Below are 113,633 nucleotides of genomic sequence, written 5' to 3'. Positions count from 1 at the left end.
ACGCAGTCGGCCGGCGTACCGCTGCATGAATAGCGGCGGGCCGAGACCTCTTCCACGGTAAAACTCTGCCGCAGCGTTATCGAATGACCGAAGCCGCTGCGGTTTCCACTCGGCGCGACGGTCCAGACATCGTTGCTCAGGAGCGCCGCCGCCCGTTCCAGGATCGCCAGGCCTGGCGCGTCAATTCCATCATCGTTTGAGAGCAGTATTCGCATAGTGGGTCCTTCTATCCTGGCAAGCGCTTTCATAATTAGTACATTTATGCCATATAGGAAATTATTGTACAATTATGCACCAGAGATTCTGGGCAGCTTTTTCAAAAGCCCAGAGGTTTCCGAGCCGGCCAGATCACCATTGGATGGTGAGATTTCCCTGCGCCTGTAAATCGTTTATGGGGATACGTCTCGAGGGGAGCGGCATGACAGGTGTGGAAAAAAAGCCGAGGCGGACGAAATTCCAGTCCGACCAGGACGAGCTGAAGCTCAGGGCCGCCTATCTCTACTATGTTGAAGGCCTGACGCAGGAACAGGTCGCCCAGCACCTCGCGATCAGCCGCATCAAGGCCCTGCGCCTTCTGGCGGCAACGCGCGAGGACGGCACGGTGCAGATCACCATCAATTCGCAGGCTGAATCGCTGATCCGGCTGCAACGCGAACTGGAAAAGCACCTCGGACTCACGGAGGCGATCGTCGTGCCCGCCTCGAGCCAGGATGAGGAAAGTGTTGCCGCTGTCGTGGGACATGCCACCGGCCGCTACATCTCCGAACAGGTCACCAATGGACTGTCTATCGGGGTTGGCTGGGGCGCGACGCTGCAGGTCTGCATGCGGTCGCTGATCTGGCGCGAGGTCGACGACATGACGGTGATCTCGCTCCTCGGCGGCCTCACCCACGCGACCGCGCACAATCCGTCGGCCGTCGCCTGGCGCTTCGCTGAATTCTATCGCACGGAACTCTATCAGATTACCGCGCCGGTTTTCGTGCCCGACCGGGATCTGGCCGATGCGCTGTGGAAGCAGGACGATCTCAAGCAGCTCTACGAGCGGGCGCGGGCCGTTGACATCGCGCTGCTGAGCGTCGGCGACGTCAGCACGCAGGCATCGATATTCCGCCGCGGCATCCTCAACTGGTCGGACGCCAAGAGCCTGAAGGACAAAGGCGCGGTCGGCGATGTGCTCTGCCACTTCGTCGATGCCGACGGCAATGTCATCGATCATCCCGTCAACCATCGCGCCATGGCCATCAACCCCGCCGATATCCGCAAGGTCCCCAAGGTCATCATCTCGTCTGGCGGCGTGCGCAAGATCCATGCGATCCGCGCCGGCATCGCCGCGACCAACGCCAGGTTTCTGATCACCGACGTCGCGGCCGCGCAGGCCTTGCTCGAGCTCGCACCCCTCAGCCAGAACGCTTGAGCGAGGTTCAAGCGTCCCTGTCATGATTGTTATGAGTGATGGCTCGTTCGCAGGAATGTCAGTGCGTACAAGGCGCAGATGCGGCGAAGATGTAGGTCAGGCCGCTCTTGCCCGATGCACCGAGCAGAATATCTCTGCGTAGAAATTTCTCTATCGCCCTAAAGGGCCGCGTTATCGACATTGATCTGCTTGTAGCGAATTTGACTTCATCCTATGGGATGGACTGTCTATCTCGAGACTAGGCGAAGTGTTGATGGGCTTAAAATTGTTTAAAGGCGTGGTCGACCTGCTCAATCAGAATCGGCCAGTCAGAAAGCTCAAGGCGTTTCGCAATGCTTTGATTGAGGGCAATTTCCGTGCGCGCGGAACAGCCGAAGGCTTGAAATTCGCCGAGCAGCTGCGGCAAACCGGCTCGAGACGATCCTGCTTCGTCATTGCCTTCAACACGCCCTGGGTCATCGATGCATTGACCCAGGCCTGGCAACTGCACTCGTCCGGTATGACACTTGTCGTTGTCGACAACTCATCGAACAAATCCGCGCGGACAATCATCGCCAGCATCTGCCAGGCGCGAGGCGTGGCCTATTTCCCTTTGCCCCGAAACTGGGAAATCAATCCCAACCGGTCACATGGAACAGCCATGAACTGGATATTCCACAATATCGTCCGGCCACTGCGGCCTGAGTTTTTCGGCTTTCTCGACCATGATTGCTTTCCAATCACCGCGGTCGATATACCGAGCCGGCTCGAAGGAAAGACCGTCTATGGCACGAAATACCAGGCGAAACCGGGCCATGAAGGCTGGTTCTTGTGGGCGGGGTTCTGTTTCTATCGATTCTCCTCCGTGGAGGACCTCGACATGGATTTCACGCCTCGCTTCATCGACGGAATGGACACCGGCGGTGGAAACTGGACCGTGCTCTATCGGCGGCTCCACGACGATGCGGTCGCGGATGAAGCAAGAACGACAATCCGTCTCAATCTCGACGGAACCCAAGCGGATCATGTTGCGATGGGTGGCGCCTTCTTTCATGTCGGAGGCGCCTCATATCGAGGATTGATCAACACGAAGCATTATCGGAGACTGATGTCCGATCATTTGTGGGACACTTATCTCGGCGGGCGTGACAATCGCATCGTCAAGGATCTCTGACGCGACCTCTGCTCCGGCGGATGGCAGCGCTAGCTAGGCGCCGATGGCGCCCAGAAAATCGTGGAAATGCACCACCACGCCATCCCTGTCGATGAAGATGACGGCATAGGCCGGCGGCTCGTGACCGAGGCTCCAGCTGCCGGAAAAATCGAGCGCGGTCTGGTGGTTGGTGCTGCGCAGCGTGCTGACCGGAATGCCACGCCAGCTGCCGGCGATTGGCCGGTGGACATGTCCGGCGAAGATGTGACGGACATTGCCGTGCCGCTGCAGCACCTCATGAAAGGCATCGGCGTCGGCAAGCCGGACATCGTCGAGTTCCGGCATGTGAATCCTGAACGGCGGATGATGCATGAAAACGAATGCCGGCCGGTCACCCGCCTCTCGAAGCTTTTCATCCAGCCATGCGAGACGTGCCTCGCATAGTCTGCCTTCGACATGTCCGCTCTCCAACGTGTCGAGCAGGATCAGCCGGCCTTCCCCGCTGTCGACGATGCTCTGGACAAAACCGCGTTCAGCAACCGCATCCGGGAACATCTCGAGAAACAGCGTCCGGTCATCATGGTTGCCCAGCAGCAGCCGGCAAGGCGGCGCAAATTCCGCCAGTTTTTCCTTCAAGGCGGCATAGGCAGCGCGCTCGCCATCATTGGTCAGGTCGCCCGAAATCACCACCAGTTCGGCATCGGCATGGTTCTTGCCGATATCGGCAAGGCAGGCTTCCAATCGGGAGAGCGGATTGGAGCCGTACAGAAGTCCGCCCGGCGGCAGCAGGTGAGGATCGGAGATCTGGATGATTTTCATGGATATGACTGTTGAGTTACTCGCAGGCTGTGCCGAAATTGGCCTGAAAAAGCTCTACTGTGCTGTCCAGCCGCCGTCCATCGGCAAGGTCGTTCCGGTGATCTGCTTGGCGGCATCCGAGCACAGGAACAGCGCCAGCGCCGCCAATTCCTCGACGGTGACGAACTCCTTCGTCGGCTGCGCGGCGAGCAGCACATCATGCTTGACCTGTTCCTCGGTCATGCCGCGTGCCTTCATCGTGTCGGGAATCTGCTTTTCGACCAGCGGTGTCCAGACATAGCCGGGCGCGATCGCATTGACGGTGACGCCGTCCAGCGCGGCTTCCAGCGCCACGGTCTTGGTCAAGCCTGAAATGCCGTGCTTGGCCGAGACATATGCGGACTTGAACGGCGAGGCGACCAGCGCGTGCGCCGAGGCGGTGTTGATGATGCGGCCCCATTTCCGCGTCTTCATGCCGGGCAGTGCGGCCTTGATGGCGTAGAAGGCGGCCAGCAAGTTGATGCGGATGATGGCTTCCCATTTGTCGTCGGGAAAGTCCTCGATCGGCGCGACATGCTGGATGCCGGCATTGTTGACGAGAATGTCCAGGCTGCCAAAGGCTGCCTCGGCGTCATGCACCATGGCGCTCACCGCCGCGCCGTCCATCATGTTGGCATCGGAGTAGCGGCATTTGACGCCGAAATCCGCTTCGATGCCGGCCCGCTCCTGTTCGATGGCAGCCGAGTCGCCCAGGCCGTTGATGGTGACATTGGCGCCTTCAGCGGCAAACGCGCGGGCAATGGCAAGGCCAATGCCGCTGGTCGATCCGGTGACGAGGGCATTCTTCGAAGGCAGGAAACCCATGGTGATCTCGCGAGTGTTGGGAGGGAACACGAAGAGGCGCGTTCTTGTGCGCCGCAACATGACAATGCCACAGCCATATGTCGGCGCGATTACAGGGATACGACCGCGTTGGAACTTCGGCCGCCGGGCCTGTCAGGGAGCTGACACGGCACTGTCATGGTGCCATGCAACATAAGCCGCAGCGCACTCGCGCAGTCATTCCTGAACCGAATGGGGCAACCGCCTTGCAGATCGCCGATATCGTGAAGCGCGCCTATGCGATGCCGCTCACCAACCCTTCCTTCCCGCCCGGGCCCTATCGTTTCTTCAACCGCGAATACGTCATCATCACCTACCGGACGACACGCGAAGCGCTTGAGGCCGTCGTGCCGGAGCCGCTGGAAATCGACGAGCCGCTGGTCAAGTACGAATTCATCCGCATGCCGGATTCAACTGGCTTCGGCGACTATACGGAGACCGGCCAAGTCATCCCGGTCCGCTACAAGGGCCAGCATGGCGCCTATGTTCATTCGATGTATCTCGATGACGACGCGCCGATCGCCGGCGGCCGTGAGCTGTGGGGCTTTCCCAAGAAACTGGCCAGCCCGAAGATCGTGCATGAAGGCGAAGTGATCGTCGGCACGCTGCACTATGGCAGCGTCCTCTGCGCCACCGGCACCATGGGCTACAAGCACAGGGAAGCCGACCATGATCAGGTGATGGCCGCGCTCACCGCGCCCAATTTCCTGATCAAGATCATCCCGCATGTCGACGGCACGCCGCGCATCTGCGAGCTGGTGCGCTATCACCTTACCGACGTGACTTTGAAGGAGGCCTGGACCGCGCCGGCGGCACTCGACCTGCGTCCGCACGTCATGGCCGACGTCGCACGGCTGCCGGTGCTCGACATCGTCTCAGCCGTTCATTTCACCGCTGATCTGACCCTCGGCCTCGGTGAAGTCGTTCACGACTATCTCGCCGACCGCGCCCGAATTTCAGCCACGCCCAGATAGATGTTGGAGACCAAAGCCGTGCTCGAACGCAATCGCAAGAAGGCGGCCGCCGCCACCATCGAGGAAATCTCGGCGCAGTATGACCGCATCGCGCTGGTGTTCCAGGGCGGTGGCGCGCTCGGCGCCTATCAGGCAGGCGTCTATCAGGCGCTGGCCGACGCTGGCTGCGAACCGACCTGGCTCTCCGGTGTCTCGATCGGCGCCATCAACGCAGCCATCATCGCCGGCAACGAGTCCAGCCGGCGGCTGCAGCGGCTGGAACAGTTCTGGCAGACCATCTCGGGCCGCAAGATCTGGGCCTATACGCCCGAGGGCGACATCTACCGCGACATCCGCAACCGCACATCCTCGTGGATGACCATGGTCATGGGACAGCCTGGCTTCTTCAAGCCGCGCAACCCGAACCCATGGATGGAGCAGCAGGGCGCCGAGGGCGCCACCAGCTTCTACGACACCGCCGAGTTGAAGCAGACGCTGGAAAGCCTGATCGATTTCGACATCCTGAACGACGGCAAGAAGCGTCTCAGTGTCGGCGCGGTCAATGTCCGCACCGGCAATTTCGTCTATTTCGACACCGACAAGGTGCGCATCGAGCCGGAACACATCATGGCCAGCGGCGCGCTGCCGCCCGCCTTCCCGTCGATCCGCATCGAGGGCGAGTATTATTGGGACGGCGGCATCGTTTCCAACACGCCGCTGCAATACCTGCTCGACCAGGAAGAGGATCGCTCGTCGCTGGTGTTCCAAGTCGACCTGTTCAGCGCCCGCGGCGTCCTGCCGCGCAGCATGCCGGACGTGCTGTCGCGCCACAAGGACATCATGTATTCGAGCCGTACCCGTCAGAACACCGACAATTTCAAACGCATCCATGGCTTGAAGATGCGCTTGCTCGATGCGCTCAAGCGGGTGCCGAAGGAACAGCTGACCCCGGCCGAGGAAGCCCTGATCGAGGACTATTCCGACGCCGGCATCGTCAACATTGTCCACCTGATCTACCAGCACAAAGGCTACGAAGGCCACGCCAAGGATTATGAATTCTCCGGCACCTCGATGCGCGAGCATTGGGAGACGGGACTGGAAGACACGCAGCGCACCTTGCGCCATCGCGAGTGGCTGACAATGCCGACCAATGTCGAAGGCGTTGCCATCCACGACCTGCATCGGGAAGACCCCACCTGAATTTTGGCGCCGTCGAGCAACCCCACACAAGGCGGACCCATACAAGAACGCCGCTGCACGATCCCTGCAGCGGCGTTCCTTCATTATGGCGACGAGGTCGATTGTCTCGATCTTGGCCATCAAACGGACCGCGATCCCCATCAGGATTGATTGTTTCCCGACAAAACAAAGACGGCGCCGCTATGGCGCCGTCTTGCGTTTGCGGCGCGATGGCCTCGCCTAGAACACCTGGCGGAAGACGATGAACAGCACGAAGGCCAGCGTGATCGAGCAAGGCAGGGTCAATACCCAGGCCAGCAGCAGATTGCGCACCGTCGACCATTGCAGGCCTGAGCCGTTGGCGGCCATCGTTCCGGCGACGCCCGACGACAGCACATGGGTTGTCGACACCGGCAACCCCAGCCGGTCGGCCATGCCAATGGTCACCATGGCGACCAGTTCGGCGGCGGCTCCCTGGCCATAGGTCAGGTGGCTTTTGCCGATCTTCTCGCCGACCGTGACGACGATGCGTTTCCAGCCGACCATGGTGCCAAGTCCCAGCGCCAGGGCCACGGCAACCTTCACCCAGAGCGGGATGAACTTCGTCGCGTTGTCGACAGCCTTGTGATAGTCGGTGACCGCCTTCAGGTCGGTCGCCTCCATCGGCAGCAACTTCTTCTTGTCGATCAGCTTCAGCGCTTCACCGATCAGGTAGATATCGTTACGGGCGTTGCTGACCAGATCGGTAGGCACCGTCTCGACCGAGGCATAGGGCTGCAATCCAGCGGTGGTGTTGTGGATATACGTCTGCAGCGCGACCGTCGTCTGGTCGTTCCAGGTCCTGGTGCGCACGGCCTCCTGGACGGCTGCCTTGGCGTCGGCAACGGTAACGCCCGGCTTGACATATTTGCCAAGTGCCTGCTCGACGCTGACCGAAGCCGACTTGTAGGCTTCGAGATAATTGATGTCAGGCGTGCGGTTGAGCGCATAGGCCGTCGGCACGACGCCGATCAGGATCAGCATGATCAGGCCCATGCCTTTCTGGCCGTCGTTGGAACCATGCGCGAAGCTGACGCCAGTGCAGGTGAAGATCAGCAGGGCGCGGATCCACAGGGGTGGCGGTGCATTGCCCTTCGGCGCTTCGTAGAGCGCAGGATTGCGAACCAGCAGCTTCATCACATAGAGCAGGATCGCTGCGGCGAAGAAGCCGATGATCGGCGAGACAAGCAAGGTTATGCCAACATTGGTCGCCTGCGACCAGTCGACACCGCTGGTGGCGCTACCCGCCGGCGCCATGAACTGGTTGGCAAGGCCGACACCGATGATCGAACCGACCATCGTGTGCGAGCTCGATGCCGGCAGGCCGAGGAACCAGGTCCCGAGATTCCACAGGATCGCGGCGACGAGCAGCGCGAACACCATGGCAAAGCCCGACGAGGAGCCGACCTGCAGGATGAGTTCGACCGGCAGCAGCGACAGGATGCCGAACGCCACCGCGCCGCTTGAAGTCAGAACCCCGACGAAATTGAAGAAGCCCGACCACATGACCGCGAATTCGGCAGGCAGGGAGCGTGTGTAGATGACCGTCGCAACCGCATTGGCGGTGTCATGGAAGCCGTTGACGAATTCGAAGCCCAGCGCGATCAGCAAGGCAATGCCAAGCAGGATCCAGGGCACGGTCTTGGCCACGGCCAGATCCTGGCTCAGCGCGTAGCCAACATAGACGACCCCGGCGAGCAGGAGCACGCCGAAAGCCGGCAGGAACCATTTCGCGCCGCCTGAATGATCCAGCGGATGCTCCGGTCTCGGAATGCCCGCCTCACTAGAAACTATGTCCACCATGTCCCACTCCTGTTGCACTGCAGCAAAGAACCAGGAATGACGCTATGTCCGCACAATGAACCCTGTGTGACGATGCGGAACGCCGCGTCAGGTCGGGCAGGACGAAAGGATCGGCGATCGGCGCTCTTCAGGCGCCGCCGGATCGCGTCTTCCGGATCGCCGAGAACAACGGATCGAAGGCACGGCTGATGGGCGCTGCCGCGGCGCCGATGGCGATCGACCACGGATCGGTCGTGCCAAGCTGCAGGCGCGGCAAGCTGCGGCCTGGCCGGTCGGCCGTCGATGGCAGCAGCGGATGCATGGCCTCGACCAGACGTCGGGCCAACGCCTCGGGTGCACCGCTGGTCAGGATAACCGTCTGCGGATCGAAGACCGTTTCGATGAGATGCACGCTCCAGCGCAGATCATGCGCCGCGCCGTCGATCCAGGCCATGACTTTAGCGTCTTCAGCCGCGGCCAGCACGCCGATCCGCTCATAGAGGTCTTCATCGGCGGGATCGAGGCCGAGATGCTGGTAGAGCGAGGCAAGCGAAGCGCGATGTTCCAGCGGCGTGGCACCGGGGCCGGCTGGTGATAGCAATGCCATGCCGATCTCGCCGGCATTGCCATTGCCGCCGCTGTAGAGTTCGCCATTGAGGATCAGTCCTGCACCGATGCCGTAGCCGACATAGAGGCAAACCGCATGATCGAGACCGTGCGCCGCGCCCACCATGCGCTCCGCCGTCGCGCAGGCGGCGGCATCGTTCTGGAGCCCGACATTCAATCCTGTGCCTGCCGCCAATGTCTCCAGCAGCGGAAATTTCTGCCAGGCCGGCATCATCCACTTGTCGTCCGAATCCTGCAGCCCGAAGGGACCTGGCATGGCAACGCCAAGGCCGACCAGCCGCTCTTCGGATTGGGCGGAGATACCGGCCAGTTCGCGCCTGACGCCGGCGATCAGGCCAAGGATGATATCGACACCTTTCGATGGATCATCGGATGGCATGTTGGCGTCCGCGCGGGCCAGCACGCTGCCGACCAGATCGACAGCGACAGCCCGCGTCAGGTGGCGATCGATCTGCAGCCCGATGGCGAAGGCGCCCTCTGGAACCAGCCTGTACGGGGTCGAGGGTTGCCCCCTGCCCTTCTTCACCGCCTCAAGCCCGACGACGAGGCCATCACGTTCGAGATCCTCGATGATGTTGGAGACCGCCTGCTTGGTCAGCTGGGTCGCCCGCGCCAGATCGGCCCGCGAAAGGGCGCCATTGAGACGCAACGCCTCGATCATGACGCGGCGGTTGTGGGCGCTCGTGCCTTCCTGATTGGTACCGCTTTTGGCGCGGATCGGGCTGATGTCGTCCACCGGCGTTTCCCCTCTTGACTCCATTAGAATATTGATCGACTAATTAAGTCAAGCGAGTTGACTTAATAGCGAAACCGACCGCTGGAGAAAGACGGCTAAGGCTTTATACCTGTCGCCGCCGATCGGTCGGAGGGAACATAGGTCACGCGACAGCAATCCGGGAAGGCAGCATGAACCGCCGACCCGTCAACATCGGAAATGGGAGAAGAAGATGCTGAAATCGATCGGTAAGACCCTCTTGGGTGCAGTCTTTGTCGGGGGAGTTCTGGTCCCCCACGCTTTCGCTGAAACCTCGCTCAACGCGCTTTTCATGGCGCAGGCCGCCTACAGCGAGGCCGATGTGCGGGCCATGACGGATGCCTTCACCAAGGCCAATCCGGACATCAAGGTCAATCTCGAATTCGTCCCCTATGAAGGCCTGCACGACAAGACCGTGCTCGCGCAAGGCTCGGGAGGCGGCTATGACGTCGTGCTGTTCGATGTCATCTGGCCGGCCGAATACGCCACCAACAAGGTGCTGGTCGATGTCTCGCCGAAGATCACCGACGACATGAAGAAGGGTGTGCTGCCGGGCGCCTGGACCACGGTCCAGTACGAAGGCAAGTATTACGGCATGCCATGGATCCTCGACACCAAATACCTGTTCTACAACAAGGACATCTTGGAAAAGGCCGGCATCAAGGCACCGCCGAAGACCTGGGAAGAACTCGGCGAACAGGCCAAGATCATCAAGGACAAGGGTCTGTTGAAGACTCCGATCGCCTGGAGCTGGTCGCAGGCTGAGGCCGCGATCTGCGACTACACCACGCTGGTCAGCGCCTATGGCGGCGACTTCCTCAAGGACGGCAAGCCGGACTTCCAGAACGGCGCTGGCGTCTCGGCGCTGAAATACATGGTCGACAGCTACAAGTCGGGCCTCACCAACCCCAATTCCAAGGAATTCCTGGAAGAGGACGTGCGCAAGGTCTTCGAAAACGGTGACGCCGCCTTCGCGCTGAACTGGACCTACATGTACAACATGGCCAACGATCCGAAGGACTCGAAGGTGGCGGGCAAGGTCGGCGTCGTGCCGGCGCCGGGCGTGACCGGCACCAGCGAAGTGTCGGCGGTCAATGGCTCGATGGGCCTCGGCGTCACGGCGGTCTCCAAGCATCAGGACGAAGCCTGGAAATACATCACCTTCATGACCTCTCAAGCGACGCAGAACCAGTATGCCAAGCTCTCGCTGCCGATCTGGGCCTCGTCCTATGATGACCCGGCGGTCACCAAGGGCCAGGAAGAGCTGATCGCCGCGGCGAAGCTCGGCCTGGCCGCCATGTATCCACGTCCGACCACGCCGAAATACCAGGAGTTGTCGACCGCGTTGCAGCAGGCCATCCAGGAATCGCTGCTCGGCACAGCCTCGCCGGAAGATGCATTGAAGACCGCCGCGCAGAACAGCGGCCTCTGAGCTGTTTCTATCCCCGATACGGGCGGCCGAGTGCCGCCCGTCCCTCGGACGAGCCAGGGACGCTGTAGCGCTTTCTGATCTTGCGCATGATCCCTACCGGAAATCGGTTTCCGATTTCCAGGGTCATTCGCGAGTGCCGCCCGTGCTATGTCTGAAACCACGATGAAAGAAGAGAGGTTGCTCCGATGTCGGGCACCTGGATGACAACCCGTGCATGGCTGCTGATGCTGCCCTTGCTCGTGGTCATGGTCGCCGTCATCGGCTGGCCGCTTGTCGATACGATCGGCCTTTCCTTCACCGACGCCAAGCTTGTTGGCACGGCAGGCAATTTCGTCGGCCTCGACAACTATACAAACATGCTGTCGAGCTCGAATTTCTCGCGCACGCTCATCACCACGACGCTGTTCGCGGTCATTTCTGTCGCCGCTGAAATGATCATCGGCGTGCTCGCCGCGCTGCTGCTCAATCAGCAGTTTCGCGGCCGTGCGCTGCTGCGGGCGCTGATGATCCTGCCCTGGGCGCTGCCGACAGTGGTCAACGCCACCCTGTGGCGGCTGATCTACAATCCGGAATATGGCGCCTTGAACGCAGCGCTGACGCAACTGCATCTGCTGGACGCCTATCGCTCCTGGCTCGGCGAGCCGGGAACCGCGTTGGCGGCCCTGATCGTCGCCGACTGCTGGAAGAATTTTCCGCTGGTGGCGTTGATCGCGCTCGCTGCCCTGCAGGCCGTGCCGCGCGACATCACCGCCGCCTCGCTGGTCGATGGCGCAGGGCCATTCAACCGCTTCCGCTTTGTCATCCTGCCCTATCTCGCCGGCCCGCTGATGGTCGCGCTGGTGCTGCGCACCATCGAGGCCTTCAAGGTCTTCGACATCATCTGGGTGATGACCCGCGGCGGACCGGCGAACACCACACGCACGCTGTCCATCCTCGTCTACCAGGAGGCCTTCTCCTTCCAGCGCGCCGGCTCCGGCGCGTCGCTGGCCCTGATCGTCACCTTGCTCGTCACGGTGCTGGCCGTTGGCTATGCGGCGCTTGTGCGCAAGACCGCTGGGAGTGCTGCCTGATGGAACGCAGGAGCCCCGCTTTCACGATCTTCATCTATGCCTGCGCCATTTTGCTGGCCGCCGTCATCCTGGCGCCCGTCGCCTGGCTGTTCATCATGAGCATTTCACCGGCCGCCGATCTCGCTGCCAAGCCGCTGCGCTGGTGGCCGCAAAGCGTCGACTTCTCCCGCTACAGGGAATTGCTGTCGACGGCTGAAAACAGCGCGGGTGCCGCTTTCACCTCATCGCTTCGTAACAGTCTTGAGATTGCCGGCATGGCGACCGTGGCGGCCTTGGCTCTGGCCATTCCCGCCGGCTGGGCCGTATCGCGCACGCCTTCGATCGGCTGGTCGCTGTCTATGGTCATTGCCACCTACATGCTGCCGCCGGTGGCGCTGGCCGTGCCGCTCTATATGGGCCTGTCGCATCTCGGCCTGCTCAACAATGTCTTCGGCCTGGCCCTGGTCTACCTGACCATCCTGGCGCCCTTCACCACCTGGCTGATGAAATCGGGCTTCGATTCGATCCCGCGCGAAATCGAGGCGGCGGCGATGATCGACGGCGCCGGCCTGTTCCAGACCTTGCGCATCATCACGCTGCCGCTGGCCGCCCCGGTCATGGCGACGTCGGCGCTGTTCGCGGTGCTGCTGGCCTGGGACGAGTTCTTCTACGCCCTGCTCTTCACCTCGGACCAACGCGCCAAGACCTTGACCGTCGCCATCGCCGATTTGGCCGGCGGGCGTGTCTCCGACTACGGATTGATTGCAACGGCAGGCGTGCTGGCCGCCTTGCCGCCGGTGCTGATCGGCCTCGTCATGCAACGGGCGCTGATCTCCGGACTGACCAGCGGTGGTGTGAAAGGATGACGATGACTGCGCAAAAAACCCGGCCGGCCGGACTGGTCGCGATCGACCGCGAGATGGCGCGCCAGCACGCGGATGCTCTCGCCTCGTTCCGGCAAAACACCGATATGGCGGCAAAGGCCGCCGCCTCGATCCGCGAGACCGGACGGCTGCTGTTGCTTGGCATGGGTGGCTCGCACGCCGTCGGCCGCGCTGTCGAGCCGCTCTATCGGTCGCTCGGCATCGACGCGTTGGCGATGCCGCTTTCTGAGCAGCTTGGCCAACCGCTGCCGCTGGTGGACAGGACGGTCCTGATCACCTCGCAATCCGGCGAAAGCGCCGAAGTCGTGCGCTGGTTCGCGGAAACGGACGAAGCTGATGATACATTCGGGCTGACGCTGGAGGGCGGCTCGTTCCTCGCCCGCACGGCGCCTTGCCTGATCGGCGCCGGCGGCACCGAGCTTGCCTTTGCCGCCACCCGCAGCCTGACCGTGAGTTTCGCCTTGCACCTGGCCATTCTGGCCGCACTGGGCGAGGATCCGGGCCCGGCATTGGCGGTGCTTGATGCCGCCGAGACCGGTGACATCAGCGAGGCGCTCGCCGCCCTGGAAAAGGTGACGGCGATCGTCACGTCGGGACGCCGGCTGCAAGGTGTCGCCGAAGCCCTGGCGCTCGGGCTCACCGAGCTTTCGCGTCTCCCGTGCTTTTCGCTCGAAGGCGGCCAGCTGCGGCATGGGCCCATGGAAATGCTCGGACCATCGATCGGCGTCATCCTGTTTCGCGGCAACGACCACACGACGGATCTCGTCACCGCCATGGCCGTCTCCGTGGTTCAGGCCGGCGCGTCTCTGATCCTCTTCGATGCCTCCGGGCAGGCGCCGGTTGCGGGCGCGGTCACGCTTTCCTTCAAGCCGGCCTCCGGCCTGGCGGCTGTCTTCGCCATGCTGCCGGTGGCGCAAAGCCTGATGGTCGCCTTCGCCGAATCTCGCGTCGACAATGCCGGCACGCCTGTTCACTCCACCAAGATCACCAGGAGCGAGTGAATGCGGCCGCTTGCAGTCATCGGCAACGTCAATGTCGATCTCATCGTCGGCCCGGTGACGCCTTGGCCGAAAGCCGGGACCGAGACAGTCGTTGACCATGACGAACTGCGCGTCGGCGGCCAGGCGGGAAATAGCGGGCTCGCCTGGCTGGCGCTTGGCGTCGATTTCGCCATTGCCGCCAATGTCGGAGACGACCAGTTCGGCCGCTGGTTGCGTGATGCCTTCGGCAGCCGTGCCGAGAAATGGCCGGTGCGTCCCGAAAGCACGACGCTCTCGGTCGGCATGACCCATCCCGACGGCGAGCGAACCTTCTTCACAACGACCGGGCACTTGCCACGCTTCAGCCTGGCCGATGTCTTCACGGTCCTCGACGGCAACCGGCTCTCGGGTGGCTATGCCCTGCTGTCGGGATCGTTCCTGACCGATGATCTCACAGGCGACTACGAAGCTTTCTTCGACTGGGCCGACCGGCACGGCATTGCCGTCGCGCTCGACACCGGCTGGCCGATTACAGGCTGGACCCCGGCCAACTGCGCGGCGACGCTAGCCTGGCTTTCGCGCTGCGATCTCGCCCTTTTCAACGAGGTCGAGACCGTGACCCTGGCCGGGTTGGAAAACCCTGTCGAAGCCGCCCGAAAAGTCCGCTCAAGCATGAAGAAAGGCGCGACGTTTGTTGTCAAACGCGGGCCGCAAGGCGCCATCGCCATCGGCCCCGACGGGGCGCTGGTCGAAGCCGTGGCGCCTGACGTGAAAGTCGTCGACACGATCGGCGCCGGCGACGTTTTCAACGCCGCCTTCCTGGCGGCGCTGGCTCAGGACCAGCCGCTGTCCGTCTGTCTCTCCGCCGCGACCCATGTGGCCTCGCGCGCCATCTCCACCTTGCCCCGCAACTACGGTGGGCCCATGCAATTCGAGGACGTCGCCCATGAGCGCACTTGAAATCCGCGACATCCGCAAGAGCTATGGCAATGTCGAGACGTTGAAAGGCATCGACATCGCGCTGGAAAGCGGCGAATTCCTGGTTCTGCTCGGCTCGTCAGGTTGCGGAAAATCGACGCTTCTCAACATCATTGCCGGGTTGGCTGAAGCAACCAGCGGCGACATCCAGATCGGCGGCCGCTCGATCCTTGGCGTCCACCCCAAGAACCGCGACATCGCCATGGTCTTCCAGTCCTATGCCCTCTATCCGAACCTGACCGTCCAGCGAAACATCGGCTTCGGCCTGGAGATGCGCAAGGTGCCCGCCGCCGAGCGCGACAAGACGGTGCGTGACGCGGCAAAGCTGCTTCAGATCGAGAACCTGCTCGACCGCAAGCCGAGCCAGCTTTCGGGCGGCCAGCGTCAGCGCGTCGCCATCGGCAGGGCGCTGGTGCGCAAGCCGCAGGTTTTCCTGTTCGACGAGCCGCTATCCAATCTCGACGCGAAACTCCGGCTGGAAATGCGCACCGAGCTGAAGCGCCTGCACCAGATCCTGCAGACCACGGTCGTCTATGTCACCCACGACCAGATCGAGGCGATGACGCTGGCGAGCCGGATCGCTGTCATGCGTGACGGCAGGATCGAGCAGCTTGGCACGCCGGAGGAAATCTACAACCAACCGGCGACGCTCTATGTCGCCGGCTTCGTCGGCGCCCCTTCCATGAACATGCTGCAGGCCATCGTGGAAAACGGTGGCCTCGCGATTGCCGGTTCGGACGTGCGGATACCCTTGCCTGCCCGTTTCAAGAACACGGTCCAGAGCGGCGCTCAAGTCATTGTCGGCATCAGGCCCGAAGCGTTTCGCCTGGCAACTGGCACCGAAGCAGAGCTGTCGCTGCCGGTCGAAGCGGAAGTGGTCGAACTGACCGGCCCTGAGCTCGTCACCACCGCCCGCATCGGCACGCAGCGCCTGACCGCTTGCCTGCCGCCTCGGGCCGGTATCGCGAAAGGTGAGATCCGAAGCCTTGCCTTTGATGGAGATGCCTTGCGCCTCTTCGATCCCGCAACCGGCAAGGCCATCGAAGCCACGATTTGAAAAAACAGGGCTTGCGCAGCCCTGTCAAAGACGTTCAGTTTGATGCTGATCCCGTCCTTCTGGCGATCGGATTATCCGTCGCCCTTCTCCTGCTCCAAAGCGATCCATCTTGAAGCTTCTGCATATCATCCCGGTGCTTGGTGCGGGCGGCCCGACGCGGTCGCTGTTGACCTTCGTCAAGCGGACCAGGAGCAGCCATCCTGGTATCAGCCACACGATCATCTCCCTCCAGGCCGGTGACCACATGCCGCTGCTGTTCGAGCTGCGGCGGCTTGGGGCGGAAATCCTGCGGGCTCCCGGGATGGAAAAGACGGCCGCCGAGATTAGCGGTGCGGATGTCGTGCTGGTTCACTTCTGGAACACACCCAGCCTCTGGCGGCTGCTGACCGCTGACCTGCCTCCTGCGCGCTACGTCGTCTGGGCTCTGATCCTCGGCGCCAATGCCCCGCAAAAGCTCAACACGCGGCTGGCCACGGAAGCGGCCGGCCTGGTGCTGACCGCGCCTTCGTCATCTGACCAGGCAAACGGCCTGGAGGCCGCGCCTGTCGTTCCCGGCCTCGCCGACGAACATCGCCTCGCCGGGCTGCATGCAAAGGCGCATGACGGTTTTAACGCCGACTACATCGGCACCACGAACCGGGGCAAGATGCATCCCCGTTTCATCGAGATGATGGCGGCGCTCGACATCCCCGGCCTCAAGGTCCGGATCTGCGGTGGCGCGCTTGAACAGGGCATGGCGTCGGCACTGGCTGCATCGCCTGACCCCGGCCGGTTCGAATGCCGTGGCTTTGTCGAGAACATCGGCGCGGTGCTCGAGACATCGGATGTCTTCGCCTATCCGCTGGCGGAACGGACATATGCCTCCAGCGACATCAGCCTGCAGGAAGCCATGTACGCCGGTGTGCCGCCAGTCATTCTTCCCCATGGCGGGCCAAGCCGATTCGTCGTTGACGGCAAGAACGGCATCGTCGCGCAAAGCGAGGGCGAATTCGTCGCCGCGATCGAGCATCTTCATCATCATCCGGAAAAACGCGCCACGCTCGGACACAATGCCCGGCAATCAGCGCTGGCATTGTTTTCGGCGGACAGACATGTCGCGGCCCTGGTGGAGACAATTGAGGCCGCATCGCGGCAACCGAAGTCGGGCCTGCTGCACGACGGGCATTCCGCGCCGATGCCGGCCAGCGTTCTCTTCCTGATGTCGCAAGACTGGGATGAAGCAACGGCACGCAATGCCGTGGATACCTGGAGTACGGGGCGGACGGCCGATCTGATGGCCTATGCCGAAGGCCTCGACGATGATGCGTTTCAGGTCGAGGGCGGCGTCCTGCATTGGCGAAAGGCGGCGATGAACGATCCGTTGCTGCGGTACTGGACCGCCATCTGGCTTGCGCGTCATGACCGCATCGCCGAAGCCCGGCATGAACTCTCCGAAGCGCTGCGGCTCGGCGCTCCGGCCTCTGTTGCCGGGCATGTCATCGGCCCTCAGGCCTGAGCGAGGCCCATGACGCTGGACGCTGCCATCAGCCCGACGCTTCGGGCTTGGCCGGCGTCTCGCCGCGTAGTTCGGCGCGGTGCTTTTGCAGCATGCGAAACATCGCTGTGCGGTTGCGGGCCGTCTCACGGCTAAGGTTGCCGGCATGAATGCGCTTGTCGAGCAGCACCTGGGAAGCGACACCGCATGGCAGTCCGCAAAGCCGGAACCGGCGAAACCAGTCGGTATCGCAGCCCATGCCCAGCGTCGGATCGAACCCGCCGACGGCACTGAATACATCGCGATGGGTTAGCAGCGCGCTCGGCGTCCAGCCCAGCCTTGGCACCTGCCCCGCATCCGCGCTGACAGCGGCGGCATCGTCTGGATCGGCGTCGCGAACGAGCCGGAAGTTGGTGATGCTGATGGCAGGCCTGACGAAAAGCGCGATCGCTTTGGCCTGCATCTCCAGCTTGCGTGGGTGCCAGATATCATCGTGGTCGAGAAACGCGATCAGCGGCCCGCGAACCTCAGTGATGGCCTGGTTCCGCGCTTGTGCCAGCCCATCGCTGCTCTGCTTGACAACGCGCACGTCGGATTGCGCCTGCAGATAGTCGAGCGTTCCATCCTCCGACGCCCCGACCACGGCAAGAATCTCCGCCGGGGGCAGCGTCTGCGCGCGAATGGACGCCAGTGCCGACGGCAGATATTTGCGGCCATCCTTGACGGTCAGCACGACGGAAATCGGCTGGACCAGAGGCATCGGCTCCGGCGGCTTCAGGACCGGCTCCTGCGAGGACCGCCGCCGCGCGATTGTGTTGTGCAGCAGCCTGATCCAGCTTTCGGTGGCGCCTTGCCCGACAACCCTTGGCGGCGCTATCGCGGTCACCGAGTTTTCATGGCGCCGGTATTCGAGCACGATGTCCGGGATGACGATCCGGCCTGCACCGTGCTCATGCAGCCGCATGAGGAGGTCGACATCCTCGCTTTGCCGCAATCCCTCGTTGAATAGCCCGACCGCCTGCAACATGGCCCTGCGGACCAGGAGGGCACCGACATTGAAGCCGAGATAGGGGGCGCCGAGAGCGCCATCCCGGTCAGCGGCAGCCGGGTCGCCAAACCGCCTGACATGGCCCTGCACCACATCGGCGGCCGGAGCGTCGCGAAACCCTTTCAGGAGAAGGGAAAGGGCATTCCCCGTCCACAGATCGTCGGCGTCGAGAAACGCGATGAATTCACCGGTGGCCCGCTCCAGCCCGTGGTTGCGGGCCGCGGACGGACCGGCATTGTCCTGCCGCAGCACGACCGCTCCGGGCAAGACCTCTCTCACCAGGTCAGCCACGGGCGGCTCCGAACCGTCGTCGACGACAATAACCTCGCAGCCGCCGGTGTTCTGCGCGCTTATGCTTTCCAGTGCCGCCCGGAGATATTGATGGTTGTTGTGGACTGGCACGATGACGCTGACCGAGGCTGCGGTGCTCATACGACACGCCCCGCATCGGAGGCCTTTGCCAGCAGATCCCTGATCGCCGAAACCGATTCCTGCGGATCGCGCGTCATGTGCAAGCGATAGGCGGGTACGGAACGCACCAGATGGCCCACCGCCCGCACCAAAGGCGCGGCTCCGGCCTCCGATTGAGCAAGTGTGCTTGTGATGACATGAGGCAAGGCCGCCTGCTGCGGCATCGCCTCGAGACGTGCCTGCGTCGTGCCGCCGATCGACGGAATGACGATGGCTTTGACCCGCAGGCTGTCGACGAGGCTCTGTGGCTTCGCTGCATCGACAAAGACGATGTTCTTCTGCTGCGTCGTGTCGACGGCATCGGGCGAAATGCTGTTCAGCCAGGCTGGCGTCACGGTCGCGTCCTTCTTCCACTTGGCTGTCGAATACAGGGCATGGGCTTGCGGCGTACTGGCTTGCGAGAACAGGCAGTAGTCGTCGCCGACATAGTCGAACCCGTTGCCGAGACAGGCAAGCGCCAGTGTCGATTTGCCGACGCCGCCCCGCCCGACCAGAAGAACGCCTTCGCCATCGATCCCGACCGCCGCCGCGTGCAATGTCGCCATGCCCAGCCTGGCTGCGAGACCGTCGAACAGCCAGCGAAACGGCGCCGCCCGTTCATACCACGGCACGGCGTCAGATGACGGCATCCAGATGAATGCTTCTTTTGCCTGCCAATCCGCCACCGCCAGGCCATTTTCACCACGCAGCAGATAGACGGTTCGGTTATCGCTGGACCAACCCGGCACGACCCGCTTGGGACCAAAATCCGGCAAGGTCCACGCCAGCCGCGGCCGCGCAAGGCCACAGGCCTCTCCGTCGAAGACATGGATTGTCAGTGCCGGCGCCGCCGCATGCCTGACAGGCCGAAGCGCTTGGCCATAGGATGTTTGCGGGGTGAACCCGTGAAAGTTCGCCGTAACGGAGAAATCGCCAAACCGCGCCTCGCAGCGGCAGGCTGGGCCATGCCCGGCGACAAAAGTCCGGAACTGTTCGGCAAGCGCCGCCGGGTCGGTGATCAGATCTGGCGCCCGCACGAAAGGGCCTCCGGTCAGTAACTCGGCCAGCCCTTCTGCGGGTCGACATCGTGGATCGGGTCGAGTGTCAAAAGGTCCTGCATGTCGACATGCTTCTCGAAGGAGAGCGGTCGAAAATCACCGGTCGCGCCAGCCAGCACCATGCCTTCATCGGTTGGTTCGGCGTCACGCAGGATCGCCTCGTCCTTCAGCTTTGCCACCAGCCCAGAAAGCTCATCCGCGATCGTACCTCCCGAAACGCCGTAACGTTGCGAAATCGCGTCAGCGATCAATTCAACCGGCTGGCGCGCCGCCAGTGCGGGCCAGATTTCGACGACCCAACCGCCAAGGGCAAAATACGTTCCCTCGGTTATATCAAGCACCACGATCTCGTCGGCAAAAACCTCGAAAGCAAATTTGTCCGCGTTGAATAGATAGGCAGTCATGGCCTCGAAAAACTCCCCCTTGCGCAGGCAAACCTTGCCTGGCTAACCTTGCCCTCCAGGCTGCCTATACAGCAGACGGTCAGCGTGGGATAGACAGCGAGACCGGGCATCGAAATCGAGGCCCGGACACGCCGTCAGACTACCATCCGATATGTTTGCCATCGAAGGTGCGGAAGGAGCCGGTGTCTTCAATCGTCGCGCTGTTGATGATCGTGCGCAGACCCCGCGCACTGTCCTCGGCCGCCAGGTCGGCTTCAACGCCTCCCATATCCGTCTTCACCCAGCCCGGATGCAGCGACAGCACCGTTATTCCGTCGACGCGCAAGTCCTGCGCCAGCTGGGCCCCGGCCATGTTGAGCGCGGCCTTTGAGCAGCGATAGGCATAGTCGTCGTCATAATCATCGAGCAATCCCTCGGCCATCGACCCGGCGCGGCTGCCGATATTGGCGATGATCCGCATGCCCCCCGCGACAAGGTTCTGCCGCAGCGCCCGCGCCAGCAACAGCGGGCCGAGCGTGTTGGTCCGCACGACCCTGAGGAATTCATCCGGATCGAAGCCGAGCAGGCCGCTGGCTTCGCTGCGAATGGCGGCGTTGTTGACAAGCACGTCCAGCGGCCTGCCGGCGAGACGCACGGCAAGGTCATGGATGGAAGCCGGGTCGGCGGTATCCAAAAGTTGGAACTCGACCCGGCCTTCGAAATCGTGGGCCGGACATGCGCGCCCGCAAGCGACGACGCGCCAGCCATCCTCAGCATATTGCCGTGCCAGTTCACGGCCGAGCCCGCGCCCGGCACCCGTTATCAGCACCGTGCGGTCTTCTTGCCTTCTGCCTGCCAAGTCAGGCACTCCTTGCGACGGCCGCCGTCTTTTGCCGGGCGATCATGGCGTAGACCTCGCCCGAATATTTGATGTGCCGCTGCTGCGTGGCGAAATCGACATGGGTGATGCCGAATGGCGTCGTGTAGCCATAAGCCCATTCGAAATTGTCGGTCAGCGTCCAGGCGAAGTAACCGCGCATGGGCACGCCTTCGGCCGCCGCCTTGGCGACCTGCTCGAGGTGGTCGACGTAATAGGCCGCGCGCAGGTCATCCCATACATGCCCGTCTTCGCCGACGGTCTCCGGCTTCGTGGCGACGCCGTTCTCGGAGATGTAGATTGCCGGCGGCGCGTATCGGTCGTTCACATAGCGCAGGATGTCGTACATGCAGCGCGGCCAGATTTCGTAATCGACGGCGGAGTAGACGCCTTCGGGCTGCACCCTGCGATAGCTGAGCGGCGTCAGTTCGTCACCCGCCGCGATCACCGAGCGCCGGTAGATGTTGATGCCGAGATAGTCGAGCGGCGCGGCGATGATCTCATTGTCACGCGCGTGGATCGGCGGCAGCAGGTCGCCGTAGAGTTCCAGCATGTCTTTGGGGTAGGCCCCTTTGAAGACGGCATCAAGAAACCAGCGGTTCTGGGCGCCGTCAAAGCGTTGCGTCGCCGCGACATCGCGTGGATCGTCCGTGGCCGCCTCCGCCACATTGAGATCGAAGACAATGCCGACCTGGGCATCCGGCACTTCGGCCCGGATCACCGGAACGGCCAGGCCATGTCCCAGCAAAGCATGGTGGCTGGCGGCCACACCGCCCTTCACGCCGTCCCGCAGCCCTGGTGCATCCTCGCCCGAAGCGTAACCGGACCAGCAGAACGTCCAGGGTTCGTTGAGCGTCGTCCATTTCTTGACGCGATCGCCGAAGCTGCGCGCGGCAAGCCCGGCATAGTCGGCGAAAGCGGCCGCTGTTTCCCGGCTGTACCAGCCGCCACGGTCCTGCAGCGCCTGCGGCAGATCCCAGTGATAGAGCGTTGCATAGGGCTCGATGCCGGCTTCGAGAAGATCGTCGATCAACCGGTCGTAGAAGGCAATGCCCTTGGCGTTGGCCTCACCACGGTCATCGGGAAGAAGCCGGGTCCAGGCGAAGGAGAAGCGGTAGGCGCCAAGGCCGAGCGCCTTCAGCACGGCGATATCCTCCCTCCAGCGGTGGTAATGGTCGCAGGCGACATCACCGCTCGAGCCGTCCACGATCACGCCGGGAACGCGGCAGAACCGGTCCCATATGCTCTCGCCCTTGCCGTCGGCGTCGGGCGAGCCCTCGATCTGGTAGGCCGCGGTCGCCGCGCCGAAGACGAAGCCTTGCGGAAAGACCAGTCCGGAAGCGCGCGCTTCGAGGGTCCGGCGTGCGTTATCGATGCTTGATGTCATATTTTCTCTCGATGGTGCTGACGAGGCTTGCCGCGGCCAGGGTCAGGAAAATGTAGAAGATGGCGGCTGAATTGTAGGGCGCGAACGGCAGGAAGCTTGCCGACTGGAACTCCCGCATCCGCTGCGTGATGTCGCGGATCGACAGGATCGAGAGCAGCGACGTGTCCTTGAGGATGGCGATCAGCTCGTTGCCAAGCGGCGGGATGATGATGCGGAAGGCCTGCGGCAGCACGATCAGCCGGGCGGTGCGCCAGCCATTGAGCCCAAGGCTGTGCGCGGCCTCGATCTGGCCCGCCGGTATGGCGTTGATGCCGGATCGGAATATCTCGGCGAGATAGGCGGAATAGGCCAGAGCCATCGCGGCAATGCCACGCACCAGATTGGGCGGATCGACGACACCCTGCGTTGCGTCCTTGAGCGCGCCGGCGAGTGGCAGGCCGACATAGAGCACGATGACCAGCATCGGAATGCCACGGATCGTATCGACGATGAATTCCGATCCGATGGAGAGCGGATGGCGGCGATGGATATGGCCGCCGAAAGTGAGCAGGCCAAGCACGATCGCCAGCACGGCAAGCGTGATACCGAACGCCTTGTCGCGATCGTTCAGCGCCTCGGTCTGCCACAGCACCGGCAGTCCGACCGGGGCCATCGCCGCCGGAACCAGCGCCGCGCTGACATCAGGGATCTTGCCGATGGCGTCGATCGCCTCGCGGGCGCCGCGAAAGGTGCGCAGCGGTATTTCGCTGTCAGGGCCGCCCGGAAATTGTCCATAGCGGACCGCACCCAGGATTCCCGACGGCGTGCCTGATGTCACGCCAACTTTGCCGGTGAGAGAGCCGGCGAGCACATAGCCGTCGCGTGGCTGGAACAGAAACCATGCCGACGCACAGACCATGAGGACAGTTGCCGCGATGCAGATGAGGTCTGCCCGCTTGCTGTATTTGAGCTTGAGGAGCCCGACCCAGAGCAGCCCCATCATCGCCGCCAGCACATAGGCTGCGATGGCAGCGCGGATCGTCGTGGCAACGCCGGCGGCGAATGCGATATGCGCGAAGAGCAGGATGAAGACCAGCCCCGCGCCATTCATCGCCGCGAGCCCGAAGCGGGCGAAGCGCTGCACCGGGTTACCGGTTCGGAGGCGGGCTCCGATAAAGAACGCACCGAGGGCCACGATCGTCAGGCCGAGATAGACCCACAACAGGATGGCCGTCTGGCCGCGGACCATCAGGTCCGCGGCCTCCGTCAGGCGACGGGGCGTAACGCCTTGAACCACCAGATCCGAAGTGAACGGATCGACCGCGTTCGCAACCACCGATGCGGCGAAGGGATAGACCAGGCCGGTCGCCGCAAGCACGGCGGCGGCGACAAGATTGACGGCAGCGGCGACCGTCGCCAGACGAGTCGACCCGGACGTGGCGCGCGACATCAAGAACACGGCGAAGCCGGCGCCAAAGGCGACGGCCAGTGCCAGGAAGCCGGGCACGAAGGCTGACGAACCATTCTCCACGCCGAGGATGGCGCGAAGCGAACGCTGGTAGTTCACCGACGAAGCAAAGAGATAGACGATGAACGGCAACGCCGCGATGATGATCAGATTGCTGGGCCGCAGGCGCATCAGAAACTGCATCCGGTCCCGTCCTCCCTTGACGAGGGCTCCGGCGCGAGCGCCGGAGCCGAAATTTCTTCAAGCCGCTATTTGGCGCCCCAGTACTTGGCGATCAGCGCGTCGAGGCTGCCGTCGGCCTTGATTGCCTTCAGCCCTTCGTTGAAGGCGGCGACGTTCTCGTCGCCCTTGCGGAAGACCAGCCCCAGCGGATCGGACTGGAGATCCCTGATCGGCACAACCAGTTCGCCGGCGAATTCCTTTTCATAGGCGGCCGCGTTCGCCCCGTTGATCACCACGCCGTCGACGTCCTTGTTCTTCAAGGCGATGACGGAAGCCGCGAAACTGTCATAGGCGACAACATTGTCCTTGCCGACGATGCCTTCGGCGACCTGCGCATCGGTTGTATTGGCCTGCGCCGAGAGCTTCTTGCCCTTGGCCTTGAAGTCATCGAGAGACAGGCCCTCGTCCTCCACCCGCATCAGCACTGCCTGGCTGTTGACGATGTAGGGTTCGGAGAAATCCATGGCCTTCTTGCGTTCGTCGGTGATCGAGACGCCGGAGGCGACGAGGTCGAAACTGCCCTGGTCGAGGGCAGCGAAGATGCCGTCCCAGCCGGTGGTGACAAACTCTGCCTTGCAGTTGATCTTGCCGCACACTGCCTTGAGCACGTCGACATCGAAGCCGACGATCTGGCCGCTTCCCGTGTCGACGCTTTCCATCGGCGGCGAGGTGGTATCCGAACCCACTTTCAGAACCTTGCCGCCGAGGTCCGCCGCGCTGGCGGTCCCTGCTGTCAACAACGCCAGCGCAAGTCCGATCAAGATCTTCTTCATGCTCTTCCTCCCATTTTGATGATTAGCGGCGGTTTTGTCCGCCAAGATTGTCCGGCTGCCTGCCGATGAGCTCGGGCCTGGAGACCAGGGTGAGCTCTGCCGGATCCTCGCCCGCCATGCGCCGCAGCAGGAACTCGCCGAGCTTGCGTCCGAGAAGCTCGATAGGCTGGTAGAAAGTCGTGATCGGCGGCGTGAAGTAGGCACTGACGTTGATGTCGTCATAAGCGATGACGTCGACATCGATCCCAACGCGCCGTTCCAGGCTGCCCAAAGCCGACAGCACGCCCAGCGTCGTGGATTCGTTGATGCACACCAGGGCAGTCGGCGGGTTGGGCAGGCCAAGAAGCTGTAGCGCGCTCTCACGGCCGAAGCGGGTGGAAAGGTCACCATCCGCGATCAGGTCGATCGATGCGGCAAGCCCGGCCTCGTTGAAGGCGCGCGAGAACCCGTCGATCCTGTCCAGCGCGTAGGAAAGACGGCGATCCGCGTTGATCAACGCGATCCGCTGATGTCCGCCAGCAATCAGCCGGGCCGTGGCGGTAAACGCCGCCCACTCATTGTCGACATCGACATGGGCATAGGTGAGCGGCTTGCGGCAGCGGCCGAGCGAAACGAACGGAAAGCCGCTTTCGACCAGCATGTCGATACGCTGGTCATCAGCCCGGACACCGGAGAAGATCAGGCCGTCGGCGGCGCTCTGGTCGACAATGCGGCGGGCAATGTCAAAGGCGTCGTCAAAACTCCGAAACCCATGCACGGACAGTTGATAGTCGCTGTCCTCCAGCGCCTGGCTTATCCCGCTCAGGATCTGCGTGTACTCGACACCGTCCCATTCGTAGCCAACCGCCGACGTGATCGGCATCAGCACCGCGGCGCGATAGGTCTTGCCTGTCCTCAATGCCATGCCGCGCGCATTGGCCTGATAGCCGAGTTCCTGCGCGGCGGCGACGATGGCGTCCCTGGTTGGCTGCGCGACCACGGGTGAACCCCGCAGCGCCTTGGAGATGGTGGCGATCGAATAGCCGGTGTGGGCCGCCAACGTCTTGATCGTCGGCGAAAGCTCTCGGCCTTCGGATTTTCTGCTCTCTGCCATGATCCGTGACATCCCCTCAGGGCAGGAGTCGTACCACCGGATAAAAACGTTTTCAAGAAAGATAAAAACGTTTTTATTGCGTAATTTTCACGCTCCAGCCGCAAGAGCGACGGGGGCGATGATGCACGTAGATCGTGCACCATCGCCCCCACGGCAGAGTGAGCGCTCGCTGGACAAGAGCCCCCTCTGAAGCCGTTTGCCTGGGCCGATGCCTCAGCGCGCCGGCGGTGCGTACATCAACCCGCCGGCATTCCACAGCGCATTGATTCCACGCGCGATTTTCAACTGGCTGGATTGGCCAAGGTTGCGGTCGAAGATCTCGCCATAGTTACCGACCTTGGCGACGATGTTGTAGGCGAAGGCCGCATCGAGCCCAAGCAGCTTGCCATTGTCGCCGTCGGCGCCGAGGAACCGCCGGACTGTCGGGTTCTGCGATTGCAGCGATGCCTGAGCATTCGCTTGCGTGATGCCTTCCTCTTCCGCCTCGATCAGCGAGAACAAGGTCCAGCGCACGATATCGAACCACTTGTCATCGCCCTTTCGCACAGCTGGGCCCAGGGGCTCCTTCGAGATGATCTCCGGCAAGACGGTGAAGGCCGCCGGGTCGGTCAGCTTAAGGCGTTGCGCATAAAGCGCGGAGGCGTCCGTGGTGTAGACATCGCAGCGGCCGCTATCGAATGCCTTGATGATGCTGTCCGCGGAGTCGATGACGACCGCCTCGTACTTCATCTTGTTGGCGGTGAAATAGTCGGCGACGTTCTGCTCCGTGGTCGTGCCTTGTTCGGCACAGACCGTGGCACCCGAGAGCTTGAGTGCGCTGTCAACATTAAGACTCTTGCGGATCATGAAGCCCTGGCCATCATAGTAGGCCGCGCCGACAAAATGGATGCCCATGCCGGTGTCGCGCGACAGCGTCCAGGTCGACTGGCGCGACAGGATATCGACGGTGCCGGACTGCAGTGCGGTGAAGCGGTCCTTGGTCGACAGCGGGACATAGCTGACCTTGTCGGGGTCGCCGAAGACGGCGGCTGACACCGCGCGGCATACGTCGATGTCGAAGCCGCTCCATTTCCCTTGGTCATCGGGCGACGAGAAGCCCGCGACGCCTTGGCTGACACCGCAAAGTATCGAGCCTCTCTGCTTGACGACATCGAATGTGTCCGCTCTCGCGGCCCCGGCCATGGTGACCGAGGCGAGCAAGAGCGCGGTGGCGAATGCATGTTTCATGATGTTCCTCCCTTGATGAGGCAAAGCCTCTCCCTGCCGCCGGCGCCATGGGCGCCGGAAGTTCGCAAAAACTGTCAGTGTCAAAATTCGCCCGCGCGGCGCCTCGGCGACGCGCGCTTCTCTTAAGGCCCTTCCGCCAGCACCGCCGCGAAGGTCTCATCGAGCACGCCGACGAGATGGTCGGCATTGGCCCGGCTGAAGATCATCGGCGGGCGCATCTTCAGCACATTGTCATGCGGTCCCTCGGTGCCGATCAGCACACCGCGCGCCCTGACACCGTCATTGATGCGGCGGGCAAGCGCTGTCGCCGGCGCCTTGCTCTTGCGGTCCTCGACCAGCTCGATGCCAAGGAAGAGACCCTGGCCGCGCACATCGCCGATGATCTCGTAGCGTGCCTGCAAATCCTTGACGCGGGCGATGAGATAGTCGCCGATCTCCGTCGCGTTCCGCCGCAAGCCGTCCCGCTCGATGACATCGAGCACCGCGAGCCCTGCAGCGCAGGACACCGGATTGCCGCCGAACGTGTTGAAATACTCCATGCCATTGTTGAACGACGCGGCAATCTCCCTGGTCGTCACCAGCGCCGCCATCGGATGGCCATTGCCGATCGGCTTGCCCATGGTGACGATGTCTGGTGTCACGCCTTGCGCCTCGAAGGCCCACCAGTGGCTGCCGACGCGGCCAAAGCCGACCTGCACCTCGTCGGCGACGCAGATGCCGCCGGCGGCGCGCACCATCTCGTAGACCTCCCGGAGGTAGCCGTCCGGCAGGAACACCTGGCCCGCGACGCTCGGGATCGATTCAGCGAGGAAGAAACCCGGCGCGCGGCCTTGCTTGGCCATCGTGGCGATCTGCTCGGCGACACTTTCGGCGAAGCGCCTGGCATATTGGTCAGCCGGCCAGTCGGCGGGCGCACGATAGCTGTCGGGGATGACCGCCTCGAACACATGCGGCGGACGGCCCTTGCCACCCTTGCGCTTGTATTTGTAGGGGCTGAGTTCGATCAGTTCCGGCGTCGTCCCGTGATAGCCCCAGTCCAGCACGATCGCCTCGGCGCGGCCGGTATGGGTCCGTGCCATGCGCAGCATCAGGCTGTTGGCCTCGCTGCCCGAACAGGCGAAGGAGGCAACCGACAAGCCATCCGGCAGCGTCGCGGTCAGCCGTTCGGCGTAGGTGACGATGGCGTCGTGCAGGTAGCGCGTGTTGGTGTTGAGCAGGGCGGCCTGGCGGGCGATCGCTTCGACGACGTCGGGATGGGCATGGCCGATGTGGCAGACATTGTTGAAGCAATCGAGATAGGCGCGGCCGGTGTCATCGATCAGCCAGGCGCCCTCGCCGCGCACGAACTTGATCGGCTCGGAATAGGAAATCGAAAGGTTGGGAAGCAGCGAAGCCTTGCGCGCCGCGACGATCTCCTGCCGGGTTCGCCCCACATGAAGAAAGGTTTCGGGCGGAATGCCGGCGAGCTCGGCGGCGTCCGGAAACAGCTCTTTCCAGACGTCGAGATAGCGTTCCTCGCCGACACCCAGGATATCGCGCGCGGCAAGCTTCGCATCGGTCGAAATCTGGAAATGCAGGTGCGGCGCCCAGCCGCCATTCTCCGTCGCCGTTCCCATCTCGCCAACAAGCGCACCCGCCTCGAGCCGGTCGCCCGGCTTCAATCGCCGGCTCGCCTCATGCGCCAGATGCCCCCACAAGGTGACGAATGGCGGACAGCCTGGCGGCGCGTGCTCCAGCGCCACGAGACCGCCATAACCGAGCGGGTCCTCCTCGATCTCGACGCTTCTGACCGTGGCCGCCAGCGGCGTGTAAAGCCGCGTGCCCGCCGGCATGAACAGGTCGAGGCCGAGATGATGGCCGCGCCGCGCGCCCTCGACGAAACGCGACCAGAAGATGTCGCTCGTATAGACCGTGCGCTCCTCGCCCCATGGTCCTATGCCAAGCGCGATGCCGTTCTCGGCGCAATGCGCATCCCACCACGCGGTCGCCTTGTCCGGTTCGCGCCCGGCGGAAGTCACCGTCATCGGATGCAGCGGGTCGCCATAGGGAACCATCGCCTTGGCAAGCGTCGCCGGATGACGATCGAGGATCGGCGCCAGCTGTTTGCGGTTTGCACCGATCCAGCGGATGACGTCGCCGGCCCCGGGCGCGGCATCGAAGCCGCAGGCATGACGCAGGATAGCGGTTGCGAAGCGCCGGTTCATGGCATCCATGCGCCGCAGCAGCCGCCAGGCCGGCGCCTCGGAGATGGAAAGATAAGGATTGCCGGCGGTCCGCGCCTTGCGGGCAGCCGACAGCGTCACCGAGATCACCAGCCGCATGGCGATAAGATCGAAGAGAAGTTCGATTTCCTCCTCGCGCAGCGGATATTCCGCATGGAAGCCGGCAACGAGGCGAGCAGCCGCGCCGATCGGATCTTCCGCGTCGAGGATCGCATAGGCGCAGGCGACAGCGACTTCCGCGATCAGCACGCTGTGCAAGGCATCTCCGAAATCGATCAGGCCAGCGACGCGGTCGGGCTGATCGGGATCGACAAGCACATTCCAGTCATTCGCATCATTGTGGATCACCTGTGCCCGCAAGGCGGGCAGCCGGGGGGCGATGTCGGCGTCGAAATGGTCCAGGAACCGCACCAGCAGCAGGCGGTCCTGCTCATCCGTGACATGGTGGAGGCGTTCGCGCGATGCGCCTGCCTGGCGGATGTCCCAGTCGAAGGAGCGCAGCGCGCCGGGATGGATGAAGCCTTGCAGCGCGCAGTCCAGCCGGCCGAGTGCACCGCCGAGGCTTTCGAGCAGCTCCGGCGTCGACGAACTCTCGGCCAGCGGTCTGCCGGGAAGCCAGGAGACAAGGCGAACCGCATGGCGTTCGCCACTTACACCCGCGACGTGCGCGAGAGCGGTTCCTTCCGTCGTCATCCTCAGGCGCGGCATCGCCAGATCAGGCCGGCTCCGCTGCAGATGCGCCAGAAGCGCCGTCTGGAATTCGCTTTCGACAAGCGGTTCGCTGGCATTGACGATCTTGAGAATCCAGAGCGAGCGATCGGCGGCTGTCAGCTTGAAGTTCAGGTCACGCTCGCTGTCGAGCGGCGTGACGCTGCCGCCGATACCGAAGTACCGGTCGGCGAGATTGATGGCCTCGCTAAGCGAGAAGCGTGGCGCGGGATGGGAAACGTCAGTCATGGTCAATCCGGATTTGCGTTGCCAAAGCTTGGCATGGGCTTAGAAATCGGGCATCCGGCAAAGCGTCGGTTGTGCCGACACTATGACTGCATTGACCGGCACTTTAACGGAACAGCGGGAGCGTGGCGCGATGAGGGATCTTGACGCGAAAGACCGGGACATTCTGGGCATTCTGTCAAAAGAGGCCCGCATCCCGCTGAAGACGCTTGCGGGGCGCATCGGCCTGTCACGCAGCGCAACCAGCGAGCGGGTCTCGGCGCTGGAAAAGAGCGGCGTCATCAGAGGCTATCGCGCCGATATCGGCCAGATGGACAAGGGGCTGGTCTTTGCCTTCCTGCTGGTCACGCTGATCCGCACGCCCTCGATCGGCATCCTCGACCAGCTGGCGCGTTTCCCCGAGGTCCGGCGGGTGTCGTCGGTGAGCGGCCAGCTGGATCTGGTCGTCGAAGTCGAGGTGCCTTCGATCGACAGGCTGAACACATTGCGCGATCTCATTGCCAGCCACGCCGGTGTCGAGGACCTGACAACCGCAATCGTGCTGCGCCACGATATCGAGCGCGATTAGACTGCTCCCGCTGCCCTAGCTGCTATTTGGCGATCTCCAGCAGGGACGACACCAGCATCTGGCGCTCGTCCTGCGAGAGAACGTCCGAGTCAAAAAGATTCATGCTTCGCAGCCCCTCTATGGCGAGATAGCAGACCAGCAGCGACTTCAAATCCGGCGTCTCTCCCTTCAGCCGCTCGAAAAGCTGCTGCTTGAAGGTCTTTATCGGTGTCATGAAGTCAGGATCCTCGGCGATCGCCGAAAATATCCATGACGCCGACGGCTGTGTCTCTTCGCAATCCTTGGCCGAAAGTCTGATATAGGAGGAAAGCGGGCTTTCACCGCCGCTATCTTTCTGCCGGGCCGCCTCCAGCGCCCCTTCGAATTCACGCAGGTAGTCCTCGACCAGCCCCTGCATCAATTTGGCCTTGGTCGGAAAATTGTAGAGAAGCCCTCCTTTCGAAACGCCGGCGCGGCTGGCGACGGCGTCAAGCGACAGGCTTCCAGGCCCGGATTCCCGGGCGACATCAGCGGCCGCGGCGAGAATTTTCTCGCGCGAGTTCGATCTTTGAGCTTTCATGGCGCCTCCCCTCGCAAGCTTAGGCACAATTGACAAGACCGTCCAGACGGTACAGTAAGTCCGCCGTTATTTGAAATCGGGACAGGTAGCCATTAGTGTCCCGATAGCCGAGCTTCGCGCCGGGCACCGACCTGAGGGGACATTCTTTTTCATGCGCATACTCCGCGTAATCATCATCGCCCTGGTTTTTGTCGTGCTCGTGGTTGTGGTCGGCGGCATCGTCGGCTTCAACTTTCTCCGTGACAACGGCATCAAGCAGTATTTTGCCTCGATGAAGCCGCCGGCGGCGACCGTGTCGACAACCGTCGTCAAGCCGTCGACCTGGACACCTGGTGTCGAAGCCATCGGCACGGTCAGTGCGGTGCGCGGCGTCGACCTGACAGTCGAGACCACCGGCATCGTCAAGGAAATCCTGTTCCACGCCAACCAGAAGGTGGCTCTCAACGCGGTTCTGCTGCAGCTTGACGACGCCGTCGAACGCGCCGATCTCGATGCGCAGAAGGCGCAGGCGGCGCTCGACCAGACTTCGCTGACCCGAGCCATAGAATTGCAGAAGCGCGGCGTCGGCTCCGACGTGACGCTGGATACCGCCCGTGCCAGCGCATCGGCTTCGGCTTCGCAGGTGACCAAGCTGCAGGCGGTGCTCGACCAGAAGCAGCTGACCGCGCCGTTCAACGGCACGGTGGGCATTCCCAAGATCGATATCGGCCAGTATCTGGCGCCAGGCACCGCCGTTGTGACGTTGCAGGATCTCGACACGATGCGGGTCGACTTCTCGGTCCCCGAACAACAGCTTCCGCTGCTGAAGATCGGCCAGACGGTTCGGTTGGGCACTGGCGGCTCGGACATGCCGTTCGAAGGCGCCATTCGCGGCATCGACCCGAAGATTGATCCGAGCAGCCGGCTGGTGACAGTCCGTGCGGAAGTCGCCAATCCCGACGGCAAGCTGACCCCCGGCCAGTTCGTGCAGGCACGGGTCGAATTGCCCGAGGAGCAGAACGTGCTGGCGCTGCCGCAGACGGCGCTGACATCAAGCCTCTACGGCGACTTCATCTTCGTCGTGCACCAGGCCAAGCCGGCGGAAGCCGCTCCGGCGGCAAAACCCGATGAAAAGCCAGCCGCACCAGCAGCTGACAAGTCGGCGACGGATGCCGCCAAGCCAGCGGCGGACGCCATGAAGCCTGCCGCGGACGCAATGAAACCGGCTGCCGACCCGGCAAAACCCGCCGACAAGGCAGCCGCCGACCCGGCAAAGCCGGCTGCGGAACAGCCCGCACTGGTGCTGTCGCAGGTATTCGTCAAGCCGGGCCGCCGCAATGCCGGCGTGGTCGAGATCCTTGAAGGTCTCAATGCCGGCGACGAGGTCGTCACCGCCGGCCAGAACCGGCTGTTCAACGGCATGTCCGTTGCCGTCGACAACACGATCGATCCGACCAAGTCGGCGAACAAGCAGGCCGCCCAGCAATGAGCTTTTCCGATCTCTTCATCCGCCGCCCGGTCCTGTCGACGGTCCTGGCCTGCATGATCCTGCTCCTGGGTTTCCAGGGCATTTTCAACCTGTCGATCCGGCAGTATCCGAAGGTCGATGAAACGGCCATCACCATCACGACGGCCTATCCGGGCGCCAGCGCCGACCTGATCCAGGGCTTCATTTCCGCTCCGATCTCGCGTGCCGTCGCCTCGACCGAGAATATCGACTACGTGACATCGTCGAGCCGGCCATCCTCCAGCACCGTGACGGTGCAGATGAAACTCGGCTCCAATCCCGACGTGGCGCTGACCGAGGTGCTGTCCAAGGTCCAGGGCGTGCGCGGCACCTTGCCGGATGCGGCGAAGGACCCGGTGATCGTCAAGGGCACGGGCCAGCAGTTCGCGATGATGTACATCTCGATGCAGAACCCGAACATGACGAAGGAGCAGCTGACCGAATATATCGAGCGCGTCATCAGGCCCCGCATGTCGACGGTCGAGGGCGTCTCCGACGTGCAGATCTTCGGTGCGCAGGAATATTCGATGCGTGTCTGGATCGATCCGGTCAAGCTCGCCGCGCGCGGTGTCACCGCCTCGGAAGTGCTGACGGCGATCAACAATTCCAACTTCCTGTCGGCACCCGGCAACACCCAGAACGAATACGTCGTCTCCTCGATCACGGTGCGCTCGACGCTGCAAACCCCCGAGGCTTTCGCCACACTGCCGCTGCGTTCGGTGGCTGGCAATGTGGTGCGGCTACGCGACGTCGCGCGCGTGGAACTGGCCGCGGCAAGCACCGACACCAGGGTCAGCTTCAACGGCAAGCCCGGCACCTTCCTTGCCATCTTCCCGACACCGGCGGCCAATCCTTTGACCACGGCGGCGGCGCTCACCAAGATCGTGCCGGTGATCCAGCAGACCTTGCCGAAAGGCATGACGATCGAGGTCGTCTATGACGCCACCGGCCAGATCAGCGCCTCGATCGACGAAGTGTTCAAGACCATCGCCGAGGCGGTGGCCATCGTCATCGTCGTCATCCTGTTGTTCCTCGGCTCGTTCCGTTCGGTGTTGATGCCGATCGTGACCATCCCGCTGTCGCTGATTGGTGTCTGCTTCCTGCTGTTCGCGGTAGGCTATTCGATCAACCTGTTGTCGCTGCTGGCCATGGTGCTGGCGATCGGCCTTGTCGTCGACGACGCCATCGTGGTGGTGGAGAACATCCACCGCCATATGGAAGAAGACCACATGTCGCCGATGCAGGCGGCGTTCAGCGGCATGCGTGAAATCGCGTCCGCCATCGTCGCCATGACAATGACGCTCGCCGCCGTGTTCGCGCCACTGGCCTTCACCGGCGGTCTCACCGGCGCCTTGTTCCGCGAGTTCGCGGTGACGCTCGCCGGGTCCGTGGTGCTGTCCGGCCTCGTTGCCGTCACCATCACGCCGATGATGTCCGCACGTCTCTTGAAGTCTGGCACGCCGGGCCGTTTCCAGCGCATTGTCGATGGGACCTTCGCGCGTGTCGAGCGCGTCTACGAGAGGGCGGTAACCGGTTCGCTGAATTATCGCCCGGTGACGCTGATCATCGTGCTCTCGCTCGTCGCCTTGACCGGCTTCATGTTCACCAAGACGTCGAGCGAACTGGCGCCTGAAGAGGATCAGGGCTTCCTGCTCTCGATTGTGACGGCGCCTCGCTATGCGACGTCTGATTACACCGAGACCTATGTGAACCAGATCCTCGGTCTGGTGAAGGATATTCCCGAAACCCGGGCGCAGTTCTCGGCTGTCGCCTTCGGCGGTGCCACCAACAGCGCCTTTGTCGGCTTTGCCTTCAAGGACTGGGCAGAGCGCAAGCGCAGCTCCAAGGAGTTGCAGGCCGACATCCAGGGACGCCTGGCCAAGGTGGCCGGCGTTCAGGCCTTCGTCTTTGCGCCACCGACGCTGCCGGGCTCGGGCGGCGGTCTGCCGATCTCCCTGGTGGTGCGCTCGACCGGCAATTCCTCCGAGGTGTTCGAGGCCGCCGAGCAGATCAAGAACAAGGCCCAGGCTTCTGGCCGTTTCATTGTCGTGCAGAACTCGATGGCCTATGACGCGCCGCAGGTGACGGTGACCATCGACCGCGACCGTGCGGCGGCACTGAACCTGCCGATCGCCGATATCGGCCGCACGCTGACCTTGCTGGTCGGCGGCGCCGAAGTGGCGCAGTTCGATCGCGATTCCAACAGCTACGACATCATCCCGCAGGTGCCGCAGGAATTCCGCGACAATCCCGAAAAGCTCGGCAACTACTTCGTGCGCAGCGTGACGGGCGAGATGGTGCCGCTGTCGGCGGTGGTGAAGATTTCGACCAATGCCTCGCCGGCCGCCATCGAGCAGTTCAACCAGCTGAATTCCGCGACGATCTCCGCGCTGCCATTGCCTGGCGTCACCACCGGTGATGGCCTGAAGGCCATCGAGGATATCGCCAAGGAGAGCCTGCCCGATACGTTCTTCATCGACTACTCCGGTCAATCGCGACAGGAGAAGGAACAGGGCAACACGATCCTGATCGCTTTTGCCGCGGCTATTCTGGTCATCTACCTGGTGCTGGCGGCGCAGTTCGAAAGCTTCCGCGATCCGCTGATCATCATGATGTCCGTGCCGCTGTCGATCTTTGGCGCCATCGTGCCGCTCAATCTCGGGCTGGGTACGCTCAACATCTACACGCAGGTCGGCCTGATCACGCTGATCGGCCTGATCACCAAGCACGGCATTCTGCTGGTGGAGTTCGCCAACCAGCAGCGCGAGGCGCACGGCATGCGCCGGCGCGATGCGATCATCGCCTCGGCGAAGGTTCGCTTGCGGCCGATCCTGATGACGACGGCGGCGATGGCACTTGGTGTCGTGCCGCTGATCGTTTCCAGCGGTGCGGGCGCGGCGGCGCGCTACTCGATGGGCCTTGTGATCTTCACCGGCATCCTGATCGGAACCATGTTCACGCTGTTCGTGGTGCCGATGTTCTATAGCTTCATCGCCAGCAAGGACCTGCCGCACCACGCGGAAAAGCCTAACCCAAAGCTGATGCCGGCCCCGGTCGACTGAACCGGGACCAAGGAAGGGACTGGGAATTTCCCCAGCCCTTGACCGACATGTGGAATACGAGCGGCGAGCGTGGCAACATCGCTCGCCGTTTTGCTGTTTGCGGCAGGTCCGCCGGCACTAATCTTTGCAGGCATTCGGTGCGCTCGGCCACTGCGGAATGGGACCTATGCCGACGTTGCAAAATCCAATCGCGAAATTGCCGCTTAACATCGGGAGAATTGCGAAATGGCATCGCTGCTTACGCGCGCAAACGAGACTTCGGCAGCGGTCCGGGGCGCAATCGTTGGCGGGCTGATCCCTGTCAAACCGCAAGATCGGTCGAGCGCATCATGTCCGCGAGCGCCTAGCTGGTGCCGCCACGGAGGACAGGACGATGACGGCGGCTCTTGAAAACTACCATGTCCGGATGCAGCGGGTGCTGGACTACATAGACCAGCATCTGGGCGACGATCTGGATTTGGAAGCGATGAGTAGCGTCGCGGCGTTCTCGAAATACCATTTCCACCGGCAGTTCACGTCAACCTTCGGGTTGTCAGTGCATCGCTATGTCCAGCTCACCCGCATGAAGCGCGCTTCATACAGGCTGGCCGACAGGGACGCTGAAAGCGTCACCGACATTGCGATGGATGCCGGCTACGACGCACCGGATGCCTTCGCCCGCGCCTTTCGGCAACGGTTCGGACAATCGCCGTCGTCGTTCCGGAAATCTCCCGATTGGGGACCGTGGCTTGCGGCCCTAGGGCCTCTGCACAACGCGAGGAGCAAGCTCATGCAGATTATCTTTACCCCTGACGACGTGACGATCCAGGTCGTGCCCCCGACGCCGGTGGCGATCATGGAGCATCGGGGCGACCCGGCAACACTCGGCGATACCATTCAGAGGTTCATTGCCTGGCGCAAGGCTGCCGGTCTCTCGCCCCAGACGAGCCCCACGTTCAACGTCTTCCGCTCGGAGAGGCGTCCCGCGGTTCCGGCGGATTACAGCATGGACCTGTGCGCTGGGACTGACCAGCCGATCGGGCCGAACGACGAGCAGATGAAGGCTGGCCTGATCCCCGGCGGACGCCGCGCGGTGCTGCGTTATCCCGGCAACACCAACAATCTCGAGCCGGCCGCGCTCTATCTCTACCGAGACTGGCTTCCGGCCAGTGGCGAGGAAGCAGGCGACTTCCCGATCTATTGCCGGCGCCGGCTCTCCTTCCTCGAGCAGGTGCCGGTACACGAAGTGGTCGTGGAAGTGTTTCTGCCGCTCAAATAGCACAGCCGGATGGCGGCTTGCCGCTTCCGCCCGCGAGAAGCGGACAGGCTGCCATCCACCATGTCGCGACTATCGCCTGTCGCGAAACCTATTTGACGATGACGATGCTTGTGTTGGCCGGACCAAAAGCTTCGACCAGCTGATAGAAATTCGCCGCATTGTCTGGATGCAGCCGCACGCAGCCATGCGAGGCCGGCTGGCCAAGGCGCTTGATCGCATAGGTCGCATGCACGGCATAGCCGCCGCTGAAGAAGACCGAATGCGGCATCGGCGCATTGTCGTATTTCTTCGAATACCACATCTCATGCATGCGGGTCGGCTTGAACGAACCGGTTGGCGTCACGTGCGCCTTGTCGCCGGTCGAAACCTTCCAAGCGAAGGTCGGGCGGCCATCGACCGTGACTTCCATGACCTGCTGGGAAAGCGAGACACGCGCCACGATCTTGTTGGCCGCGTGGGCCGCACCCGAGCCGGCGCTGATGAGAAGCGCCGCACCGGTCAGGGCGGCGGCGGTGATGTTGATGAGCTTGGCGGAAATAACGGTGTGCATGATGTCCCCTCTGTCTGCCGAACCTCGCCGGCACCAATTCGATGGGCCGCTTATCCCTACGTCATGTTTCGAACTGATTTCGCGAAATGCTCGTTTGTGTTTCGAATCTGTTTCCTCAGATTAACATCCAGACCAGAAGGAGAGCAGGAAGGGAAGAAGGATGGCTTCAGCCAATCCGGCACAAAAAGTCAGGAACATAGGTATCGACCGGCAAACGAAAGTTCGAATTTGCCGTATACGAAAGATGAAACGGCGATTTCGAAACCAATCTGCAACAGAACGCGCCTCCAAGCGGCATGATCCGGATACAAGCTGCGACCAGAGTTGACGCAACGAAAACAAGCGGCAACGAATATGGAAACGAAATCAACCGCCCTGTCCTGGCTTTTCAGGATCAGCATCGCGGCAGCACTCATCGGTGGCGTCGGCACGGTTGCCGGCGGCTCGCTGACAAGGCTCGGCGCGATGGATTCAGGCGAGATATCGACACTCCATGCCGCGCTGTTCTTCGCCATGGTCTGGATTGTTTCCAGCCTGCGCATTGCTCGGCTCAAGGCCCTCTGGCGGGTCGGTCTTCGGCTGACGGGAATGCGCGGCCCCTCCGGCAACTTGCAGCCGAGAGGACCGAAGACCCGCGCCGCAACGGGGGGCTCCGTCGGCGGCGCGGGTGCTTCGGGGGTATCCTGAAACACTTGCAATCTCAATTTTTGGGGAATGGTACGATGAAAACGAAATTCGCCGCTTCAGTGCTTTCGGCACTGCTTTACGCACAGGGTCTGCTCGGCTTTGCCGGCCTTGCAACGGTACTGCTCAAAGAACGCGCCCATGCCGGCGAGTTTGCCACAAGCAACAACATGCCTTCAGGCCCGTCGGTTCTGGTGGCGCGCTGAGACGCAAGAGCATCGGACCCGGAAGGAGAACCGATGCTCAGACAACGAAATGTCGCCAACGCGGAGCCGTCAGTCGGCGAATTGCGTCGGTGGGTCGAAGCGATAGCCGGAACCGCGTATCGTGGTGATGGTTTCGGTGTCGAGTTTGCGGCGCAGCCGCACGATGCGCGAATCGATCGAGCGGTCGAAGGCATCGGCGTTTTCCGCCGGTGCCGCCGCAATGATGTCGTCGCGTGTCAGCACCTTGCGCGGACTGGCCAGGAACAGCCTGAGCAGGGCCACCTGACCGGGCGACAACTGTTCTTCCGCGCCGGAGCGATGCATGACCATGGCTGACCGCAGATCGACCGTGGCGTTTTCCAGCACGATCAATTCCCCGGCGTTCCTGCCGCGACGCATCAGCAGGCCGCCAATGCGCGCGGCGAGCTCGCGGACATTGAGCGGGCTTTCGACGACGTCGGCTGCCCCCAGTTCAAGGGCCAGCACCTTGTCGACAAGATCAGTCGGACGGCAGATCAGGATGAAATCCGGCCCATCCTCGCCGCCATGCCGCCTCAACAGATCGCGCCCTTCCGCCTGGCTCAGACTGTCACCGACGACGACGACCTCGATGCCCTTTGCCGAAAGCAGGGATTCAGCTTCCCACGGTTGCCGCGCCTCGCGCACATCGTGGCCTCGCCGCTCGAGATGGTCGGCCAGTTCGGTCGCGACCACCTCGGCAACGGAAACGAGCGCGATGACGGATCGTGCGGCCATGTTTTTCTATTGTTCCCCTGGCAACCGGAAGTGAGCGCTGGACATCATGTTTATACCCAATCTACTTTCCGCTGATAGCGGGGGCGAGAGCATAGTGCGGGCAAGAATTATCATCGTCGAGGATGAGCCCGACCTGAGGGATGCGGTTGCCGAATATCTTGGCGCCGCCGGCTATGATGTTGTCACCGCCGAAAGCGCGGCCGCGGCGCGCGGCCTGCTCGACACGCAATCCTTCCATATCGCCATTCTCGACATCGCCATGCCCGGCGAGGACGGCCTGTCGCTCGGCCGCTGGCTGCGCTCGAAACTGCCGATCGGCATCATCTATGCGACAGCCGCCGGCACCGCGCTCGACCGCATTGTCGGGCTGGAGCTTGGCGCCGACGACTACATCGTCAAGCCCTATGAGCTGCGCGAAGTGCTGGCGCGGGTGCGCAGCGTGCTGCGCCGGGTTCCACAGCCGCAGGAACTGCAGGACAAGAAGGCCACGACAGACCGCCGCGCGGTGACATTCGGCCCCTTCCAGGCCGATCTGGACGGCAGGATGGTCACCGGCGCCAATGGCGCGGTCATCGACATGGCCAAGAGCGAATTCGACGTGCTGGAGGTTTTCCTGACCCGCGCCAACCGGCTCTTGACCCGCGCCGCCATCTCCGAGGCGATCGGCTTCACCGAGGATCCGGAATCATCGCGCGCGGTCGACATCCGGATCATGCGCCTGCGAAAGAAGATCGAGACCGACCCGGCCAACCCGAAATTCCTGCGCACGGTGCGCGGCGAAGGCTATATCTTCACGCTGCCGACCGGCGACGGCAACTGAGCACCGAGGCTGGGCTTTAAATCCAGGGCGATGCGGGACTATGGTCGGCTGCTGGCATGGGGTCGCCTGCTGGCGCGCTTCGAGTGAACCTGGCGACGTCTTTGGAACGACTGCTGACGATGACGGCTGAAACCGCAAGCAATGATCTGCGAGGCACCAGACAGGGCGCGGCGATGGCCGCTGTTCGTGTTGTTCGCCGGCTGCGAGAGGCCGGCGACTGGCAGCGCGAGATGGAAACAATCCTTGCAACGCTTTGCACGGCGATGGACTGCCAGCGCGGCATTCTGTTTCGCCTGCGCGATGTGCCCGGTCAGGGATTTGCCCAGTCTGTCGAAGCCTACTGGATCGACCCGCGCTTTGGTGGCGAACTGGCCTCGCCGACAGTTATCATGCAGTCGATCATCAATTCGGATCGGCTGCTGGAGCGCGTGTCCGAGGACGAGCGCCAAGGCAAGATCTTCGCAGGACACACACGCAATCTCGAAGGGTTCCTGAGAACCGACTTCGAAAAGCAGAACATCAAGTCCTTCCTCTCGGTGTCGGTGTTCGCGCATGGCCATCTCTGGGGCACTTTGGCGGTCAACGATTGCGTCAACGAGCGCGAATGGACCGACGAGGAAGAGGCGACGCTGCACATCATCGCGCTCGCCATCGGCGATGCCATCGAACGATCGCCCTCGGAAGCTCATGTCAGCGAAGTCATCCGCCGCACCATGCTGCAGGCCTCGCTCGACGCCATCATCGTCATTGACGAGACCGGCTCGATCATCGAGTTCAATCCGGCGGCCGAAAAAATGTTCGGCTTCCTGCGCGGCGACATCCTCGGCAAGGACCTGCTCGACACCGTGGTGCCGGAATATTACCGCAAGGGCTATGTGTCAGGTGCCGAATACATGTCCGGCCGAGGCGCCCCCATGGTTGGCCACCGGCTGGAGACGGTGACCCAGAATGCCGCCGGCGACGTGTTTCCGATAGAGCTGACGGCGACCGAGATGCGGGTCGCCGACCGCCGTCTCATCTTCGGCTCGATCCGCGACCTGCGCGACAAGCTGCGCGCCGAGGAAGAGATCAACCGCCAGCGCGAGAAGCTGCACCAAAACGAGAAGATGGCCGCGATGGGCTCGTTGCTGGCCGGCGTCTCGCACGAGCTCAACAACCCGCTGGCCGTGGTGGTTGCGCAATCGACGCTGCTGCATGAATTCGCTTCCGATCCGCAGACAAAGGTTCGAGCCGAAAAGGTGCGTGCCGCCGCAGAACGTTGCGGCCGCATCGTCAAGAGCTTCCTGTCGATGGTCCGCCTGCACCCGGCCGCCCAGGCCGAGACCGACCTCAACCAGGTGATCCGCGCCGCCCTTGAGGTGACCGCCTATGGCGCTCGCTCAACGGGCATCATCATCGACACGGATTTTGCCGCCGGCCCGTTGCTGGCCATGGCCGATGCCGACCACGTCACGCAGGTCGCGGCCAATTTCCTGATCAACAGCCAGCATGCGCTGGCCGGCGCCGCCGGCGAAAGGCTGATCAAGGTGCGGACATTCCGCGGCGACCGGGGCAATCCGGGTTTCTCGGTCGAGGACAACGGGCCTGGCGTGCCGGAAGCAATCCGCGGCCGGATTTTCGAATCCTATTTCACCACCAAGCCGGTCGGCGTCGGTACCGGCATCGGGCTGTCGATCTCGAAGTCGATCATTGAGCGGCACAATGGCAATGTCTGGTTCGAGGAGGTGGCGCCGCAGGGCGCGCGTTTCGTCGTCCAGCTGCCGGCGATTTCAGCCGGCGCCGCCATTGCCGGCGAAAGCCAGACACGATCGAGCGGCCTGCGTCATGCGCTGATCATCGACGATGAGCCCGATGTCGCGGCGTCGCTTTCCGATATTCTCGAACTGATGGGCATCAAGTCGCGGATCGTGCCGGCCTGGGCATCGACGGCCATCACGCTCACCGGCCATATGGCTCCCGATATTGTCTTTTCGGACCTGCGCATGCCCGGCATCAGCGGCATTGCCATCTATCGTGAATTGCTTGCCGAAAGCCATGAATTAGCGCGGCGTTTCGTGCTGGTCACCGGCGACCTGATCGGTGCGAAAGCCGAAATCGAAGCTTTGCCGGCACACCAGCGGCCGCAGATGCTGGAAAAGCCGTTCAGCACGCTCGATGTACGCAGTGTGCTTTCAGCCATCGCCGAACAGGCCGCGCTGAGCACGTGACGTGCCAGGCAAACACGAAAGCTGACAAAAAAATGGCTCCCGGCCGACGGGGCGGCGGGAGCCGAAAGGAGCGCTGGAGGGAGCGCTCGGGGAGGTCAGAGGCCTGATCCTGAAAGTGGGAACCGGTTTTCGGAACCAGGCCTCGACGGAAATCAAAAGACGTTGGGCGTCGTGGTCAGCGGCGCGGCACTGGCGATCATGCGGATAGCACGGTTCTTGTGCGTGCCGGACTGTTCGGCGATGGCGCGCAGGCAGGTCACACTCTCCGAACCCCAGGACTGGCCCTTGCAGGCGAAGTCGATCTCCCGCATCGGCAGGCGCGCGGTCCTGGTGGTGGTCGGCGCGCCGTCGACGATGTTGGCCGGCGGGCTCAACGAGGCGAAGGCCGGGCCAACCGTCGGTGTGAAGGCCATGCCGATGAATGCAGTGGCGGCCAGCACCATGTACATGGCCATCGGGTGATCGGATGCGCGCTGACGCAGCGCCAGTTTCGGCCGGCGGTCATTGCGCTGCGGAGCCTGGAAGCGGCGATCGCCATGGACGGCCTGGATCTTCGTATGCATCGTGGTTCCCTTCGTTGATTTTCTTTTTGTATGAAAACGAACTTAGTCGCGCTTTGTAACAAGGCAAAGGTGGCGCATGACCACCTGTGTAACAGTCTTGAAACACGATTTCGGGCAAAACCGGGCAGAAACGGTCATCCAGCACGGATGTCACTCAGGTGCCGGTAGCCATCCAGACGCCATCGGACATCACCGGCGTCGCGGCCAGTCGACACTTCTTCCTCGGCACACGCCGTTTCCGCTCGGCTTTCTTCACCCGAAAAGCCGAGATGAAACTGCGATGCGGAAACCAGGACTAACACCCGGAATTCTAGTGATTTTCCAGGGTCAAGGTCGGATCGATTCCAGCGCGAAATGCGGCCTTGAATTCCCTTTAAAATACATCGGATTTCCACAAGCCATTGCATTTGAATGAGAAATATGATCTTATTGAATGAGTATTCAGCAAAAGAAGAGCCTTTTATGAACCCGCACCTCCGTGACGTGGCGATCCCCAACGATTGGGACCGGCGGGGCCTGCCGGGCTGGAGTTATCACTCCAACGCCCTTCTCGAGCTCGAGAAAGAGCACGTCTTCCGCAACCACTGGCAGATCGTCGGCCACGTCTCCGACATCCCGAATGCCGGCGACTACCTGACCATGGACGTGGTTGGCGAGCGCGCGCTGATCGTGCGCGGCAAGGACGGTGTCGTACGCGGCTTCAACAACATGTGCCGCCATCGCGGCAGCCGTGTCGTCGCCGACAGCCAGGGCAATTGCAAGAACGCGCTGGTCTGCCCGTTCCATGGCTGGGTCTACAATCTCGATGGCACGCTGCGTGGCGCCGCCCGCCCACGCTCGTTCCCCGATCTCGACAAGACCGAGTTCGGCCTGATGCCGCTCGATCTCGAAGTCTGGATGGGCTTCATCTTCATCCGTTTCCGCAATGGCGGGCCGCAGCCATCGGTCGCCGAACTGCTGAAGCCGATCGAGCCAGAACTGGCGCACTACAACGCCGCCGACATGGTGCCGTCATGGGGCATCTGGACCCAGAAGACGCCGGTCAACTGGAAGTCGGTGCGCGATGTCGACAACGAAGGCTATCACGTCGCCATGGCGCATCCGGCCCTGCAGGATCTCTATGGCGCCACTTATTTCGACGAGCCCTTCATCAATGGCGTGTCGCGTTCCTTCGCCACCTACAATCCGCATGCCGGCCGGCGCTGGAGCGTCAAGAACTACGTCAAGATCGCGCCCGAGCCCGATCATCTGCCTGACCATCTGAAGAAGGCCTGGGTCTATTACGGCATCTTCCCGAATGCCGTCATTTCGGTGATGCCGGAATCGGTGCAGTTCTACCAGGAGTTCCCGCTCTCGACCGGTGAAACACTGCTGCGCGGCGCCATCTACCGCTATCGCGACGAGAGCCGCGAGCAAGCGGCTGCCCGTTATCTCTCCTTCCGTATCGACCGCGACACCATGTCGGAGGATGTCCAGCTTTCGGTATGGTCGAATGAGTCCATGCTGTCCGAGGCCTTCGAGGGCTTTTACCTGTCCGACCTGGAATACGGCGTGCGCACTCACCACGACCATCTGCGCAGGATGCTGCCGGTGCTCGGCCTGGAATCGGCACCCGATGAAAAGGACATGGGCAACCTCAACGACGCGCTCAAGTCGCGGTCGTAAGCCGCCACTCCTGAATCGCAGGTTATTGGCGAAACCGTCGATGAGAGCGTCCCTCTCCCCGTTACTATACGGGGAGAGGATGCCGGCAGGCAGGTGAGGGGCCGCGCCGGACTTGTGAGGTTACCGCGTCGAACTGACGCTTCCAGTTTGCGGACGTGGCCAATGCTGGCGCCGCCCCTGCCGCCCCCTTTTCCCCGTGAAACGGGGAGAAGGGGAAAACTCATCCCCGCCAGACGCCCTCTTTGCGCAGGTCGTCCATCGTCCGTGAAATGCCCTCACGCAAAATGCCGACCATGTCGTCGATCTGCTCGCGGGTGATGACCAGCGGCGGCGACATCACACACATGTTGATCAGCGGCCGCACCAGCAGGCCGAGCTCATGGCAATGCGCGTCGATGCGCTTGCCGACATCCTTGTCGAGCTGCAGCGGATCCTTGCTTTCGCGGTCGGCGACGCATTCGACGCAGCCCATCAGCCCCAGGCCACGCACTTCGCCGACCAGCGGCAGTTCTTCCAGCGTCTTCAGCTGCGCCTGGAAATAGGGCGCCACGTCCTGCGTATGGGCGAGCACGCCCTGTTCCAGGAGGTCGAGGTTTTTCAATGCCACGGCGCAGCCGACGGGATGGCTGGTGTAAGTCAGGCCATGGCCGAACATCGCGTCCGGATGGTTCGACCGGCGCAACTCCTCCAGCAGCCGCTCGGAAATGATGACGCCGCCAAGCGGGAAATAGCCTGAGGTGACGCCCTTGGCGAAGGTGATCATGTCCGGGTCGATGCCGAACACATCGCCCGAGGCAAAGACATGGCCGAGCCGGCCGAAGCCGGTCACCACTTCGTCGGAGATGTAGAGAATGTCGTTGTCGCGGCAGATCTCGCGGATGCGCTTGAGATAGCCGTCCGGCGGAATGACGACGCCGCCCGATGCCTGGACGGGTTCGCCGACGAAGGCGCCAATCCGGTCGGCGCCGACACGCGCGACCGTGTCGCGGAACTGATCGACCAGGAAATCCGTGAAGGCGGCAAGGCTCATGCCTTGCGGGCGGCGGAACGGATCGGGCGAGGACAGCTTGACCACGAGATCGTCGGCGCCGTCCATCCAGTCACGGTCGCGCGGGCGCCCATTGAGCGAAGCCGAAAGATAGGTCGAGCCGTGATAGGCGCCGCCCCGGCTCAGGATCAGCTTCTTCTCCGGCCGTCCGCGCACATTGTTGTAGAACTGCATGAAGCGCAGCGCCGTCTCCACGGCGGAAGAGCCGCCCGTGGTGAAGAACGTATGGCTGAGGTCGCCCGGCGCGTGGCCGGCGATGCGCATAGCCAGTTCCGCCGACGGCGCGTTCATCGTGTACCACGGCGTGTTGTAGGACAGCGCCATCGCCTGGTCGTACATCACCTTAGCCAGTTCCTCGCGGCGGTGGCCGACATTGACGCACCACATGCCGGCCGGGCCGTCGATCAGCTTCTTTCCGGTACCGTCGGTGATGTAGATGCCCTCGCCCTCGCCGATCAGTGCGCGCGCTTCGGCACCGACCGAGCCGGCAAATGGCCAGGGCTGGACGAGATGGCGCTTGGCGAGTTCGACCGCATCGTCGCCAGCCTCGGTGCCAGCCATTTCAATCGCCTTCATATCTCTTGCCGCAGCCATCATTGCCTCACATCGCTTCCCAAATTTTCACCGGACAGGAAGTGAGATGTCAGTGCCGAAATGTCGGCTTTCTTCACTTCATTTTGAATGTCCGTTCAATCAATATTGCAGAAATAGCGCTTGATTTCAATCCACGGATGCGCGCATGATGAAAGAAAGCCGGCAACAACAAAACTGGGAACAGGCCGGCGCCAGCACGATGGGATGATGCCGCATGGCGGGACAGTCCAGGCCAGCAACCGAGATCACGCCCGGAGCACTGACTCCCGGAGCACTGTCTCCCGGAGTCTGGCCCTCCGGAGTCTGGCCCTCCGGAGTCTGGCAATGACTGCGGCCGCGGAAGGGTCGCCCCCGTTGCGCATGACGCGGGCCAGACGAAATGCCCTTCTGCAGTCCGAACCTGTTCAGGGCCTTGCCCTGATCAGCCCGACCTTCATCTACGCCCTCATCCTGCTCGTGCTGCCCATCCTGGTGGTCATCGCCCATTCGTTCTGGACGCAGCACTACCTGACCATCGACCGCACCTTCACCCTGGAAAACTATCGCATCGCGCTGACCGAGCCGATCTATCGTGACCTGCTCTGGCGCTCGCTCTACATCTCGCTGACGGTCAGCCTGCTCACCGTCCTCCTGGCCTATCCGATCGCCTATTTCATCTCGTTCCATGGCGGCCGCCACAAGAGCCTGTGGCTGTTCCTCATCACCATCCCGTTCTGGACCAGCTATCTGCTGCGCGTCATGTCGTGGAAGGTCATCCTGGGCTACAACGGCGTGTTGAATTCCGGCCTGATGGGCCTCGGCATCATCGACGAGCCGTCGACCGCGCTGCTCTACAATTCGAGCGCCGTCATCATCACGCTCACCCATGCCTGGGCGGCCTTTGCCATCCTGCCGATCTTCGTCTCGCTGGAAAAGGTCGACCGCACCCTGGTCGAGGCGGCCACCGATCTCGGCGACAGCCCATTGCGGTCCTTCCTGCGCGTGACCTTGCCGCTGTCGGCGCCTGGCGTCATCTCGGCGGCGCTTATCGTCATGATCCCGACCGTTGGCGACTATGTCACGCCCAAGCTGGTCGGCGGCAAGGATGGCGTCATGATCGCCAATGCCATCCAGGCGCAATTCGGCAAGGCTTCCAACTGGCCGCTGGGCGCGGCGCTTTCGGTCACCACGATGCTGGTCGTGTCCCTGATGGCGGGCGCCACAGTGGTGATCATCCGTGCCGCCCAGAGGCTGGCGCGATGACGGCGGTGCGGCGTTTCCTGTCCGGCGGCTGGCTGCCGGTCTACGCGTTCCTCTATGTCGTCTTTCTCTACCTGCCGGTGATCTTCCTGCCGATCTTCTCGGTCAACACGGCGGCGACACCGAAATTCCCTCTCTCCGGTTTCACCTTGCATTGGTATGAGGACCTGCCCCGCACCCCGGCGCTGCTCGACGCCGCCTGGAACAGCCTGGTCGTCGGCGTGTCAGCCGCCGTTCTCTCGACCGTGCTCGGCATCCTCGCGGCTCGTTCGATCACCCGCTACCGCTATCCCGGCCGCCGCACCATCAACGGCCTGATCATGGCACCGCTGGTGCTGCCCGAAGTCATCGTCGCCATCTCGATGCTGCTGGTGATGCTGCAGCTGGGCCTGAGCCTGTCGCTCTTCACCGTGGTGCTTGGCCATGTCCTGGTCTGCATCCCCTACTCGATGACAGTGCTGACCTCCGGCTTCGAAGGTTTCGACCGCAGCCTGGAAGAGGCTTCGGCCGATCTCGGCGAAAGCGCCTTCGGCACCTTCCGGCGCGTCACGCTGCCGATGGTGGCGCCGGCGATCATCTCCAGCCTGCTTGTCTGCTTCACCATTTCGCTCGACGAGTTCATCATCGCCTTCTTCCTCACGGGCACCGAGGCCACCCTGCCGATCTATATCTGGGGCCAGTTGCGCTTCGCCGCGAAACTGCCGGGCGTGCTGGCACTTGGCACCTTGCTGCTGGTTGCCTCGTTCCTGCTGATGACCGTTGCCGAAATCCTGCGTCGCCGCGCGGCCAGACGCACCCAGAACGAGGGAGGCCTCTATGCCTGACCAGCCGCAAGCCGAACGGGCGCAAGTCGACCGGGCGCAAACTGATCGTGCGATGATCGAGATCCGCAACGTCACACGCAGCTACGGCGCGTTCAAGGCGCTCGATGATGCTTCGCTGACCATAAGGGAGGGCGAATTCTTCTCGCTGCTTGGCCCGTCCGGTTGCGGCAAGACCACGCTGTTGCGGATGATCGCCGGCTTCGCCAACCCGACTACCGGTTCGATCTCGGTCGGTGGCCAGCCGATGGAAGGCATCCCGCCCAACCGGCGGCCAACCAACATGGTGTTCCAGAGCTACGCGATCTTTCCGCATCTCAACGTCGAGCAGAATGTCGCCTATGGTCTGAAGCGGCTGAGGCTTCAGGGCGGCGAGGAAAAGCGGCGGGTCGAGGAAGCCTTGGCGCAAGTGTCACTGACCGGCCTCGGCAAGCGTCTGGCGACCGAGCTTTCAGGCGGCCAGCGCCAGCGCGTCGCGCTCGCCCGTGCGCTTGTCATGCGGCCCAAGGTGCTTTTGCTCGACGAGCCGCTGTCGGCGCTCGACAAGAAACTGCGCGAGCAGATGCAGGTCGAACTGCGCCGCCTGCAGCAGGCCGTCGGCATCACCTTCGTGCTGGTCACGCACGACCAGTATGAGGCGCTGGCCATGTCCGACCGCATCGCCGTGATGTTCAGTGGCAAGATCGCGCAGGTCGCTTCGCCGAAGGAAATCTATCAACGCCCGGTCAATCGCCAGGTCGCCGACTTCCTCGGCGGCATGAATTTCGTCAAGGCGCAGATCGTCGAGGAGAGCGGCGCGTCGCTGACCGTCGACACGTTGGGCTTCGGCCGGGTCAAGACCGACAAGCCCAAGGCCTTCGTCCGCAATGGTGGCGGCGCGACGCTCGGCATCCGGCCCGAGCGCCTGCGCGTGCTCTGGGACAATGCGACGGCCAAGTTCGAGGTCGCCGGGAAGGTGGTTGAACGCCACTATTTCGGCGAGATCACCCATCTCATCGTCGAGATCCCGGGCCTGGAAAAGCCGCTGTCGGTGACAGAAACCAACGACTTCGGCGCCGACGATATTCCGGTCGGCACCCCGATCCGCCTCGCCTACGATCCCGAGGCTTTGGTGGCGATGTCGGACTGAAGGTCCGCGATGATTTTCCGCGCCGCGATGCGACCAGCAACGATCGCGCCCTCGATATAGCCGGGGAACGACGGCGACAGTTCCGACGATGCAAAATGCACTGATCCCGCGCCAGCAAGTATCGTCCGCTCCGCATCGGTCGCGCCGGCATCGACGATCAGGTCGCTGTAACCGCCTCCGCTCCAGGTATCGTCCGACCAGTCGCGATAGCTGAGGTCGAGAATGTCAGCCGCCTCGCCACCAAGCGCCGCCGTCAATTGCCTGATGATTTCCGCCCGCAGCGCGATATCGCCAAGGCCGCGCCAACGGATGGCGAGCGGACCGCCGATGAAAACAACAAGGGCCGGATGGTCCTCGTCCTTGCCGACATCGCAAGCGAACAGTCCGTGCAGGTCGCGCCACATCACCATGCCGCTCAGGCCCTTGGTGCGCCAGAAGGCGGTGGCGTAACGCACGAGAACCTTGATCACCGTGCCGCTGCGCCAGACACCAAGCGCCTTCGCCAGAGCCGGCGGCAAGGGCGGTGCGTGCGCGATCTTCGCCGCCATCACCGGCGGCACGGCGACAAGCACGGATCGGGCTTCGACTGAGCCGGCAGCGGTGTCGATCCGCACACCTTCCGCTCCGCGTTCAATGCCTGTAACCGCCATGCCAAGCCGCACTCGGCCGCCAAGATCGCTGGCCAGATCGTCGGCCAGCGAATGCATGGTTTCACGCACGAAATACTGCAGCTCCGACACCTCGTTGGTGATGCGTCGATCGTTGTCGATCAGGTGCCAGAGCGGCAATCCATCCAGCGCCTGACACCACAGGCCTTCGATCATCGAGCGGAAGGCGGACTTCGAACTTTCGCTATCATCCTGGCGGTCGAGCCAGGCCGCGACCGTCAGCCCGGCAATCGCCGGATCGTCCGGCGCGATCCTGTTCATGCGGTCGCGGATCGCCATCGAGCTGAAATAGGTTCGTTCCGCCTCGCCGGAGGACATTGGCGGCTGGGTGACGAATTCACCCTCTTCATAGGCCTCGACCAGCGTCTTGCCGCGCACGCGCACCAGCGCCATCAATTCGGGCATGTCCTGACACAGGAACTGACCGCCGCTGTCGACGCGCTCGCCCAGCCCATTCTGCCTGGATTCGACGCGACCGCCGACGCGGTCACGCGCCTCGAACAGCACGAAATTGACGCCTGCCTGCTTCAGCTCCAGCGCCGCCGACAGGCCGGTGAAACCGGCACCGATGATGACGACATCGGTTCTTTCCAATGCAGTCTTCAATAGCCGGCCTTGATCTTCTCGAACTCCGCGACCATCCGCTGTTTGAGTTCAGGCGCCACCGGCTGCTGGAACAGTGTCTTGTCGAGGAACTTGTCGAGATTGTCGAAGCCCCGGTCGGCCAGCACCTTGTGGTCGATAGCGGCCATGCCGGCGCCATTGCCGTGGCCGTAGCCGAAGGTCTTGACCATGTAATCCGATACAGGAGGCGCATTGACCGCGCTCAGGAACTCATAGGCCTGGTCGAGCTTGCCGGGCGCGTCCTTCATCAGGACATAGCCGCACACCCAGGTCGAAATGCCTTCCTTGGTGTCGCGGTTCATGGCGATCGGCATGCCCTGGCCCTTCAGCGTCACGAAGGTCTCGTTCCAGCCCCATACCAGATCGACCTCATTGCCGATAAAGGCCTGGTTGAGATCGGTGTCGTCGGTCCAGTAGAAACGGATGTTCTTGTGCACCTCGCGCAGGAAGCTCGACGCGTCCTTGAACTGCGCGTCGGTCATCTTGGTCCAGTCCTTGAGGCCAAGCACGAGGCTCGCCAGCGCATAGGCATCATCGACATTGTCGCCGATGGTGACGCGGCCCTTGTACTTCGGGTCGGCGAAGATCTTGAGTGATTGCGCTTCCTCAGAGGTGACCTTGTCGGTCCGGTAGAGCAGCGACGTGTTGCCCCAGTCGAACGGCATGAACCAGGCCTTGCCGTCGGCGGTGGTGGCGAGATCCTTCATTCCCATGATGCCGGGATTGAGGTCCTTCCAGCCGGCGATACGGCTGGTGTCGAGCGGCTGCAGCAACCCAGCCTCGCGCCACCTCACCACGCTCTGCGAGCAGGGATGCGCGATGTCGGCCTTGAACCCAGCCCGCATCTTCTCGAAGGCTTCATCCTCGTCGCCAAAGAAAGCGAAGGTCGGCTCGGCGCCGTATTTGGCGGTGTAGGCGGGATGCAGCAGCGGGTCTTCATAGCCCGACCAGTCGAACACCACGAGATCGCCGCCGCCTTCGGCGAGCGCGTAGACCGCGCCGGCGCCAATCGTACACATGGCGGCAAGGGCAAGGCGGCGAAGCATGGAATTCATGACGCGAAACTCCCCCGTCGCGAAAAACACCATAGCGAGGTTAGGAGAATTCCGGGGCTTTGGCGAGCCCGTCTGCCGGCCCTCTGGGCGGGCAGACGGAACCAGCCAGAGAGGGTTTAGTAGCCAGCCTTGATCTTCTCGAATTCGGCGATCATTTTGAGCTTGAGGTCCGATGGAACTGGCGACTGGAACAGGGTCTTGTCCACGAATTTCTGTACGTCGTCATAGCCCTTTTCCTTCAGAACCGCCGGATCGACACCTGCCATGCCCTTGGCATTGGCCTGTCCGTAGCCCCAGCCCTTGACCAGAACCTTGGCGATTTCCGGGTCGTTGATGGCGTTCAGATAGTCATAGGCCTTGTCGACATTGCCGGGGGCGTACTTGAACAGCACGTAACCACAGACCCAGGTCGAGATGCCCTCGTCAGTATCCTTTTTCGATTTGATCGGCACACCGGCCGCGACCGACTGCACCGCCGCGTCATTCCAGGCCCAGGCGAGATCGACTTCGCCGCCGCTCAGCAACTGCACGATGTCGGTCGTATCGGTCCAGTAGGAGCGGACATTCTTGTGCACCTGGCGCAGGAAGTCGGATGCTTGCTTGAACTGGTCGTCGGTCATCTTGGTCCAGTCCTTCAGGCCGATGGCGAGGCTCGCCAGCGCGTAGGCGTCGTCGACATTGTCGCCGATCGACACCCGGCCCTTGAACTTCGGATCGGCAAAGGCCTTGAGCGACTGCACATCCTTGGCGTCGACCTTGTCGGAATTGTAGGTCAGCTGGGTGTTGCCCCAGTCCCAAGGCATGAACCACGCCTTGCCGTCCGAGGTGGTGGCGAGATCCTTCATCGCCATGATGCCGGGATTGAGGTCTTTCCAGCCTGATATCTTGGACGTGTCGAGCGGCTGCAGCAAACCGGCCTCGCGCCACTTCACCACGCTTTGCGAGCAGGGGTGACCAAGATCCGACTTGAAGCCGGAGCGGACCTTCTCGAAGGCCTCGTCCTCATCGCCGAAGAAGGCAAAGGTCGGCGAGTCGCCATTCTTCTCGACATATTTCGGATGGAAGCTCGGGTCTTCGTAACCGGACCAGTCGAACACGATCAGGTCCTTGTCGGCGGCAACCGCGAGTGCCGCCGCGGAAGCGGCGAGCACACTGGTCAGCGCCAGTGTCAACGTCAGGCGTCGCGTCAGTTTCTTCATTGCTGTTCCATCCTCTGTCTGTTCTGGTTTTCTTATAATTTCGCCGCGTCGCCGGCCTTCCCCGGATAGTGCTTCGGGAATACCGCCGACAGGAACTCGTATGCCGCCTGCAGCGCGGTTTCGCGGGTGACGTCTTCCGTGCCCATCATCAGCCGCAACCACAATCCTTCCAGCATGGCGCTGAGCGACAGCGCGATGACTTGCGGATCATAGGCGTAGCCGCCGCTCTCTTTCAGCGTCGCGCAAAGCTCGATGAATTTCCGCTGATAGGCCGCGTCGCGCGCCCCGCACAGCGCCTGGTAGGTCGGCCGCGACTTGGCCTCGCCCCAGAAGGCGCACCAGGCGGCCAGCTTGCGCTTGTTGCAGATCGAGCGGTCGAAATCGGCGGCCACCAGGACCTGCATCTGGCGGGCTGGATCCTCGCCGGCACGGGTCAGGGCCGTGCGCCAATGCGCGGCATATTCGTCCGCCATGTATTGCAGGGTCGCGACGAGCAGCTTTTCCTTGCTCTCGAAATGGAAATTGACGATGCCGCGCGACAGGCCGGCGCCATCGGCGACATCGGCCATCGTCGTCTCGGAATAACCGCGCTTCGCCAGCGAATCGATCGTCGCTTCGATCAGCTGAAGCTGCCTGACTTCCTTCGAAGCCTTGCGTCCGCGTTTCTCGGGTTCACTGCTTCTCTCGAGCGATTGCTCTTCGCGTGCTGCAACTTTCATCGGTGCGATCATGCTCCACATCGCTGGCTAACCGACCCCATTCGGTTTTCGCCCGCGAAGATGAGTGGGACGGTGCTCGCCACTGTCAAGCACCTTCTGCATGGCTTCCCAGGTTCGTATGTTCTTGTCGACATAGGCAGCCCCGACGGCGGCAGCGACGGTAGGATAGAGCGGCCCTCTAAGCCGTTCCAGCTCACCCCTGGCCACCTCGCGATACCAGGGATTGCGGTCCCTCGCAGTGACATCGGCGAAGCCGGCCTGGCGCATCGCCTGTGCGTAACGCGCCGGCGAGGCCATGGCGAAGGACAGGCCTTCCGCAACGACATAGGCTTTCATCTCGGGCGATGGTTCACCGTCATGTGAAATCATCCAGTTCGAAGCAGCGAAGGTCCCGCCCGGCTTCAGCACGCGAAATATCTCCGCGAACAAGGCGTCCTTGTCAGGCACATGCAGCAGCGCATCCTTGGAGAAGACGACATCGAAGGAACAATCGGCGAAAGGCAGCGGTCCTGGCGCCGCCTGCACGAAGCGCGCGCGGTCCGTCAGCCCGCGGGCAGTGGCACGCCGTCTGGCCGTCTCGATCACCGGATGTTCGACATCGAAACCCGTGGCATGCGCCGCGTGATGGCGTTCGACCAGATGCAGCGTTATGCCGCCGGAACCGCAGCCGATATCGAGGATCGTCTTGCCGCTTAGCGAAAGCCCTTCGACAACCCGGTCGACTTCGTCAGGCCCACCTGGCGACAGGTAGCCATCGCCCCACAGCGCTTCGAGGAAGCGGATGGCGGTGTCATCATACTCCGGCTCGGCATCTGCCGTTTCGATCATCGGACCCAGTCCCAAATCCCAGTCTCAATCACGGATTTGCGCAGTTTCGCTTGCCCGCAAAGCGTAGCGCATGCATCAGAAAACGCAACACCATTTGTTGAACATTCATTCAATACGACTAGACAGAATGGCTGAAGCCGTGCCAAATTCCGCGCATTCGGGGGCGGATCACGCAAAAATGAACAGTCGGTCAGAATGAAGAACGGGCCAAAATGAAAGCTTGGGATGCGATCATCATCGGCGGCGGACATAACGGGCTGGTCAATGCCTGCTATCTGCAGCGCGCCGGGCTCGACGTGCTGGTCGTCGAGAAGAACGGCTGGGTTGGCGGCGCCGCCACCAGCCGCGAGCTGACGCCGGGCTTCCTGTACTCCAACTGCTCCTATGTCTGCTCGCTGTTCCGGCCCGAGATCATGCGTGACCTGGAACTGCCGCGCTTCGGCCTGCAAGTGATCTCCTACGAGGGCGGCGCGGTGTTTACCCGCGATGGCGATTACCTCGCCAACTACCGAGACCACGACGCGCACCGGCGCGAATTCGCTAGATTCTCGAAGCGCGATGCGGAGGCCTATGACCGCTATGCCCGTGACGTGACCCGTCAGTGCCGCTTCATCCAGCCGCTTTTGATGCGCACCGCTCCAGACCCGACCAGTCTGCGGCCGCGCGACATCGGTGAACTGCTCTATCTCGGCAAGAAATTCGCCGGCCTGTCGGCCGAAGAAATGGCGCTGACGCTGCGCTTCTGGACGATGTCGATCTCGGACTTCCTCGACGAATATTTCGAGACCGATGTCATCAAGGCGAATTTCGCGCTGTCCGGCATCATCGGCACCGCGCTCGGCCCGATGTCGCCCGGCACTGCCTATGTCCTGTTGCATCACTATATGGGCGAGGTTGACGGCTCGGTCGGCGCCTGGGGTTATGCGCGCGGCGGCATGGGCGCCGTCACCAAGGCGCTTGCCGCGAGCTTCCAGGCCTCCGGCGGAACCATCCGCACCGGCGCCGAGGTTGATCACGTGCTGGTCAACAGAGGCAAGGCCAAAGGCGTCGTTCTGGCCGGTGGCGAGGAAATCCACGGCAAGCTGGTTGTTTCCAACGCCGACGTGAAGCGCACCTTCCTGAAGCTGGTCGAGGAAAAGGAACTCCCCGACATCTTCCTGCGCCGGGTCAAGAACTTCAAGATTCGCGGCTCTTCCGGCAAGGTCAACATCGCGCTGGATTCGCTGCCGGAATTTCCCGCGCTGCCGAAGGATTCACCAGTCTATCGCGGCGATATGCACTTCACCGATTCCATGGAGCGCATGGAGCGCGCCTATGACGACTGGAAGGCTGGGCGCTGGTCGGCCGATCCCTTCCTCGACATGGTCATTCCGACGACGCTCGATCCGACCATGGTGCCGCCGGGAAAACACTTCATGAGCTGCTTCGTGCAATACGCACCGCCGAAGATCGCCGGGCGCGAATGGACAGACGCGGACCGCGATGGTTTCGCCGAAAGCGTGATCGCTCAGATCGCCGAATATTCGCCCGGCTTCCGCGACCGCATCGTCCACATGGAGGTGCGCACGCCGCGCGAGATCGAGGCCGAGGTCGGCCTCACCGAAGGCAATATCTTCCAGGGCGAACTGACTTTCGACCAGCTGCTGTTCAACCGCCCGGTGCCTGGCTACGCACAATACCGCTCGCCGGTCGGAGGCCTTTATATGTGTGGCTCCTCGACCCATCCAGGCGGCGGCGTCATGGGCGCACCCGGCCGCAATGCCGCCGCCGAGATCCTGCGCGACCTCGCCAAGTCCACCTCGCATATGAGCCCCGCCCATGACGTCATTTGACAGCATCGTCATCGGCGGTGGCCATAACGGCCTTGTCGCCGCCGCCACGCTGGCGAAAGCCGGCCGCCAGGTGCTGGTGCTGGAAGCCGCCGGCGACGTCGGCGGCGCGGCGCGCACCGAGGACTTCGCGCCGGGCTTTCGCGTCTCGTCCATCGCCCATGTGCTGAACCGGCTGCACCCTGACGTGGTGAAGACGCTGGAGCTGGAAAAACATGGGCTGCAATTCGCACGCAACGACTTCGCGCCATCCGTGGCGCTGTCGAAGGACGGCCCCGCGCTTGTTCTGCATGGCGCCTATGGCGAGGTGCTGACCGGCGCCAACCCCTCGGAGCAATCCGCCTGGAAGGAACTGCGCGCGCAACTGCTGCGCTATGCCGGCATATTGAAGCCGTTCCTGGCGCGTCGGCCACCCGATCTCGGCGGCATGTCGTTGCTTGAGACAGCCGCGCTCGGCCAGACCGCGCTGGCGCTGAAGAAGCTCGGCAAGGAGGACATGCGCGACTTCCTGCGCGTGCTTCTGATGAACGTCGCCGATCTGCTCGACGAGCAGCTTGCCGATGATCGCCTCAAGGGATTGCTTGCCTTCGACGCCACGCTCGGCAGCCATCTCGGCCCACGCTCGCCGACGTCGTTGCTCGGCCTCTACTATCGGCTCGCCGGAGAGACGGGCGGCGCATCCGGCGCCCAGATGCTGCCAAGGGGTGGCATGGGTGCTGTGGTCACTGCCATCCGCGCCGCCGCGGAAGAAGCCGGCGTCGCCATTCGGACGGGAACGCCGGTAGCCAGGATCATCGTCGAGAAAGGCCGTGCCGTTGGCGTCGCGCTCGACAATGGCGAGGTGTTGCGCGCCAGGACGATCATCTCCGCCATCAATCCGGCAACCACATTCCTCGACCTCGTCGGACCGCGCGAAATCGACACCGGCTTCGCGCGCAAGGTGAAGAACATCCGCATGAAGGGCGATGCCGCCAAGCTGCATCTAGCGCTCGACCGGCCGCCGCAATTCTCCGGCGTCGATGCCGCCGGCCACAAGGGCCGTCTCGTCATCGCGCCCTCACCCGACCATGTCGAACGCGCCTTCAACCCTTGCAAATATGGCGAATTCTCCGCCGAGCCGGTGATGGAGATCACCCTGCCCAGCCTTGCCGATCCATCGCTCGCGCCAAGCGGCGCCTGCGTGCTGTCGGCGATCGTGCAATACGCGCCCTATGCCCTGAAAGAGGGCTGGACAGCCGGCAAGCCCAAATTTCTTGCAGCGATCATGGCGCAGCTTGAGGCCTATGCGCCAGGCATCGGCAAGACGGTGCTTCACAGCGAGCTTCTGACCCCGGCGGACATCGAAGCCCGCTACCGAATGCCCGGCGGCCACTGGCATCACGGCGAGTTGCAGGCCGACCAGATGCTGATGTCGCGGCCGGTATCGGGTTGGTCCGGTTACGACACGCCGCTGGATGGGCTGTTCCTGGCCGGTGCCGGCTCGCATCCGGGTGGCGGTGTTTCGGGCGCGGCGGGCTTGAACGCCGCAAGGCGCATCATCGCGATGAAGGGGTAACGGGATGTTTCAGCCAGCCAACGCCGCACTCCATGGATCGCCGTCATGACCCATCAACCCACTATCAAGTCATCAGAGGCCCGCATCGCGGCGCAATCTCACTTCCGCACCTTGCGGCTCGGCACGCCGTTCCAGCCACGAATCGACGCACTGGCCAGGACGCAGGACTGGTACAACTGGGCCGGCTACCGCGCCCCGCATTCGCTGTGGGACGAAGAGCTCGAGTATTTCGCCATCCGCAGCCAGGCGGCCCTGTTCGACATCTCGCCGATGACGAAATACCGCATCGAGGGACCGGACGCCGAAGCCTTGCTCAACCGCGTCACCTTGCGCGACGTCGCCAAGCTCAAGCCCGGCCGCGTCCACTACACCGCCTGGTGCGACGATGAGGGCTTCGTCCTTGACGACGGCACCTTGTTCCGCCTGTCGCCGACACGGTTCCGGCTGTGCTCGCAGGAACGCCACCTGCCCTGGCTGCTCGACAGCGCGGCTGGTTTCGATGTCACGGTCGAGGAAGAGACGCAGGCCGTCGCAGGCCTTGCCTTGCAGGGACCGACATCCTTCGCCGTGCTGCGCGATGCCGGTTTCGCGGGCGTCGAAAAGCTGAAAATATTCGACCTCGCCGAATTCGATCATGACGGCGGCGCGGTCACCATTTCGCGCACCGGCTTCACCGGCGATCTCGGCTACGAGCTCTTCGTTGCGGCGGACAAGGCGCTGAGCCTCTGGGACCGGCTGATGACGGCTGGCGAATTGCGCGGCATCCGCGCCATCGGTTACACCGCACTCAACCGTGCCCGGCTCGAAGCCGGACTGATCGTTGCCAATGCCGACTTCACGACATCGGAACATGCCATCCGCGCCGACCGCTTTCGCACGCCCGATGAAATCGGCCTCGGCTTCATGATCGATCTCGACAAGGGTCACTACAACGGCCGCCGCGCCATCCTCGAGGCGCGCGCCAGACGCAAGCTGCGCCATGTGCTGGTCGGGCTGGAGATCGAGGGCAACATTCCGGCCGAGCACGCCATCGTCTACTACAAGAAAAGCCAGGAAGTCGGGCTGGTCAGCGCCGCCATGTGGTCGCCCATGGCCAAGCGCAACATCGCGATTGCCTCGCTGGCGCGGCCTTTCGGTGATACGATGGTCGAGGACCTCTGGGTCGAGATCTACGCCATGCGCGAACTGCAATATCAAAAGCTGATGAAGCGGGCCAAGGTGGTGCCAAGGCCCTTCATCAAGCTCGACCGGCGCACCGCCAATCCGCCCGCGGATTTCTGACCATGTCCGACGAGCAGGACGATGAGGCGGAGGCCGCCGAACAGTGGGAGCTGGTCAACACGCCGCTCGGCGAAAAGTGGTCGGGCCGCACGCGCTATGCCGCCGCCATGTTCTTCTACAAGCGCGGCGAGATGACAGCCGAAACGCTTGAGGTCTACCGCATCTGCGCGCGGCTCGATTCGGAAAACCCGCTGCCGATCGTCAGTGATCGCGGCGCCGGCAAGGACTGGCTGAAGCGTATGGGTTTCAAATAGTGCCGGAGCGCTACCCTATGGTTTTTTCCAGCATGCCTAGCCAGTTGCGATAGGCGATCTTCTCGATCAGCGCGCGGCCGAAACCGCGTGCGGCCAGTGCATCAAGCAATTTGGGCAGGCCCGCGACGTCACCGATCACGGCGGGGATCATGGCGCCGTCGAAATCGGAGCCGAGGCCAACACCGTCTTCACCCAATGCCTGCAGCAGGGAATCGACATGGCGCACCATGATGTCGAGGTCGGTGTTGCTGTTCATCCTGCCGTCTTCGCGCAGGAACCCCGTGGCGAAGTTGAGCCCGACCATGCCACCGCTTTCGCGGATGGCGCCGAGCTGCCAGTCGGTGAGATTGCGGGAATGGCCGCAGATCGCATGCACGTTGGAATGGGTCGCCACCAGCGGCGCGTCGCTGATCGCGGCGACATCGCGAAAGCCCTTCTCGTTGAGATGCGAGAGGTCGATCATGATCTTCAACTGGTTGCAGGCCTTGACCAGCGCCTTGCCGGCGTCGGTCAGGCCGGGACCGGTGTCGGGCGATGACGGAAAGCGGAACGGCACGCCATGCCCGAAGGCATTGGGCCGGCTCCAGACAATGCCGAGCGAGCGCAGGCCGGCGGCATGCAGCACGTCGAGCATGGTGAGTTCAGGATCGATCGCCTCGACCCCTTCGATGTGGAACACCGCCGCGATGGAGTCTTTCGCCATGGCGGCCCGCACATCGCCGGCGGTGCGGCACACGGTGAGTGCCCCAGCCCGTTCTAGCCTGAACAGGATGGAGGCCATCGCGATGGTCGATGTCAGCGCATCGCCGCGCGGCACCTCGGGCGGCAGGGGTTCGCTGTCGCTCGGAGCCAAGGGCACCGCGCCGCGCTTGGCCTTCTCGACCGGTGGCGGGAAGATCGCGAACATGCCGCCGACGAACCCGCCGGCCTTGGCGCGCGGCAGGTCTAAATGGCCGCCCGACTTTCCCTCGATGAACAGCTTTTCAACGTCGGCGTCTTTCGCCTGGTAGAGCCTGAGCAGCGTGTCATTGTGGCCGTCGAAGACGGGAATGAGGTCGGTATCGGTCATCAGGGGATCATTCACTTTGATTGGTCGGCGGGCGCCCGCGATATATCATGTCTACTTAGGCAAGATGGGCGGCCTGTGCAAATGCCAGAGCCACCTTGCCATTGTGACTGGCCCTTTCGCCGACACTTTTCCTGCCATCGGCAGGAGCCTAGTGCTTCAAGACGTCGGCCCATTCCTGGTGGCGGCGGAATTGCGCATTGGCGAACGGGCAGAGCGGGATGATCTTCTTGCCCGCCGCCCGTGCGTCCTCGACGGCGCGGGTGACGAGGCGGAGCCCCGCACCCTGCCCGCGAAACGCGTCAGGCACTTCGGTATGATCGATGATGATCTGGTGTTCACCGATCTTGGTAAAGGTCATCTCGGCCTCGGCGCCATCAGGCCCGCGCAGGACATAGCGGCCCTTGGAACCGCGATCCTCCAGATCGATCTCCGGCAATTGGTCAGGCATCACTCAGGCTCCCTTCGCTTGCGGGCTGGCGAGAAAGCGCCGCGCCGCCTCGATTTCGTTCGGCCGCACTTCGTGCCCGCCTTCGTGCCATTCCACTGTGACATCGGCACCGTCGGCACGCAAATAGGCTTCCAGCCGCGTGGTCAGGTTTGGCGGACAGATCGGGTCGCGCTTGCCGGCGGTCAAAAGGATACGCCGGCCCGCAAGACTGCCTTTCACATCCGGTTCGAACGGGATCAGCGGATGCATCATCACCGTTGCGTCGAACAGCGCAGGAGCGGCAAACACCACCGAGGCCAGGATGTTGGCACCGTTGGAATAGCCGAGGCCAAACACCGCCGAGGGCTTCGCCGCCTCGACATGTGCCTTGACGAAATCGGCCATTTTTTCAGTCGCCCGCGCGAGATCGTCCATGTCGTAGACGCCCTCGCCGGTGCGGCGGAAGAAGCGCGCGGCGCCATGTTCGGAGACATCGCCGCGCGGCGAAACGATCGTTGCTCCGGGCGCAAGATCGCGCCCGAGCGACAGCAGCTGGCTCTCATCGGCGCCGGTGCCATGGAAGACGAACAGCAGCGGGCTATCAGGCGAACCGGGCAGAACCTTGTTGATATAACTATCCTTGCTCATGACCTGATCCTCAGCCTTCCAGCTTCTGCAGATGTTCTTCGAGATAGGGCCTGAGATGCTGATGTTGCGCGGGCAGTTTCAGCGCCTCGCCAAGATGGGCGGTATCTTCATCGCGGTCGAAACCCGGCTCGTTGGTGGCGACCTCGAACAGCACGCCGCCGGGCGTGCGGAAATAGATCGCCCAGAAGTAGTCGCGGTCGATCACCGGTGTCACCTGATAGCCCGTGTCCATCAACGCCTTGCGCACTTCGAGCTGCTTGGCGCGGTTCTCGACGGCGAAGGCGACATGGTGGACGGAGCCGGCGCCGAGATCGGCAAAGGCAGCACCCGGCAGCGATTCGATGTCGATGACATTGGCGCCATTGCCGTTTTTCACCGCAAGCCGCGTGACATTGCCTGACGTCTCGACCTGCTCATAGCCCATGAACTTCAGCAACTCCTCCGTGGCGCCGCCATCCTTCAACCGCAGCGATACCGAATGAAAACCACGGATCGCCTCGTCGGCGGGAATGCCGCCCTTTGCCCAGGGCGCACGGCTGTCGGCCTTGCTCTCGACAAGAGCGAAGCCATCGCCGTCGGGACCGGCGAAGGCCAGACGCTTCTCGCCAAATGTCTCGTCGCGCGAGACACCGGTGACACCCTCATCGGCGAACCGCTTTTCCCAATAGGCGAGCGTGCCTTCCGGCACCGAATAGACCGTGGTGCCAACTTCGCCGACGCCATGGCGGCCCTTGCGGATGTTGGGAAACGGAAAATAGGTCATCACCGAACCGGGCGCGCCGGCCTCGTCGCCATAGTAGAGATGATAGACATCGGGCGCGTCGAAATTGACGGTTTTCTTGACCCGGCGCTGGCCAAGCTTCCTGGTGAAGAAGTCATTGCTCTGGCGCGCATCCCTCGCCATCGACGTGACGTGGTGCAGTCCCTTGATCTGGTCGAGCATGTTCTTGCTCCTTCCTATGTTCGGTGCGGCCCTCGCCGCTGTCCACGCCAATATGAGGATACGCCCGTTCAAGGCAAAGGCGGCAAACACAGAATGGACTGTGCGATAATAGTGAACAATGAGAGAGAATTTGTTCACCATTTGACAAAGAGACCGGGCTTGCGCCGCCGCCAAAATTCGGTTCCATGAGCAGCGTTTCCCAACCCGGCGAGGATACGCGATTGGCCATGAACGGCAGACGCCCGAACGTTCTTCTGATCACCTGCGACCAGTGGCGCGGCGACTGCCTGTCGGCTGCCGGACACCCCGTGGTCAAGACCCCGAACGCCGATGCGCTGGCAGCCGAGGGCGTGCTGTTCAAAAGGCACTTTGGCGGCGCGGCACCTTGCTCTCCGGCCCGCGCCTGCCTCTACACCGGCCTTTACCAGATGAACAACCGGGTTTGCCGCAACGGCACGCCGCTCGACGCCCGCCATGGCAATATCGCGCTCTCGGCGCGAAGCCTCGGCTACGATCCGACGCTGTTCGGTTACACCGACGTATCGCTCGACCCACGCGTGCTGGCGCCAGGCGATCCACGTCTGCAAAGCTATGAAGGCGTGCTGCCGGGCTTCAGCCCGCGCCAGCTTCTGCCGGAGCACCAGAAACAATGGCTCTCCTGGCTGAAGCTGCGCGGTGTCGATGCCGGCGCCGGTTTTCCAGACATCCATCGCCCGGCCGGCGCTCGAGCCGACGGCGCCGTCAGCAACGCCTCGCCCGTCTATTCGAAGGACGAGACCCCGACAGCGTTCCTGGCGGGCGAATTCATCCGCTGGCTGGGTGAGCAGCAGCATGGCGCACCATGGTTCGCGCATCTCTCCTTCATCAGTCCGCACCCGCCCTTCATTGTGCCGGAACCCTACAACACACTTTATGATCCTGCGGACGGACCTGCTTTCAAACGGGCGGAAAGCTGGCAGGCCGAGGCGCGGAGCCATCCCTACCTCGCTTATGATCTTGGCCGGCAAAAGCAGGGCAAGTTCCGCCCGGATGCCGCCGGCAATGTTCACGACTGGAGTGAAGGCGACTTCCGCCGCGTCCGCGCGATCTACTACGGCATGATCTCCGAGACAGACGCCCAGCTTGGCCGCATCTGGCAAGCACTGAAGGCAGCTGAGGCATGGGACGATACCGTCATCGTGCTGACCTCCGACCATGCCGAGATGATGGGTGACCACTTCATGCTCGGCAAAGGCGGCTACTTCGACGGCAGCTATCATATTCCGCTGATTGTCCGCGACCCGCGCCACGGCAAGACGGCCGGCGTCAGCGTCGATCGTTTCACCGAAGCCGTGGACATTCTGCCGACAGTTCTAGACTTGCTTGGCGAGGAACCATCGCGGCATCTCGATGGGCGTTCGCTGAAGCCCTTCCTGGCAGGCGACAAGCCTGAAGGCTGGCGTGACGCGGCGCATTGGGAATTCGATTTCCGCTCGATCGCCGAGGGCGAGGCCGAACGCCATTTCGGTATCGCCTCGCGCCAGTGCAATCTCGCCGTCATCCGCACCGGGAAATACAAATACGTGCATTTCGGTGGCGGGCTGCCGCCGCTGCTTTTCGACCTGGAGAGCGACCCGGGCGAGCTGGACAATCTTGCCGCCGACCCGGCCTTACTGCCGGTCCGGCTGGAGTTCGCCGAAAAGTTGCTCGCTTGGCGGGCCGAACATCTCGACCAGTCGCTGGCGCTGGCCGAACTGACAGAACATGGCGTTGCCGGCCATGCCGCCGGACTGCCGCCTCGCCTGACATAAAAAGCCCATAGCGGATTAGGATGAATTCGTCGCAGCGGCGCCGGGCACCGTTTGCTCGAAAATCATCGATCTGCCGGAACCTTTCCGGCTTCCGCTCGTTTCAGCCAACGGCTGGGTAAAATCCTCGCCCAATGGTGGCTGACAAAACGGAGCGGGGCATGAAATTTGCTGCGGTGCTGAACCGGGACGGCGGCACCTTGCGCACCACCGACCTCGCCGCCTTCTCCGACCGTATGCGTCAGACTTTGGAGACCGCAGGCCACACTCTCGACATTGACATCGTCGACGGCAGGGACGTGGTGGAGGCGCTTGACCGTGTCGCGGCGCGGCGCGGTATCGATGTCGTTCTCGCTGGTGGCGGCGACGGCACCATTTCGGCTGCGGCGGCCCGGCTGATGGGCAAGAAAAAAGCGCTGGCCATTCTGCCAGCCGGCACGATGAACCTCTTCGCACGCGGCCTCGGCATCCCGCAGACCCTCGACACAGCACTGCAATCCTTTGCCGATGGCGAGATCATTCCTGTCGATATTGCCACCGCCAACGGCACACCATTCGTCCATCAATTTTCCATTGGCATGCATGCCCGCATGGTGCAGCTGCGCCAGAAGATGGAATTTGGCTCGCGCCTGGGGAAAATCCGTGCTTCGGCAAGAGCAGCCTGGGCAACCATAAACAACCCGCCGGCGATGAATGTGACGCTCAGCATTGGCGAGGCAGAGATGGCGGCGCGCATATCGGGCATTGGCGTGACCAACAACCTGTTCGGCGAAGGCCACCTCCCCTATGCGGACAATCCATCGGGTGGGGTCCTCGGCGTCTATGTCACGGTGGCACAGGAGCGCGCGCACCTGATCAAATTTATCTTCAACGTGGCGCGCGGCAAATGGCGCGACAACGAGCATGTCGAGATTCACCAGGCCAACAAAACGGTGCTGAAAATCCATTCTGCGAGCCGCGGATTCCGCGCCGTCGTGGATGGCGAGCTGGTCAAGCTTGACCGCGAAACCACGATCGAAATCCAGCCGGGTGCACTGAATGTGCTGGTGCCGACGCGCGTTGCTCAAGCAAAGGCTGCCTGATGCAATCCGGGGCGACGAAAACCGACAATAGCCTAGCTGCCGGGTACCTTGCCTTGCTCGGCCGTATTCGTCCTGATCATTTCGCCGAAGATTTCCGCGACGCCCCAGGCAACGAACGCGAACAGCAACGTGGCGATCAGAATGCGCAATCCATGCCGGCCCCAGCCTCCCTGGTGAGCTTTGTCCTCGGGAACGAACTTGGTCATGGTCGGCCCTCACACTGCGTCGTTTTGGCTGGTGCACCCGCCAACACACAGTCGGGTAACGGTTCCTTGCTACGATGGTTCCGGGCGAACGACTTGAGGCCGCAAGTCGGCAAGGCAAAAGCGAAAGACCACGGGACGGGGCTTTGGGGACCTGGTGAATAACAAGGCAGATAGAGCGCCGGGGCTGCCGGCCAAGGTTGCGCGCGCCGTGAAGGCCGAGGAACGGCTTGCCGTTCTGCACGGGCTGGAAATGCTGGACACGGCCGCCGACCCGGACTTCGACCGCATCAGCAATCTTGCCGCCACCATCATGCAGGTGCCGATCGCCCTGGTCACGCTTGTCGACCTCGACCGGCAGTGGTTCAAGTCCTGTGTCGGCCTGGACGAAACCGAAACCGCGACCGACATTTCCTTCTGCGCGCATGCTATTGCCGCCGGCGACGAACCGATGGTAGTTGCCGATGCAACCATCGATCCACGGTTTTCAGGCAATCCGCTGGTGACCGGCAAGCATCATGTACGCTTCTACGCCGGCGCTCCGATGGTGGTGGCCGGCGCCCGGATCGGTACGCTCTGCGTGCTCGACCGCGAGCCGCATGCCTTCCCATCCTCCGCCACGCTTGACCAGCTCAAAGCACTGGCGAGCCTCGCCGCCAGCCTGTTTGCCCTGAAGGATGCCAACCGCAGCGGCGCCATCAGCGCGGCAGCCCTTGTGCGCGAGGAAAAGCGGCGCGCCATCGCACTCGACGCGGCGGCGCTGGCCAGCTGGGCCTGGGACATCCGCACCGACATCATCGAATGCGATGTCCTGCTGACGGAGCTGTTCAACCTGCCGCGCTCGAACCGCCTGCGGGCGCGCGACATCCTGAGCGCCATCGATCCCCGGGACGTCTATCATACCGAGACGCGTTTTCGCGACGCGCTGACCGGCAGCGACGACTATTTCGGCGAGTATCGGGTCAAGGGTTTCCATCCGCCGCGCTGGATCGCCACCCGAGGCAGGGTCATCGAACGCGACGGCGACGGCAAGCCGACGCTGATCTTCGGCGTCAACTACGATATCAGCGAACGCAAGCTCGGCGATGAACGGCAGCGGCTGCTTCTCCGAGAGCTAAACCATAGGGTCAAGAACACGCTGGCAACCGTGCAGGCACTGGCAACGCAGACCGTGCGCCACGCCCGTCAACCAAGCGAGTTCCTTGAAGCCTTCGGCGCAAGGCTGCAGGCACTGGGCATTGCCCACAACCTGTTGTCCGATCGGGAATGGCGCGGGATCGGCATACGCGAGCTGGTCCAGATCGAAGTGAAGCCCTTCGACACCGAACAGCCGCGCATCACCGTCTCCGGCGCCGACCTGTTGCTGTCTCCCGACCAGGCCGTGGGCTTTGGCCTGATCCTGCATGAATTGGCCAGCAACGCCCTTCAGTATGGATCGCTCTCGGCTGCTTCCGGCAAGGTGGATCTCGACTGGAAGACGCTGGGCAAGAAAGGCGATCAGCGGCTGGTGCTGACCTGGCGCGAAAGCGGCGGCCCGCCGGTTGCGCCGCCAGAGCGCCACGGCTTCGGCTCGATCCTGATCCGGCGCAGCCTGGCAAAGGTCCTTTCCAGCGAAGTGACCCATGAATTTCGGCCAGAAGGCGTGTTTGCCGAAATATCAATGCCGCTGGAAGACCAATCGAAGTGATGCCAGGACGGCCTTAGCTTTGATCAGTATCGCCGTCGTCGGCGCCGGGTTTCACGTTCTCGCGGTAGATGGCGTAGGCGGCAAGCGCCACCGCCGGTCCGATAATCACGCCTAGCCCGCCTTTTCCCTTGAGCAACGCCGGCAGAACGGCGAGTGCGGCGGTGATGCCGATCGCCTTCATATCGGCATTGCGTCGTCTCGTCTCGCGCCTGGCCCGAGAACCGGCCGAGATCTGGTGGATCAGCAGGATCAATCCGGCGAGCACCAGGAAGCCAGCGCCGAAGCTCAGCGCCGCCATCATCGGCCCCAGATGGCTTGCCACCCAGATGTAGCCGGCTCCGATCAGGAAGCCGAGACCGCACAAGGCAGCGATCGTGGCGAGCGCATAGACGATGGCCGCGGTGCGCGCACGACGCACCGCGGCGACAGTCTCGCCTGAGGCGAGACCTGAGATCAGGGATGCCAGCATTCCCATCTGGGAGCGTACTAGCGCCGCGCCAGCAGCGCGAAGAGGAAGCCGACACCCGCGGCGATCGCCAGCGACGTCACCGGCTTTTCACGCACGCTGGACAGCAACTGCGCTTCAATGTCCTTGGCATTGCCACGCAAGCTGTCGAAGGCGGCTTCACCCTGGGCGCGCAACTGTTCAACGCCTTCGGTCGCGGCGCGGCGGGCCGTGCCGTAGCCATGCTCGCCTGTCTTGGCCAACTGCTTGGTCAGCTTGTCGATATCTGCCTTCAACTGCTTGATGTCGGCCTCAAGGTCCGAATTCATCCGGCTCTCGTTCGCGGTCTTTCCTGCGGCGGTTGCCATTGCTTAACTCCTTGTGTTTGCTTGATTTCAAACGTTCGATGAACGCCGAGGTTCCAAGGCGGCGGCCTCAAGACGGCAAAAATCGTACCCATCTCATGAAAGGGCGTTTCGGCCGATGAGTCCAGCCGGCCTGATCAGATGAGTGGCCTGCGGCCTTCGCTCAGCCCTTCCCAACCGGCGAGCCGCTTGAGCTCGTCATTGTCAACGACCTCGCAACCACCGTCGCGCCACATGATCAGCTTGCGGTCCATGAGCTTGCGGATCGTCTTGTTGGTGTGGACCAGCGACAGGCCGAGCGTATCGGCGAGATGCTGCTGCGTGATCGGGATCTGGACGGATTGCTTGCCGTTGAGCCCAACCACCTTGGCACGGCTGCCGATGAAAGCGATGAGATAGGCGGCCCGCTCGATCGCGCTGCGCCGGCCAAGGCTGAGCAGGTTCTCGTCCAGCATGCGCTCCTCGCGCGATGCAATCCATGTGATGTCGTAGGCCAGCCCTGGATGGTTGCGATAGAGGTCATGCAGATATTCGCGCTCAAAGACACAAAGCAGCATCGGCGACAGCGCTTCTACCGAATGCTGCATTTCCCCCATCACGCTGCCTTGCAGGCCGATCAGATCGCCGGGCATGAGATAGTTGAGAATCTGACGGCGGCCATCGGGCAAAAGCTTGTAGCGGAACGCCCAGCCCGAAAGCACCGTGTACAGATGTGCGCTGTGGCTTCCCTCGACCAGCACGGTGGCGCCCTTGTCCACGGCGAGTTCGCCCTTCTTGAACTTGCTTATGAAGGTCAGCTCCTGCTTCTCGAAATCGCGGAAGACCTGCAGCGGCCGCAACGGGCAGCTCTCGCATGGATATTGACGCGTGGAGAAAGAACGACCGTTCTGGCCCGACATTTTTCGCCCCTCTTCGAAAGCCCGCCCCTCTTTCGAGAGCCTGGATCGAAGAACGCATGGCAAGGACGCCGGTTCCGCCATAAGCCGGCGGCATGTCTTTTTTAAATGACACGATGCCAAATAACGATCATGACTCGCCGCGTTTCAAGGAGTCATTGCCACGTGCCCCTATTGCTTGACGGACTGCGTATCCTGGTTCTGGAGGATGAATTTCTCATTGCCATGGATGTCGAGCAGCTTTGCCGCGACCATGGTGCCCGCGAAGTAACCATCGCCCGCGATCTGACGGAAATGGGCGAACGAGACATTGCCACGCGTTTTGACGCGGCCATCGTCGATCTCATGCTTGGCGGCGTCTCGACACTCGACTTCGCCGCCGGCCTGCGCAACGCCGGCCTGCCTTTCGTTTTCGCTTCGGGTTATTCGGACGCCGAAGAAATCAAGGCATCCTTTCCGGGCATCAGGCTGGTCGCCAAGCCATATTCTGGAGAGGACCTGGTCGAAGCGGTGGCGTCGGCCTGTGGTCGGGTCTCAGCCGGTTGAAACCGGCCTGACGACCGGATCGCCGGCTTAACTTGCCGGCGAACCCGTCACCTGCGCCGAGATCGCATCGGGACCATATTCATCCTCGCCTGAGATTTTCAGTATCTCCTGCAAGCGCGTGCGGGCCCGGCTGACGCGGCTCTTGATCGTGCCGACGGCACAGCCGCAAATCTCGGCGGCTTCCTCATAGGAGAAGCCCGACGCGCCGATGAGGATGATGGCTTCGCGCTGGTCTTCGGGCAATTGTTCGAGCGCGCCGCGAAAATCCTTGAGGTCGAGCTGGCCGTGCTGGGCGGGATGAACGGCAAGCCGGGCGGTCATGATGCCGTCGCTGTCCTGGACTTCGCGACCGCGCTTGCGCATCTGCGAGTAGAATTCATTGCGCAGGATGGTGAACAGCCACGCCTTGAGGTTGGTGCCCGGCTGGAAGCTCTCATGCTTGTCCCACGCCTTGACCAGCGTTTCCTGCACCAGATCGTCTGCCTTGTCGGCGTTCTGCGTCAGCGATACGGCAAACGCGCGCAGACTCGGGATCGAGCCGAGCAAATCGGTCTTGAAGCCCTGCGAGACGGCTGCCATGCCTCAGTCCTTCTTTTGTGCGGGTTCGGCCTGTTCCAGTTGACTAAGCAACTGGGCAAAGCGATCCGGCACATCATCAGAGACCAGCTCGTCGTAATATTGTTTGAGTTTTCGACCAATTTCCGAATTCGACCCGAGCGGGTCGGCGGAACCATCCCGGCGCCGGCCATTGGCGCCAGTCAGACTATCTTTCGTCATTTCCTTCATTTCGCCCTTTATTTCCAGCACCCAGGCCGCTCATACGACACGATACAAGGCAAGCGGCACCCTCGTCTGGTTGCCCATCCCGACCTGCAAAACGCCTTCCTGACGCAATAGTTCCATGATGGCTGGAACTTTTTCATGGAACCCGCGTTTGTCTCCCCGGGGCTTGCAATCAGCTTGACCTGCAAACTATGCAATCACGTCATCTGAGGGAGACGTCTATCATGAGCCTATCAGCCACCATCGCGCCGCATCTGCCGTTTCTGCGCCGCTTCTCGCGGGCCGTTTCCGGATCGCAGGAAAGTGGTGACGCGCTGGTCGCAGCGATGCTCGAAGCCATCATCGCCGATGTCGAAATCTTTCCAGATGCATCGAACGACCGCATCGCACTCTACAAGGTCTTCGCCAAGCTTTTCACTTCGGTTGCTATCCGTGTTCCACAAGAGCATGCGCAATCGGCATGGGAACAGCGCGCTGCCGCAAACCTGAACGCGATCGCGCCGCGCCCCCGCCAGGCCTTCCTGCTGGTCGCGGTAGAAGGCTTTACCGAAGACGAGGCAGCCGAGATTCTCGATGTCGGCGACCAGGAATTTTCCGAGCTTCTTGCCCAGGCGAGCAACGAGATCTCCCGTCAGGTGGCAACCGATGTTCTGATCATCGAGGACGAGCCGCTGATTGCCATGGACATCGAGGAGATGGTCGAAAGCCTCGGCCACCGCGTTGTCGGAACAGCGCGCACCCACTCCGAGGCAGTGACGATGTTCGGCAAGACACGGCCGAAAATGGTGCTTGCCGACATCCAGCTCGCAGACGGCAGTTCGGGCATCGAGGCCGTGAATGAAATCCTGTCATCGACATCGGTGCCGGTGATCTTCATCACCGCTTTTCCGGAACGCCTGTTGACCGGGGAGCGGCCGGAGCCGGCATTCCTCGTCACCAAGCCGTTCAACCCGGACATGGTCAAGGCGCTGATCAGCCAGGCGCTGTTCTTCGACCGGCAAGCGAAGGCCGCCGCCTGAGATTTTCGACGTCGGATCGAGATCGTCATTTCCGGCCACGCATGGGCACGGCGGCTCTGGCCGGTCAGTGCGGTTATGTGGCATTTGCCGCACGCGCCGAAAGATTTCCAGGGATCGTCTTTTTCGCCGAATGGTGGAACAAACGGCACTGAACCACGTTTTTATCACACCATTTGAAGGAGATGGACCATGCTCTACTGGGCGCTCGTATTTCTCGTCGTGGCGATTATCGCCGGCGCGCTTGGTTTTGGCGGCATCGCCGGTACATCGGCCGGCATAGCGCAAATATTGTTCTTCATCTTCCTTGCCTTCCTGGTCATTTCGCTTCTTGCCGGCCTGTTCAAACGGGCGTGAGGACCTAGCGAACACTGGAAGCCGCACCCCTCAAACGGTTTCCAGCCACCGCCGGGCGGTGTCCTTTAACGGGACGCCGCTCGGCGGACCGCTTTTGGGACCAGCCTTGGCAACCTCTTTGGGAACCCAAAACACTTTGAGCCGTTCAGCCTGTGTAGGGCGGACAGATTGACAGATGCGTTCCAGGGCGAGTGATACAAGCGACGGCGGACAGGGCGATGAAGTCATCGCCCTGCACCCTGCCGAAAGCGGAATGCAGCTCGGCCGGGCTCTCCTTCATGCTTTGCACAATGCCGGTATCTCTGTTCTCTATCAGGATCGTGAGATGAAGACCGTGTGGGCACGCAACATGCGTGCTCCGTGGGCCTCGGACTCTGCGGACAGCAACGGTATTTTGCCAGCGGACCAGGCGGACCGGATCGGCGCGGCCAAACGCAGCGTCATTGCCTCCGGCAGCCCGGAAAGGCTTGAACTCAGCGTTCCGACCGAAGAAGGGATCCGCTGGTTTCAGGTCTGGATCGACGCCGACCACAGCGACGCTGGCGAGGTCCAGGGCGTTGTCACAACGATGGTTGAAACCACCGAGCAGAAACGCCGCGAGCAAACCTTGACCGCATTGCTGCGCGAAGTCAGTCATCGCTCGAAGAACCTTTTGGCCATCATCCAGAGCATTGCCACGCAGACAGGCCGCTATTCCGACGGCATCAGCGATTTCCTGACACGCTTTCGCGGCCGGCTGCAGTCGCTGGCTTCATCCCAGGACCTCGTGACGTCGTCTAACTGGCGTGGTGCTGCCCTTCGTGAACTTGTGTCGGGCCAGGTTGGCCGCTATGGCGCGGACCCGGTGCGCAGCCTGCGTTTTCAGGGCGCGAATCCCTATCTCAATCCCAACGCCGCCCTGCACATCGGCCTGGCCATGCATGAACTGGCCGTCAACTCGGTCAGCTATGGCGCGCTGTCGCGGCCCGATGGCTTCGTCGAGGTAAGCGCCAATCTGACCGCGTCCGAGGCCGGCACCTCCCTGTCGCTGATTTGGGCCGAGACGATTGGAGCCAATGACAACCAGCCCAGCGAAAAGCGTTTCGGCAGTGTCGCCCTCGAGCGGGTCGTGCCCGCTTCGCTGAACGGCACGGCGACACTTGAAATCACGGCTGGACGCCTCGAATACCGGCTTATCGTTCCACACGGCAATTTCGAAACGGAGTGATCGAGGACAGCGGACCGGTCGCTGTTCCTTAACCGGCTATTCACCATAAAGGCGGATGCTTTTATTTCCCAGATGCCGCTGGAACCTGCCGATGCGCTTGGGCGTTTCGGCCGAGGCTAAGGTCCAGCATGGGAGGAATGACTTTGACGGTTGCCGACATGAACAGACTGGAAGAAGCCGCCCGGGTCTCGATGGGGGGATTTCAGGAGCTCGAAGCATCCGCACCGCCACCTCCCGGTCTGTTGCGCCCGTCACTTCGCCTGGTTGCCTTTACCCTGCTCGCGATGGTCGTTGTTATCATTGTCATGCAATTGATCTGAGCAAATCGGCCCCAGTACATCCGCCGGCCCTTCAGCCTTTCAACATTGGCAACTCGCCACGGCGGGACTGTCGCCAGCCGCACCCGCCAGCATTTACCAAATATTCACTTGCAGCCCCAGGGTGACAGGAACTTTGGCGCGGCTGGCCCGTTCTTATGGCGAGAGGATGTCCGTCATGGAACACATCGCCGCCTTGCTGCTGGTCATCGGTTGTTCGAATAATTTGTCGGATTGCCGTGAGTTGTCGGTGCCGGTGAGCGTATTCGCCACAGCCGACGCATGCACTGCGGAGCGCCCGTTTGCATTGGGCGATGTGCAGGGTCAGGCGCAGCATATCGTCGCGAAATGCCTCGCTGTCGACCCGGCTCTCGAAGACGACTACGATCAGGTGGTTTGGAAGGTTCTGCCAAACGGTACGCTTGATGCGTCACTGGAGATTTCCAATCTGATGGTCGCATCAAACACGGTACGCCCCGAAAAAGACTATCTTCGCCAACAATAAATTCGAGCAGGCAACGGCTGTCATTTCATGCTAAGTGGTGGTTGGAGCTTATTAAAGTGTGGACACAAAGTGAGGAGCTATTCTATGCGGAAGATGATTATTGCCATGGTTGCGGTGGCCGCCCTTAGCGGCTGTACCTCGACCGAACAGGACGTCGTTGGCGGTGGCTTGATCGGCGCCGGTGTCGGCGGTCTGGTCGGCGGCGGCAAAGGCGCGCTGATCGGCGCGGCTGTGGGGGCTGGGTCTGGTTTGTTGTACCGTAACGTGCAAACCGGCCGCTGCAAGTATCGCCGCGCTGACGGTACGATCCACTGGGCCCGCTGCAACTGATTTCAGCAATCGGGAAAGGACAGGGGGCTGGTTGCCGGCCCCCTGTCCCACTTTTCTAAAACATCGACGCTTTAAGCCGTCAGGCGGTTAGCGGTATCCTGATTTTCACCTTCAGCCCATTGGCCTCAAAATCGCGCTTGATCGTGCCGCGCAGTTCACGCGTGACATTGAGGTCGATCAGCTTGGTGCCGAACCCGGTCTCGGCCGGCGCCTCGACTTTCTTCTTCCCGGTCTCCCGCCAGTTCAGTGCCAGCGTTCGCTCGCGTCCAAGCCCTTCCAGCGACCAGTCCACCTTGAGCGCGCCAAAGGACGTCCCGGCTTCGCCATATTTCAGCGCATTGGTTGCCAGTTCATGGAAGGTCAGGCCAAGCGCCTGCGTCGTGGTCTCGTCGAGCATAACCTCCGGGCCAGACAACAGCCCTTCCGGTAGCTCCTTGCCGAACACCTGGCCAAGTTCGATACGCAGCAACTCGCCGAGATCGGCCTTCTGCCAGCGCGAGCGCGTCAGCATATCCTGTGAAGCGGCCATCGCCTGCAGCCGGGCCGAGAAGGATGCCGAGAACTCGTTGACGTCGGTGGCGCGTGACGCGGTCTGGCGCGCGATGGCCAACACGCGCGTGATCGAATTCTTGATGCGATGCTTCATCTCCTGCAGCATCAGATCCTTTTCAAGCAGGCTCTTTTCCGTCGTTTCATGCAGCAGCGACACCGCGTCATAGGCACGCTCCTGATAGCGCGCGACCAGAGCTATGGCGCCGGCCAGCAGCAGCCCGAACAGCCCGAGCATGACAGGGATAGCGCGCGAAGACGGTTGCGAGAACGCGCTGGTAGGCCTGAACAGAACGGTCCATGGCTGGCCCGCGACGGTGATCTTGCGCGTGACCAGCAGCCTGTCGCCGAAGGTTGAAACCGGCGGTGTCTCCGAGCGGAACAGAAGATGGTCAGCGTCCACCGCACCATCATAGATCTCGGTGTTGACCGGCAGCAGCGGTGCCCGGCTGAGCGCGGTCCGAAACAGGTCTCCGGCACGAAACGCCGCGTAGAGGAAGCCCCTGGTCGAAGACCTCTGCGCATTGATCACATCCGGCGCGGTCTCGACATTGAGCCGCACGAAAACGAAAAAGCCGGTGTAGGTCTGCGCCGCGCCCGTGCTCAGGCCGAGTTGAACCAGCCCGCTCGCGTGTTGCTGGTCATCGGCCATCGCCTTCTCGATCGCCTCGCGACGCACCGGCTCGGTGAACATGTCATAGCCGATGCTGGCCTTGTTCGACGGGTCCAACGGCTCGAACAGCACGATGGGTGCACGCCATGGCAAGGTCGTATCGGGGTAGACCGCTTGGCTGGTGCCGTGATCACGCAGGATATCCCGCTCGACCGCCGCCTCGTCGTCAGTCTTCACCAACCTGAGAAAGCCTATGCCGCGCAGGCCGGCGAAATTGTTGTCGACATCCAGCGCGTTGAAAAAGGCCTTGAACTCGTTCTGGGAAATATCGCCGTTGCGGGCATCGAAAAGTGCCTGCGTCGAGCGCAGCAGCGACAGATGCAGGTCGATGCGGCTCTCGACCCTATTGAGGGCATCATCGGCCGTCGCCTCGAACTTGATGCGTGTGGCTTCCTGCGTCGCGAAATACGCGAACCCCGCCATCATCATGCTGATCAGCGCGACGGCAATGAAAGCGACGATCGGGAAAAGCTTCTTCAACTGACAATGCGGCCCAGGAGCGAATTGCGACCTTTATGGGCAAGTCCTTGCGTCAAGACAATGGCGGAGCCAACCCATCATGACAGCCTGCCCATCACATAACCGGCAATCAGCCGCAGTGCCCACCCTGTGGCTCGATGGCCGTCAGGCAGCGATCTTGAGCGCCCCCGGCCCGGGGATCGCACCAGGCGGGCATTTGCCAAGAATGATCATGCCCAGCACTTCATCCTGGGTGACGTCGGTGGTGCGTGCCGTGCCGACGACCTGACCGTTCTTCATCACGCAGACACGGTCGGCAAGCTCGAACACATCATGGATGTCATGGCTGATCAGGAAGATGCCGATGCCGTCGGCCTTGAGTTGCTTGACCAGTTCGCCGACCTGCGCTGTTTCCTGCGGCCCAAGGGCCGCCGTTGGTTCGTCCATGATCAGGATGCGGGCGTTGAACAGGATGGCGCGCGCGATCGCCACCGACTGCCGCTGGCCGCCGGAGAGCTTGATCACCGGCTCCTTGAAGCGCTGGAAACGCGGATTGAGCCTGCCCATGACCTTGCGGGCCTCGGCCTCCATGGCGACGTCATCGAGCGTGCCATAGGCCGTCATCAGCTCACGGCCGAGGAAGAGATTGGCGGCGGCATCGACATTATCGGCCAGGGCAAGCGTCTGGTAGATCGTCTCGATGCCGTATTTCTTGGCGTCGCGCGGGTTGGAGATCGAGGCCTCCTGGCCGTTGACGAAGATCTGGCCGGCATCGCGCTTATAGGCGCCGGAAAGAATCTTGATCAGTGTCGACTTGCCGGCACCGTTGTGGCCAAGCAGCGCCACGACCTCACCCGGGAACAGATCGATCGACGCGTCATCGACAGCACGGATGCCGCCAAAGGCAATCGAGATGTTGCGCATGTCGATCAGCGGCGTGCCTGCGGGAGCGGTTTTGTCAGCCATGGTTGTCTCCTCCCTAAACGCGCTTGCGATAGACGGTGTCGAGCCAGACGGCGATGACCAGCACCGCGCCGACGACAATGCTCTGCAACGGCGAGTCGACGCCGAGCAGCACCATGCCGGACTGCAGCGACTGCATCAGAAGCGCGCCCAGCATGGCGCCGATGATCGTGCCCGATCCGCCCGCAAGCGAAGTGCCGCCGATGACAGCCGCCGCGATCACCAGCAATTCGTCGAGCGTACCCAGCACATTGGTGGACGAGTTTTGCCGGGCCGACGAGATCGCAGCGGCGATCGTTGCGAGCACGCCCATGATCATGAACACCTTCATGGTGATCCAGCGGGTGTTGATGCCGGCCAGATTGGCGGCTTCAGGATTGCCGCCGATGGCGAAGACATAGCGGCCGAAGCGGGTTCGGTTGGTGATGAAGGTCATGATCAGTCCGACCGCGATCGCCATCAGCACCGGAATGGCGATGCCATGCGCGATGAACAGGCCACCTTCGGGAACGGTAATGTTGTTGGCCGCCGCGTAGCGATTCACGATGCCGATCGGCCACGGGTACGAATTGGCGAGCCACACCGCGCCCATGATGACAGCGCAGGTGACCGCGCCGAGCAGCGTCTCGGCCCAGATCGGCCGCAGCGGGAAACGGAACCGCTTGCGCTGCACCCGTCCGTTGAACAGCATGAACACGACCGCCAGGCAGGCGACAATTCCGACAACCCAGCTCCAGGTCGAGCCGATTGAACCCGCCGGCCCGCCGCCCATCAGCTGGAAAGTCGCATCGAGAGGCGCCACGGTCTGCCCTGAGGTGACCCACCAGGCCGCGCCGCGCCAGACCAGCAGGCCGCCAAGCGTCACGATGAAGGCGGGCACTTCGAGATAGGCGATGACGAAGCCCTGGAAGGCCCCGATCAGCAGGCCGAGCGCCAGGCCGATGGCCAGCGCCAGGACCCAGATCCAGGGATTGCCGAGCTGCATCCCGACCATACGCACCAGGAAATGCACCTGCGCGAAGCCCATGACCATACCGATCAGGCCTTCGGCGGAACCGACCGACAGGTCGATATTGCGCATGACGATGACCAGCACCATGCCGCAGGCCATGATGGCCACGGCGGAAGTCTGTACCGAGAGGTTCCACAGGTTGCGCGGCGTCAGGAAGGTCCGGCTGTCGAAGTCGAGCGGATTGACCCCCAGACGCAGGCTGGAGATGACGTGCAGGCCGATCCAGATGATCAGCAGCGCACCAATCATGCCAAGCATGCGGGTATCGATTTCAGTGGCTTTCAGGAACCGGGCGACCACGCCAAGTTCGGACGCACGCGCGGTGTCGGCCTGCGGGTTGGACGTCGTGTCGGTCATGATTTCCCTCCCACCGGCTTGCCGTCTGACGCGGATGCCGGAACACAGCCTAGAAGCTATCCACCCGAGGCGGAAACACAAATCTTTTTGAAAAAACGTCGCGGCTTGAGAGCAATTTCAGGAAAAGTGCGCGGCGGTTTTCCCGGTAAAAGCGCATGGCGCTTTCCCTTGGGAATTGCGAAAACAAAACCCTGGAGCGTTTCAGGAAACACTGAACCGCTCCAGGGCCGTGGCGTCGGGATCGATCCGATCGTTCAGCCTTACTTGCAGGCCGCGACGGTGCCGGCGGCAACGCCGGTGCAGACTTCGTCCTTCTTGATCCAGCCGGCGTCGATGACGAGGTTGAGATTGTCCTTGGTGATCGCAACCGGGGTCAGGAACAGCGACTTGACGGTGTTACCGCCAGGCGTGGTGAAGTCCTTGGCGCCGGCCACATCGGCCATCTTCTTGCCGTCGGCGAGCTGCGAGGCGATTTCGGCGGCGGTCTTGCCGAGTTCGCGTGCGTCCTTCCAGACCGAAACAGTCTGCGTGCCGAGCGCGATGCGGTTCAGGGCGGCGTGGTCGCCATCCTGGCCCGAAACCGGCACGGTGCCCGCCAGACCTTGCGCCGTCAGCGCCGCGACGACGCCACCAGCGGTGCCGTCATTGGCCGCGACCACCGCATCGACCTTGTTGTCATTGGCGGTCAGGAACTGCTCCATGTTCTTCTGGGCGTTGGCAGGCAGCCAGCCGTCCGTGTAGGCCTCGCCGACATTCTTGATCTTGCCGCTGTCGATGGCCGCCTTGAGCACTTCCATCGAGCCCGAGAACAGGAAATCGGCATTCGGATCGGCGCCTGAGCCCTTGATGAAGACGTAGTTGCCTTCCGGCTTCACCTTGAACACTTCGCGGGCCTGCATGCGGCCGACTTCCTTGTTGTCGAAGGTCAGATAGAAGACGTCCTTGTTTTCGATCAGGCGGTCATAGCCGACGACCGGAATGCCTTCGTCCAGTGCCTTCTGCACGGCCGGGCCAATGGCCGAGGCATCCTGCGCCAGGATGATCAGCGAATTGGCGCCTTGCGAGATCAGGCTCTCCACGTCCGTCAACTGCTTGCCGGGATTGGACTGCGCGTCGGCGGAAATATACTTGTCGCCAGCGGCCTCGATGGCCTTCTTCATCGCCGCCTCATCGGTCTTCCAGCGCTCTTCCTGGAAATTCGACCACGAGACACCGATGACCTTGTCCTTCGCCTGCGCGACCGACACGAGCGTCAGCGACATGGCGGCACCCGCCAGGATGGCGGCTGTGAATCTTTTCATGTTATCCTCCCTGCGCCGCGTGTGGCGCGACCAAACTGACCCGAAGGCCGGCACAAAGGCTCTATTTTTTCGAGCCTCGAAAAAACACTGGTCCAACGTCAGAGCGCTGTCAACATCGATTCTGATGGTTTCTGATGTTCGGAGTAATTTTTTTCGAGCCCCGTAATAAATAATATGACAGGACTGCCGGGTTCTGCCAGTATTTGGAGTGTGTCACCGACGGCCTTCGATTGCACGAAAGGTCGCGGCGGCGGGGAGGAAAGCAGGAACAATGTCGGTCGGAATCCGTCACGACGATTTGCGCCGGCGCAACCGGGCGATGGTTATTTCGTCCGTACGCCGGGCAGGACAGCCGTCCCGCACCGAAATCGCCGCCACAACCGGGCTCAGCCATTCGACCATCTCGGCGATCTCCTCCGACCTGATCGCCGAAGGCATTCTCACGGAAAGCAAGCCAAGCGAGACCGTGTCCCTGAAGCGCGGCCGCCCCCAGGTTGGCCTCAGCCTCCACCCGGAAGCCGCCGCCGTGATGACCGTGGTGTTGTCGCTGAACTTCCTGTCGGTTGCCGTCATCGACTATGCCGGCCAGGTGATCGCCGAGGAGCAGCGCCGGCTGGACACACTGACCATGTCGCGCGAGGCGCTCATTGGCGAATGCGTCGCCATCGTGCGGCGCCGGCTCGAGGATCCGGACCTCGATATCCACAGCGTCGCCCGCATCGCACTGGCCATTCAGGGCATTACCGATTCCCATGCCCGCGCGCTGCTGTGGTCGCCGATCACACCACAGACCAACATCCCTTTCGCCGACATCCTGGAAGAGGAATTCGGCATCCCCGCCACCATGGAAAACGACTGCAATATGATGGCGGTTGCGCTGCGCTGGCGTAACCCGGAGCGCTACCGCGATGACTTCATCGCCATCCTGCTGTCGCACGGCATCGGCATGGGCCTGGTGCTGAAGGGCGAATTGTTCACCGGCACCCATTCGTCCGGCGGCGAGTTCGGCCACATGATCCATCGGCCGAACGGTGCGCTTTGCCGCTGCGGACGGCGCGGCTGCGTCGAGGCTTATGCCGGCAACTACGCCATCTGGCGCAACGCCAGGCAAATGGGCGAGGACGCCGAACCGGTCGACGTCAGCGACGCGGAGATGCGGGCGCTGGCGGCATCGGCTCGCGAAAGCGATGGGCCGGAGCGCGAAGCTTACCGCAAGGCCGGTGAAGCGCTCGGCTTCGGTCTCGGCAGCCTGTTCGCGCTGATCGATCCGGCGCCTGTCGCCATGGTGGGCGTCAGCGCCGCCGCCTTCGACCTGATCGAACCGGCGCTGCGCGAAGCCATAGCCCAGACCGCCGGTGGCCAGCACTCGAAATCGATTTCCTTCGACACCGAGCCGAATGAGCTGCCGCTGATCCGCGAAGGCTGCGCCATGCGGGCGCTGACCTTCGTCGACCAGGAGATTTTCGCGCCGGGCTCACAAACAAAGCCTGAATCCGTCGGCAAGGACGTCGCCTGAATTTGCCGGCTTTCAGTCTTCCCTGATGGCGTAGCCCGCGCCGCGAATGGTGCGGATGACGTCGGGCATGCGGCCATTGTTGACCGCCTTGCGCAGCCGGCCGACATGCACATCGACCGTGCGCTCGTCGATATAGATCGTCTCGCCCCAAACATTGTCGAGCAGTTGGCTGCGCGAAAACACGCGGCCAGGATGACGCATCATGAATTCGAGCAAACGGAACTCGGTCGGCCCGAGCCGGATCTCGCTTTTCTTGCGGTAGACCCGGTGCGATTCGCGATCGAGCACGATGTCGCCGACCTTGAGCACACTGGACAGGACTTCCGGCTTGGCGCGGCGCAGCAGCGCTTTTACCCGAGCCATGAATTCCGGCGTGGAAAACGGCTTGACCAGATAGTCGTCGGCGCCGGTGGAGAGACCGCGTACACGGTCGCTTTCCTCGCCGCGCGCGGTCAGCATGATGATGGGCAACCGCTCCGTCTCGGGACGCATTCTTAGCCGGCGGCAGAGCTCGATGCCGGAAACCGCCGGCACCATCCAGTCGAGCACCAGAAGGTCGGGAACATTCTCCTGGAGCCGGATTTCGGCCTCATCGCCGCGCGTTACCACTTCGACCTGGTAGCCCTCGGATTCAAGGTTGTAGCGGAGGAGCACACCTAGCGGCTCCTCGTCCTCCACCACCATGATGCGTGGCGCGATCATCGGCTGGTCACCCCTGTCATGCCGCCGGCACGGTCATTGCCGTCTCGTCCTGCTTCGGACGATTGGCGGGCAACTGCGTGCCGGTCAGGACATAGTACGCGTTTTCAGCGATGTTGGTCACGTGGTCGCCGATGCGCTCAAGATTCTTGGCGCAGAACAGCAGATGCGTGCAAGCGGTGATGTTGCGCGGATCTTCCATCATGTAGGTCAGGAGCTCGCGGAACACCGAGGTGTACTTGACGTCGATGCGCTCATCGTCGGCGCGTAGTTTCGCCAGGGCGGCCGCGTCGCGCGCCGCGTATTCCTCGATGACGCCCTGTACCTGGATCAGCACCAGCTGCGCCATTCCGTCGATGGAGTGCGACAGGTCGCGCGGCGTGACGCTGAGGCCGACGGTGCCGACGCGCTTGGCGATGTTCTTGGCCAGATCGCCGATGCGTTCCAGATCGCCGGCCATGCGGATCGAGCCGACGACATGGCGAAGATCGTCCGCCATCGGCTGCCGCTTGGCGATCAGCGTGATGGCGCGGTCGTCGAGCTCGCGCTGGCGCGCGTCCATGATGGCGTCATCGGAAACGACGCGCTGCGCCAGCGCGTTGTCGGAGGTCAGCAGCGCCTTGGTTGCACCGCCAACCATCGCGCCGGCGAGATCGCCCATATCGCTGATGAGCCTGCTGATCTGTCCGAGATCCTCGTCGAAAGAAGCGACTGTATGTTCGCCCATGATCTTGTCCTCGTATGCCTGAGACTCAGCCGAAGCGGCCGGTGATGTAGTCCTGAGTGCGCTTCTCGCGGGGCGACGTGAAGATCTTCTCGGTCTTGTCGAATTCGACCAGCTCGCCCAGGTACATGAAGGCTGTCTGCTTCGACACGCGCGCTGCCTGCTGCATGTTGTGGGTGACGATGACGATCGTGTAGTCGGCTTGCAACTCGTCGATCAGCTCTTCGATCTTGGCGGTCGACAGCGGATCGAGAGCCGAAGCCGGCTCGTCGAGCAGGATGACTTCGGGCTTCACCGCCACGGTGCGGGCAATGCAAAGCCGCTGCTGCTGGCCGCCGGAAAGGCTGAGGCCGCTGGCATTGAGCTTGTCCTTGACCTCGGTCCAGAGCGCCGCACGCTTCAGCGCCTGTTCAACGCGACCGTCCATCTCGGACTTGCTGATCTTCTCATAGAGCCTGACGCCGAAAGCGATATTCTCATAGATCGACATTGGGAACGGTGTTGGCTTCTGGAACACCATGCCGATCTTGGTCCGCAACAGGTTGAGGTCCTGCGAGCGGTCAAGAACGTTCTGGCCATCGAGCAGCACCTGGCCCTCGGCGGTCTGCTTCGGGTAGAGCTCATAGATACGGTTGAAGACGCGCAGCAGCGTCGACTTTCCGCAGCCCGACGGTCCGATGAAGGCGGTGACGCTGCGCTCTGGCAGCGACAGCGTGATGTTCTTCAGCGCCTTCGACTGGCCGTAGAAAAAGTTGAGGTTCTTGACCTCGATCTTGGCCTTGGCGGTTGCCTCGGTTGCGATCGTCATGTCTGGAGACAACATCTGGCTCATTTGTCCTCTCTGCGTCCGGTCAGGCTGCGTGCAAAGATGCTAAGCGCGAGAACCGTCAATGTGATGATGAGTGCACCGGTCCAGGCCAGTTGCTGCCATTCCTCGTAGGGGCTGAGAGCAAACTGGAAGATGGTGACAGGCAAGCTGGCCATCGGCGCGTTGAGATTGCTGCTCCAGAACTGGTTGTTGAGGGCCGTGAAGAGCAGCGGTGCCGTTTCGCCGGAGATACGGGCGATCGATAGCAATATGCCGGTGACGATACCGGAAAGGGCGGCGCGGTAAGCGACGGATTTGATGACAACCCAGCGCGGCGCGCCGATCGCGGTGCCGGCTTCACGCAACGCGTTCGGCACCAGGTTGAGCATGTCCTCTGTTGTGCGCACAACGACCGGAATGACCAGGATGGCGAGCGCCACGGAACCGGCGAGCGCCGAGAAATGCCCCATTGGCCGCACCATCAACTCGTAGACGAACAGGCCGACGATGATCGACGGCGCGGAGAGCAGGATGTCGTTGATGAAACGCACCACGGTGGTGAGCTTCGAGAAGCGTCCGTACTCGGCCATGTACGTGCCGGCCAGCACGCCGATCGGCGTGCCGACGATAACGGCGATGACCGTCATCACCACGCTGCCGTAGATGGCGTTGAGCAGGCCACCGGCATCACCCGGCGGCGGCGTCATCTGCGTGAAGACGTCGAGCGAAAGGCCGGCAGCACCCTTGTAGAGCAACGCGCCGAGGATAAGCGCCAGCCAGGCAAGGCCGATGCCGGCGGCGACGACGCACAGCGTCATCATCACGCCATTCTTGCGCTTGCGGCTTTGTTGAAGCGATGTGGCTGTCGACATCGGTCAGGCTCCCGTGCGGGCGTCGATGCGCATCAGCATGTAGCGTGCCATGGCAAGGATGATGAAGGTAATGACAAACAGGATCAAGCCGAGCGCCACCAGCGAGGATGTGTAAAGATCGCCGACGGCTTCGGTGAATTCGTTTGCGATGGTCGCTGAGATTGTCGTGGCCGGCGCGAACAGCGAGGTGCTGATCCGGTGCGCGTTGCCGATGACGAAGGTCACCGCCATCGTTTCGCCGAGCGCACGGCCAAGAGCAAGCATGACGCCGCCCATGATGCCGATGCGGGTATAGGGAATAACCACGCGCCGGGTCACTTCCCAGGTCGTGCAACCGATACCGTAGGCCGATTCTTTCAGCACTGACGGCACCGTGTCGAACACGTCCTTGGTGATCGAGGTGATGAAAGGCAGGATCATGATGGCGAGGATCATCGCCGAGGTCAGCAGGCCGATGCCGTAGGGTGGGCCGGCAAACAGGTTGTTGAGGCCGGGAACGCCGTGGAACAGCCAGATAATGAAGGGTTGAACCGTCGTCTGCAGGAACGGTGCCAGCACGAACAGACCCCAGATGCCGTAGATGATCGAGGGGATGCCAGCGAGCAGTTCAACCGCCATGCCGATCGGGCGCCGCAATGGGCGCGGGCAAAGTTCCGTGAGGAAGATTGCGATGCCGATGCCGAGCGGCACGGCAATCAGGATGGCGATGGCCGATGTGATGATGGTGCCGTAGATGGGCGCCAGCGCACCGAATTTCTCAGTGACCGGGTTCCAGCTTTCGGTGGTCAGAAAGGAGAAGCCAAAGGTAGACAGCGCTTGCCAGGAACCGGCAAACAAGGAGATCGCGACACCGCCGAGCAGCACCAGCACGAGGATCGCGGCGGCACGGGTAGCCGCATGAAAGATAGTATCGGTCAGCGCGAAGCGTCTGACGATGGCGTCGCGCGAGCCTTTATTGGCTGGCAAGGCTTCCTGGACAGCACTCATGTCAAGCTCGGCTCTTTGTCTTGAGAAAAAAGGAGCGCCGCAAGGCGCGGCGCTCCTTCGGGTGAAATTACTCGCCGGCGTAGACGGGCTTGCCGTCGGCCATGATGTCGGCCTTCCAGGAGGTCTTGATCAGGTCCACGACGCTGTCCGGGATCGAGACATAGTCAAGCGCCTTGGCGGTTTCCTTGCCGTCCTTGTAGGCCCAGGCAAAGAACTTCAGGGCTTCACCGGTGGCAGCCGCATCATCCGGAGCCTTGTGGATCAGCACCCAGGTCGAGGCGGCGATCGGCCAGGTGGCATCGCCAGGCTCGTTGGTGATGATGACGTTGAAGTTCTTCGCGCCCTTGAAGTCGGCATTCGAAGCAGCCGCGCCGAAGGATTCGAGTGAAGGCTCGACAACCTTGCCAGCAGCGTTCAACATCTTCGAATAGGAGAGGTTGTTCTGCTTGGCATAAGCATACTCGACGTAGCCGATACCGCCGTCGGTCTGCTTGACGGTGTTGGCAACGCCTTCGCTTCCCTTGGCGCCAACGCCGGTCGGCCATTCAACGGCCGTGTCCGAACCAACCTTTTCCTTCCAGTCAGGCGACAGCTTGACCAGATAGTTGGTGAAGTTGAAGGTCGTGCCCGAGCCGTCCGAACGGTGGACGACGGCGATGGCGGTCGACGGCAGGGTCAAGGTCGGGTTCAGCGCCTTGATCGCGGCGTCGTCCCAAGTGGTGATGGCGCCCATGTAGATCTGCGCGATCGTCTTGCCGTCAAGGATGAGTTCGCCCGGCTTGACGCCCGTCAGGTTGACGATCGGCACGATGCCGCCCATGACCATCGGGAACTGCACGAGGCCGTTCTTCTCGAGGTCGGCATCGGACATTGGCTTGTCGGTGGCGCCGAAGGTCACGGTCTTGGCGGTGACCTGCTTGATGCCGCCGCCGGAACCGATCGACTGGTAGTTGAGGCCGATGCCGGTGTCTTTCTTGTAGGTGTCGGCCCACTTGGCGAACACCGGGTAGATGAAGGTCGAGCCGGCGCCGGAAAGATCAGCTGCCATTGCCGCGGAAAGGGTGAAAGTGGACGCCGTAGCCATTGCGATCGCAACGGCCGCCGAGCGGATGAAATGTCTCATGTGGCCTGCTCCTGTTCGGAAGATGGTCTCTCGGCGCCATTTCCTCCGGCGCCCGCTGAGGCCAATAGCCTTCGATTATAACAGTCGCATGACAGTTTCATGTCGCTCCGGTAACGCGTTACTGGAGGTTCAAAACCCGGGCCTTCCCTGCCCGTGAGGCGAGACCCCCGTTTGCCCCGGGAATCAGAGGCTTGAGCGGCTTTCAAGCCAGTTGCATGCCGTCAAAATCTGGATAGCCGGCTTTGGAAAAGAAAAACCGGACGGGAGCGCGTTGCTCTTGGCCAGAACATGTCGTGGCCAGGCCATCGCCGAAAACAGGTCCGTTGGGGTAGGATGACGCTGTTTCATGCCGGCGGTCGCTGCTCCCGCCCGTAACTGCAAGGACGGAATTCGATAAGGCTCATTGTCGCGACTGGGCGCGGCATTGATATGGTGCGATCGCGCTATAGTGCAGCGCCTGGCCTTGTCACGAATCTATGCCGGATTTTCGGGCAACAGGCTCAAGCCCGGGCATTCCTTTCAGCGAATTCGGCTACCCCGCGCTGCGCTGCGCTTCCTCGCCAGCGCCTATCCAGCGCTCCAGCTTTTCAAGCAGTGCCCGGGGGCTGATCGGTTTGGGCAGGTAGTCGTCCATGCCGGCCTCGAGGCAGCGTTCGCGATCGCCCTTCAATGCATGCGCGGTGACGCCGACGATCGGAACATGCGTGCCGGAAGCTTCTTCCAGACGGCGGATCGCGGCGGTCGCCTCGAGCCCGCTCATCTCAGGCATCGAAACATCCATCAGGATCATGCGCGGGTTGAGCTTGCCGAACGCGTCGAGCGCCTTGCGGCCATTGCCGACGATTTCGAAGCCAAAGCCGGTCTCGCCGAGGATCTGGGTGAAGACCATCTGGTTCACCTCATTGTCCTCGGCAACGAGGATGTCCAGCCGGCGCTCGTCACTGGCGCTCGCAAGCGGCCGGGGACGGATCGCGGGCGGCTGCAGCAGCGCCCGCTCAGCCGCCGCCAGCGGCCTGTCATTCCCCAGGCCGGCCATCGCCGGCCGCGGCTTGCTGCTTTCGACCGCGTGGCGATGCCGCTGAATGGTGGCGACCAGCGTTTCCAGAAGCACCGAAGACCGGGCCGGCTTGATCAGTTGGGCATCGATGCCGAGATCGCGATAGCTGGTGTTGGACAGCGACTGGTCGACGGAGGTCAGCATGATGATCGGCGTATCAGTGAGCCCGGCTGTGTTGCGCACGATGCGCGCCATTTCCGCGCCGCTCATGCCGGGCATCTGGTAGTCGAGCACCACGCAATCGACCGGCACATCATAGGCCGCGGCGGCGATCAGGACCTTCAGCCCCTCGGCGCCACTCTCCGCCGCGCAGGAATCGAATGTCCACGACGCCATCTGCTCGGTCAGGATCGCCCGGTTGACGGCATTGTCGTCGACGATCAGCACCCGGGCGCCGGTGACATCTACCGGCGTGATCCGCTGCCCGGTCGGTTGCCCTGCCCGAGGCAGCGTCACGGTGAACCAGAAGGTCGAGCCCTTGCCTTCGGCGCTCTCGACACCAATGTCGCCCCCCATCAGCTCGACGAGCCGCGAGGTGATGGCGAGACCGAGGCCGGTGCCTTCGTGCCGCCTTGTCGAGGAGGTGTCGACCTGGCTGAATTTTTCAAACACCAGTTTCAGTTTCTCGTCGGGAATTCCTATTCCGGTATCGGTGACCGAGATGGTGAGCTTGGTTCCGGCCGGCATCCGTTCACCGGTCACGTCGACCAGCACATGGCCCTCGTCGGTAAACTTCACCGCGTTGCCGACCAGGTTGGTGACGATCTGCCGGATACGGCCGACATCGCCGACAAACAGGCTCTCGAGACGTGGCTCGACGCGCACGATAAGCTCGAGGTCCTTTTCCTTGGCGCGTGTCGACACCAGTGTCGCCACGTCCTCGATCGCTTCGGCAAGGTTGAAGGGTGCCGGGTCGAGCACCATCTGGCCGGCATCGATCTTCGAGAAATCCAGAATGTCGTTGATGATGGTCAGCAGCGCGTTGCCCGATTTCACGATGATATCAGTGAACGTCTTCTGCTTCGGGTCGAGGTCCGATTTGGCCAACAGTTCGGCCATGCCGAGCACGCCGTTCATCGGCGTGCGGATTTCATGGCTCATGTTGGCGAGGAATTCCGACTTGGCCCGGTCGGCGAGCACCGCGCGCTGGCGTGCCTCGCGCAGTTCGCCCTCGCGCTGCTTCAACTCGGTGATGTCAGTGGTCGAGCCGATCAGGTAAAGCGACCCATCGGACGCGATCATCGCGCCCTTGCGGGCGAACTGGTGGCGTACGCTGCCGTCGGCAAGCGTCACCGCCTCCTCGACCTCCTGGGTTTCGCCTGTGCGCAGCACGGCGAGATCGCCATTGACGAAGGCTTCGCCGTCTGGCCCGAAGATCTCGATGTCGGTCTTGCCGATCGCCTCTTCCTTGCTGAAGCCGGTGAGGTCGCACCAGCCTTTGTTGACATAGAACTGCCTGAGATCGGAACGCTTGGCGTAGATCGACACCGGCACATTGTCGATCAGATTGCGGAATACCTCGTTCTCGCGCATGCTGTCTTCCAGCGCGCGCTCGCGTGCCTTGACTTCGGTGATGTCGGTGCTGGAGCCGACAAGGTGCACTGATCCGTCGAGCGCCACCAGCCGGCTTTTGCGCGTCATCAGCTGCCGCACCGTGCCATCGCGATGGGTGACGGGCTCCTCGATCTCCCTGACGGCGCCCGTGGCGGCGACTTGCGCATCATCGTTGCTGTAGCCATCCGCGTCCACGGCGCCAAAAAGCTGCCGGTCGGTGTGGCCGATGGCATCTTCCTTGGCGATGCCGGTCATGGCGCACCAGGCCTTGTTGACGAACTCGATGCTCAGGTCCTCGGCCTTGATGAAGGCGGCGACCGGCAGTTCATCCATTACGTGCCGGAACAGGTCGATCTGGCGCATCGAGTCGCGCAACGCCTTTTCACGGCTCTTGATCCCGGAAATGTCGACGCGCACGCCGATGAACGTGCCGTCATCGGTGCGCATGTCGTAGACCTGATGCCAGCTGCCATCCGGATTGACACGCTCGAACGATGCGCTGGGCAAGCGGCAGCGGCTGAGAATGCCATGCATCCAGCGCTCAGGGTCGCGGTCGTAGAGCTTGTCGAGTTCCGCATCGCCGCTCTGGCGGAAATAGCCCGCGGACCGGCCAAACTCCAAAGCCTCCCTGAAGGTCCGGCCTGGCTGCCATACCGGTTTGAGCTCCGGAACCGCGTCTTGCATCTTGTGATTGGCGAAGATGAAATTGTCGTCGCGGTCATAGATGATGACGCCGGCCGGCAGCGATTCCAAAACGCTGGCGAGATGCCTGCGGGCATCTTCCGCCTCGGTCTCACGCCGCTTCGTTTCGGAAATGTCGAAAAGGAAGCCGGCGACATAGTTGCGGCCGCTGGCCATTTCGACGCGATTTTTTCTGACGATGCGTGAGCGGTTGGCGCCCTCGGTCTTGAAATTCTCCTCGACTTCGTACGGCCGGCCCGTCGCGAGCACGGCCCGTTCGCTTTGTTCGAAGAGCGCGACATCGCCGGTCGAAAGGAAATCACCACCGGGCTTGCCGAGCATGGCTTGCGGCGTCCTGCCAAACAGAGCTGCAAACGCCTCGTTGACAAAGACAAAGCGCAGATTGTCGTCCTTGACGAAGATCGGATCCTTGACGGCGTTGATAACCGCTTCCGCCAGCCGCGCCTTCTCCAGCGCCTCGGCAAGCTCCGCCTCGCGGTCCTTCATGTCGGTGATGTCGACATAGGAGATAAGCCGCTTGCCGCCGGCGAGCGCAGCCAGGGATGAGATCATCGTGCGCCCGTCGGCGCGCGGCATTTGCCGCGACCCGGTTGCACCTGCCCTGATCTCCGCCTCTCGCTCGGCGATGTGGCGCTGCCAGGCCACCTCGTCGGATCCCAGCGGATCGATGTGCCGGCTGGCTTCCATCAATTCGCGGAAGCTGCAGCCGACCGAGGCGCCACGGGAGTCTATCTCCCAGAAGTCGTAGAAGGCGCGGTTGATGACTTCCGTGCGCAACTCCGCGTCGACGACAAGGATGCCGATCGGCATCGAATGAACCATCGTGCGGAGATTGGCGTCGGCGCTCTCGCCGCTTGTCGCCGGTTCGCCCGGTTCTTGCCTTTCCTCCAAATCTCGGAAGGCCGCGGCCAACGCCGTAACGTTACGGCCAATGCCACGATAGCCGCCAAATTTTCCTTCAGCGTCGAACCGTGGAACACCTGATGTCAAAATCCAGCGGCAATCGGCGCGGCCGCCTTTCAATTCATAGACGAAATCGCGAAATGGCCGGTGCGCCTGCAAATCCTCAAGATGGGCGGCGGCACTGCGGTTTCCATGCAGGACCTGATTGAGGAAATCGAAGCGGAACCTGCCAAGCACGGTGGTAGGGTCAATGCCGGTAGCCGCCTGATAGGACTGCGAAAGCCAGGAAAATCGCAGATCGGCGTCGGTCTCCCAGACCCAGTCCGAGCCTGTCTCGATCAGTTCACGAAGCGTATCGGCGCAATCCATATCCGGCGCGGACGATGATGGCTCACCACCCGTCGCAGCCGCCTTGCTGGGCGCGCGCTTGCCACGTGCAACAGTTCCGTCCGCGTCCATCCCCATCCCACCCCTAAATCAAGGCCGAACCCTCCCTCCGCGGTTCGTCGGCGGAATGTGACTTAGAAGCATTAACGATCCGCTAACCTTAACGGATCGCAAACCAGCCAACGACGCCTGGTTGTGGCCTGCGCTGTTCGGCCCGGTTGTCGACAGGAGCAAAGCCGCGTTATAAGCCCCTACTTAGGGGTGTTGCTAATGTTCGGACGGATTCTGCCTTTTTTCCTGGGCCTGACCTTGCTTGTCGGGAGCGGCTGTTCGCGCAGCTATGATGGCACGGTGGTCATTCCAAAGCCGCTTGACGTCCGGCGCTTTTGGGACCGGCCGCCCCCGAACGCGCTCGCAGCACAGCCGGTGGCCGAGGCCGGGGCCTTCCCGGTGGCACCCCAGGAGCCGAGACGATTTACCGAGCGAAGGGTCGCGGCGCCTAGAAGGCACGTGACAAGGGCCCCCAGCACACCTCCTCTGTCGTCGGGTCCTACCAAGGCGCTGGCATGCCGCAACGTCAGCGAGCCAGGCAAAAGAGTTCGCATGGTCTGCGACTAGCTTCGCTTGCGCGGCGGCTCCGCTTCAGAGCGAAGCAGCACCCTTCCTGGGCTCTTTCGCCCCGAGCTTATCCAATGCAAATCGGACCTGACGCAGATCGTCCTGCCAGCCGTCATTGTCGCCCATCGGGCTTTCCGATGCGGCCCGCTGCATCCCTCTCGCCTCGGACTCTATATCGCGCAGCTGCGCGATTTTCTCTTCGGTGGTCAGGGTCTCGTCTTCGACAATCTCCTGCACTTTCATTTCGCTGAATGTGGCCATGGCGATTGCTCCTGGTTTGATCGCCACTCACAACGCCGTGATTGGGCAAGCGTTCCAGAGGAGAAGGCGCTCCAGGGGGAGAGAGGCGTTCCTGATCGAGCCGGCCACGATCAATCTGTCGTTACCCGTATCCGTCATTGAAACCTTGTTCGGCCTTCGACGTTTAAAAGTCGAAGGAGAACGCCGATGTCGATCCATTTCAATGTCTCGGAACTGACGCGCACGCTGTTCCACTCGTTGGGAATGGATCATGAGCGCGCGCCGAGACCGCTGAATGCAGAGCAGAGGCTGCTGCTGGAATGCTACCTGGCCGGGCAGATCCCGCAGTCGGCGTGGAGCGACTATGTCTTCGAAATGCCTGAGCTGGCACGCCACGCCGAGGCACGGCGCAGACAGCACTGAGCCGTCAAACCATTGAAGCAGCGCTAATTTTTCGGCGAAACGAAGCGCCAGGTGGGCGCGCTGAAAGGCAAAAGGCCGGCACGGAGCCGACCTTTCCTTTCCACTTCAACGTCCGCGCCAGTACATCCGTGGTCGCGGTACGGAAGCGATACGGATCAGTAAAGAGGACTTTGGTTAACGAGTGGTTAACTCCTGGCCTGCGTTCGGATATTTCCGGGCCGGTCGCCCAATTGGCACCAAGGCCGCTACTTGAGCAGTTCCGTCCAGATCTTCGTATAAAGTGTCTGGACGTCGGGAGGACAGGCGACGACGAACTCGCCTTTGTCGGCGAATTGGGCGGGGATATTAACCTCCGGCGCCGTCTTCATGTCTTCCGGCATGAAGGCTTCCGAACCCTTGATCCCGTTGGCATAGCGGGCAAAGGACGAGATCATCGCGGCGTTTTCCGGATCCATGACGAAATTCAGGAACAGCTTGGCATTCTCGACATTCTTGGCGTCCTTGATGATCGCGGCGTTGTCCATGAACATTGGATAGCCCTCCTTCGGATAGCCATAGACGATCTTGTCGCTCATCTTGCGCTCACGCATGGTGGCGCCATTCCAGAACACCCCTGCCGCGAAGTCGCCCTTGGCGAAATCACCAAGCTTGGGATAGTCCATCGAGCGCCATTTCGGCTTCGCCGCGACCAGGATATCGCGCACCTTCCGCAACACCTGCTTGTCGCCGGTGCACTGCTTGCCGCCGACATAGTGAATGGCAAGCGCCATGACGTCGGACATTTCGGGCACGACATTGATCTTGCCGACCAGTTCCGGCGGCGGATCCAGGAAGATGGCCGAGGTGTTGGGATCACCGTGATAGACTGAGGTATCGACAATCACGCCGGTTGAGCCCCATTGCCATGGCACGGAATAATGCCGGCCCGGATCGAACGAGACGTTGACCCAGCGTGGATCGACATTCTTGAAATTATCCATCTGGTCCGGCCTGCTTTCCAGAAGCAGGCCTTCGTCGATCCAGATATTCATCACCGAAGCCGAAGGGACGACAATATCGTAACCATGGCCGCCCTGACGGATCTTGGCGAGTGCCGTGTCGTTGGAATCATAGTCGGTGACGGTCACCTTGACGTTGTATTTCGCCTCGAATTTCTTGATCAGATCGGGGTTGGTATAGTTGCCCCAATTGTAGATGTTGAGCTCGCCATCGGCCTTGGCGAAACCTGCCGAAGCCAGCAGCGACAACGCCATGGCGGCGGCTGTCTGTTTCCAGTTCATGCGTATCATCTCCCATTGTTGGGACGTGACGGCTTGGCAGCCTCAGGTCCGCTTCTTGCTGATGAAGAAAAAGACTGTGACGATGACGACCGACAGGAGCAGGAAGACGGTCGAGATGGCATTGATCTCAGGCGTGATGCCGCGCCGAAGCTGGCCGAGCATGTAGGTGGGGAGCGTGTCCTGCCCGCCGGACTTGACGAATTCGGTGATGACGACATCGTCGAGCGAGATGACGAAAGCGAGCATCAGGCCAGCCAGGATGCCTGGCCACAAAAGCGGCAGTGTTATGCGCTTGAATGCCTGCCACGGCGTCGCGTAGAGGTCCGCCGCCGCACGCTCCAGCGTCATGTCCATGCTCTCCAGCCGCGCCCGGATCGGCAGATAGGCGAAGGGAATGCAAAAGGCGGTGTGCGCGGCCATCAGGTAGCCGAGACCGGAGTAGCCGGTCCAAACCTTGATACGCGAGAAGAACACCAGCAGCGCCACCGCCGTGACGATTTCCGGCACCATCAGCGGCTGGTTGATGAAGGCATATTTGAAGGTAAGCCCCCTGTAGGGCTTTGTCCGGGTCGTCGCGAGTGCCGCCATGGCGGCGGCGGCCGTGGCAAGCAAGGCCGCGACAATGGCGACCTGAAACGAGCGCGTCGCCGCGTGGATGACTTCGCTGTTTCGCCAGGCTGAATGGAACCAGCGCAGCGAAAAACCCGTCCAGGCGACGGACGAATCATTGTCGTTGAAGGCATAGGCGACCATCGTCGCTATCGGCAGATAGAGCAGGATGAAGCAGGCCGCGGCCATCGTGCTGAAGCCGGCCTGACGGCGAATGTCGAAACGGATTCGTCTAGCCACGGCTGCGTTCCGTTCCATTGACGTTGCGGACATAGAGCATCAGGCCGATCATCACGACCGCCGCCAGGGCAACGGACAGCGACGCGCCCAGCGGCCAGTTGCGGCCCTGCCCGAACTGCAGCTCGATCAGGTTACCGACCATCAGGTTGGTGCCGCCGCCCATGATGCGCGGCGTCACATATGCGCCAAGCGAAGGGATGAAAACGAGGATCGAGCCGGCGATGACGCCAGGTTTGACCAGCGGCACGATAATGCGCCTCAGCACCTGAAAGCCGCTGGCGTAGAGATCGTAGCCCGCCTCGATCAGGCGGAAGTCGAGCTTTTCCATGCTGGCGTAGAGCGGCAGCACCATCAGCGGCAGGTAGACATAGACCATGCCGACCAGAACGGCTGAATCCGTGTACATGAACTGGATGGGATGGCTGGTGATGCCGAGGCCCTGAAGCCCGGCATTGACCAGCCCCTCGTTACGCAGCACGTCCATCATCGCGAACGTGCGGATGAGAAGGTTGGTCCAGAACGGGATGGTGATCAGGAACAGCCAGATGTCGCGCTGGCCCTCGGGACGTGTGGAGATGAAATAGGCTGTCGGGAAGCCAAACAGCAGCGTCAGGATCGTCGTCGCCAGGGACAGCGAAGCCGACCGCCAGAAGATCGACAAATTCGCGCTCGCCAGCGAAAGCGTATCGTCGAAGGCATCGCGTTCGAACAGCACGCCCGTCCATGCCTCGGTCGAAAACTGCCATTTGACGTCGCCATAGTCGCCGGGCACGAGAAACGAATAGACGAGCACGATCAGCAGTGGCCCGACGGCGGCGCACAGGATGATGAGCAATGCCGGCGCCGATAGCAGCCAGCGCGTGCGAATGTCGTCGGCTTCGGCCTTCTCGGCAACTTCTTGCGCGGTTGCCATCGGCTAGTCCCTCAGGATCCGGGCGGCGTCTTGCGTGATGGCCACGCCGACGCTTTCACCCTCCGCGAAGCCGCACGATGCATTGCGGCTGTTCTGCTGGCGGACCGTGAGCAGGTCACCTTCGTCAAGCCGCACCCGGATATGCGTGTCGGTGCCGAAATAGATGATCGTTTCGACCTTGCCCGACAGCGCGCCCGCGCCGTTCACGGCCTTGGCATGCTCGGGCCTGATGACCAGCGTCACGTCGCCCTGTGGCGTCATCCCCGACGGGAACGTCGCCGAGATGGTCCGCGCTGATTTCAGCCTGACCTCTGCCTTGTCGTCGGCGACGGTCTCGACTTTCGCGGTGACGAAGTTGGATTCGCCGATGAAGTCGGCGACGAAACGGTCGGCCGGCTTGTCGTAGATGTCGCGCGGCGAGCCGACCTGCAGGATCTTGCCCGACGACATCACCGCGATGCGGTCCGACATCGTCAGCGCTTCTTCCTGGTCATGAGTGACGAAGATGAAGGTGATGCCGGTCTCGTGCTGCAGCCGCTTCAGCTCGATCTGCATTTCCTTGCGCAGCTTGTAATCGAGCGCCGAAAGCGGTTCATCGAGCAGCAGCACTTTCGGCTGCGGCGCCAGTGCACGGGCCAATGCCACGCGCTGCTGCTGGCCGCCTGAGATCTGGCTGGTGCGGCGGTTTGCCAGCGCCTCCATCTGCACCAGCTTCAGCATCTCGGCGACACGCGCCTTGATCTCGGCCTTCGGCTTGCCCAGCATCTCCAGGCCAAAGCCGATATTGTCGGCGACGGTCATATGCGGGAACAGGGCGTAAGACTGGAAGACGGTGTTGACCGGCCGCTTGAAGGGCGGCAGCGGCGCGATGTCCTGGCCATAGAGCAGGATTTCGCCGGCGGTTGGGAAGTCGAACCCGGCGATCAGCCGCAGCAGCGTGGTCTTGCCGCAGCCGGATGGTCCAAGCAGGGTGAAGAACTCGTTCTCGCGGATCGACACCGAGACCGTGTCGAGGGCCGCGACCTGCCCATCGCCGGCGCCGAACACCTTGCGGACACCGCGAACTTCGATTGCATTTCTACCCGGTTGATCCGGCACGATATGCTCCGTTGTTGATATCTTGCTTGCGCGCGCGGCCAACCGCGCGCGTGAAATGGCCGGCGGTGCTATTGGCTCCGGCGGCGAGTCATCAATGCACCTGATAGGTGATCTTGCCGCCGCAGATGGTGGTGACGGGCCGCACCTTGTGCAGCGCTTCTGGCGCTGTCGCCTCGATGTCTGTCGAAAGCACGACCAGATCGGCCATGTAGCCCGGCTTCAGCTTGCCCTTGCGATGCTCGGTGAACTCCGCATATGCGCCTTCAACCGTATAGGCGGCGAGCGCCTCCATCAGTGAGAAACTCTGCTCGGGATTGCCGGCCGCCCACGGCTTGCGCAGCACCGCCGCCTGAATGCCCAGGATCGGGTCGATCGGCGATACCGGCCAGTCCGACGCGAAGACGACATGCGCGCCGGTGCTCTTCATGGTGCGCCAGGCGTAACTCAACGGCCAACGGTCCTTGCCGATGCGCGACACGGTCGGCTCCAGCGGAAAGCCCATGGTGCCGGGCGGATGCGGTGGCTGCATCGAGGCGATGACGCCAAGCGCGGCGAAACGCGGTATGTCGTCCGCTGTGATCACTTCGACATGCTCGACGCGGTGGCGGCTGTCGCGCGCGCCATTGGCCGTCCGGGCCGCCTGATACCCGTCGAGCACCGAGCGCACCGCGCCGTCGCCGATAGCATGCACCGCGATCTGCAGGCCGCGCCGGTCAGCCTCGACAGCCACGGCATCGAACTGCTGTTGCGAAAACAGCGGCTCACCCGTCCAGTCGGCGCGATCAGCATAGGGCTCGACCATGACCGCCGTCCAGCTGTCCATGACGCCGTCCATGAAGACCTTGACCATCCCGGAGGAGAGCCATTCGGATTTGTAGCGCTCGGCCATGACCGAGGCCTTTTCGAGCGCATCGACGGCCATGAAATTCTTGAAGTGAAACGGTATCTGCGTCCGGCACAAGAGCCCGCCCTCGGCTTCGATCAGCGAAAGCAGCTCGAGCTGATAGAGATTGCCATCCATGTTCTGGATCGAGGTGATGCCGTGCCTGGCGCACCAGTCGAGCCCGCGCTTCATGATCTCACAATCGGCAGCCAGTTCGGTGGAACTCGGCTTGGTACCCGGCTCGCCGCCCGTCGAAATGCCGAGATGGACACGTCCCTCTCCGGACAGTTGGATCAACGGCCCGAAGGCCTCGTTCTCGCGCAGTTCGCCATTGGCCAATCCATCCTCGCCCATGACAATTTCGTTGCCGGGCCCAAGCGTCTTGCCGCGCAGCAGGCCACCCATCTCCAGGGCCTTGGTGTTTGCCCACATTGTGTGATGGTCGGCCGCCGCCATGATGAATGGCCGGTCCGGCAGGATCTGGTCGAGGTGATGCCGCGTGATCCGGTCATCCGCCGAAAGAACGGCATAGTCGGCGCCTTGCGCTTGCAGAAAGGCTGCGTGCGGGCGCTTGTCGGCATATTCCCGCACCGCGCTGCGCAGCGCATCGAAACCCTTCACGCCGCCCAGCTGCAGATGGTCGAGTTCCGCGCCACCGGGGAAGAGATGCATATGCGATTCAATGAAACCTGGAACGACCGAACCGCCGCCGGCATCGAGAACGCGGGTTTCGGGCCCCTTCCATTCGAGGATCTCCGCGCGGCTGCCGACCGCAACGATCTCACCGCGGCTGATGGCGATGGCGTCGGCCCGTGGCGCATCGGCGTCCATGGTCAGGATGCTGGCGTTCTCGACAATAAGGTCGGCTTTCCCTGACATCAGGTCCGCCCAAAACAAACTGTGACGTGAAAATAGTTGCGCGGCATGTGACGCTGTTCCTCCGGCTTTGTTCCCTGGCCGGACGTCCCTTCTGCGAGGATTTTCCGGCAACCTATCGATCGATAGGCAAGCGTATAGCAGTCGCGCGCAGGCTCGTAAAGGTGTAACCTATCGATAGATAGGCAGAAGGGCCTTCAGGGATTATTCAAGGAGACGAACGTGGACACCTACCCCGAACGGACACTCGAGATCGTCGCGGAAGGTTCAACTCCGGACCTTATCCTGGCGGCAGCGGGCCGCTTGTTCACGGCCAAGGGCTTTCATGGCACGTCGACCAGGGAAATCGCTTTGGCGGTCGGCATCCGCCAGCCGTCATTGTTCCACCACTTCCCGTCCAAGACGGCGATCGCCCAGTATCTGCTCGAATATGACCGGCTGCGGTCACCGTTTCTCATGGGACGAATGGAACTGGAGGGCGAGCGCCCGGCTGTGCGTATCTATCAATCGCTTCGCGGCGAGGCCGTGGTTATCACCACCAGCCGCTATGAACTGCAAGGATTGTACCTGACCGAGGTGCTCCAGGAACCGGACTTCGTTTTCTGGAAGACGGAATATGACCGCGCGCTGGCATCCGTACGCGCCCTCATGATCACCGGCGTGGAGAGCGGCGATTTCATCGAACACGATGCGGCCTTGGCCACGCAACTCTTCGACGCCATGCTTACCCGCGTCATCCGATGGAACAAGAACCGCGAACATGACGCGGCTCCGGATGCGATCGCCACGCTGCTGTTGCGCGCCGTGCTTCGAAATCCGGATACGGTTGCTGAAATCCGGCAGGCCGCCGACCGGGCCCTGGCGAAACTCTGATCTAGCCTGGAGAACCGGCACCGTAGAATTCAGCCGGGAGCTGCCCCGGCATTCAGCGACAGCGCGGCTCCTGGGCTGAGATTCTCAGTCGAGAAACTTGATCTTCTTGAACGCCATCATCTCGCCCATGACGTTGCCGCTGTCGTCGACCTGCTGCCCTTGCCCGACGGTCACGGTGACGCGTTTGCCCTTGTAGCGGGATGGCATCGCGGTTTGCTCGTTCCAGCTTTGGCATTCAGGTGCGGCGCACAGGCCAACCTGCTCGGCCTTCTTGCGGTCAACGATGGTCAAGTAGCAATTGTCGCCACATTCGAAACCGCGAATGCTGCCGGTGATGGTCCTGTCCTTGGAAAAGGATGGGCTGGATTGGATGAGCAGGGAGACGGCGAGAGCCAGGATGAGGGAATGCGATTTTTGTTTCATACCGACAACTTCTTGCAACATGCGGCAACGCACAAGCATCTGATTCCAACCAATGCTCAGACTACTTACCATACCTTGGCCTTGCGCGTCCTACGCGGCGGCGGTGAGCTTGTGGTCTGTCAGAACTCCGATCCCGTCACACGCGATGCAGGCAACGGTCTTGCCCGGACAGCCGGTCTGATGCGTGCCTTGCGGACAACAATGGCCTTTTGACTCAGACCATCTGCAACAATCAAAAACTCTCCCGCCGCCATGGCAGCGCGAGCAAACCGTCTCCACTGGAGCCATCTCAACTTTACCCAAACCCAGATCCGCGCTTCACGCGGATACACTACCCCCACACGCCAAGTACCAGACGCCACCGCGCGTTCAAGCACGGCTGGCTGACTTTAATTGGGTGTATGCTGGCCGCCCATGAGAGCGGATAGCCAAAGGCCGCAAATGGCGTGCTCAATCAAACCGCGGTCGCCTTGGTGTCGAGCCCCCGCGGTTCAGGCTGATCCGAGGGCGCCGTTGGTTTCAAGTGGCTTTCCGTCTTTTCAGGAGGGCCGAAGTGAGCCAGCATGTTGGCAATCTGGGCGTCGTTGCCGCTGCCCTCGACATTGGCGAGGTAGAGTGCCGAATCCTGAGTCCCCTTCCAGGGGATCACCCGCCATTTCGCGCTTGCCTTATGGTACGTGCTGCCAGCGCGGCGTCCCATCCAGAACAACCATACATCGTCCGCGTTCGGGCACAGCCTCTGAAACTCAGCCTCGTCGACGACCTCTGATGCCAGTGATCCCGGCGTGTAAAGCACGCCGCCAACGCCGGTTGGGAAGAGCATGTCACCATCGCCGGGAACATCCATCGTCCAGTTCCGGTATGGCTTGATTAGGCCGCTCTCGTCGACTGTGATCGAATGCGCCCTATGGCAGACAACTGTCTTCTCGCCCGCCCGCGCAACGAGTTCCGCAAGCCAGGTCGGCGCGTAGTAGACATCATCATCCGCCGTCACGATTGAGGCATCGGGAAACTCGATCAATGCCGGATAGATCTTCTTGTAGGACCTGATGTCCTTGCAGAGGCGGATCTCAAGTCCCTCGGACTTGAGACTCAGCACATCGTTGGGAAGGAGCGCATGGTCCTTGGCGGCCACCCACAAGATGGTTCTGTCTGCCCGAACAGTCTGGGAGAGAAGGCATTTCAGGGTCAGCGCCAATGTCCCGAACCTGGGCGGATAGGACGTCAGCGATACGATCAGTTCCTCATTCAAACCGCTGGGTTGGCCTTTGCGCCTGGTGGCCCACCTGACTGTGATTTTCAGAAGCGCCACATATCTCGCTATCGTTTCAAGAACGTTGGGCAAATATCTCGCGGCACGCCACTCGATGGCATGACGAAGCCGGCCAAGGAGGCGGCTCGGCAGCCCGCCGCGACTCCCGAGGAACCATGAGGCCAAGGCAGCCGACCGATCTTTGGCGGCGTCGAGCCAGATTTCCCTCTTTGCCATCGCGCGCTCCTACATGGTGCGGCAAAGGCTAGACCATCCCCTTCGCTGTCGCAATAAAACATTGTGCAACGCACAATAGGAGTGGGCGTGATCGGTGTGGATGTGCGCATCGGTGCGCAAGCACGGCGCAGGCCGGCAGGGACTGCTTGACCGTCATTCTGACGGTTTTCGCTACGAGACAGTTAAGCATTTGATTTACTTGGTACGCCCAAGGGGAATCGAACCCCTGTTCCCGCCGTGAGAGGGCGGTGTCCTGACCGCTAGACGATGGGCGCGTTCAAGAACCGGCGATATAGGCTGACGCCTCGGAAAAAGCAACCGGGATTGAGCCAGCTTTCCCACATCGAGGAAAATCAAGTCTCAAGCCTACCGTTTCGGCTCGATCAGGTCCCAGAGATTGCCATGGAGGTCGGCGAAAACCGCCACCGTGCCGTAGGGCTCGTGGCGCGGCGCCTCACGGAACTCGACGCCGTTGCCGAGCATCGCCGCGTGGTCGCGGGCAAAGTCGTCGGTTTCGAGAAACAGGAAAACCCGGCCGCCGGTCTGGTCGCCGATGCGGCCCTCTTGCGCCCCATCGGATGCCTCCGCCAGCAGCAGCCTTGCGCCTTGCGCGCCTGCGGGCGTGACCGTGACCCAGCGCTTGCCGCCGCTGAGATCGACATCCTCGGTCAGCGCGAAGCCCAGCTTCTCGACGTACCAGGCAATCGCCTCGTCATAATTCCTGACGACCAGCGCTACGGTGGCGACACGGCGGTGTTCGGCAAAGCCGGTCATCTCTGACGAGCCCTATTTGTTGCGGATGGCAAAGCGGCCGATCATGCGGCCTTCGCCAATGTCATAGACAAAGATCGTCCGGCCGCCATCGGCAAGCTCGGCATCGACGGAGATACGGCTGCCCGACAGCGACTGGCTGATGACCTTGGCGCCGACCGGCAGGACGATATCGCCGCTGATCGGCTCGCCAGCGGGAACCTGGATGTCGCCGGCCAGCGGCGGGTTCGAACGCGGCGCGTTGCGGGCTTTGTAGACAAGCGCACCGATCACCACCATAAGGGCAACGAACAGCAGACCAAGATTGATGACCATGAAGCGGACGAGTTTGCCGCGCACCTTCTCGACTTCAGGGTCGAGCGGCTTTTCCTGACCTTCCTCGGCTAACAGGTCTTCCTTGGCCATGGCAAAACATTCCGGAACGATTTTCGATGAGCGCTCATAACGAAGACACCCCAGAATTGATAGGGGACCGATTCATAAGGGCGGGATCGATCATGCTGGAAGCGAGCGCCGATGCTGCCGGGCAGCGTCTCGACCAATGGCTGGCCAGCCAGCTCGGTCCCGACATGTCGCGCAGCCGCGTGCAGATGCTGATCAAGCAGGGCGCGGTTACGGTCGGCGGCAAGATGATCGACGAAGCCAAGCGCAAGATGATTGCCGGCGACAGCGTCTCGGTCGTCATGCCTGAGCCTGAGCCGGCCGAGCCGCTGGGCGAAAACATCACGCTCGACGTGCTTTATGAGGACGACGAGCTGATCGTCATCAACAAACCGGCCGGGCTTGTCGTGCATCCCGGCGCCGGCAACTGGACCGGAACATTGGTCAACGCGCTGATCCACCATTGCGGCGACAGCCTGTCCGGCATCGGCGGCGTGCGGCGGCCGGGCATCGTTCACCGGCTCGACAAGGAGACCAGCGGCGTCATGGTCGTGGCCAAGACCGACCGGGCTCACAAGGCGCTGTCGGAAGCCTTTGCCGATCACGGCCTGACCGGCGACCTCGAACGCGCCTATCAAGCACTCGTGTGGGGCATTCCGCAGAGGCCTTCGGGCACGGTCGACGCACCGCTCGGCCGCGCCGCCGACCGGGTGCGCCGCGCCGTCGTGCCGTCGGGCCGCGACGACGCCCGCCACGCCATCACCCATTTCACAGTGCAGGAACGTTTCGGCGAGGCGCAGCAGGCATTCGCCACCGCAAGCCTGGTCGAATGCCGGCTGGAGACCGGGCGCACCCATCAGATCCGTGTCCACATGGCCCATATCGGCCACCCCGTGGTTGGCGACCCTGACTACGGCCAGGCCTTCCGCACCAAGGCCAACCGGCTGCCCGACCCCCTGAAAACCCTGGTCAAGGCATTCCCACGGCAAGCATTGCACGCCCGCCTCCTTGCATTCCGTCACCCGGCTACCCATCTAACGATGAGGTTCGAAGCGCCTATACCGGGGGACATGGAGGAACTCGTAAGCGGTTTCCGCAAGCTCTGAACCTGCCACATTAAAACCTGACTGGCATTGTTCACTTCAACGTGACACACTGTTTCGTGTTGAACAAACATCTGTCTTTTCTGGTTTTGTTCCTGTATAAATCAGACGTTGCGGATGAGCCTTCGGGCATCCGCGTCACATGCCCGCCGCGTTTCGGGGGCATCACTCTAATAGAGAGGGGGCGCTATCATGGCCCAGTCATTACCCAGTATTGTTTCCGGCGAAGGCGGCCTCAGCCGCTACCTGGAAGAAATCCGCCGCTTTCCCATGCTTCAGCCGCAGGAAGAGTACATGCTCGCCAAGCGTTACGCCGAGCATGAAGACACGTCCGCCGCGCACAAGCTCGTCACCAGCCACCTCCGGCTCGTTGCCAAGATCGCCATGGGCTATCGCGGCTACGGCCTGCCGATCGGCGAAGTGATCTCGGAAGGCAATGTCGGCCTGATGCAGGCCGTCAAGAAATTCGAACCGGAGCGCGGCTTCCGCCTCGCGACCTATGCCATGTGGTGGATCAAGGCCTCGATTCAGGAGTACATCCTGCGCTCGTGGAGCCTGGTCAAGATGGGCACGACCGCCAACCAGAAACGCCTGTTCTTCAACCTGCGCAAGGTGAAGGGCAAGATCCAGGCGCTGGATGACGGCGACCTGAAGCCTGATCAGATCACAGAGATCGCCACCCGGCTGAACGTGTCCGAAGCCGAAGTGGTGTCGATGAACCGCCGCCTGTCGGGCGACGCCTCGCTCAACGCGCCGATCCGCGCGACCGAGGGCGAGTCCGGCGAATGGCAGGACTGGCTGGTCGACGACCACGAAAGCCAGGAAGAGATGCTGATCGAGCAGGACGAGCTGGAAAACCGGCGCGGCATGCTGTCCGGCGCTCTGGCCGTGCTCAACGAGCGCGAACGGCGCATCTTCGAGGCACGCCGCCTCGCCGAGGAGCCGCTGACGCTGGAAGAGCTTTCGGCCGAGTTCGACATCAGCCGCGAGCGCGTGCGTCAGATCGAGGTGCGTGCCTTCGAGAAGGTACAGGATGCGGTCAAGGCCGCCGCCAAGCGCCAGACGCAAGCGCTGCGCACCATCGAGGCACAGCCGACCGCCTGAAGCCGGCGACGGTTATGAGACATGAAGGCGGCGCCAGATTTTCTGGCGCCGCCTTTTTTCATTCAGCGCCATGGGGCCGACTGCGGTCAAAGTCCGTCCAACGGGAACTTCAGGTAGCGCCGGCCATTGGCTTCCGGCTCGGGCAGACGGCCGCCATTCATGTTGACCTGCAAGGCATGCAGGATCAGCCTTGGCATCGGCAGCGTCCTGTCGCGGGCCTCGCGCAACTGGACAAAATCGGCCTCCGTCCTGCAGGCCGAGACATGGATGTTTCTGGCCCGCTGTTCCGCCACGCTGCTCTCCCACATCGGCTCGCGTCCGCCCGCCTGATAATCATGGCCGACGAAAAGACGCGTCTCGTCCGGCAGGGCCAGGATCTCTTCAATTGAGCGCCACAGCCGCGCCGCACTCCCACCAGGAAAATCTGTACGCGCGGTGCCGCTGTCCGGCATGAACAGAGTGTCGTGGATGAAGGCGGCGTCACCGATCACATAAGTGATCGACGCCAGCGTATGCCCGGGCGAGAACAGCACCTTGACCGGAATGCCGCCGACCGAAAACACCTCATGTTCGGCAAACAGCCGGTCCCACTGCGAGCCGTCGGCGGGAAACTCCGGCCAGTTGTAGATGACCTTCCACAACCTCTGAACGTCGGTGACCTTCGCACCAATGGCGGTGGGCGCACCGGTTTTCTGTCTCAGATACTGCGCCGCCGAGAAATGGTCGGCATGCGGATGGGTGTCGAGTATCCACTCGACCTCAAGACCCTGCTTGCCGACGAAATCGAGCACGGCGTCGGCGCTCTTTGTCGCTGTCGCCCCTGATTTCTCGTCGAAGTCGAGGATTGGATCGATGATGGCGCAGCGCATCGTCGCTCTGTCCGCGACGACATACTGGATGGCCCCGGTCGGCTTGTCGTAGAAGCCGGTTACTTCAGGCCTGGCCGATTCTGTGTCCAATTCCGGTTTCCCCAACTCCGCCCGGACAGGAATGGTTTTCTCTGTCACGACCAAAGAAGAGCATGCTTGTCCGCAAAGGCGCAGCCGTCAAGCACGCCTTGCCAACAAAGGTAGAGGAACCGAAAAATCAGCCAGAGCAGGCCCCCAGAAAACGGACCCCCGCTTTCGCAGAAGGCCTCTGCCCAAACAGACGACTGAAGGCCATCCTGATCTGGATGGCCTCTGGCTCAGGCGGACGGCTGTTTGGTCTTCCGGAGATAGGGAAGGATCGTCTCGAACGCACCGAAGCGCTTGATGGCATCCTCGTTCGAAACGGCGGCGGTGATGATAACGTCCTCGCCTTGCTTCCAGTTCGCCGGCGTCGCCACCTGATGCTTGGCGGTCAGCTGCATGGAATCCACCGCGCGCAGGATTTCATCGAAGTTGCGGCCGGTGGTCATCGGGTAGGTGAGCACCAGCTTGATCTTCTTGTCGGGGCCGATGACGTAGACCGAGCGCACCGTGGCATTGTCGGCGGGCGTGCGGCCTTCAGAGGTCTCGCCGGCGCCGGCAGGCAGCATGTCGTAGAGCTTGGCGACCTTGAGGTCCTTGTCGCCGATCAGCGGATAGTGGACCGTATGACCGGTCGCCGTCTTGATGTCGGCTTGCCATTTGTCATGGCTCGAGACTGGGTCGACCGAAATGCCGATGATCTTGACGTTGCGCTTCTTGAACTCGCCCTCGAGCCCGGCCATCGTGCCCAGCTCCGTCGTGCAGACTGGCGTGAAATTCTTCGGATGGCTGAACAGCACGGCCCAGCCATCGCCGATCCATTCATGAAAGCCGATTGCTCCTTGCGTGGTTTCGGCGGTGAAGTCCGGCGCGATATCGTTGATACGAAGGCTCATGGCGTTATCCCTACCCTGTCAACGCCGCTCACTGGCGGCCTGCCACCTTTCTATCACCCTAACGGCAACCGTCAAAAGACTCCTGCCGCCGACTGCAAGCAGGGACGCGAAAAGTTTTCGTCTTTTCCAGGAGAACGCAGCAGAAATTTCCTGGCTGGGCCGCGACCGATGACGGCTAGGCTTTCACCGCCAGCGAAGTTTCCAGATCTTCCATCCGCTGCGCCAGGGCACCAAGGGCACTGGTCAGCACGCTGTCACTCTTGTCGGCCTTTGACAGGGCATCGTCGCGCGTCTTGCGCAGGGTCAGCACTTCGCTCTCCATCCCTGTCACGCGCTTCTGCAGCTCCGAAAGCTCATCCATGACCATGATGCCGGCCATGACAGTCAGCCGCTGGTCGCCGATCTCGCCGAAGGAATCCTTCAGATGCGAGACATAACGGTCGAAGCGCTCGGCAAGATCGATCAGATGGTCTTCCTGGCCCTCATCGCAAGCCATCCGATATTGTTTGCCATCGATGGAAACCGTGACTTGTGCCATTCGGCCAGCCCCTATCTATCCAACACAGCGCGGATGGTTTCCATGGCGGTCACCAGCCGTCGCGACACTTCCTTGTTGGCGTCCTCCAGCCGTTCGGAACGCGCCTCGGAATTGTCGAGTTCCTGCGCCAGCCGCGAGCGGTCGGCGTTCATCCGCTGCACTTCCGCCTCGGCCTCGGAATAATCGCGTTCGTGCTCGAGCTTGGCCGCGACGGCATTTTCCAGCCCCTCGATGGCCTTGCCCAGCCTTGCGATGACTTCCTTGAGAGTGGTTTCCCCGGTCATGGCCGTCGTCCTGTGCCCTGCCCATCCACCGAATCGCTCGCGTTCAGAACGCGTTATCCTGGAAACATTAGGCACCGGGTGAAGGCAACGTCAACAAAGCTCTCGCGACTGTCCCCCGCTAACGCTAATGTAGAGCCGGTCTGGACCTGCCCTCGCCATCACAAGCCCGGCAAAAACGCACCGATTTGTTGACTAAAAAGCCGCGCCTGCTATGTGTCGCGCACATTTTTCAAGGGCTCTCCCAAGCCCAAAACCCCCACCCTGGAGGAACCATGACGTCGCGTGAACAACATGACCGGATGGCCAATGCGATCCGTTTTCTCTCCATGGACGCTGTCGAGAAGGCGAATTCCGGCCATCCCGGCCTGCCCATGGGCTGTGCCGACATCGCCACTGTGCTGTTCACCCGTTTCCTGAAATACGATGCGAAGGCCCCGCATTGGGCTGACCGCGACCGCTTCATCCTGTCGGCCGGCCACGGTTCGATGCTGCTTTACTCGCTGCTTTATCTGACCGGCAACGAAGACATCGACATCGACCAGATCAAGAGCTTCCGCCAGCTGGGATCCAGGACCGCCGGTCATCCGGAATACGGCCACGCCGCCGGCATCGAGACCACGACTGGTCCGCTCGGCCAGGGCCTTGCCAACTCCGTAGGCTTCGCGCTCGGCGAGCGCATCATGAACGCGGCTTTCGGCAACGACCTCGTCAACCACTATACCTATGTGCTGGCCGGTGACGGCTGCCTGATGGAAGGCATCAGCCAGGAAGCCATCGCACTTGCCGGCCACCTCAAGCTGAACAAGCTGATCGTCTTCTGGGACAACAACAACATCTCGATCGACGGCCCGGTATCGCTCTCCGACAATACCGACCAGGTCGCCCGTTTCCAGGCCTCCGGCTGGAATGCCAGCCATATCGACGGAACGGATCCGGAAGCCATCGCCTATGCCATCGAGGCAGCCCGTCACTCCGACAAGCCGACGATGATCGCCTGCAAGACGACCATCGGTTTCGGCGCGCCGACCAAGGCCGGCACCAACAAGGCGCACGGCTCGCCGCTCGGCGCCGAGGAAATCGCTGGCGCCAGGAAATTCTTCAACTGGGATTCACCGCCCTTCGAGATTCCCGCCGACATCCTCGACGCATGGCGCACCGCCGGCAAGACCGGCGTCAAGGCGCGCACCGACTGGGAAGGCCGCCTTGCCAAGGCCGACGCCACGCTGCGGGGCGAGTTCGAGCGCCGCATCTCCGGCAAGCTGCCGTCGAACTTCGACGCCGTCATCGCCGACTACAAGAAGAAGCTGACCGTCGACAAGCCGAAGGTCGCCACCCGCAAATCCTCGGAAATGGCGTTGGAAGTCATCAACGGCGCGGTTCCCGAAACCATTGGCGGCTCTGCCGACCTGACCGGCTCCAACAACACCAAGACCAGCCAGACCAAGAACATCACGCCTGACGACTACGGCCAGCGTTATGTCCACTACGGCATCCGCGAGCACGGCATGGCCGCCGCGATCAACGGCCTGACCCTGCATGGCGGCCTCATCGCCTATGGCGGCACATTCATGTGCTTCTCCGACTATGCCCGTCCGGCAATGCGGCTTTCCTCGCTGATGGGCATCCGCTCGATCTTCGTCATGACCCATGATTCCATTGGCCTGGGCGAAGATGGTCCGACCCACCAGCCGGTCGAGCACATGGCGGCCCTGCGCGCCATTCCGAACCACTATGTCTTCCGTCCCGCCGACGCGGTCGAAACCGCTGAGTGCTGGCAGTTGGCCCTTGAGTCGGAAAAGACGCCTTCGACGCTCGCGCTGACCCGGCAGAACCTGCCGACGGTGCGCACCGAGTTCACCGAAAAGAACCTGAGCGGCCTGGGCGCCTACGAACTTGCCGCCGCCAGCGGCGAAGCCGCGGTGACGATCTTCGCCACCGGCTCCGAGGTCGAGATCGCACTCGGCGCACGCGACCTCCTGGAAAAGCATGGCCACCCGACCCGTGTCGTTTCGGTGCCTTGCTTTGAACTGTTCGACAAGCAGAGTGACGACTACCGCAAGAAGACGATCGGCTCGGCCCCGATCAAGATGGCCATCGAAGCCGGCATCCGCCAGGGCTGGGATCATCTGATCGGCTCGGACGGCATCTTCATCGGCATGACCGGCTTTGGCGCATCGGGCACGATCGAGCAGCTCTACCCGCATTTCGGCATCACCGCCGATGCAGCGGCCAAGGCCGCGGAAGCTCGCCTGCACGGCAAGTGAGCATGACATCAGTGCGGCGAAATCGCGCTAGCGGTTTCGCCGGGCTGGCCCAAACTAATCGATTTAAATCCACGCCACTGCGGCTGGATTCTTTCCGCGTCCGCCGCTATGAAGCTGCGGACCCATCGTCTGCCTTCCAGCTCCCAGGGAGAGAAAAATGACCGTCAGAGTTGCCATCAACGGATTCGGCCGCATCGGCCGCAACATCCTGCGCGCCATTCACGAGTCCGGCCGCAAGGACATCGACGTCGTCGCCGTCAACGATCTCGGCCCGGTCGAGACCAACGCCCACCTTCTGCGCTATGACAGCGTCCATGGCCGCTTCCCGCATGAAGTCTCGGTCGATGGCGACCAGATCACGGTCGGCAAGGAGAAGTTCAAGGTCACCGCCATCAAGGATCCGACGCAGCTGCCGTGGAAGGAACTCGGCATCGACATCGCGCTGGAATGCACCGGTATCTTCACCGCCCGCGACAAGGCCGCCGCGCACCTGACCGCCGGCGCCAAGCGCGTGCTGGTCTCGGCTCCGGCCGAAGGCGCCGACCTCACGGTCGTCTACGGCATCAACCACGACAAGCTGACGAAGGACCACATCGTCATCTCGAACGCCTCCTGCACCACCAACTGCCTCGCGCCGCTGGCGGCCGTGCTGCATGAGACGGTCGGCATCGAAAAAGGCATGATGACGACGATCCATTCCTACACCGGCGACCAGCCGACGCTGGACACCATGCACAAGGATCTCTACCGCGGCCGCGCTGCTGCCTTGTCGCAGATCCCGACCTCGACCGGTGCGGCCAAGGCCATCGGTCTCGTTCTGCCGGACCTCAAGGGCAAGCTCGACGGCATCTCGATCCGCGTGCCGACCCCGAACGTCTCGGTCGTCGACTTCAAGTTCATCGCCAAGCGTGCGACCACGGTGCAGGAAATCAACGAGGCGGTGATCGCCGCCTCGAACGGCAAGCTGAAGGGCATCCTCGGCGTCACCCATCATCCGAACGTGTCGATCGACTTCAATCACGATCCGCGCTCCTCGATCCTGGCGCTCGACCAGACCAAGGTGATGGATGGCAACTTCGTTTCGGTGTTGTCCTGGTACGACAACGAATGGGGTTTCTCCAATCGCATGGGCGACACCGCCGTTGCGTTCGGCAAGACCATCGCCTGATCGAAAAATCGTCTCTTCGACACTTGAAACGCCCGGCTTCGCCCGGGCGTTTTTCGTTAGGGCGATGCGCATCCTCTCCGGCAGCGTCCTGAGCGCCAAATCGCCAGAAAATCAGCGGCATAGGCCAAAAAGCCATGCTGCCGCCTTGCACTGGTCACGTCTTCGCCCCACTCTGACGTAAACCAGGAGACAGACGAATTTGAGGGGGTGATTTCCGGATGGAGCATGCGATCTATCTCGTGACGCTGGTTGGCACCGCGCTTGTCGTCGCCGCCGCGTTTTCGAGCCTGATCGCCTTCCGCTTCGGCGCCCCCTTGCTGCTGCTGTTTCTCTGCATTGGGCTTGCCACCGGAACCGACGGCCTCGGCATCCAGTTCGACAATGCACGCGTGGCTTATTTTGCCGGCTCACTGGCGCTGGCCATCATCCTGTTTGATTCCGGCTTCGGCACGCCGCTCAACGCCTTGCGGCAGGCTGCAGGCCCCGCGCTGTCGCTGGCCACTGTTGGCGTCTTGCTGACCACCGGCATCTTCGGCGCCGCCGCCTATTACATGCTTGATCTCACCTGGCTGGAATCCTTCCTGCTCGGCGCCGCCGTCGCCTCGACCGACGCCGCGGCGGTGTTCTTCCTGCTGCGCGCCGGCGAGATCAACCTGCGCGAACGCGTGCGTGCCACGCTCGAAGTCGAATCCGGCACCAACGACCCGATCGCCATCTTCCTCACCATCACGCTTGTCGAGATCATCGCCGCCCACGCGGATCCCGAAGCCAAGGTCCTGGTCACCAACCTGATCCTCGGCTTCGTTCTCAACATGGGGCTTGGCGCCGTGGTCGGCGTGCTGGGTGGGCTCGGCATCGTGCGCCTCGTCGACCGCCTCAATCTCGACCATGGCCTGCTGCCGATCTTCGTGCTGACGCTGTCGCTGATGGTTTTCGCCGCCGCCGGTGCCATCGGCGGCTCGGGGTTCCTGGCGGTCTATATCGCCGGGCTGATTGCCGGCAATTCCGACATCCGCGCCGTCACCATACTCAAGCGCTTCCAGGACGGCATGTCATGGCTGGCGCAGATCATCATGTTCCTGATCCTTGGCCTGTTCGCGACGCCGTCTCAGTTTCCGGCAATCCTCATCCCGGCGGTGCTGCTTGGCCTGTTCCTGATGTTCATTGCCCGGCCGATCGCCGTCTGGCTTTGCCTGATCCCGTTCCGCTTGCCGCGCCCGGAAGTCGCCTTCGTCTCCTGGGTCGGCCTGCGCGGCGCGGTCTCGATCCTGCTGGCCATCACGCCGCTGCTTGGCGGGCTGGAAAACGGCCGCCTGATCTTCAACACCGCCTTCATCATCGTGCTGGTGTCGCTGGTCGTCCAGGGGTGGACAGTGGGACCGCTGGCACGGCGCCTCGGCCTCATCGTGCCGGCCCGGCTTGGTCCGCTGGACAAGGTTGAACTCGAGTTGCCGGGCTCCGCCCATCATGAGCTTCTCGCCTATCGTGTCGCACCCGGCAGCCCGGTGGCGCGCGGCGAGCGCATTCCGCGCTGGGCCCGGCCGTCGCTGGTGCTGCGCGACGGACGCTCGATGCGCTTCCAGGACATGGGCCGGCTTGCCGCCGGCGACCAGGTCTACATCTTCGTGCCGGACCGCTACCCGCGCCTGCTCGACAAGCTGTTCGCCAGCCGCGCCGTGGTCGATCCCGAGGATGCGGATTTCTTCGGCGCCTTCGCCGTCGATCCGGCCCGCTCGGCCGCCGAACTGGAGGCCGCCTACGCTCCCGGGCTGACCGAGGCTGAGCGCAAGCTGACCGTTGGCGCCCTGGTGACGGCAAGGCTCGGCGGCCACGCAGAATATGCCGACCGTGTGCTGCTTGGCCCGATCGAACTGATCGTGCGTGACGTCGACGACAAGGGCAAGATCACGGGTCTTGGCCTCTCCTTCGAGCCGACCGCGCCGGTGGCGCGGGTGCCTGTGTTCCTCAGCGCCGGCGAGATCGGCGACCGTCTCGCTGCCTTTGTCCGCAACTGGCGCCAGCCGACGGAGACGCAGATCGCCGAGAAGCCGGTGGAAGAGACGCCTGCAGCGGACACGCCGCCACAAAAAGCTGCCAGCGAAAGCTAAAGGCCCCGCACCGGATCATTTTTCCGCGCGCGCTTTGCCGCGGCACTTGCATCATCGTTGGCGCGGGGTAAGGTCCCCGCGATTTCTGGACGAAAGGACCCAGCATGGCCGGCTTCAAGACACTGGACGACATCGGCAACATCAGCGGCAAGCGCGTGCTGGTGCGCGTCGACCTCAACGTTCCTGTCTCCGGCGGCAAGGTTACTGACGCCACCCGTATCGAGCGCATCGCGCCCACCATCGCGGAGCTGTCGGGCAAGGGCGCAAAAGTCATCCTGCTCGCCCATTTCGGCCGCCCGAAGGACGGACCCACTCCAGAATTCTCGCTTGAACCGATCGCCAAAGCGACAGCTGAAGTGCTCGGCCGCCCGGTCGGCTTCGCCAGCGATTGCGCTGGCGATACGGTAGCAAGTGCCGTTGCCGCGATGGACAAGGGCGACGTGCTGCTGCTCGAAAACACCCGTTTCTACAAGGCCGAGGAAAAGAATGACCCGGCCTTCACCGAAAGGCTCGCCGCCAATGGCGACATCTTCGTCAACGACGCCTTTTCCGCCGCCCACCGTGCCCATTCCTCGACCGAGGGCCTGGCGCGCCTGCTGCCGGCCTATGCCGGCCGCACCATGCAGGCCGAACTCGAAGCTTTGGAAAAGGGCCTCGGCAACCCCGTCCGTCCCGTCGTCGCCATCGTCGGCGGCGCCAAGGTCTCGAGCAAGATCGACCTCTTGATGAACCTGGTGAAAAAAGTCGACGCGCTGGTGATCGGCGGTGGCATGGCCAACACTTTCCTGGCCGCGCGCGGCACCGATGTCGGTAAATCGCTGTGCGAACATGATCTTGCCGCGACCGCCAAGCAGATCATGATCGAGGCCGCCAATGCCGGCTGCGCCATCATCCTGCCGGTCGACGGCGTCGTCGCCAAGGAATTCAAGGCGGGTGCCGCCTGCGAAACCGTGGCCATTTCCGCGGTGCCGGCCGATGGCATGATCCTCGATGTCGGCGAGAAAACAGTAAAGACCATCGGCGAATGGATCGACCGCGCCGCGACATTGGTCTGGAACGG

Annotated in this window: 107 protein-coding genes and 1 tRNA gene (2 of these 108 running past the window's edge); 46 read left to right on the top strand and 62 right to left on the bottom strand. The window is 62.4% G+C overall.

What is annotated here, in order from left to right; all coding sequences use genetic code 11:
• Positions 1–215, bottom strand: partial view of a 5'/3'-nucleotidase SurE gene (gene surE, locus GA829_RS08245; protein WP_195178034.1) — the start only. 553 nt of this gene lie to the left of the window's left edge; 215 of the gene's 768 nt are visible here — the first part of the coding sequence; it begins with the start codon at positions 213–215; its stop codon lies beyond the left edge, outside the window.
• Positions 216–418: 203 nt separating this feature from the next.
• Between surE and GA829_RS08240 the strand changes: the two genes are divergently transcribed.
• Positions 419–1,414 (top strand): sugar-binding transcriptional regulator, encoded by a 996-nt coding sequence (locus tag GA829_RS08240; RefSeq protein ID WP_195178033.1) that lies wholly within the window; start codon positions 419–421, stop codon positions 1,412–1,414.
• A 253-nt stretch (positions 1,415–1,667) separates the two neighbouring features.
• Entirely contained in the window at positions 1,668–2,567 is a 900-nt protein-coding gene (locus tag GA829_RS08235) for a hypothetical protein (protein WP_195178032.1), read from the top strand.
• A gap of 33 nt (positions 2,568–2,600) precedes the next feature.
• Here GA829_RS08235 and GA829_RS08230 read toward each other — a convergent pair whose 3' ends face one another.
• Together GA829_RS08230 and GA829_RS08225 are read right to left on the bottom strand one after the other, a co-directional pair.
• On the bottom strand, positions 2,601–3,365 hold the full coding sequence (locus GA829_RS08230) for a phosphodiesterase (protein WP_195178031.1): 765 nt from the start codon (positions 3,363–3,365) through the stop codon (positions 2,601–2,603).
• 54 nt (positions 3,366–3,419) lie between these two features.
• Positions 3,420–4,208: a 3-hydroxybutyrate dehydrogenase gene (locus GA829_RS08225; RefSeq protein ID WP_195178030.1), complete on the bottom strand. Its 789-nt coding sequence runs from the start codon at positions 4,206–4,208 to the stop codon at positions 3,420–3,422.
• 224 nt (positions 4,209–4,432) lie between these two features.
• Here GA829_RS08225 and GA829_RS08220 point away from each other — a divergent pair, with 224 nt between their 5' ends.
• Positions 4,433–5,200 carry an acetoacetate decarboxylase gene (locus GA829_RS08220; protein ID WP_195178029.1) on the top strand — a complete coding sequence of 256 codons (768 nt, stop codon included), beginning with the start codon at positions 4,433–4,435 and terminating at the stop codon, positions 5,198–5,200.
• 18 nt (positions 5,201–5,218) lie between these two features.
• Complete coding sequence (locus tag GA829_RS08215) at positions 5,219–6,379, top strand: patatin-like phospholipase family protein (protein WP_195178028.1); 1,161 nt, start codon at positions 5,219–5,221, stop codon at positions 6,377–6,379.
• A 219-nt stretch (positions 6,380–6,598) separates the two neighbouring features.
• On the opposite strand, the gene GA829_RS08210 is transcribed toward GA829_RS08215, so the two are convergent.
• Entirely contained in the window at positions 6,599–8,200 is a 1,602-nt protein-coding gene (locus GA829_RS08210) for an inorganic phosphate transporter (protein WP_195178027.1), read from the bottom strand.
• 127 nt (positions 8,201–8,327) lie between these two features.
• On the bottom strand, positions 8,328–9,542 hold the full coding sequence (locus GA829_RS08205) for an ROK family transcriptional regulator (protein ID WP_195178026.1): 1,215 nt from the start codon (positions 9,540–9,542) through the stop codon (positions 8,328–8,330).
• A 211-nt stretch (positions 9,543–9,753) separates the two neighbouring features.
• Here GA829_RS08205 and GA829_RS08200 point away from each other — a divergent pair, with 211 nt between their 5' ends.
• The 7 genes from GA829_RS08200 to GA829_RS08170 all read left to right on the top strand — a co-directional run bounded on the left by GA829_RS08200 (position 9,754) and on the right by GA829_RS08170 (position 17,435).
• Entirely contained in the window at positions 9,754–10,992 is a 1,239-nt protein-coding gene (locus GA829_RS08200) for an extracellular solute-binding protein (protein WP_195178025.1), read from the top strand.
• A 185-nt stretch (positions 10,993–11,177) separates the two neighbouring features.
• Complete coding sequence (locus GA829_RS08195; RefSeq protein WP_195178024.1) at positions 11,178–12,062, top strand: carbohydrate ABC transporter permease; 885 nt, start codon at positions 11,178–11,180, stop codon at positions 12,060–12,062.
• Positions 12,062–12,907, top strand: a complete 846-nt coding sequence (locus GA829_RS08190) for a carbohydrate ABC transporter permease (protein ID WP_195178023.1) — start codon at positions 12,062–12,064, stop codon at positions 12,905–12,907. The genes GA829_RS08195 and GA829_RS08190 overlap by 1 nt, the downstream gene beginning before the upstream one ends.
• Entirely contained in the window at positions 12,904–13,926 is a 1,023-nt protein-coding gene (locus GA829_RS08185; protein ID WP_195178022.1) for an SIS domain-containing protein, read from the top strand. The genes GA829_RS08190 and GA829_RS08185 overlap by 4 nt, the downstream gene beginning before the upstream one ends.
• Positions 13,927–14,865 (top strand): PfkB family carbohydrate kinase, encoded by a 939-nt coding sequence (locus GA829_RS08180; protein WP_195178021.1) that lies wholly within the window; start codon positions 13,927–13,929, stop codon positions 14,863–14,865.
• Positions 14,852–15,940: an ABC transporter ATP-binding protein gene (locus GA829_RS08175; protein WP_195178020.1), complete on the top strand. Its 1,089-nt coding sequence runs from the start codon at positions 14,852–14,854 to the stop codon at positions 15,938–15,940. The genes GA829_RS08180 and GA829_RS08175 overlap by 14 nt, the downstream gene beginning before the upstream one ends.
• Positions 15,941–16,049: 109 nt before the next feature.
• Positions 16,050–17,435, top strand: a complete 1,386-nt coding sequence (locus GA829_RS08170) for a glycosyltransferase family 4 protein (RefSeq protein WP_195178019.1) — start codon at positions 16,050–16,052, stop codon at positions 17,433–17,435.
• A 28-nt stretch (positions 17,436–17,463) separates the two neighbouring features.
• Here the strand turns inward: GA829_RS08170 and GA829_RS08165 are convergent, their stop codons facing one another.
• The 10 genes from GA829_RS08165 to GA829_RS08120 form a co-directional block, all read right to left on the bottom strand.
• Positions 17,464–18,894 carry a glycosyltransferase family A protein gene (locus tag GA829_RS08165; RefSeq protein WP_195178018.1) on the bottom strand — a complete coding sequence of 477 codons (1,431 nt, stop codon included), beginning with the start codon at positions 18,892–18,894 and terminating at the stop codon, positions 17,464–17,466.
• Positions 18,891–19,949: an HPr kinase/phosphorylase gene (locus GA829_RS08160; RefSeq protein WP_195178017.1), complete on the bottom strand. Its 1,059-nt coding sequence runs from the start codon at positions 19,947–19,949 to the stop codon at positions 18,891–18,893. Before GA829_RS08160 ends, GA829_RS08165 begins: the two co-directional genes overlap by 4 nt.
• Positions 19,950–19,963: 14 nt before the next feature.
• Positions 19,964–20,374 (bottom strand): PqqD family protein, encoded by a 411-nt coding sequence (locus tag GA829_RS08155; protein WP_195178016.1) that lies wholly within the window; start codon positions 20,372–20,374, stop codon positions 19,964–19,966.
• A 139-nt stretch (positions 20,375–20,513) separates the two neighbouring features.
• On the bottom strand, positions 20,514–21,182 hold the full coding sequence (locus GA829_RS08150; protein ID WP_195179568.1) for an SDR family oxidoreductase: 669 nt from the start codon (positions 21,180–21,182) through the stop codon (positions 20,514–20,516).
• 31 nt (positions 21,183–21,213) lie between these two features.
• On the bottom strand, positions 21,214–22,617 hold the full coding sequence (locus GA829_RS08145) for a GH1 family beta-glucosidase (protein ID WP_195178015.1): 1,404 nt from the start codon (positions 22,615–22,617) through the stop codon (positions 21,214–21,216).
• Positions 22,598–24,247, bottom strand: coding sequence for an amino acid ABC transporter permease (locus GA829_RS08140; protein ID WP_195178014.1), 1,650 nt, complete (start codon positions 24,245–24,247; stop codon positions 22,598–22,600). The genes GA829_RS08145 and GA829_RS08140 overlap by 20 nt, the downstream gene beginning before the upstream one ends.
• A 65-nt stretch (positions 24,248–24,312) precedes the next feature.
• The gene (locus tag GA829_RS08135) at positions 24,313–25,059 is read right to left on the bottom strand and encodes a transporter substrate-binding domain-containing protein (protein ID WP_195178013.1); all 747 of its coding nucleotides are present in this window, start codon (positions 25,057–25,059) and stop codon (positions 24,313–24,315) included.
• A 22-nt stretch (positions 25,060–25,081) separates the two neighbouring features.
• A complete protein-coding gene (locus GA829_RS08130; RefSeq protein WP_195178012.1) occupies positions 25,082–26,152 on the bottom strand; it encodes a LacI family DNA-binding transcriptional regulator in 1,071 nt (356 codons plus the stop codon).
• A 213-nt stretch (positions 26,153–26,365) separates the two neighbouring features.
• On the bottom strand, positions 26,366–27,379 hold the full coding sequence (locus GA829_RS08125) for an amino acid ABC transporter substrate-binding protein (RefSeq protein WP_195178011.1): 1,014 nt from the start codon (positions 27,377–27,379) through the stop codon (positions 26,366–26,368).
• A gap of 122 nt (positions 27,380–27,501) precedes the next feature.
• The gene (locus GA829_RS08120; protein ID WP_195178010.1) at positions 27,502–30,558 is read right to left on the bottom strand and encodes an aminotransferase class III-fold pyridoxal phosphate-dependent enzyme; all 3,057 of its coding nucleotides are present in this window, start codon (positions 30,556–30,558) and stop codon (positions 27,502–27,504) included.
• Between the two features lie 130 nt (positions 30,559–30,688).
• Here GA829_RS08120 and GA829_RS08115 point away from each other — a divergent pair, with 130 nt between their 5' ends.
• Positions 30,689–31,123: an Lrp/AsnC family transcriptional regulator gene (locus GA829_RS08115; RefSeq protein WP_195178009.1), complete on the top strand. Its 435-nt coding sequence runs from the start codon at positions 30,689–30,691 to the stop codon at positions 31,121–31,123.
• Positions 31,124–31,145: 22 nt separating this feature from the next.
• On the opposite strand, the gene GA829_RS08110 is transcribed toward GA829_RS08115, so the two are convergent.
• The gene (locus GA829_RS08110; RefSeq protein WP_195178008.1) at positions 31,146–31,682 is read right to left on the bottom strand and encodes a TetR/AcrR family transcriptional regulator; all 537 of its coding nucleotides are present in this window, start codon (positions 31,680–31,682) and stop codon (positions 31,146–31,148) included.
• A gap of 151 nt (positions 31,683–31,833) precedes the next feature.
• Between GA829_RS08110 and GA829_RS08105 the strand changes: the two genes are divergently transcribed.
• The 3 genes from GA829_RS08105 to GA829_RS08095 all read left to right on the top strand — a co-directional run bounded on the left by GA829_RS08105 (position 31,834) and on the right by GA829_RS08095 (position 37,488).
• Entirely contained in the window at positions 31,834–33,150 is a 1,317-nt protein-coding gene (locus GA829_RS08105; protein ID WP_195178007.1) for an efflux RND transporter periplasmic adaptor subunit, read from the top strand.
• Complete coding sequence (locus tag GA829_RS08100) at positions 33,147–36,230, top strand: efflux RND transporter permease subunit (protein WP_195178006.1); 3,084 nt, start codon at positions 33,147–33,149, stop codon at positions 36,228–36,230. Before GA829_RS08105 ends, GA829_RS08100 begins: the two co-directional genes overlap by 4 nt.
• Before the next feature lie 373 nt (positions 36,231–36,603).
• Positions 36,604–37,488 (top strand): AraC family transcriptional regulator, encoded by an 885-nt coding sequence (locus tag GA829_RS08095; protein WP_195178005.1) that lies wholly within the window; start codon positions 36,604–36,606, stop codon positions 37,486–37,488.
• Between the two features lie 88 nt (positions 37,489–37,576).
• Here the strand turns inward: GA829_RS08095 and GA829_RS08090 are convergent, their stop codons facing one another.
• Positions 37,577–38,038, bottom strand: a complete 462-nt coding sequence (locus GA829_RS08090; protein WP_195178004.1) for a L,D-transpeptidase — start codon at positions 38,036–38,038, stop codon at positions 37,577–37,579.
• A gap of 354 nt (positions 38,039–38,392) precedes the next feature.
• Here GA829_RS08090 and GA829_RS08085 point away from each other — a divergent pair, with 354 nt between their 5' ends.
• Positions 38,393–38,725: a hypothetical protein gene (locus tag GA829_RS08085; RefSeq protein WP_195178003.1), complete on the top strand. Its 333-nt coding sequence runs from the start codon at positions 38,393–38,395 to the stop codon at positions 38,723–38,725.
• Between the two features lie 35 nt (positions 38,726–38,760).
• Positions 38,761–38,928 (top strand): hypothetical protein, encoded by a 168-nt coding sequence (locus GA829_RS08080; RefSeq protein ID WP_195178002.1) that lies wholly within the window; start codon positions 38,761–38,763, stop codon positions 38,926–38,928.
• Positions 38,929–38,997: 69 nt separating this feature from the next.
• Here the strand turns inward: GA829_RS08080 and GA829_RS08075 are convergent, their stop codons facing one another.
• Positions 38,998–39,684 (bottom strand): response regulator transcription factor, encoded by a 687-nt coding sequence (locus GA829_RS08075; RefSeq protein WP_195178001.1) that lies wholly within the window; start codon positions 39,682–39,684, stop codon positions 38,998–39,000.
• 46 nt (positions 39,685–39,730) lie between these two features.
• Between GA829_RS08075 and GA829_RS08070 the strand changes: the two genes are divergently transcribed.
• On the top strand, positions 39,731–40,504 hold the full coding sequence (locus GA829_RS08070; protein ID WP_195178000.1) for a response regulator: 774 nt from the start codon (positions 39,731–39,733) through the stop codon (positions 40,502–40,504).
• Between the two features lie 119 nt (positions 40,505–40,623).
• Positions 40,624–42,711, top strand: coding sequence for an ATP-binding protein (locus tag GA829_RS08065; protein WP_195177999.1), 2,088 nt, complete (start codon positions 40,624–40,626; stop codon positions 42,709–42,711).
• A 152-nt stretch (positions 42,712–42,863) separates the two neighbouring features.
• Here the strand turns inward: GA829_RS08065 and GA829_RS08060 are convergent, their stop codons facing one another.
• Positions 42,864–43,274 carry a hypothetical protein gene (locus tag GA829_RS08060; protein ID WP_195177998.1) on the bottom strand — a complete coding sequence of 137 codons (411 nt, stop codon included), beginning with the start codon at positions 43,272–43,274 and terminating at the stop codon, positions 42,864–42,866.
• Positions 43,275–43,736: 462 nt separating this feature from the next.
• On the opposite strand from GA829_RS08060, the gene GA829_RS08055 reads away from it, so the two are divergent.
• Positions 43,737–44,939, top strand: coding sequence for an aromatic ring-hydroxylating oxygenase subunit alpha (locus tag GA829_RS08055; RefSeq protein WP_195177997.1), 1,203 nt, complete (start codon positions 43,737–43,739; stop codon positions 44,937–44,939).
• A 220-nt stretch (positions 44,940–45,159) separates the two neighbouring features.
• Here the strand turns inward: GA829_RS08055 and GA829_RS08050 are convergent, their stop codons facing one another.
• A complete protein-coding gene (locus GA829_RS08050; protein ID WP_195177996.1) occupies positions 45,160–46,581 on the bottom strand; it encodes an aminotransferase in 1,422 nt (473 codons plus the stop codon).
• Positions 46,582–46,826: 245 nt separating this feature from the next.
• Positions 46,827–46,943, bottom strand: a complete 117-nt coding sequence (locus tag GA829_RS37475; protein ID WP_374940390.1) for a pentapeptide repeat-containing protein — start codon at positions 46,941–46,943, stop codon at positions 46,827–46,829.
• Between GA829_RS37475 and GA829_RS08045 the strand changes: the two genes are divergently transcribed.
• Genes GA829_RS08045 through GA829_RS08035 form a run of 3 tightly spaced genes read left to right on the top strand, consistent with a single transcriptional unit; the run spans position 46,906 to position 49,770 of the window.
• The gene (locus tag GA829_RS08045) at positions 46,906–47,823 is read left to right on the top strand and encodes an ABC transporter permease (protein ID WP_195177995.1); all 918 of its coding nucleotides are present in this window, start codon (positions 46,906–46,908) and stop codon (positions 47,821–47,823) included. The genes GA829_RS37475 and GA829_RS08045 overlap by 38 nt on opposite strands.
• Positions 47,820–48,644: an ABC transporter permease gene (locus GA829_RS08040; protein WP_195177994.1), complete on the top strand. Its 825-nt coding sequence runs from the start codon at positions 47,820–47,822 to the stop codon at positions 48,642–48,644. Before GA829_RS08045 ends, GA829_RS08040 begins: the two co-directional genes overlap by 4 nt.
• A gap of 52 nt (positions 48,645–48,696) precedes the next feature.
• Entirely contained in the window at positions 48,697–49,770 is a 1,074-nt protein-coding gene (locus tag GA829_RS08035; RefSeq protein ID WP_195179567.1) for an ABC transporter ATP-binding protein, read from the top strand.
• Here the strand turns inward: GA829_RS08035 and GA829_RS08030 are convergent.
• From GA829_RS08030 to GA829_RS08010, 5 genes are all read right to left on the bottom strand, one after another.
• On the bottom strand, positions 49,734–51,044 hold the full coding sequence (locus tag GA829_RS08030) for a flavin monoamine oxidase family protein (RefSeq protein WP_195177993.1): 1,311 nt from the start codon (positions 51,042–51,044) through the stop codon (positions 49,734–49,736). The genes GA829_RS08035 and GA829_RS08030 overlap by 37 nt on opposite strands.
• Positions 51,041–52,117 carry an extracellular solute-binding protein gene (locus GA829_RS08025; protein WP_195177992.1) on the bottom strand — a complete coding sequence of 359 codons (1,077 nt, stop codon included), beginning with the start codon at positions 52,115–52,117 and terminating at the stop codon, positions 51,041–51,043. The genes GA829_RS08030 and GA829_RS08025 overlap by 4 nt, the downstream gene beginning before the upstream one ends.
• Positions 52,118–52,233: 116 nt before the next feature.
• Positions 52,234–53,316 (bottom strand): ABC transporter substrate-binding protein, encoded by a 1,083-nt coding sequence (locus GA829_RS08020; protein WP_195177991.1) that lies wholly within the window; start codon positions 53,314–53,316, stop codon positions 52,234–52,236.
• 32 nt (positions 53,317–53,348) lie between these two features.
• Positions 53,349–54,035 carry a transcriptional regulator BetI gene (gene betI, locus GA829_RS08015; protein ID WP_195177990.1) on the bottom strand — a complete coding sequence of 229 codons (687 nt, stop codon included), beginning with the start codon at positions 54,033–54,035 and terminating at the stop codon, positions 53,349–53,351.
• 27 nt (positions 54,036–54,062) lie between these two features.
• Positions 54,063–54,863: a class I SAM-dependent methyltransferase gene (locus GA829_RS08010; RefSeq protein ID WP_195177989.1), complete on the bottom strand. Its 801-nt coding sequence runs from the start codon at positions 54,861–54,863 to the stop codon at positions 54,063–54,065.
• 212 nt (positions 54,864–55,075) lie between these two features.
• On the opposite strand from GA829_RS08010, the gene GA829_RS08005 reads away from it, so the two are divergent.
• Genes GA829_RS08005 through GA829_RS07990 form a run of 4 tightly spaced genes read left to right on the top strand, consistent with a single transcriptional unit; the run spans position 55,076 to position 59,782 of the window.
• A complete protein-coding gene (locus GA829_RS08005; protein WP_195177988.1) occupies positions 55,076–56,695 on the top strand; it encodes a phytoene desaturase family protein in 1,620 nt (539 codons plus the stop codon).
• Positions 56,682–58,247, top strand: a complete 1,566-nt coding sequence (locus tag GA829_RS08000; RefSeq protein ID WP_195177987.1) for a phytoene desaturase family protein — start codon at positions 56,682–56,684, stop codon at positions 58,245–58,247. The genes GA829_RS08005 and GA829_RS08000 overlap by 14 nt, the downstream gene beginning before the upstream one ends.
• Before the next feature lie 45 nt (positions 58,248–58,292).
• Positions 58,293–59,528: an aminomethyltransferase family protein gene (locus GA829_RS07995; RefSeq protein ID WP_195177986.1), complete on the top strand. Its 1,236-nt coding sequence runs from the start codon at positions 58,293–58,295 to the stop codon at positions 59,526–59,528.
• Positions 59,529–59,530: 2 nt separating this feature from the next.
• Positions 59,531–59,782 (top strand): hypothetical protein, encoded by a 252-nt coding sequence (locus GA829_RS07990; protein ID WP_195177985.1) that lies wholly within the window; start codon positions 59,531–59,533, stop codon positions 59,780–59,782.
• A gap of 10 nt (positions 59,783–59,792) precedes the next feature.
• Here the strand turns inward: GA829_RS07990 and GA829_RS07985 are convergent, their stop codons facing one another.
• From GA829_RS07985 to GA829_RS07970, 4 genes are all read right to left on the bottom strand, one after another.
• The gene (locus GA829_RS07985) at positions 59,793–60,851 is read right to left on the bottom strand and encodes a dipeptidase (protein ID WP_195177984.1); all 1,059 of its coding nucleotides are present in this window, start codon (positions 60,849–60,851) and stop codon (positions 59,793–59,795) included.
• 148 nt (positions 60,852–60,999) lie between these two features.
• Positions 61,000–61,299, bottom strand: coding sequence for a GNAT family N-acetyltransferase (locus GA829_RS07980; protein ID WP_195177983.1), 300 nt, complete (start codon positions 61,297–61,299; stop codon positions 61,000–61,002).
• A gap of 3 nt (positions 61,300–61,302) precedes the next feature.
• Entirely contained in the window at positions 61,303–61,926 is a 624-nt protein-coding gene (locus GA829_RS07975; protein WP_195177982.1) for an alpha/beta hydrolase, read from the bottom strand.
• Between the two features lie 10 nt (positions 61,927–61,936).
• Positions 61,937–62,869: a VOC family protein gene (locus GA829_RS07970; protein WP_195177981.1), complete on the bottom strand. Its 933-nt coding sequence runs from the start codon at positions 62,867–62,869 to the stop codon at positions 61,937–61,939.
• 227 nt (positions 62,870–63,096) lie between these two features.
• On the opposite strand from GA829_RS07970, the gene GA829_RS07965 reads away from it, so the two are divergent.
• Positions 63,097–64,659 (top strand): alkaline phosphatase family protein, encoded by a 1,563-nt coding sequence (locus GA829_RS07965; protein WP_195177980.1) that lies wholly within the window; start codon positions 63,097–63,099, stop codon positions 64,657–64,659.
• Positions 64,660–64,817: 158 nt separating this feature from the next.
• A complete protein-coding gene (locus tag GA829_RS07960; protein WP_195177979.1) occupies positions 64,818–65,738 on the top strand; it encodes a diacylglycerol/lipid kinase family protein in 921 nt (306 codons plus the stop codon).
• A 32-nt stretch (positions 65,739–65,770) separates the two neighbouring features.
• Here the strand turns inward: GA829_RS07960 and GA829_RS07955 are convergent, their stop codons facing one another.
• Entirely contained in the window at positions 65,771–65,944 is a 174-nt protein-coding gene (locus GA829_RS07955) for a hypothetical protein (protein ID WP_195177978.1), read from the bottom strand.
• A 154-nt stretch (positions 65,945–66,098) separates the two neighbouring features.
• On the opposite strand from GA829_RS07955, the gene GA829_RS07950 reads away from it, so the two are divergent.
• Positions 66,099–67,628 (top strand): sensor histidine kinase, encoded by a 1,530-nt coding sequence (locus tag GA829_RS07950; protein ID WP_195177977.1) that lies wholly within the window; start codon positions 66,099–66,101, stop codon positions 67,626–67,628.
• Between the two features lie 13 nt (positions 67,629–67,641).
• On the opposite strand, the gene GA829_RS07945 is transcribed toward GA829_RS07950, so the two are convergent.
• From GA829_RS07945 to GA829_RS07935, 3 genes are all read right to left on the bottom strand, one after another.
• On the bottom strand, positions 67,642–68,103 hold the full coding sequence (locus tag GA829_RS07945; protein ID WP_195177976.1) for a hypothetical protein: 462 nt from the start codon (positions 68,101–68,103) through the stop codon (positions 67,642–67,644).
• An 11-nt stretch (positions 68,104–68,114) separates the two neighbouring features.
• Positions 68,115–68,441, bottom strand: coding sequence for an ElaB/YgaM/YqjD family protein (locus tag GA829_RS07940; protein ID WP_195177975.1), 327 nt, complete (start codon positions 68,439–68,441; stop codon positions 68,115–68,117).
• Between the two features lie 134 nt (positions 68,442–68,575).
• Entirely contained in the window at positions 68,576–69,337 is a 762-nt protein-coding gene (locus GA829_RS07935; RefSeq protein ID WP_195177974.1) for a Crp/Fnr family transcriptional regulator, read from the bottom strand.
• Between the two features lie 222 nt (positions 69,338–69,559).
• Between GA829_RS07935 and GA829_RS07930 the strand changes: the two genes are divergently transcribed.
• Positions 69,560–69,880: a response regulator gene (locus GA829_RS07930; RefSeq protein ID WP_374940413.1), complete on the top strand. Its 321-nt coding sequence runs from the start codon at positions 69,560–69,562 to the stop codon at positions 69,878–69,880.
• 27 nt (positions 69,881–69,907) lie between these two features.
• Here the strand turns inward: GA829_RS07930 and GA829_RS07925 are convergent, their stop codons facing one another.
• Positions 69,908–70,459, bottom strand: coding sequence for a sigma-70 family RNA polymerase sigma factor (locus GA829_RS07925; protein WP_195177972.1), 552 nt, complete (start codon positions 70,457–70,459; stop codon positions 69,908–69,910).
• 3 nt (positions 70,460–70,462) lie between these two features.
• A complete protein-coding gene (locus GA829_RS07920) occupies positions 70,463–70,666 on the bottom strand; it encodes a NepR family anti-sigma factor (RefSeq protein ID WP_195179566.1) in 204 nt (67 codons plus the stop codon).
• A 221-nt stretch (positions 70,667–70,887) separates the two neighbouring features.
• Here GA829_RS07920 and GA829_RS07915 point away from each other — a divergent pair, with 221 nt between their 5' ends.
• The 6 genes from GA829_RS07915 (at position 70,888) to GA829_RS07890 (ending at position 74,395) form a co-directional block, all read left to right on the top strand.
• The gene (locus GA829_RS07915; RefSeq protein WP_195177971.1) at positions 70,888–71,682 is read left to right on the top strand and encodes a response regulator; all 795 of its coding nucleotides are present in this window, start codon (positions 70,888–70,890) and stop codon (positions 71,680–71,682) included.
• 189 nt (positions 71,683–71,871) lie between these two features.
• A complete protein-coding gene (locus GA829_RS07910; RefSeq protein ID WP_027031438.1) occupies positions 71,872–72,036 on the top strand; it encodes a DUF1328 domain-containing protein in 165 nt (54 codons plus the stop codon).
• A 175-nt stretch (positions 72,037–72,211) separates the two neighbouring features.
• The gene (locus tag GA829_RS07905) at positions 72,212–73,243 is read left to right on the top strand and encodes a sensor histidine kinase (protein ID WP_195177970.1); all 1,032 of its coding nucleotides are present in this window, start codon (positions 72,212–72,214) and stop codon (positions 73,241–73,243) included.
• A gap of 137 nt (positions 73,244–73,380) precedes the next feature.
• Positions 73,381–73,563 carry a hypothetical protein gene (locus GA829_RS07900; RefSeq protein WP_258052234.1) on the top strand — a complete coding sequence of 61 codons (183 nt, stop codon included), beginning with the start codon at positions 73,381–73,383 and terminating at the stop codon, positions 73,561–73,563.
• 175 nt (positions 73,564–73,738) lie between these two features.
• Positions 73,739–74,065, top strand: a complete 327-nt coding sequence (locus GA829_RS07895) for a hypothetical protein (protein ID WP_195177968.1) — start codon at positions 73,739–73,741, stop codon at positions 74,063–74,065.
• Between the two features lie 84 nt (positions 74,066–74,149).
• Positions 74,150–74,395 (top strand): YMGG-like glycine zipper-containing protein, encoded by a 246-nt coding sequence (locus GA829_RS07890; protein ID WP_027053979.1) that lies wholly within the window; start codon positions 74,150–74,152, stop codon positions 74,393–74,395.
• Between the two features lie 79 nt (positions 74,396–74,474).
• Here GA829_RS07890 and GA829_RS07885 read toward each other — a convergent pair whose 3' ends face one another.
• The 4 genes from GA829_RS07885 to xylF all read right to left on the bottom strand — a co-directional run bounded on the left by GA829_RS07885 (position 74,475) and on the right by xylF (position 79,709).
• A complete protein-coding gene (locus tag GA829_RS07885; RefSeq protein ID WP_195177967.1) occupies positions 74,475–76,097 on the bottom strand; it encodes a CHASE domain-containing protein in 1,623 nt (540 codons plus the stop codon).
• Between the two features lie 144 nt (positions 76,098–76,241).
• Positions 76,242–77,042, bottom strand: coding sequence for an ATP-binding cassette domain-containing protein (locus GA829_RS07880; protein WP_195177966.1), 801 nt, complete (start codon positions 77,040–77,042; stop codon positions 76,242–76,244).
• A 13-nt stretch (positions 77,043–77,055) separates the two neighbouring features.
• Positions 77,056–78,408 (bottom strand): sugar ABC transporter permease, encoded by a 1,353-nt coding sequence (locus tag GA829_RS07875; protein ID WP_195177965.1) that lies wholly within the window; start codon positions 78,406–78,408, stop codon positions 77,056–77,058.
• Positions 78,409–78,668: 260 nt separating this feature from the next.
• On the bottom strand, positions 78,669–79,709 hold the full coding sequence (gene xylF, locus GA829_RS07870; protein WP_195177964.1) for a D-xylose ABC transporter substrate-binding protein: 1,041 nt from the start codon (positions 79,707–79,709) through the stop codon (positions 78,669–78,671).
• 271 nt (positions 79,710–79,980) lie between these two features.
• Here xylF and GA829_RS07865 point away from each other — a divergent pair, with 271 nt between their 5' ends.
• Complete coding sequence (locus tag GA829_RS07865; protein WP_195177963.1) at positions 79,981–81,225, top strand: ROK family protein; 1,245 nt, start codon at positions 79,981–79,983, stop codon at positions 81,223–81,225.
• Between the two features lie 12 nt (positions 81,226–81,237).
• Here the strand turns inward: GA829_RS07865 and phoB are convergent, their stop codons facing one another.
• The 8 genes from phoB to GA829_RS07825 all read right to left on the bottom strand — a co-directional run bounded on the left by phoB (position 81,238) and on the right by GA829_RS07825 (position 91,920).
• Positions 81,238–81,927, bottom strand: coding sequence for a phosphate regulon transcriptional regulator PhoB (gene phoB / locus GA829_RS07860; RefSeq protein ID WP_010911896.1), 690 nt, complete (start codon positions 81,925–81,927; stop codon positions 81,238–81,240).
• Positions 81,928–81,943: 16 nt separating this feature from the next.
• Positions 81,944–82,651, bottom strand: a complete 708-nt coding sequence (gene phoU / locus GA829_RS07855) for a phosphate signaling complex protein PhoU (protein ID WP_195177962.1) — start codon at positions 82,649–82,651, stop codon at positions 81,944–81,946.
• Positions 82,652–82,676: 25 nt separating this feature from the next.
• A complete protein-coding gene (gene pstB / locus GA829_RS07850; RefSeq protein WP_195177961.1) occupies positions 82,677–83,480 on the bottom strand; it encodes a phosphate ABC transporter ATP-binding protein PstB in 804 nt (267 codons plus the stop codon).
• Positions 83,477–84,328 carry a phosphate ABC transporter permease PstA gene (gene pstA, locus GA829_RS07845; protein WP_195177960.1) on the bottom strand — a complete coding sequence of 284 codons (852 nt, stop codon included), beginning with the start codon at positions 84,326–84,328 and terminating at the stop codon, positions 83,477–83,479. Before pstA ends, pstB begins: the two co-directional genes overlap by 4 nt.
• 3 nt (positions 84,329–84,331) lie before the next feature.
• Positions 84,332–85,315 carry a phosphate ABC transporter permease subunit PstC gene (pstC, locus tag GA829_RS07840; RefSeq protein WP_195177959.1) on the bottom strand — a complete coding sequence of 328 codons (984 nt, stop codon included), beginning with the start codon at positions 85,313–85,315 and terminating at the stop codon, positions 84,332–84,334.
• A gap of 67 nt (positions 85,316–85,382) precedes the next feature.
• Positions 85,383–86,438 carry a phosphate ABC transporter substrate-binding protein PstS gene (pstS, locus tag GA829_RS07835; protein ID WP_195177958.1) on the bottom strand — a complete coding sequence of 352 codons (1,056 nt, stop codon included), beginning with the start codon at positions 86,436–86,438 and terminating at the stop codon, positions 85,383–85,385.
• Positions 86,439–86,970: 532 nt separating this feature from the next.
• Complete coding sequence (locus GA829_RS07830; protein WP_195177957.1) at positions 86,971–91,113, bottom strand: PAS domain-containing protein; 4,143 nt, start codon at positions 91,111–91,113, stop codon at positions 86,971–86,973.
• A gap of 570 nt (positions 91,114–91,683) precedes the next feature.
• On the bottom strand, positions 91,684–91,920 hold the full coding sequence (locus GA829_RS07825; RefSeq protein WP_195177956.1) for a hypothetical protein: 237 nt from the start codon (positions 91,918–91,920) through the stop codon (positions 91,684–91,686).
• A gap of 186 nt (positions 91,921–92,106) precedes the next feature.
• On the opposite strand from GA829_RS07825, the gene GA829_RS07820 reads away from it, so the two are divergent.
• Positions 92,107–92,322: a hypothetical protein gene (locus GA829_RS07820; protein WP_195177955.1), complete on the top strand. Its 216-nt coding sequence runs from the start codon at positions 92,107–92,109 to the stop codon at positions 92,320–92,322.
• 245 nt (positions 92,323–92,567) lie between these two features.
• On the opposite strand, the gene GA829_RS07815 is transcribed toward GA829_RS07820, so the two are convergent.
• The 5 genes from GA829_RS07815 to GA829_RS07795 all read right to left on the bottom strand — a co-directional run bounded on the left by GA829_RS07815 (position 92,568) and on the right by GA829_RS07795 (position 98,224).
• Positions 92,568–93,602 carry an extracellular solute-binding protein gene (locus GA829_RS07815; RefSeq protein WP_195177954.1) on the bottom strand — a complete coding sequence of 345 codons (1,035 nt, stop codon included), beginning with the start codon at positions 93,600–93,602 and terminating at the stop codon, positions 92,568–92,570.
• Positions 93,603–93,644: 42 nt separating this feature from the next.
• Entirely contained in the window at positions 93,645–94,469 is an 825-nt protein-coding gene (locus GA829_RS07810; protein ID WP_195177953.1) for an ABC transporter permease, read from the bottom strand.
• Positions 94,444–95,364 (bottom strand): ABC transporter permease, encoded by a 921-nt coding sequence (locus tag GA829_RS07805; RefSeq protein ID WP_195177952.1) that lies wholly within the window; start codon positions 95,362–95,364, stop codon positions 94,444–94,446. The genes GA829_RS07810 and GA829_RS07805 overlap by 26 nt, the downstream gene beginning before the upstream one ends.
• Before the next feature lie 3 nt (positions 95,365–95,367).
• A complete protein-coding gene (locus GA829_RS07800) occupies positions 95,368–96,462 on the bottom strand; it encodes an ABC transporter ATP-binding protein (RefSeq protein ID WP_195177951.1) in 1,095 nt (364 codons plus the stop codon).
• 91 nt (positions 96,463–96,553) lie between these two features.
• A complete protein-coding gene (locus GA829_RS07795; RefSeq protein WP_195177950.1) occupies positions 96,554–98,224 on the bottom strand; it encodes an amidohydrolase in 1,671 nt (556 codons plus the stop codon).
• A 219-nt stretch (positions 98,225–98,443) separates the two neighbouring features.
• Between GA829_RS07795 and GA829_RS37285 the strand changes: the two genes are divergently transcribed.
• A complete protein-coding gene (locus GA829_RS37285; RefSeq protein WP_195177949.1) occupies positions 98,444–99,094 on the top strand; it encodes a TetR/AcrR family transcriptional regulator in 651 nt (216 codons plus the stop codon).
• Positions 99,095–99,178: 84 nt separating this feature from the next.
• Here the strand turns inward: GA829_RS37285 and GA829_RS07785 are convergent, their stop codons facing one another.
• The 5 genes from GA829_RS07785 to GA829_RS07765 all read right to left on the bottom strand — a co-directional run bounded on the left by GA829_RS07785 (position 99,179) and on the right by GA829_RS07765 (position 102,182).
• Positions 99,179–99,517, bottom strand: coding sequence for a hypothetical protein (locus GA829_RS07785; RefSeq protein ID WP_258052233.1), 339 nt, complete (start codon positions 99,515–99,517; stop codon positions 99,179–99,181).
• Between the two features lie 454 nt (positions 99,518–99,971).
• Positions 99,972–100,715, bottom strand: a complete 744-nt coding sequence (locus tag GA829_RS07780) for a glycosyltransferase family 2 protein (protein ID WP_195177947.1) — start codon at positions 100,713–100,715, stop codon at positions 99,972–99,974.
• Positions 100,716–101,206: 491 nt separating this feature from the next.
• Positions 101,207–101,281 (bottom strand) — tRNA-Glu (locus GA829_RS07775).
• 91 nt (positions 101,282–101,372) lie between these two features.
• Complete coding sequence (locus GA829_RS07770; protein WP_195177946.1) at positions 101,373–101,780, bottom strand: VOC family protein; 408 nt, start codon at positions 101,778–101,780, stop codon at positions 101,373–101,375.
• 12 nt (positions 101,781–101,792) lie between these two features.
• Positions 101,793–102,182, bottom strand: a complete 390-nt coding sequence (locus tag GA829_RS07765) for a fimbrial protein (protein ID WP_195177945.1) — start codon at positions 102,180–102,182, stop codon at positions 101,793–101,795.
• 26 nt (positions 102,183–102,208) lie between these two features.
• On the opposite strand from GA829_RS07765, the gene GA829_RS07760 reads away from it, so the two are divergent.
• Together GA829_RS07760 and rpoH are read left to right on the top strand one after the other, a co-directional pair.
• A complete protein-coding gene (locus GA829_RS07760) occupies positions 102,209–103,264 on the top strand; it encodes an RluA family pseudouridine synthase (protein ID WP_195177944.1) in 1,056 nt (351 codons plus the stop codon).
• 189 nt (positions 103,265–103,453) lie between these two features.
• Positions 103,454–104,365, top strand: a complete 912-nt coding sequence (rpoH, locus tag GA829_RS07755; RefSeq protein WP_195177943.1) for an RNA polymerase sigma factor RpoH — start codon at positions 103,454–103,456, stop codon at positions 104,363–104,365.
• An 86-nt stretch (positions 104,366–104,451) separates the two neighbouring features.
• On the opposite strand, the gene GA829_RS07750 is transcribed toward rpoH, so the two are convergent.
• The 4 genes from GA829_RS07750 to GA829_RS07735 form a co-directional block, all read right to left on the bottom strand.
• Entirely contained in the window at positions 104,452–105,324 is an 873-nt protein-coding gene (locus GA829_RS07750) for an MBL fold metallo-hydrolase (RefSeq protein WP_195177942.1), read from the bottom strand.
• Positions 105,325–105,551: 227 nt separating this feature from the next.
• Positions 105,552–106,211 carry a peroxiredoxin gene (locus tag GA829_RS07745; protein ID WP_195177941.1) on the bottom strand — a complete coding sequence of 220 codons (660 nt, stop codon included), beginning with the start codon at positions 106,209–106,211 and terminating at the stop codon, positions 105,552–105,554.
• A 175-nt stretch (positions 106,212–106,386) separates the two neighbouring features.
• A complete protein-coding gene (locus GA829_RS07740; protein WP_195177940.1) occupies positions 106,387–106,749 on the bottom strand; it encodes a cell division protein ZapA in 363 nt (120 codons plus the stop codon).
• Positions 106,750–106,760: 11 nt separating this feature from the next.
• Positions 106,761–107,033 (bottom strand): DUF4164 domain-containing protein, encoded by a 273-nt coding sequence (locus GA829_RS07735; RefSeq protein ID WP_195177939.1) that lies wholly within the window; start codon positions 107,031–107,033, stop codon positions 106,761–106,763.
• Positions 107,034–107,305: 272 nt separating this feature from the next.
• Here GA829_RS07735 and tkt point away from each other — a divergent pair, with 272 nt between their 5' ends.
• The 4 genes from tkt to GA829_RS07715 all read left to right on the top strand — a co-directional run.
• On the top strand, positions 107,306–109,297 hold the full coding sequence (gene tkt, locus GA829_RS07730) for a transketolase (protein ID WP_195177938.1): 1,992 nt from the start codon (positions 107,306–107,308) through the stop codon (positions 109,295–109,297).
• Between the two features lie 157 nt (positions 109,298–109,454).
• On the top strand, positions 109,455–110,465 hold the full coding sequence (gene gap / locus GA829_RS07725; protein ID WP_195177937.1) for a type I glyceraldehyde-3-phosphate dehydrogenase: 1,011 nt from the start codon (positions 109,455–109,457) through the stop codon (positions 110,463–110,465).
• Between the two features lie 218 nt (positions 110,466–110,683).
• Positions 110,684–112,573, top strand: coding sequence for a potassium/proton antiporter (locus GA829_RS07720; protein WP_195177936.1), 1,890 nt, complete (start codon positions 110,684–110,686; stop codon positions 112,571–112,573).
• A 104-nt stretch (positions 112,574–112,677) separates the two neighbouring features.
• Positions 112,678–113,633 carry the 5' portion of a phosphoglycerate kinase gene (locus GA829_RS07715; RefSeq protein ID WP_195177935.1) on the top strand. The gene runs 241 nt beyond the window's last position, so the window shows 956 of its 1,197 coding nt (coding positions 1–956); it begins with the start codon at positions 112,678–112,680; the stop codon falls past the right edge of the window.

The sequence above is a fragment of the Mesorhizobium sp. INR15 genome, assembly GCF_015500075.1.
In the GTDB taxonomy this organism is placed as follows: Bacteria; Pseudomonadota; Alphaproteobacteria; order Rhizobiales; family Rhizobiaceae; genus Mesorhizobium.
Note: the sequence above shows the minus strand (reverse complement) of the source record. Positions and strands in the feature narration are given on the sequence as shown.

What these genes read in the sequence shown, in the direction of transcription:
- rpoH (WP_195177943.1), top strand. Translation starts at nt 103,454, where the DNA reads ATGGCCCAGTCATTACCCAGTATTGTTTCCGGCGAAGGCGGCCTCAGC.
- GA829_RS07970 (WP_195177981.1), bottom strand. Translation starts at nt 62,869, where the DNA reads ATGCTCGACCAGATCAAGGGACTGCACCACGTCACGTCGATGGCGAGG.
- GA829_RS07935 (WP_195177974.1), bottom strand. Translation starts at nt 69,337, where the DNA reads ATGTCGGGCCAGAACGGTCGTTCTTTCTCCACGCGTCAATATCCATGC.
- GA829_RS07765 (WP_195177945.1), bottom strand. Translation starts at nt 102,182, where the DNA reads ATGGCCAAGGAAGACCTGTTAGCCGAGGAAGGTCAGGAAAAGCCGCTC.
- GA829_RS08040 (WP_195177994.1), top strand. Translation starts at nt 47,820, where the DNA reads ATGACGGCGGTGCGGCGTTTCCTGTCCGGCGGCTGGCTGCCGGTCTAC.
- GA829_RS07865 (WP_195177963.1), top strand. Translation starts at nt 79,981, where the DNA reads ATGTCGGTCGGAATCCGTCACGACGATTTGCGCCGGCGCAACCGGGCG.
- GA829_RS07940 (WP_195177975.1), bottom strand. Translation starts at nt 68,441, where the DNA reads ATGGCAACCGCCGCAGGAAAGACCGCGAACGAGAGCCGGATGAATTCG.
- gap (WP_195177937.1), top strand. Translation starts at nt 109,455, where the DNA reads ATGACCGTCAGAGTTGCCATCAACGGATTCGGCCGCATCGGCCGCAAC.
- GA829_RS07795 (WP_195177950.1), bottom strand. Translation starts at nt 98,224, where the DNA reads ATGTCAGGGAAAGCCGACCTTATTGTCGAGAACGCCAGCATCCTGACC.
- GA829_RS07995 (WP_195177986.1), top strand. Translation starts at nt 58,293, where the DNA reads ATGACCCATCAACCCACTATCAAGTCATCAGAGGCCCGCATCGCGGCG.
- GA829_RS08055 (WP_195177997.1), top strand. Translation starts at nt 43,737, where the DNA reads ATGAACCCGCACCTCCGTGACGTGGCGATCCCCAACGATTGGGACCGG.
- GA829_RS08135 (WP_195178013.1), bottom strand. Translation starts at nt 25,059, where the DNA reads ATGAAGAAGATCTTGATCGGACTTGCGCTGGCGTTGTTGACAGCAGGG.
- GA829_RS07890 (WP_027053979.1), top strand. Translation starts at nt 74,150, where the DNA reads ATGCGGAAGATGATTATTGCCATGGTTGCGGTGGCCGCCCTTAGCGGC.
- GA829_RS08025 (WP_195177992.1), bottom strand. Translation starts at nt 52,117, where the DNA reads ATGAATTCCATGCTTCGCCGCCTTGCCCTTGCCGCCATGTGTACGATT.
- GA829_RS07805 (WP_195177952.1), bottom strand. Translation starts at nt 95,364, where the DNA reads ATGGCAACCGCGCAAGAAGTTGCCGAGAAGGCCGAAGCCGACGACATT.
- GA829_RS08095 (WP_195178005.1), top strand. Translation starts at nt 36,604, where the DNA reads ATGACGGCGGCTCTTGAAAACTACCATGTCCGGATGCAGCGGGTGCTG.
- GA829_RS08145 (WP_195178015.1), bottom strand. Translation starts at nt 22,617, where the DNA reads ATGACATCAAGCATCGATAACGCACGCCGGACCCTCGAAGCGCGCGCT.
- GA829_RS07760 (WP_195177944.1), top strand. Translation starts at nt 102,209, where the DNA reads ATGAGCGCTCATAACGAAGACACCCCAGAATTGATAGGGGACCGATTC.
- phoB (WP_010911896.1), bottom strand. Translation starts at nt 81,927, where the DNA reads ATGATCGCGCCACGCATCATGGTGGTGGAGGACGAGGAGCCGCTAGGT.
- GA829_RS37475 (WP_374940390.1), bottom strand. Translation starts at nt 46,943, where the DNA reads ATGCGCAACGGGGGCGACCCTTCCGCGGCCGCAGTCATTGCCAGACTC.
- GA829_RS07900 (WP_258052234.1), top strand. Translation starts at nt 73,381, where the DNA reads ATGACTTTGACGGTTGCCGACATGAACAGACTGGAAGAAGCCGCCCGG.
- GA829_RS07815 (WP_195177954.1), bottom strand. Translation starts at nt 93,602, where the DNA reads ATGAACTGGAAACAGACAGCCGCCGCCATGGCGTTGTCGCTGCTGGCT.
- GA829_RS08005 (WP_195177988.1), top strand. Translation starts at nt 55,076, where the DNA reads ATGAAAGCTTGGGATGCGATCATCATCGGCGGCGGACATAACGGGCTG.
- GA829_RS08115 (WP_195178009.1), top strand. Translation starts at nt 30,689, where the DNA reads ATGAGGGATCTTGACGCGAAAGACCGGGACATTCTGGGCATTCTGTCA.
- GA829_RS08180 (WP_195178021.1), top strand. Translation starts at nt 13,927, where the DNA reads ATGCGGCCGCTTGCAGTCATCGGCAACGTCAATGTCGATCTCATCGTC.
- GA829_RS07930 (WP_374940413.1), top strand. Translation starts at nt 69,560, where the DNA reads ATGGATGTCGAGCAGCTTTGCCGCGACCATGGTGCCCGCGAAGTAACC.
- GA829_RS08200 (WP_195178025.1), top strand. Translation starts at nt 9,754, where the DNA reads ATGCTGAAATCGATCGGTAAGACCCTCTTGGGTGCAGTCTTTGTCGGG.
- pstC (WP_195177959.1), bottom strand. Translation starts at nt 85,315, where the DNA reads ATGAGTGCTGTCCAGGAAGCCTTGCCAGCCAATAAAGGCTCGCGCGAC.
- pstS (WP_195177958.1), bottom strand. Translation starts at nt 86,438, where the DNA reads ATGAGACATTTCATCCGCTCGGCGGCCGTTGCGATCGCAATGGCTACG.
- GA829_RS08020 (WP_195177991.1), bottom strand. Translation starts at nt 53,316, where the DNA reads ATGAAGAAACTGACGCGACGCCTGACGTTGACACTGGCGCTGACCAGT.
- GA829_RS07915 (WP_195177971.1), top strand. Translation starts at nt 70,888, where the DNA reads ATGAGCCTATCAGCCACCATCGCGCCGCATCTGCCGTTTCTGCGCCGC.
- GA829_RS08165 (WP_195178018.1), bottom strand. Translation starts at nt 18,894, where the DNA reads ATGAGCACCGCAGCCTCGGTCAGCGTCATCGTGCCAGTCCACAACAAC.
- GA829_RS08075 (WP_195178001.1), bottom strand. Translation starts at nt 39,684, where the DNA reads ATGGCCGCACGATCCGTCATCGCGCTCGTTTCCGTTGCCGAGGTGGTC.
- GA829_RS07820 (WP_195177955.1), top strand. Translation starts at nt 92,107, where the DNA reads ATGTCGATCCATTTCAATGTCTCGGAACTGACGCGCACGCTGTTCCAC.
- GA829_RS07985 (WP_195177984.1), bottom strand. Translation starts at nt 60,851, where the DNA reads ATGACCGATACCGACCTCATTCCCGTCTTCGACGGCCACAATGACACG.
- GA829_RS07830 (WP_195177957.1), bottom strand. Translation starts at nt 91,113, where the DNA reads ATGGACGCGGACGGAACTGTTGCACGTGGCAAGCGCGCGCCCAGCAAG.
- GA829_RS07770 (WP_195177946.1), bottom strand. Translation starts at nt 101,780, where the DNA reads ATGACCGGCTTTGCCGAACACCGCCGTGTCGCCACCGTAGCGCTGGTC.
- GA829_RS07960 (WP_195177979.1), top strand. Translation starts at nt 64,818, where the DNA reads ATGAAATTTGCTGCGGTGCTGAACCGGGACGGCGGCACCTTGCGCACC.
- GA829_RS07875 (WP_195177965.1), bottom strand. Translation starts at nt 78,408, where the DNA reads ATGACCGACACGACGTCCAACCCGCAGGCCGACACCGCGCGTGCGTCC.
- GA829_RS07825 (WP_195177956.1), bottom strand. Translation starts at nt 91,920, where the DNA reads ATGGCCACATTCAGCGAAATGAAAGTGCAGGAGATTGTCGAAGACGAG.
- GA829_RS07955 (WP_195177978.1), bottom strand. Translation starts at nt 65,944, where the DNA reads ATGACCAAGTTCGTTCCCGAGGACAAAGCTCACCAGGGAGGCTGGGGC.
- GA829_RS08130 (WP_195178012.1), bottom strand. Translation starts at nt 26,152, where the DNA reads ATGGCAGAGAGCAGAAAATCCGAAGGCCGAGAGCTTTCGCCGACGATC.
- GA829_RS08065 (WP_195177999.1), top strand. Translation starts at nt 40,624, where the DNA reads ATGACGGCTGAAACCGCAAGCAATGATCTGCGAGGCACCAGACAGGGC.
- GA829_RS08190 (WP_195178023.1), top strand. Translation starts at nt 12,062, where the DNA reads ATGGAACGCAGGAGCCCCGCTTTCACGATCTTCATCTATGCCTGCGCC.
- GA829_RS08050 (WP_195177996.1), bottom strand. Translation starts at nt 46,581, where the DNA reads ATGGCTGCGGCAAGAGATATGAAGGCGATTGAAATGGCTGGCACCGAG.
- xylF (WP_195177964.1), bottom strand. Translation starts at nt 79,709, where the DNA reads ATGAAAAGATTCACAGCCGCCATCCTGGCGGGTGCCGCCATGTCGCTG.
- GA829_RS08110 (WP_195178008.1), bottom strand. Translation starts at nt 31,682, where the DNA reads ATGAAAGCTCAAAGATCGAACTCGCGCGAGAAAATTCTCGCCGCGGCC.
- GA829_RS07735 (WP_195177939.1), bottom strand. Translation starts at nt 107,033, where the DNA reads ATGACCGGGGAAACCACTCTCAAGGAAGTCATCGCAAGGCTGGGCAAG.
- GA829_RS08100 (WP_195178006.1), top strand. Translation starts at nt 33,147, where the DNA reads ATGAGCTTTTCCGATCTCTTCATCCGCCGCCCGGTCCTGTCGACGGTC.
- GA829_RS07895 (WP_195177968.1), top strand. Translation starts at nt 73,739, where the DNA reads ATGGAACACATCGCCGCCTTGCTGCTGGTCATCGGTTGTTCGAATAAT.
- GA829_RS07925 (WP_195177972.1), bottom strand. Translation starts at nt 70,459, where the DNA reads ATGGCAGCCGTCTCGCAGGGCTTCAAGACCGATTTGCTCGGCTCGATC.
- GA829_RS08120 (WP_195178010.1), bottom strand. Translation starts at nt 30,558, where the DNA reads ATGACTGACGTTTCCCATCCCGCGCCACGCTTCTCGCTTAGCGAGGCC.
- GA829_RS08085 (WP_195178003.1), top strand. Translation starts at nt 38,393, where the DNA reads ATGGAAACGAAATCAACCGCCCTGTCCTGGCTTTTCAGGATCAGCATC.
- GA829_RS08125 (WP_195178011.1), bottom strand. Translation starts at nt 27,379, where the DNA reads ATGAAACATGCATTCGCCACCGCGCTCTTGCTCGCCTCGGTCACCATG.
- GA829_RS08070 (WP_195178000.1), top strand. Translation starts at nt 39,731, where the DNA reads ATGTTTATACCCAATCTACTTTCCGCTGATAGCGGGGGCGAGAGCATA.
- GA829_RS08235 (WP_195178032.1), top strand. Translation starts at nt 1,668, where the DNA reads ATGGGCTTAAAATTGTTTAAAGGCGTGGTCGACCTGCTCAATCAGAAT.
- GA829_RS07810 (WP_195177953.1), bottom strand. Translation starts at nt 94,469, where the DNA reads ATGGAACGGAACGCAGCCGTGGCTAGACGAATCCGTTTCGACATTCGC.
- pstB (WP_195177961.1), bottom strand. Translation starts at nt 83,480, where the DNA reads ATGAGCCAGATGTTGTCTCCAGACATGACGATCGCAACCGAGGCAACC.
- GA829_RS08225 (WP_195178030.1), bottom strand. Translation starts at nt 4,208, where the DNA reads ATGGGTTTCCTGCCTTCGAAGAATGCCCTCGTCACCGGATCGACCAGC.
- GA829_RS08080 (WP_195178002.1), top strand. Translation starts at nt 38,761, where the DNA reads ATGAAAACGAAATTCGCCGCTTCAGTGCTTTCGGCACTGCTTTACGCA.
- GA829_RS08010 (WP_195177989.1), bottom strand. Translation starts at nt 54,863, where the DNA reads ATGATCGAAACGGCAGATGCCGAGCCGGAGTATGATGACACCGCCATC.
- betI (WP_195177990.1), bottom strand. Translation starts at nt 54,035, where the DNA reads ATGAAAGTTGCAGCACGCGAAGAGCAATCGCTCGAGAGAAGCAGTGAA.
- GA829_RS07975 (WP_195177982.1), bottom strand. Translation starts at nt 61,926, where the DNA reads ATGAGCAAGGATAGTTATATCAACAAGGTTCTGCCCGGTTCGCCTGAT.
- GA829_RS07905 (WP_195177970.1), top strand. Translation starts at nt 72,212, where the DNA reads ATGCGTTCCAGGGCGAGTGATACAAGCGACGGCGGACAGGGCGATGAA.
- GA829_RS08175 (WP_195178020.1), top strand. Translation starts at nt 14,852, where the DNA reads ATGAGCGCACTTGAAATCCGCGACATCCGCAAGAGCTATGGCAATGTC.
- GA829_RS07785 (WP_258052233.1), bottom strand. Translation starts at nt 99,517, where the DNA reads ATGAAACAAAAATCGCATTCCCTCATCCTGGCTCTCGCCGTCTCCCTG.
- GA829_RS08105 (WP_195178007.1), top strand. Translation starts at nt 31,834, where the DNA reads ATGCGCATACTCCGCGTAATCATCATCGCCCTGGTTTTTGTCGTGCTC.
- GA829_RS08240 (WP_195178033.1), top strand. Translation starts at nt 419, where the DNA reads ATGACAGGTGTGGAAAAAAAGCCGAGGCGGACGAAATTCCAGTCCGAC.
- tkt (WP_195177938.1), top strand. Translation starts at nt 107,306, where the DNA reads ATGACGTCGCGTGAACAACATGACCGGATGGCCAATGCGATCCGTTTT.
- GA829_RS07920 (WP_195179566.1), bottom strand. Translation starts at nt 70,666, where the DNA reads ATGAAGGAAATGACGAAAGATAGTCTGACTGGCGCCAATGGCCGGCGC.
- GA829_RS08195 (WP_195178024.1), top strand. Translation starts at nt 11,178, where the DNA reads ATGTCGGGCACCTGGATGACAACCCGTGCATGGCTGCTGATGCTGCCC.
- GA829_RS08140 (WP_195178014.1), bottom strand. Translation starts at nt 24,247, where the DNA reads ATGCAGTTTCTGATGCGCCTGCGGCCCAGCAATCTGATCATCATCGCG.
- pstA (WP_195177960.1), bottom strand. Translation starts at nt 84,328, where the DNA reads ATGTCGACAGCCACATCGCTTCAACAAAGCCGCAAGCGCAAGAATGGC.
- GA829_RS07945 (WP_195177976.1), bottom strand. Translation starts at nt 68,103, where the DNA reads ATGGGAATGCTGGCATCCCTGATCTCAGGTCTCGCCTCAGGCGAGACT.
- GA829_RS08000 (WP_195177987.1), top strand. Translation starts at nt 56,682, where the DNA reads ATGACGTCATTTGACAGCATCGTCATCGGCGGTGGCCATAACGGCCTT.
- GA829_RS07980 (WP_195177983.1), bottom strand. Translation starts at nt 61,299, where the DNA reads ATGCCTGACCAATTGCCGGAGATCGATCTGGAGGATCGCGGTTCCAAG.
- GA829_RS08045 (WP_195177995.1), top strand. Translation starts at nt 46,906, where the DNA reads ATGACTGCGGCCGCGGAAGGGTCGCCCCCGTTGCGCATGACGCGGGCC.
- GA829_RS07740 (WP_195177940.1), bottom strand. Translation starts at nt 106,749, where the DNA reads ATGGCACAAGTCACGGTTTCCATCGATGGCAAACAATATCGGATGGCT.
- GA829_RS08230 (WP_195178031.1), bottom strand. Translation starts at nt 3,365, where the DNA reads ATGAAAATCATCCAGATCTCCGATCCTCACCTGCTGCCGCCGGGCGGA.
- GA829_RS07990 (WP_195177985.1), top strand. Translation starts at nt 59,531, where the DNA reads ATGTCCGACGAGCAGGACGATGAGGCGGAGGCCGCCGAACAGTGGGAG.
- GA829_RS07910 (WP_027031438.1), top strand. Translation starts at nt 71,872, where the DNA reads ATGCTCTACTGGGCGCTCGTATTTCTCGTCGTGGCGATTATCGCCGGC.
- GA829_RS07965 (WP_195177980.1), top strand. Translation starts at nt 63,097, where the DNA reads ATGAACGGCAGACGCCCGAACGTTCTTCTGATCACCTGCGACCAGTGG.
- GA829_RS07745 (WP_195177941.1), bottom strand. Translation starts at nt 106,211, where the DNA reads ATGAGCCTTCGTATCAACGATATCGCGCCGGACTTCACCGCCGAAACC.
- GA829_RS08155 (WP_195178016.1), bottom strand. Translation starts at nt 20,374, where the DNA reads ATGACTGCCTATCTATTCAACGCGGACAAATTTGCTTTCGAGGTTTTT.
- phoU (WP_195177962.1), bottom strand. Translation starts at nt 82,651, where the DNA reads ATGGGCGAACATACAGTCGCTTCTTTCGACGAGGATCTCGGACAGATC.
- GA829_RS08090 (WP_195178004.1), bottom strand. Translation starts at nt 38,038, where the DNA reads ATGCACACCGTTATTTCCGCCAAGCTCATCAACATCACCGCCGCCGCC.
- GA829_RS08060 (WP_195177998.1), bottom strand. Translation starts at nt 43,274, where the DNA reads ATGCATACGAAGATCCAGGCCGTCCATGGCGATCGCCGCTTCCAGGCT.
- GA829_RS07720 (WP_195177936.1), top strand. Translation starts at nt 110,684, where the DNA reads ATGGAGCATGCGATCTATCTCGTGACGCTGGTTGGCACCGCGCTTGTC.
- GA829_RS08185 (WP_195178022.1), top strand. Translation starts at nt 12,904, where the DNA reads ATGACGATGACTGCGCAAAAAACCCGGCCGGCCGGACTGGTCGCGATC.
- GA829_RS08035 (WP_195179567.1), top strand. Translation starts at nt 48,697, where the DNA reads ATGATCGAGATCCGCAACGTCACACGCAGCTACGGCGCGTTCAAGGCG.
- GA829_RS07880 (WP_195177966.1), bottom strand. Translation starts at nt 77,042, where the DNA reads ATGGCTGACAAAACCGCTCCCGCAGGCACGCCGCTGATCGACATGCGC.
- GA829_RS08210 (WP_195178027.1), bottom strand. Translation starts at nt 8,200, where the DNA reads ATGGTGGACATAGTTTCTAGTGAGGCGGGCATTCCGAGACCGGAGCAT.